The sequence below is a fragment of the Tepidimonas fonticaldi genome (assembly GCF_007556755.1).
GTDB classification, from domain to species: domain Bacteria; phylum Pseudomonadota; class Gammaproteobacteria; order Burkholderiales; family Burkholderiaceae_C; genus Tepidimonas; species Tepidimonas fonticaldi.
In genome coordinates this window covers 1-110,537 of record NZ_VJOO01000006.1, presented here as the reverse complement: position 1 = coordinate 110,537, position 110,537 = coordinate 1, and the positions used below count along the sequence as shown (strand labels likewise).

Genomic DNA, 110,537 nt, shown 5'->3' with positions numbered 1-110,537 from the left:
GCATGGCCACCCCAGAGCGGGCTTTGCGCATGAACAGGTGCGACAGCCTTGCTTCCAACTCCTGCCACGGCATGCGTGAGGACAACACCGCCAGCGGATGGCGCAGGTCGATCATCTGATCGAGCCGCAAGCGGAAGAAGTCCTCGGTGGCGGGGCAGGCAAACATCGAAAAACTCCCAGAAAACGGCGCATCAGACCATCAACTCTGGGGGAAATTGTACTCGCAAACAGACAATAACACAAGAAAAATCATGAGGTTATGAATATTTCAGGGACGACGAATGAACACCGGCGCCGATGGGCTGTTGCCGTAGGCGGCGTGCAACACGGCCAGCAACTTGTCCTCGAAGACGTTGGGCCCGAATCCCGCCTCCCGTGCGTGAAAGGTGGAATGCTTCAGCTCGGGGTAAATGCAGATCGTGCGACCACGGCGTGCGCTTTCCTGCTTGGCCAGCGCCACGATCTCCTCAATGGTCGGAATGGTGTACAGACCGTTGTACTGCTGCGGGCGTGCCGCGCGTGGCTGTCGGGTCCGCAGCGTCTTGATTTCGGCCAGCGTGAAATCGCCCGCGAAGTAGGCCGTCACCGGTACACCATCCACGTTCATCGTCCGCTGGCGGGATGCGGGGAACTTCTGCGCCACGTCGGTCGTGTCGTCCAGCATCGGCTCGTGGCGGGCGATCAAATGGCCGTCCTTGGTCATGACCAGGTCGGGCTCGATGCACTGGGCCCCTTGCTCGATGGCGCGGGAGTAGCTCTCCAGCGTATGTTCCGGCAATTCTCCCGAAGCGCCGCGGTGGCCGATGACGATCGGCGCCCTCCCGTCCAGCGTTCGGTAGCGGGGCTCGTCATCCCCGCCACAGGCACTCAGTCCCAAAACCACAGCCGCTGCCCCCAGCCAGTATCCCGTGCGTACGGTGTTTGCCATCTCTTCTCCCGTTTCGGTGGATCCTTGCGCGCCCCCCGCGGGTCACGCAAGCCGCCGATCATGGGAGAAGTGGATGACGCCAGTTTGACATCCTTGGGCAGTGGATCGGTCCGGCTCAGAACGGTTGTATATACGTAAAAACGTAAACAACGCTACAAGCACATGTTTTGCTTGAACAAACTAACGATCGACCAGGAAACAATGTAAATTCATGCCCACCTTCCTGGCCTTTGTTAACAGAACAGTCGAGCCCCCTCTCTATCGTATTACCACATCCACGTCGCGGACACAGACGTCGACGCTGAGGCGGCCGATCAACCAGCGGGACTGGCCGAGCGCAGCTAATGAGCTACGCCGATGGGTCTATGGGGGCGGAAAGGTGCTGCCCGGGCTGGTGACTCGGCGGGAAGCGGAGGTTGCCCTGCTTCTCTGACCTGGCGCTTTACGCACGGAAGATATCCACCTTCGTTTCAAGGCACTTGCGCAAGCTCAGATCATTTGCGCCCACCTCGAACCAGCCTCCAGGTTTCTGGAAGAAGTCCAACCCCCGGCCAATCTTGATCACCCAGCCGTTGTCGATACGAATCTCCCGATCGTGCATGTTCGGGTTGAGCTTTACCTCCAGCTCTACATCTAACTCCAGCAGGCTCTGCTTCAATTCATCAAGCTTCTCTGCGATATCAGCTAACTGGGTCTTGTCGTCGTAGCTAGTGATCAAGCTGATTTTCTTCACCGTGCCAGCCTTCAGCACCGCTTCGCAGAAGCGGACGAAGTTCTGAATCTGGTGTTGCAGCCGGATGTAGGGGTCTTCGACGACAACAGACTTCGCGCCTTGCAGATAAGGGCCGATGATCGACTCATAGCTGTACCCAGTATCGCCATAGTGGATGGTGAAGTGCTGTTCTTTGAGCTTAATCGGTGATGGGTCGCTCGCAGTCAAAGCCGCCTCCGGTGGCGGTGATATCGGCTTCGGTACCGCTGGAGAATCCGACACAGCACGCGCTGGTTGCGCAGCGGGCCGAACTTCGACCGCCTCAGTAGGCTGCCCATCCGCCTGATTTAACCGACGGCGCGCCGGCTCTTGCGTTGCCGGCGCATCCTTCGACTCGGGGCAGAAGACCACCACCTCTTCACCGCTGGCCTTGAAGTAAGACAGATTGATCCGGGCAAACTCGTCATCCGGCTTGCGCTTGTTCATCTGCTCCTTGACGCGTCGGCGGTACTCGATGGCGTAGGCCACGTATTCTTCGAACTCTTCGTCCGTCGGCGGCCCGTTCGGGTGCAGGACCTTCAAAAACGCGCAGACAGTCTTCTTGATGCTTTTCTCGTCACGCCCCTCGATGGCCTTGCCAAGTCGGATGCGCTTGCTCACTTCCTCATACCGATTCGTGTGCTTGAACTGGTAATGGAAGGCCTCGGCCAAGTAATCAGTGATGAACCCGTAATTGCTGGTCAAGAACTCGCTGCTGTTCTTCGGCATCTCCCAGCCTGGGATGTAGGCGGCGAAGCGGTCCATCACGGCCAGGTCGAACTCCGGCGGCAAGGGCTGAAACAGGTCGTGCTCGTTGGAATTGACCACCTGCTGCACAGACACATCGATGTTGCCAACAAAGCTCAGGCTTGCATCAGCGATGACTTCGGCCCCTCGCGAAAAGCGCCCGTTGGCCATGAAGTCCTTCATGATCTGGATAGTGTCTGGATCGCGCACTTTGATCCCGCCAACCTCGTCAAACGCGACCGTGTCCCAAAATCCAACCAGCCCAACCTTGCGACGTGCGTTGTTGTAGAACAAGGTAGCCTTGGTCGCCTGCCCGCCCGAGATCAGCGTGGCGTAGGGCGAGAACTCACTGAAAAAATAGGACTTGCCGGTGCCGCGAGGCCCCAACTCGATGTAGTTGTAGTTGGGCTCCACCAATGCAGCCAACCTGGCGATGAAATGCATCTGCACGCGCTTCGACAGCCTGCTGGGTTCCAGCCCCACAGAGCGCAATATCACCGCAAGCCACTCATCACGCGTGAAAGCTGCTCGGCCTTCTGCATAGCGGTCGAAGTCGAAGCGGGTCAGCTGGATTGGCCGCAGATCCTCAATGGAGAACGCATAGTCATCCTCGTCGATGTCGTTGTGCGCTAGGGTGACCTCGGCCCAAATGCCGCCCTCCAGCAACCTGTCGTTGTCGCGGTAGAACTTCTCGGCAATCGCGATGCGCTGCGAGTTGAAGTTCTCCAATGAGGCCCAGTGCCGCTTTTCCTTCTCGACATACCGAACATGGACCTTGTCGATGAACCGGTGCTTGCCCTTGGTGGCGACCTTGGACTGCGCGGCATTGGCCTCATCCGGCCGCACGTAGTTTTCCTGCAGCGTCGACAGAACGGCCTCCATGCCTGCATCGATCTCTGCCTGGTCGTTGCTCGCGCAATACTTGGCGAGCAGGAACTCCAGGACGAAAGTCGGGACGTTGGTTCCCTTCTTGATCCGGTGCACTAAGTCCTTGCGCAGCACCTTGCCGTCGAAAGTGGCGTTTAGTTTTTGGTCGAGTTCGTCCATAGGGCTCATTCCGTATAGTCGGTTTCAAGCGCCAGATTGCTGTAGGCTGCCGAGGTTGTGGGGTTTAGCGCTACAACATTGAACTTGCCTCTGAACTCATCATCCATTCGCAGCGCAATCTGCTTGCGCTGGCCTGGCATCAGGGTCACGGTTCTGGTCGCGGGGTTCACATCGCCGCCTGGGCGCGGCTCTCCCACCACCTTCCCCTTGCTGTCCTGCGCTTCCAGCGAGATCTCCAGGCTCACGTCCTGCGAGAACATGTCGTCGGCTACTAGCATCACCTCGATGACCGGCAATCGCGTAGTGATTCGTTTGGCGCCGTTCTTGTAACTCAGCTCCACCACCACCTTGCGCAGGTCCGCATGGGCGGCGGTATCCAGACGCGCAATCAACACTGGCACGATAGCCTCGGCCAGCGAAGCTCCGCCGTGAAAATACAAGTGCCCTGAGCGATAGGGCGCCATGCTGCGCGGTAGCGCCACTTGGGCGAAGTCACCGCGGATGCCGACCTTCTCGGCGCTGACGACCAGGCTGTGATCATCGGCGGTGCCGTCGCCCAGCATCATGCGATCGTGGGCATTGACGGGCCACTTCCCCTGCGGTTTGACGCACACATCGCCTGCCTCTGCTTGTGTGTTCAGGAAGAAGCCGTGATCGGTCACGATCACGGCTTCCTTGAAGCCCATGCCGCGCAACTTGTGCAGCGCCACGCGGATCAGCTTGAGCGTTCCGGGAATCAAGCCGAGTGTGGTTTCCGGGTTGCTTTCGAGCTGGCTGTCGATTTCGCTGGAGCGCAGCACCAGCAGATCGACGGTCTCTGCGATCTTCGGCTTGCCGCGAACAAAATCGTTGAGCAGCATTTCCGCGAAGCGGTCGCCGTACTTTTTTTTCAGAATGCCCATGCGCTGCGTCACATTGCTCACCGGCACACCGTCCAGTTTGGGTACGAGCGATTCGTTCTCCAGCGTCAGGGTCAGCCCGGTGCGGGCACCCGGCAGCAAGCTCGCCATGCCCACCGGCGTGATGGTCGGTAGCTGCGCATAGGCCGCTTTCAGCTCGACAGGCCCATCTTCCGCCAGCAGCTTTTCGAGGGCCACGCCTAACTCGTAGCGCAGGGCGTCCACCATCAGGTAGGCCACCTTGCGTCCGCTTTCCTTGAGGCGATCAGCCACCAGCCGATCAAAAGCATCGGCGTTGGCCAGTCGCCCAGCCGGCGGCCATCCCGTAGTCTCGATGTGCTTCACGAAAACGCCTTGGACCTTTTCGGCCAAGCGCCGATAGCGCGCTCGAGCCTGGCTGATCACTTCATGCATCAAGCCATGTGGGTCAAGGAAGTCACCTGCCGCTTGCTCAAACTCGCGTTGCAGGCGATCTGCCTCGCGTAGGCTACCCAGGTAGAAATCGATCAGCTCCGCCTGAGAACGGGCATGGTCTGGCAACTGGCGTTCAAAGTCTTCGCAGGCCTCCACCAGGCTCAAACCAGAGCGCACCAACTCCCACTGAGCCTGGCTTTCGCCCTTGCCGAGCCATACCGAGCTCTTGTGGCGGGTCAGCACCCGGCGCGTGGCATCGGTGTCGCCATTGACAATGCCCTTGATTGCCGTGCGCAGGAAGGTCCGTTCCTCGAATGGGAAAGTGTCACGCTCGCCCAAGTCTTCAATTGCGCTACAAAGATCAGGCAGGTTGAGTTCCTTCTCGATGGCTTCTGCGCGCTCAATGTATGCCACGCGTGACTTCGGATCGCTGCGCAGACGGTCGCACACATCCTCGACGATGGGTCTGGCTTCCATCGGTGCGTGCGGTACCCCCTTCAAGGTGTCCGGCAGCGCCACTGGTAAATCGAACACGAATTCACTGAACAGCACATAGCGCCACAGTTCATCCGCCAGCGCGGACCAGGTCTTGCCGCGCGTCTTCACGCTCAGACCCAGGGTCGTGCGGAGGAAGTCACGCGCCTCTTGAAACCAGCCTTCCTGCCCCTTGAGCGCTTCGGATTGGCTGGTAGTGGGAGCCAGCAGTGCGGCCAGAATCTCGCGGCCGGACTCCACCCGCAATGTGGCTCGCAACTGGGGCCAGCTCACACCGCCGCCAATGGCATCGATCACCGCAAAGGACGGCCCGCCGGGGTTGTCGGCGAACAAACGGCGAATTTCGGTCGCGTGATCCGGCCTGGCGCGCAGGCACAGGTTCAGATACTCATCGCCATCGTCTTGCGGAAACACCGCGCCGCATTCTGCGTACAGGGCGAACGGGTCAGTCTGCTTCTGTTCATCGGTTTCTGGGCGCTTGGCTGGCACGTAGATCAACACCCCTTCCAGCGCGGCCTTGGGCTGCCCCACCTCGCGCAGCGCCAGCAGCGCCGCCTCGCGGCTTTCGATGCTGCTTTCAGACGCATCCACCACCCGCACCTTGTCAGCCATCAAATCGAAGCACAAGTCGCGGTAACGCCGGGCCGGGTCGTACACCACCAGACAGCCTGCCTGCTTCAGGCGCGGCCGCAGCACGCTTTCACGGATGAATTCAGCGATGCTCATTCATCGCCTCCGGTCTTCTTCTTACCGCGTGCTTTTTTCGGCTTGGCCTCGGGCTCGATGTAGAGATCCTCCAGCCCGTGAGCGATGGCCAGCGACTTGTCGGTCTTGCACTTCTCGCGCACACGCTCGGGCCAGTCGTTCATGGCCAGGTGCGCCCAGTCGTAGTCGCCTTTCTTGAGCTTCTCCCAGGTGTCCTTGAGCACCTTCTGCCAGGGTTTGTGGCGGAACAACTGCCACAATGGCGCGGCACTGATCTGCACACCGTCGTCGTGGTTGGGCTTGTAGGTGGGCGCGAGCTTGAGCAAAGTGTCGCGCAGCTCAATCAGCTCCAGCTCGAAGGCTTGCAGCGCCTCGAACTGCCTTTCGTCGTCGCGCGTGCGGGCAGAGCCCTTGTTGCGCAGCGCCGTCACGTCAGCGCCGACTTGTTTGAGCTTGGGTTCGACAAAGTCGTTGATTGCCGTGTAAAGCGTCTGGCTGGTAAGGCTGGGGTAATAGACCCACAGGGTGTAGCTGCCGGACGTTGTGCTCAACGGCCAGTAGATGGGCGCCTTGCGACGGCTCTTGGAGTAGCGCTGCAGATGGAAGGGGAAGAAGTCGCGTTGCAGCCAGCGGCGCACGTCCTCCGGTATTGGCACCTCGACGCGAACGAGAACTTCCTCAATTAAGCGTGCGAGGTCATGCGGGTGCCCCGGGTCGTCCACCAGGATGCCTTCGTGCGCATGGAAGGGCGCGGCCCCGTCGGGCAGCATTCCGGGGCTTTTGGCGGGCAGCGGATCGAAAGGATCGGGCTCTGGAGGTGCCGCGCGCTCTCCCGTGGCCAGGCGCCAGTCGAAACGACCAAATGCCACACCAACTGCCCAGCTCAACAAGCCGGCCGTGTGGTCGATGGGTGAAGCGCTGTCTTCATCGTCGCCTTCGTCATCTGCACCGTCCTCGGCATCGCCTTCGTTTGCCACACCTTGGGTGACTTGAACGGCAGCACGGTCGGCTTCATTGAAGCCATAGAGGTCAAAAGCTATTGAGTCGATCTCGATCTGGATGCGTGACAGTTCTGCTTCAATGGCGACGGGGTCGTAATCAGCCAGTCGCGCACGCAAGGCGGCTGGTAGCAGGTACGCATGGGAGGTTTCTTCGATGGTATCTGTCGTTCGTTTCAATGACCATGCGCTTCGAACCAAAGCGTTTAATCTGCTACACATGTAATCAGACAGTGCTGGCGCAGGAGTCATTGCGACATACCCCACCTCGTAAGTTAAAGTTTGTCCACCTCCAGCACCACCTCGAGAAAAAAGTAGCCTTATCAAGAAATTGAATGTCGATGAATTGGCGAGTGCAACGCTGGCTGCAATTTGTGAGGCCTCATCTCCTTCCACAAAACCAGAGGAACCGTTAACGCTAAACACCACTCCGCGCGGAAGAAAACGGAAGCTCCCCGTAGATGACGGCCTATAAGACCACGTAAAACCAGGCCGAAAGTAATAATCGAGATTTTGTGGCCGGGAATTAAGCTTTCCTGTTTTTGGATCAAAAAAATTCTTAATTTCGGCCCCGTCGTGCTTCCAATTTGCTACCAAGTGGATGTCGCCGTAGAAAGGTGAATAGGCGCCGCCCTTGGCGAAGGGAAACCATTTGCCCGCCGTGCCGCCCGGCTGCACCTCCCACCAGGCGCGCACGAAGCGGAAGTCGTCGGCGGTGGCGAGCCCCTGCTTGACCGTGCGTCCCTCGCTCTCGAAGGGCGGCAGGCGCCGGAAGGTCTGGCGCACCGCCTCGCTCACCCAATAGGCGAAGGGCTTGCCGGGCACGGCGTCGAATGCTTCGGGTTCAACCTCGAAAGCGCGCGGGTCGGGTTGGCCGGCGCGCAAACATGTGCAGGCCGTCGCCAGCCCTTCGCGCTTGTCATTTTCGGCGAGCAGCCGAAGGAAAGTAGTCATTGGACGACCTCCGAATCACGGTAGAGGACACGCAACAGGTCTTTCAGAACATCCGGAATCTCTCCCGGTTGCTTTTGCTCGAAATAGTCGAGTGCCGCCAAGCCCTTTCCTTTCTTGTCGCCCTGGTTCTTGGAAACGCCCGTGGCGCTCTCGAAATCTGGCGATAACATGTGGCGCCGACCAAGGGGCGCCTCTACCAGTTGTTCAATCTCGGCGTTGAGGTCGAATGTCCGCTGACTGGCCCTGCGCTTGTCTTCGCTCCAGTCCGCCGGCACCGGGTTTGGCAGTGGGTCTTCATCGTGAACGACCGCGTAACGAATGCCAAACGCCTTTGCCAGCTCGACGTAGAACGGCAGGTTGAATTTTGAGCCGCAGTCGATCACCGAGACCTCGGAATCCAACAACCCCAGCCGATCCGCCAGGTAAGGCAGCAGGACGCGCTCGGTTTCGCCCTCCACGAATATCGCCTTGCGGCAAAAGAACATCTCGGCTCGCTCGGGATTAATCCAATGCGCGAGTCGGAAGCGCTTCTTCCGGTCAGCAAGGTCTTCACCGGCGAAAAGATCACTGGTGCATTGGCGGATAGATGTGCCCGTCCGTGGGTCGTCCCGATAGACCATGGCGATCTGTCGATACTCATCTGTATCGATGAAGTGCGGCGAGTGAGTGCAGAGCATGACCTGGTGTTCCGGCACCGCAGCGATTTTCCGCAGAGACTGGAACAGCCGTCGTTGCGCGTGAGGGTGCAGGAACAGCTCCGGCTCTTCTACGGCGAAAATGACCGAGTCGGACCGCTTCCTGGCGGCAATATCCTCGATGCCCTGCGATTCGGTGCGCAGCGCCTTGGACCAAGCGCGAATCAGCGCGAACATTAGCGCGCGCTGCAGCCCATGCCCCTTCCGGGTTGCGCTGGTTCGGGCGCCATCATCAAGGAAAACTTCAGTCCCGAGTTCGAACAGCTTCTCGATCTCCGGCGGAGAGATTTCGATGTTGACACGAACACCCCAGGTGCGAAGCTCCTCCTCAATACCTCGCTCAAGACGAATCAACTCGGTGGCGGGGGTCTGCTCGGGATCCTCCATGCGTTCCGTCAACGAAGCGATGACTGCGGCAAGCTGCTCTCTGGCCGCCGCGAAGCGCGGGTCACGCTGGGCCATATCCTGGATAGCGCGGCTAAGTAAGCGACCAAATACAGTGGTGGTCTTGACTTTGATCTCATCGCTGAGGTCGCGAACGGCAGGCACCAGCAGCAGTTCAGGCAGGATGCCCGCCGCGATGTTTTTCTGGCCCAGGAAGTTGCCGGTTTCCAGCGCCAGGGGAAGCGTAAGGGTATCTCGGTTATCCTGGATGTAGCGTTGCTGCGCCGCTTCGACCATAGCTTTGTTCAAACGCCCGGTTTCCGGCACCAGATCCCTAAGAGGGGTCGCGTTGATCGCATCCCGATTGGCGTACTCGCTGGCCCGGTCAGTTTGCAGCCAGGGTTCTGCTGGCTGTTCCGTGTAGCCGTTGTAAGAAACCTCAAGGGCTCCACCATCGACCATCCTTGTTGTCTTGCGCACGCGGAGACTACCGTCCGAGAGCACATACCTCTGAAAGGTCCTGACTTCCTGCTCGGTCAGCTCATCAAATGTCACCTCAACCCATAAGGATCTGTCCTCGACATCGCGATGCTGGAAGAAGTCCGCTTCAACGGGCTTGAACCCGCCGGTTAGAAAATACTCAAGCGCTGAAAGGATATTTGACTTGCCGTGATTGTTCGGCCCAAGCATGCAGACCATGGCACAGCATTCCAGGGTCAGATCCTTGATGCTCCGATAGTTGTGGATAGCCAGGCGCTTTATTCTCATACTTGTTTCTCCAACACATAGGCGGCGGCCTCGACCATGGCGTCGTCCATCACGCCATGCCCCAGATCGGCCATGACCTCGGGCCGGGCCATGCCCAACACCACCTGCTCGCGCCAGTTCTGAAAGCTGGAGAGGAAAAACGCCGTGCGCGAGGTGATGGCGCCAAGGCGCCCACCGCGGCGCATGAGCTCCAGGCCGCGCTCGACGAAGACGGCGAGCAGATCGTTCTTGCTGCGCGGATAGGCGCGGGCCAAGTCATCCTTGGTGTTGGCCGCCGGCGCGCCGAAGGGCGGATTCATGACCACCACATCGAACGCTTCCCGGCATAGATCGATGAGCCGCAATCCTTGCAGGGCATCCTGCGCAAACAGGCGCCCCTGGTACGTTGACTTGGCCGCTTGGGCGAACTCGATGAGTGCCGTGCGCAGTCGCGCCTCGGCCTGTTGCCAGTTCTCCTGCTCTTGGGCGGCAAACAGGCCGGTGCCCTTGCCTACATAAACCTGACGGATCAAATGCGGCAGTTCCCGTTCGACCTGGAGCAGCACCCCCAGCTCCGGCAGGCCCTTGAGCAGTTGCAGGGTCTTCTCGAACAGCTCGGCGTCACGTTTGTCGAGGTTGGCCGCAAACTGCTGACGCAACTCCCGTTCTGCTGGCGGCGCAATGGCGGCGACCACATGGCCCCGCCCAATCAGTGGGCGGTCTTTGGCCTTGACGCCGGCCTCGTGCCAGGCACGCTGCGCTCGCAGCCACAGTGCCAGGGATGCAATCTGCGCAGCGCGCGGATCAATATCGACGCCATAGATGTTGTGCTCGATGATCAAACGAGGCAGGTCGCGCAGAAATGCCGCCTTGTCCTCGTAGGTCTGGCTCAGTGGCTTGAATGCAGCCTGGGGCTGGGTCGAGACATCCAGCGAACCGGGCCCGTGCTGCTGTTCCCATGCCCAGGCCTCGCGATAGATTTCAGCGAACAGATCGAAGGCATATAGGCCGAAGTGCATGGAGCCGCAGGCCGGGTCCAGCAGCTTGAGGGTGCGCGGGTCACGCAGCTTGGTGGCGGCTGGTGGCGTTTCGTCCGGCTTGACCAGCAGGTACTGGCAACGCTCGCGCAGGCCGGTGGCCCCGCCCGTGGCGTTGAACCAGAGACGCCCGAGGGTGTTGTCCACCAGGAACTCAACCACATAGCGCGGTGTGAAGAACTGGTTGCGCACGGCGAGTTCCCGGCTGTTGCGCGGCGCCTGGCTGGCCTCGCGCATGGCCCTTCGCTCTTCTTTGGAGTTGAAGTACTGGTAGATCCAGCCGATGGTTTCGTCCTCGCTCCACAGCGAGGCGATGTCGGAACCGTTGATCAGATTCAGCACTTGCAGCAGCGCGGCCTCGCGCGGGAACAGGCGGCCCTGCGGTGAGTAGCGGTCGAACAGGCCGGGCAGGTCTTGGGCCAGTTCGTCGAACACGCTGAACAGGTACACGCGGTAGGCATCGCCGGTTTCGCCCAGGCCGGTGCCGGCCAGTCGCGCATAGAGCTGAAAGCCCTTGGCCTGGAAACCATTGCCCACTGATTCGATCAACAGCCCGCGCGCCTCCGCCATGCGCAGCGCCGCCAGGCGGTTCAGCACGGTAAAGGCCTGCTCGCGGACGATACGGTCCAGCCCCTGGGTCGCATTCATGTCGCCACTGGCGGTGTAGTGCGCCAGGGTGTCGCGCAGGATGCGGGCGGTTTCGCGCTGGGCGTCGTCGAGATGGCGCAGGCTGGAAAGCAAAGCCACCGTGCCCGAGGTCGGGTCCATGCCATAGTCGTTCTGCAGCTGGCGGGTGAATTCCTCCTCCAGCACGCGGCGCGCGTCGTTGACGAAGCGCTGCAGGCGGTTTCGAGTTGTTTGGTCGAAGGCCATTTACTGATCGCCTCCGTTGCCAAGCGAGAGCGTCACTTCGATCTCGGTATACAGCGCGAGCTGAGCCTTGATTTCGTGGAGCTGCTGAATCAGCGCGTCGATGTCTGCCGCCGAGGTCATCTTCACCGGGACGGCAATCGACTTGGTGAGCTTGGCGGGGCCTTTCTCGCCGGTCTTGGCGCGCTCTTCCTCCATGCGTTGCCGTAGGCGTTCCTGGCCCTGGCGCTGGATCGAGCGCTTGAGGTCTTCGAGGGTGCTGTTGATGTCGTAGTCGCGAGCCAGCAGCTTCTTGAGTCCAGCCAGATCCTGTGTGGCGGCCAAGGCAAGGCCATCCAGCCGGTTCACGGCGTTGCCACGTTCTGCCTGGGTGAGTTCTTCCCATTCGGGCAGACGCTGCAGGTCCTCGATGCCTTCCTTCAAGCGCAGCTTCTGCTGATTGGAGAGCATGTTGACGGCGTCGCGCACGCGGCCCTTCAGGCGCGTGAGCAGCGAATTGAAGTCAGCCGTGTGCCTGTAGAAGTCCTCTTTGCCCAAGCGCTCCGACAGGGTTCCCAGGTCTTCGGCAAGTTCGCGGCGCAGCTCCCCTGGCACGCCGGTGTCCGGCAAGGCTTCGATGTCACGGCGATGGGCTTGCAAGTCGCGCAGGGTGGCGTCGAGCCCATTATCGAGCGCCCGCTTCACTTCCAGCGCCCACTTGAGGCTGTCGTAAATGGCGGAGGTTTCGGCGCCCAGGCGCTGCGGTGCATCGGAGGCATCGGTGAACAGGATATCGGCAATGTCCTGGTTCAAGGTGCGGATGCGATCGCTGCCTGCCAGCCCGAGGCTGCTGAGCTTTTCGGCCAAAGAGCCGTAGTCGTGCTGAAAGCGCGGGAAGTGCTTCATCACCGCCTTGCTGATCTCTTGTTCCAGCGGGATGACCATCTCGCCGACCAGCTCGGTGAGTCGCTCAGCGGCGCGTCCGAGCGTTTCGATGGATGGGCGCTGGTCCCGCAGCGAAACACCGATCTGCTTGAAGGAGTTGTTGGTCTTCAGGGCATCGATCGCCTGCTGGCCGGCGGCCGTCACTTCACGGCCCGAGACTTTGAGCTTGATTTCGCCGGCCATGAGCATGGCGGCGACGATGTAGCGCGTGGTGTCCGGCGACCAGCCGAACGGGTCGCTGCTGAAGTCATCGAGCAGGCGTTTGCCATCGACCGTGCCATGCTTGTCGATATAGTCACGCAGGCTGATCATCGCCTTGTGGTCGGTTTTGAACGAGGCTCGACCAGCGACGGTTTGCACCAGGCCGAGCGGATCCAGCGCACTGCTGATGGCGGCGGGGTTGCCGACCTTGAGGAATTTCTCGGCGGTGTCGGTTCCTACACGCACCGGCGCTTCGACGTAACGGTGGAATACTTGGTTGGCCACGTCGGAGAGCAGCTTCTTGGCGGCTTCCAGTAGGTCGGCATCCAGCGCCGACACCGCCGTGGCCTGCCCACGGAACACAAACGAGCCGGCTTGCAGGGTTTGCTTGATCTTGCTCTGGAGCTGGGTCGCGAGCTTGGCAGCGCGGTCGAGCTGGCCGGTGCAGTAGTCCTTGACCTCTTGGTCGGGCTCGTTGCGGTGCAGTTCGGCAATGCGCTGGCAGCGATAGATTTCGTTGGCCAGCTCGTCGAGTTCGGGATTGGCGCGAGCCAAGAGCCCGATGACGTTCCGGCCCGCGCGGCTGCGGGAATCTTCCAGCATCCGGTTCTTGGCGGTGTCGTAGTCGCTGGCGGGCACCAGCTCGACGACAGTTTGAATAGTGCTCTGATCACCGGCCAGGCTGGTGATGACGCTGCCGGACTGGACTTTCAGGCCCGTTGTGACGGCCATCGTGCCGTGGAGACTGACACGAGGCAGCGGATTGAAGGACTCACGCAGTGCATCGTTGAAGATGCGTTTCACGTCCACGGTACGCAGTGCAATAGCGCCACGCTCATGCTCGATATCCCGCAGCTTCTCGCTAAGGAACACGAGATTGCCGTCCTTCTCGCCGAGCGGCACATACACGTCGTTGAGCATCTCTTCAACGGCTTTCTTCACCGCGTCGAGCTGCGAAGGTGCCGTGACGGATGGGTGCATCAGGCTGGCGACGTTCTGCACCGACACCGGCAGGTTACCGAGGATCTGCAAAACGGCGATGGTCTTGCCGATGTCTTGATGGAGCGGGGAGTCTGGATAGCGAATCTGCACCTTGCCCACCGCCTGATGAATCGAGGGAAAGGCACGGCGGATGTCCTTTTCCAGTTCGTCGTATAGCGTCACCGTGGTGGCCAGCCAGCCCACGGGCTGATCGGCCATGGCCTTGGAACCGCCTTCGCCTTTCAGCACGTCCTGGATCACCTTGATTGCCGAGCGCAGACCGATACCGCCAGTGGACTTGGCCAGGGCGCCAAGGAGATGGAGCAGGATGTCGAAGTGCGCCGGCAGGAAGGGATACAGATTGATGAAGCTCTCCCGGCTGAAATCCGCGTCGTAGTACTTGGCATCCTGCAGCTTGGTGTTGTACCGCAGCGCTTGGCCATGTGCATCGAACAGCTTGCCCAGTTCGGCTTCACCCGCTGGTGACTTACCCAGCAGACGCCGGTAGCAGATCTCCTTGATGTCGCTCGATTCGAGGTCGATCTGGATCGGGAAGCGGTCTTTCAGTTTGTAGAGCTTGTCCGAATTCAGGGCGGCGCGTGGGTCGTCTTCGGTGAGCGTTTGCTGCGCGGTAGAGATGATCCAGACCTTGCCGTTGCCCAGCCGCTTCAGGTTCTTCGCCAGACCATCGAGGTTGAGGATCAGGTTGTCGCGCGAGGCCACATACTGGCCGACCTCGTCGATGATGAAGATGATGTTCTGCTTGCCGCTCTTCTCGCGGACGATGTCGATCATCTCCTGCACGCGCTGGTCCTCGAATTGAAAGAAGCCCTCGGTGCTGGACGAGAAGGACTTGGCCTCGGGGAAGAGCGCCGGGTACATCTCATGGGCGATCTTGGGGATCAGCCCGTCGATGGCGAGCGGGTTGTTCTGCACGCGCGCCCAGGTGGCACCTGGTAGCGCCTGGGCGATGCGTTCGTGCAGTTCCTCCGTGCGGCCGTCCTTTTCGACCATGCGCTCGAAGGCAGCCACCTTGAGGTTTCGTGAATATCCCGCCCACTGCAGCACTTTGAAGTAGAGCACCGTGGAGACGTCTTCCATCGTGGCGCCGGCGAGCATTTCGCTGGCGAGGTCGAGCATGACCACAGCGGCTGGGAAGCGCTTGGCTACCGTGCTGAGGAGGGCCTTGGTTTGTGGCTTGTGCAGGCGGTCCTGCAGGTAATTGATGAACGGCGTGCCGTCGATGGTGCGCTGGTCGTCAAACGCCAGGCCAAAGTATTTGGTGAACGAGCTCTTACCGGAACCATAGAAGCCCGAGACCCAAACGCCGATTTCATTCTCGCCGCCGGACTCCATCGCGAGCTGCATGCGATCGAGGAGCTTGCGAAACTGCTCCTCGATGCTCTCGGTGACCACGTATTCGGATATCTCAGCCTTGAGGCGGGCGTCAGTCGAAGCACCGTAGGTGATGACCTTCTCGATGGTGCGGTAGATGTCTTTGCTGGGATCGAAAAGCGAGCGGATGGTCATGTGTGGGTTCCTGCGTTCTTGGTCTGTTCAGCCGCCGACGTGGACGGAGCGGTAATTGCCGTCTTCCGGGTAGAAGCCGAGGAACTTCAGGCGTGTCTTGCCCGTTCGCACGCCGGGGTAGAGGAAGATCGTCGGCACATGAAACTTGCCCTGGAGCTGGCTCTCGATGGCGCCGATGCGCATAAACGGATGCAGTGCCTCGAGGTCCGTGACCAAAAGCAATGCGTTGCGCTGGCCTTCGAGCGGCTGCAGGGTATCCTCGAGTCGCTTCAGCAGACCGTTGTCCGCCATCAGGATGTCCGCCAGCGCTTTGTTGGTACGCGGCCAATCCAGGGGCGCTGACTTGTCCTCCATCACACACAGCGACCACAACGGGTCGTCCTTTAGCAGCGCCCAGAGCTGTTCGGCGATGGAGAAGATGTGCACATCCCAGCCTTCCTGGTGCAGTTTGGCCACCCAGGCGGGCGTCTGCCGCTTGACCTCGAGGATTTGTTTCGGCGGGAACACCAGGTAGTAGATCGGCTCGAAGCTCGCGTGACCGAGCTCACGCCCATGTCGGATGCGCTCGCGCAGCTCGTCGAAATCAGCTTTGAGTGAGGACATCGCAAAGCGCCTCCATGTCTCGATGTTTCCAACTGATGCGAATCACATCGCCAGCAGCCTGGACGATGAGCAAGCCTTTCAGCGAGAGTCGTTTGATTTCCTGCAGTACATCTTCGCGCGCCAGGCCAAACAGCTGCCAATCTTCGTGGGTCAGTAGCGCGTTATCACCGAGACCGGAAAAATGCAGCTCGTAGGCCAAGTAAGCGGCCACGGTTGGCGAAATGCGGAACGGCAGGATGCGACGGCTCGAGCGCAGTCCCCGCTCGAGCATTCCATAGTCGGCGCAACATCCGGTCAGATAGGCGGAGACACGCCGCACGGTGGTTTCCGACCAGCGTTTGACTGTCTTGCCGTCATCGATGCCGCGCTCGACGAAGGCGCGGGCGTCTTCATTGGTGATATGGGTATATCCACCGGCATACCGAGCCCAGTAAACGTGGCGCACGAAGTCGCCAAGGATCGGGCTGGCTCTGCTCGTGAACACAAGCATGAGCTGCATCAGGTCAGCCGTGGATATCGTTGCGGACAGCCGCTTGAGGTGAGCAGCCGGTGTACCACCATTGACCAGATAGCGCGGAGCAAAGCATTCGACGACGATGTTGCGGAGTCGACGCGCAGTAACGGTGGGGAATCGACCCGATTCCAGCGCGACTTGATGCAACTGATTCGCCGACATGCCTGGCGACCACAGGTCAAGCAGCGTCGTGGTCTCGTTGACGAGCCCAAGGCCTGCTTGTAACTGAGTCGTATAGCGCTTGCTGTCGGCCACGATCAACCCACCAGATACGGATAGGTTTTGACGCCCCGCGTGAACGCCGATAGATAGGCTGCCGCGATAGCCTTCAGGGTGTCGGTGGAATCGATATCCTTGATGCGCCCGACCGCCGTTGGACCCACGCTGGCCGTGTCGCTCGTCGCGGCCAAGCGCCTCAACGCATCCAGCGCAGCCTCTTTGCTCTGCGGTATCTGACCGGTGAGTTCTTCTCCCGCGCTGCTTTGCACGGTCGCATGCAGGTCTTGTTCGACTTCTTCGGGTAGCCGGAACAGGTGATAGCTGCCCACGCTCAAATGCTCGTCGTGCAATCGTCTGGCTGCTTCCAGCGCACCGTGGTACTGAGCAAGGCGAAATGTTTTCGAGAAGACCGGCTCCAGGAAGAGCCTGCTCGATGCCTCATAGAACGCCGTGGGCCACCAGGCGCACTGAGCACGCTCGCCGAGGAAGCCCACGAGGAGCCTCATTTGCAGCAACGTCGGTAGATAGGATTCTTTCATATCAACGCTTATCACTTCGTTAGTTCAGAGAACCGGATCCTGCAGCAGCAAAGCCTTGAGCAGAGCGTCCGTGGCACAGCCGGGCGGCCACGTCGGGCATTTATCATCACTTCCGTTTTTTTCCATTATTTTCATGATCATAAGTTTGCCCCCTATTCACTCGCGGCAGAGGTTGACTCAGGAACTCCTTGGTCAAGCCGCGCGTATATGCGTTGTAGGCCCAAACCACGAACTGCTCGAGTAATCGCTGATTCTCGGCTTCGAGACGGCGATTCTCTGCCTCAAGGCGCTCAACCCGCGCCCAAACTTGCTCACACGGCCCAGTGTGACGGCCCTCATCGCTCGCCGTCTCTCCTCGAAGTTCTTTCTTCCTGAGGGCGAAGGCCGTTTTTATGCGCTCGTGCTTGTAGAGCGCCTGTCGCGTGTATCGATAATGAAGTCTTGGCACCAGCGCCTCAATCAAGTCATCCCAAGTTAACTTGCCGCTCCACCCGTCGAGAATACGAACGACCTGCTCGATCGCTTCGTCACTCAGATTTTTGCTACGCCGGTTGATTACTTTTCGAGCCCGACCCGCCATCTCAATCCCCCTTCCATGCCAATACTTCGGCGGGAACGCTCGTCTGGCTCTTATCGTTCTTGGCAGGCAGCCGAGCAGTGAGCTCTTGCGCGATGCGTGATGGTGCCGTGGGTGAAGACAACTGTACCACCGCGCCATTCGGGACACTGGGGTCGTCCAGGATCTGTACGAGCTGAGACAGCCGGTCCACGCTCGCGCGATGATGTTCAACCCAGCGGTCACTCCCGTAATAGCCATCAGCCCGGGCGTCTTCTGCTCTCCCCAGCAATTCACGTGCTTCTTGGAGCCGTTTCCGCAGGAGCGCGGTTTTCTCCTCGTCCCCCTTGACGCAGACCAAATCCTGGCAATGAATGCAGTCCATGTGCAACTGGCACGGCGACGACGTGTAGTCGTGAACACAATAACCGATGTCCGTGGTGTGCGCCGACGGGATCACCAGCTGTGCAAACTCATCGCGCCGAATCATCACCCGTTTCGGCAGTTCGGCCAGCGGCCCGAACATCTGGTTGTCATCACCAACCGCGTCGCGAAGCCTCTGCAGCATCACACCAGGTGTGACATGATCGTAGACTTCGTTTTGACGAACATCCTTGCGGCCGGACCACTTGGCGATGTCGAGCTGACTCATTCCACCCAGTTGCGCCAGCGTATTAAGGTAGTGTCGAAATTGGTGGCTGGTCAGTTTTATCGGGCTACCGTCTGGCTCTGTGAACCCGAAGCGCGCAAATATAGAATCAAAGCCGTGTCGCGCCCGGCTACCAAATCCCGTGTTGATTTGACCGATTGTCACTGCCTCCAGCATGCAACGATAGGTACCTCGCTGGGTACCAAGCTCATTTCGTCTTACCACGAACAAGGCCTCGCTGTACTTGAGACCCGTCGCGTCGTCGAGGATCGGGAATCCGCGCGGTAGCATGCTCAATACAGCCTTCTCGATGTCGGCGAATCGCACTAACACCTGCTTACCGTTGTCCTGCCTGCTCATAGCAATCTTCGCCGTCCGGCACCAGGTATTGACAGAACTGTGATCCGCAAACCCCAATATCTCGGCAACGTCCGCGAGTGACAGCCATTGTTGGGCGCGCAGATGTTCAACATCCGGCGCCAGGTATAACCTTCCCGGATGATCCTCATACCATTTTGCAATACACCGGGCTTCTTCGGTGACCCTGCGAATTTTGCGCAGTGCCTCTTGGACGACGGATGCCATGGATGGCACCACCCATTTGACGCCTGGGTTAGCCCCTTTTGCGGGCCACCAACGTAAGCCGTAGGCGTCTTCCTTTCCCGTGCGTGGCTCACGTACCTCGCAGGCTTCGGGAAGCATCAACACCTCGCTGATTCGCTCAGGGGCGGCGAGCATGATTGCCGCAACGCCAGCGACGATCACATCGACGGGCTCTGTCGCAAGTAAAAAAACCTTTGGCAAAGCATCAAGTGCGGCCTGAGATGGCATTTTTTTCGCGCGACGCTCGTCAGCCTCCTTCCCGACGCGAACTGCGCTTGTCGGTCGTTTGATCGGATTGCGCCAACGAACCGGAATTTTCGTCAAGCGGTTCTCCGCCATCCACCTGGCCAGTATCTCCAGTTGCTGGCCGGCGCGATACGCGGCCCCATCACTGAGTTGATTAATAATCAGCTGAGCCGCTCGATTCAGAACTCCAGAATCGATGCGCACCGGATTAGTGCTTCCGCAAGATTCAATAAGAGCGGCCTCGAGAGCGCGCAACGCAACGAGGCGGCCATGAATCGCCTTGGTTGGCCGGAGCGATTGCATGTATCGAAGATAAGCCTTCGCGAAGCTCAAGAATGGCTCCGCCATCATTGATGGCGTCTTATCCCCGGCGGTGGTCAGGGTCGAAAATTTAATTCGCACGCGCTTATTTCCGTGTCCTTTCAACGCGATCACTGCGGTCACATCCCAGACATTCTCATCGAACGGCAAATCGCTGCCAAAGACGGTGAGGTGATCGCGCGCCATCTCTATGAACCCACGCAAATTCTCGGCGGCGTCAAGCTCTACCCGAGGAGTGAACAGGACAACCTCAGCCATTTCGTCCATATTGCCCACGCTGTGCCTCGCATAGTTGCACCACTTGAGCAACGGCAAGAATGGTTCGATCATTGATGGATGCAATGCGCATGTCGCCACGTGAGGCCAAGCGTTCTCGCTCTGCAAGCAAAAACTCCAACACGGCTTCATGCGGGCCGTCAAGCCAGGGCTCGAAATGAACGCAGGTATAGCACGCTATCGGCGCTGCAAACCCGCAGAAGCCATGCTTTCCGCAGTTTGCCAGTGGGCGCATCGTTGGGTCAAAACGTGGATCGCATATTCGGCTGGTTGGGTCATCGCAACGTGTTGCCTCAGACTCATCGCGGATCAGTGTTCCAGCGAACGCCTGAGCGATCGGAGCCATGTGAAACGCAATGGCCCGGTCAATCCTCTCCACGATCTCAGGCCGTGCTTCGATATATATCCCGACGTTCTGGGTATCAGTATGATCGAGCAACTCTGCGATGACGAGTTCGCCGTGCCCCTCCATCGCTGCACGAGTGGCGAGAGTACGGCGAAAACGAGTGGCAGTGATGTGTAGAGGCTTTCCGGTGCGCTCAGAAACAATGCTGAGCTTCTTGAGCGTTCGCTCTAGCAGATCGGCAAGGGTCTGCGCGGTTCGGTGGTATTCGAAGCCTGCCGGCGCCCCTTTGGACTTACCTCGCATGGGAAATAAAGGTGCTTCTGATGGATCTGGCAAAAGCCCATGAAATTTCTCCCGGATATCGGCCGCGTGCTGGATCAGCAATTCTCCAATCTGTGGAATGATGAGCCGGGTCTTGAAGTCTTCTCGAGAAAGTCGATCGCGCTGCTTGGCACGCGGGATCTGGATCGTATAAATAGTTGTGCCGTCCTTCGTAACGACCCGCTCAACATCGCGCACTTTCAGTGCGGCGTACTGGATCGGTCGCTGGCCAAGCAGCATGAAAAGATAAGCCAGCAGATAACCCTCCAAATCAATCTCACCCCTGCAATACGCACCATCTAAGGCAGCCTGAATTGATTGAAACTCGATATCCGTGAAGGGCCCATATATGGGATCGTGCGTCAGGACTGCGAGTCCCTTTGGATTTCCCTTGATGCGTATCTCGCGCAAGAATGCAACGGCATCATCGGTCACCCCAGGATAGCCCAGACGATGCCACTGCTGGAACAGCCCGGATAGCGCCCCCAGGTACCAGAAAGTGGCGTTGCTCAGCGATGCTTTGTAGTTGATTAGGTCATTGGTGGTGATTTCGTTAATCGGGGCATTACGCCAGATCGATATAGTCTTGAGATAATGGCCAAGGCGGTCGAACAGATTACTTGCATGGCTAGATGACAGGCGTTCCACATACCATAACAAGACATGTTTAGCCGATGCCACAAATGAAGCAGTAGCGTGCAGCTTGCCAAAATCCAAGCTGACGCTATACAAATCATCGCGATATACCCACCTGTCCGATCGTGGATCGAACTCGACACCAGACCGGGTTTTGGCGAATTGGGGTAGTTCGGTGAGGGTGTGGTATCGCGATTCAGCGATGACAAGCTTACTCATTTCTTATTCCCCGGATTCATGAGTTTTGTCTGCAAAGCCAATGACACTTCGCGGGCTTTTCTCTGCACATGGCGGCGTGTATAGGTTGCCGCCGTTGATGAGGTCGGAGCCCAGCCCATCAGGTAACTTCGTATGTGCTTTTCAGTTTCCGGATCAGTACCCTTTTTGTCCGCTTCCTCGGAAAATCGGTCATTCCACGTGTGGCGCAGTACATGCGCGCTAAGATCTTTAGGGAGCCGGGAACAACGCTGACGCAGTTCGACAAAAATTTTTTTAGCAGCGACGAGCGTTAGAGGCTGCCCTGTGCGATTCGCCACAAACAGGAAAGGGTGTTTTTTTGCTGCAGGGAGCTGTCGACGGTGGTCAATGATGTAGGTCTGCGTCTCCAGGAGAAGTCTTTCGCTCAAAGGAAGAACCCGTGGCCGGGTTTTTACTTGAGGTTGATCTCTTCGAGGGTCCACGGGATCGTCGGCGCGACGATGTATCGTCACCTCCCTGTGATAAGTGTCGATGTCAGAATTGCGCACTCCAAGTGCTTCTCCGAGGCGTAGCCCGAGCTCCAACAGCCAGTGGATCAACAGCGCGTTTCGATAGCGGGTGTGCTCGTCCGCCCAAGGATTGTCGGGGCATGCCGGATCAATCACCCGTAGTAGTTCAGCCTGGTCTGACTCTGACAGTCCTTGGCGCTGCCTCTCCAGCGCTCGTCCTGACTTGCGGGGGATACGGCTCGAAATTGCTTCAGTTACCCGAGTGACACCGTGGCGCAACATAACCGCCTTCTGGGAATCTATGCCCAACCGATCGAGCCGCGTGTTGACCAGCCACTGTATGTACGAGCGGATGTACTGGAGTCGCGTCGCCATGACCGCAGTGCTCACCACATCTTCCTCGGAACGCGTGATGCCCATCCGAACCTTTTCTAACGAAGCAGTCGGTGATTGGTCAGCGAGCGGCTTCCTTGCGAGTTTTGAAGGATGGGTGGCCGCCACTTTGGATGTCAAACCATCTATTGGTCGCCGGGATTGGCGTACCAGATCCTCAAGCTCGTTCATGGACAACAACTCACCATTGTCCATGCGCTGATCTAGGTCGATACCCCGAAAGTCCAGGAAGAGGTGAAAGAACATGATGGATCGGAGCACATGGCCAACCGTGTTGCTCGCCAGGTTTCTGCCGCGGATCTCTGTGAGAGCAAAGACCGTTGCGTCAAAAAGCGGCATACCGCTGTCGTCCACAAGGACTGGCAGTCGCTCACCTGACCCTAGGAGCACAGTCTTGACCCTGTACGTAGATCGCATCTCTTTACAGTCACTGGAGGTATATGCTAGCGATGATCTTAGCAGCGGCCGTCAAAATATGCAAACAACAAAAAACCCCGGTAGAACAAGCCTATCCGGGGTGTTGTTGACTTTTATCTGTGAGGTGTATTCTAGAACGGTTGTATATACGTAAAAACGTAAACAACGCTACAAGCACATGTTTTGCTTGAACAAACTAACGATCGACCAGGAAACAATGTAAATTCATGCCCACCTTCCTGGCCTTTGTTAACAGAACAGTCGAGCCCCCTCTCTATCGTATTACCACATCCACGTCGCGGACACAGACGTCGACGCTGAGGCGGCCGATCAACCAGCGGGACTGGCCGAGCGCAGCTAATGAGCTACGCCGATGGGTCTATGGGGGCGGAAAGGTGCTGCCCGGGCTGGTGACTCGGCGGGAAGCGGAGGTTGCCCTGCTTCTCTGACCTGGCGCTTTACGCACGGAAGATATCCACCTTCGTTTCAAGGCACTTGCGCAAGCTCAGATCATTTGCGCCCACCTCGAACCAGCCTCCAGGTTTCTGGAAGAAGTCCAACCCCCGGCCAATCTTGATCACCCAGCCGTTGTCGATACGAATCTCCCGATCGTGCATGTTCGGGTTGAGCTTTACCTCCAGCTCTACATCTAACTCCAGCAGGCTCTGCTTCAATTCATCAAGCTTCTCTGCGATATCAGCTAACTGGGTCTTGTCGTCGTAGCTAGTGATCAAGCTGATTTTCTTCACCGTGCCAGCCTTCAGCACCGCTTCGCAGAAGCGGACGAAGTTCTGAATCTGGTGTTGCAGCCGGATGTAGGGGTCTTCGACGACAACAGACTTCGCGCCTTGCAGATAAGGGCCGATGATCGACTCATAGCTGTACCCAGTATCGCCATAGTGGATGGTGAAGTGCTGTTCTTTGAGCTTAATCGGTGATGGGTCGCTCGCAGTCAAAGCCGCCTCCGGTGGCGGTGATATCGGCTTCGGTACCGCTGGAGAATCCGACACAGCACGCGCTGGTTGCGCAGCGGGCCGAACTTCGACCGCCTCAGTAGGCTGCCCATCCGCCTGATTTAACCGACGGCGCGCCGGCTCTTGCGTTGCCGGCGCATCCTTCGACTCGGGGCAGAAGACCACCACCTCTTCACCGCTGGCCTTGAAGTAAGACAGATTGATCCGGGCAAACTCGTCATCCGGCTTGCGCTTGTTCATCTGCTCCTTGACGCGTCGGCGGTACTCGATGGCGTAGGCCACGTATTCTTCGAACTCTTCGTCCGTCGGCGGCCCGTTCGGGTGCAGGACCTTCAAAAACGCGCAGACAGTCTTCTTGATGCTTTTCTCGTCACGCCCCTCGATGGCCTTGCCAAGTCGGATGCGCTTGCTCACTTCCTCATACCGATTCGTGTGCTTGAACTGGTAATGGAAGGCCTCGGCCAAGTAATCAGTGATGAACCCGTAATTGCTGGTCAAGAACTCGCTGCTGTTCTTCGGCATCTCCCAGCCTGGGATGTAGGCGGCGAAGCGGTCCATCACGGCCAGGTCGAACTCCGGCGGCAAGGGCTGAAACAGGTCGTGCTCGTTGGAATTGACCACCTGCTGCACAGACACATCGATGTTGCCAACAAAGCTCAGGCTTGCATCAGCGATGACTTCGGCCCCTCGCGAAAAGCGCCCGTTGGCCATGAAGTCCTTCATGATCTGGATAGTGTCTGGATCGCGCACTTTGATCCCGCCAACCTCGTCAAACGCGACCGTGTCCCAAAATCCAACCAGCCCAACCTTGCGACGTGCGTTGTTGTAGAACAAGGTAGCCTTGGTCGCCTGCCCGCCCGAGATCAGCGTGGCGTAGGGCGAGAACTCACTGAAAAAATAGGACTTGCCGGTGCCGCGAGGCCCCAACTCGATGTAGTTGTAGTTGGGCTCCACCAATGCAGCCAACCTGGCGATGAAATGCATCTGCACGCGCTTCGACAGCCTGCTGGGTTCCAGCCCCACAGAGCGCAATATCACCGCAAGCCACTCATCACGCGTGAAAGCTGCTCGGCCTTCTGCATAGCGGTCGAAGTCGAAGCGGGTCAGCTGGATTGGCCGCAGATCCTCAATGGAGAACGCATAGTCATCCTCGTCGATGTCGTTGTGCGCTAGGGTGACCTCGGCCCAAATGCCGCCCTCCAGCAACCTGTCGTTGTCGCGGTAGAACTTCTCGGCAATCGCGATGCGCTGCGAGTTGAAGTTCTCCAATGAGGCCCAGTGCCGCTTTTCCTTCTCGACATACCGAACATGGACCTTGTCGATGAACCGGTGCTTGCCCTTGGTGGCGACCTTGGACTGCGCGGCATTGGCCTCATCCGGCCGCACGTAGTTTTCCTGCAGCGTCGACAGAACGGCCTCCATGCCTGCATCGATCTCTGCCTGGTCGTTGCTCGCGCAATACTTGGCGAGCAGGAACTCCAGGACGAAAGTCGGGACGTTGGTTCCCTTCTTGATCCGGTGCACTAAGTCCTTGCGCAGCACCTTGCCGTCGAAAGTGGCGTTTAGTTTTTGGTCGAGTTCGTCCATAGGGCTCATTCCGTATAGTCGGTTTCAAGCGCCAGATTGCTGTAGGCTGCCGAGGTTGTGGGGTTTAGCGCTACAACATTGAACTTGCCTCTGAACTCATCATCCATTCGCAGCGCAATCTGCTTGCGCTGGCCTGGCATCAGGGTCACGGTTCTGGTCGCGGGGTTCACATCGCCGCCTGGGCGCGGCTCTCCCACCACCTTCCCCTTGCTGTCCTGCGCTTCCAGCGAGATCTCCAGGCTCACGTCCTGCGAGAACATGTCGTCGGCTACTAGCATCACCTCGATGACCGGCAATCGCGTAGTGATTCGTTTGGCGCCGTTCTTGTAACTCAGCTCCACCACCACCTTGCGCAGGTCCGCATGGGCGGCGGTATCCAGACGCGCAATCAACACTGGCACGATAGCCTCGGCCAGCGAAGCTCCGCCGTGAAAATACAAGTGCCCTGAGCGATAGGGCGCCATGCTGCGCGGTAGCGCCACTTGGGCGAAGTCACCGCGGATGCCGACCTTCTCGGCGCTGACGACCAGGCTGTGATCATCGGCGGTGCCGTCGCCCAGCATCATGCGATCGTGGGCATTGACGGGCCACTTCCCCTGCGGTTTGACGCACACATCGCCTGCCTCTGCTTGTGTGTTCAGGAAGAAGCCGTGATCGGTCACGATCACGGCTTCCTTGAAGCCCATGCCGCGCAACTTGTGCAGCGCCACGCGGATCAGCTTGAGCGTTCCGGGAATCAAGCCGAGTGTGGTTTCCGGGTTGCTTTCGAGCTGGCTGTCGATTTCGCTGGAGCGCAGCACCAGCAGATCGACGGTCTCTGCGATCTTCGGCTTGCCGCGAACAAAATCGTTGAGCAGCATTTCCGCGAAGCGGTCGCCGTACTTTTTTTTCAGAATGCCCATGCGCTGCGTCACATTGCTCACCGGCACACCGTCCAGTTTGGGTACGAGCGATTCGTTCTCCAGCGTCAGGGTCAGCCCGGTGCGGGCACCCGGCAGCAAGCTCGCCATGCCCACCGGCGTGATGGTCGGTAGCTGCGCATAGGCCGCTTTCAGCTCGACAGGCCCATCTTCCGCCAGCAGCTTTTCGAGGGCCACGCCTAACTCGTAGCGCAGGGCGTCCACCATCAGGTAGGCCACCTTGCGTCCGCTTTCCTTGAGGCGATCAGCCACCAGCCGATCAAAAGCATCGGCGTTGGCCAGTCGCCCAGCCGGCGGCCATCCCGTAGTCTCGATGTGCTTCACGAAAACGCCTTGGACCTTTTCGGCCAAGCGCCGATAGCGCGCTCGAGCCTGGCTGATCACTTCATGCATCAAGCCATGTGGGTCAAGGAAGTCACCTGCCGCTTGCTCAAACTCGCGTTGCAGGCGATCTGCCTCGCGTAGGCTACCCAGGTAGAAATCGATCAGCTCCGCCTGAGAACGGGCATGGTCTGGCAACTGGCGTTCAAAGTCTTCGCAGGCCTCCACCAGGCTCAAACCAGAGCGCACCAACTCCCACTGAGCCTGGCTTTCGCCCTTGCCGAGCCATACCGAGCTCTTGTGGCGGGTCAGCACCCGGCGCGTGGCATCGGTGTCGCCATTGACAATGCCCTTGATTGCCGTGCGCAGGAAGGTCCGTTCCTCGAATGGGAAAGTGTCACGCTCGCCCAAGTCTTCAATTGCGCTACAAAGATCAGGCAGGTTGAGTTCCTTCTCGATGGCTTCTGCGCGCTCAATGTATGCCACGCGTGACTTCGGATCGCTGCGCAGACGGTCGCACACATCCTCGACGATGGGTCTGGCTTCCATCGGTGCGTGCGGTACCCCCTTCAAGGTGTCCGGCAGCGCCACTGGTAAATCGAACACGAATTCACTGAACAGCACATAGCGCCACAGTTCATCCGCCAGCGCGGACCAGGTCTTGCCGCGCGTCTTCACGCTCAGACCCAGGGTCGTGCGGAGGAAGTCACGCGCCTCTTGAAACCAGCCTTCCTGCCCCTTGAGCGCTTCGGATTGGCTGGTAGTGGGAGCCAGCAGTGCGGCCAGAATCTCGCGGCCGGACTCCACCCGCAATGTGGCTCGCAACTGGGGCCAGCTCACACCGCCGCCAATGGCATCGATCACCGCAAAGGACGGCCCGCCGGGGTTGTCGGCGAACAAACGGCGAATTTCGGTCGCGTGATCCGGCCTGGCGCGCAGGCACAGGTTCAGATACTCATCGCCATCGTCTTGCGGAAACACCGCGCCGCATTCTGCGTACAGGGCGAACGGGTCAGTCTGCTTCTGTTCATCGGTTTCTGGGCGCTTGGCTGGCACGTAGATCAACACCCCTTCCAGCGCGGCCTTGGGCTGCCCCACCTCGCGCAGCGCCAGCAGCGCCGCCTCGCGGCTTTCGATGCTGCTTTCAGACGCATCCACCACCCGCACCTTGTCAGCCATCAAATCGAAGCACAAGTCGCGGTAACGCCGGGCCGGGTCGTACACCACCAGACAGCCTGCCTGCTTCAGGCGCGGCCGCAGCACGCTTTCACGGATGAATTCAGCGATGCTCATTCATCGCCTCCGGTCTTCTTCTTACCGCGTGCTTTTTTCGGCTTGGCCTCGGGCTCGATGTAGAGATCCTCCAGCCCGTGAGCGATGGCCAGCGACTTGTCGGTCTTGCACTTCTCGCGCACACGCTCGGGCCAGTCGTTCATGGCCAGGTGCGCCCAGTCGTAGTCGCCTTTCTTGAGCTTCTCCCAGGTGTCCTTGAGCACCTTCTGCCAGGGTTTGTGGCGGAACAACTGCCACAATGGCGCGGCACTGATCTGCACACCGTCGTCGTGGTTGGGCTTGTAGGTGGGCGCGAGCTTGAGCAAAGTGTCGCGCAGCTCAATCAGCTCCAGCTCGAAGGCTTGCAGCGCCTCGAACTGCCTTTCGTCGTCGCGCGTGCGGGCAGAGCCCTTGTTGCGCAGCGCCGTCACGTCAGCGCCGACTTGTTTGAGCTTGGGTTCGACAAAGTCGTTGATTGCCGTGTAAAGCGTCTGGCTGGTAAGGCTGGGGTAATAGACCCACAGGGTGTAGCTGCCGGACGTTGTGCTCAACGGCCAGTAGATGGGCGCCTTGCGACGGCTCTTGGAGTAGCGCTGCAGATGGAAGGGGAAGAAGTCGCGTTGCAGCCAGCGGCGCACGTCCTCCGGTATTGGCACCTCGACGCGAACGAGAACTTCCTCAATTAAGCGTGCGAGGTCATGCGGGTGCCCCGGGTCGTCCACCAGGATGCCTTCGTGCGCATGGAAGGGCGCGGCCCCGTCGGGCAGCATTCCGGGGCTTTTGGCGGGCAGCGGATCGAAAGGATCGGGCTCTGGAGGTGCCGCGCGCTCTCCCGTGGCCAGGCGCCAGTCGAAACGACCAAATGCCACACCAACTGCCCAGCTCAACAAGCCGGCCGTGTGGTCGATGGGTGAAGCGCTGTCTTCATCGTCGCCTTCGTCATCTGCACCGTCCTCGGCATCGCCTTCGTTTGCCACACCTTGGGTGACTTGAACGGCAGCACGGTCGGCTTCATTGAAGCCATAGAGGTCAAAAGCTATTGAGTCGATCTCGATCTGGATGCGTGACAGTTCTGCTTCAATGGCGACGGGGTCGTAATCAGCCAGTCGCGCACGCAAGGCGGCTGGTAGCAGGTACGCATGGGAGGTTTCTTCGATGGTATCTGTCGTTCGTTTCAATGACCATGCGCTTCGAACCAAAGCGTTTAATCTGCTACACATGTAATCAGACAGTGCTGGCGCAGGAGTCATTGCGACATACCCCACCTCGTAAGTTAAAGTTTGTCCACCTCCAGCACCACCTCGAGAAAAAAGTAGCCTTATCAAGAAATTGAATGTCGATGAATTGGCGAGTGCAACGCTGGCTGCAATTTGTGAGGCCTCATCTCCTTCCACAAAACCAGAGGAACCGTTAACGCTAAACACCACTCCGCGCGGAAGAAAACGGAAGCTCCCCGTAGATGACGGCCTATAAGACCACGTAAAACCAGGCCGAAAGTAATAATCGAGATTTTGTGGCCGGGAATTAAGCTTTCCTGTTTTTGGATCAAAAAAATTCTTAATTTCGGCCCCGTCGTGCTTCCAATTTGCTACCAAGTGGATGTCGCCGTAGAAAGGTGAATAGGCGCCGCCCTTGGCGAAGGGAAACCATTTGCCCGCCGTGCCGCCCGGCTGCACCTCCCACCAGGCGCGCACGAAGCGGAAGTCGTCGGCGGTGGCGAGCCCCTGCTTGACCGTGCGTCCCTCGCTCTCGAAGGGCGGCAGGCGCCGGAAGGTCTGGCGCACCGCCTCGCTCACCCAATAGGCGAAGGGCTTGCCGGGCACGGCGTCGAATGCTTCGGGTTCAACCTCGAAAGCGCGCGGGTCGGGTTGGCCGGCGCGCAAACATGTGCAGGCCGTCGCCAGCCCTTCGCGCTTGTCATTTTCGGCGAGCAGCCGAAGGAAAGTAGTCATTGGACGACCTCCGAATCACGGTAGAGGACACGCAACAGGTCTTTCAGAACATCCGGAATCTCTCCCGGTTGCTTTTGCTCGAAATAGTCGAGTGCCGCCAAGCCCTTTCCTTTCTTGTCGCCCTGGTTCTTGGAAACGCCCGTGGCGCTCTCGAAATCTGGCGATAACATGTGGCGCCGACCAAGGGGCGCCTCTACCAGTTGTTCAATCTCGGCGTTGAGGTCGAATGTCCGCTGACTGGCCCTGCGCTTGTCTTCGCTCCAGTCCGCCGGCACCGGGTTTGGCAGTGGGTCTTCATCGTGAACGACCGCGTAACGAATGCCAAACGCCTTTGCCAGCTCGACGTAGAACGGCAGGTTGAATTTTGAGCCGCAGTCGATCACCGAGACCTCGGAATCCAACAACCCCAGCCGATCCGCCAGGTAAGGCAGCAGGACGCGCTCGGTTTCGCCCTCCACGAATATCGCCTTGCGGCAAAAGAACATCTCGGCTCGCTCGGGATTAATCCAATGCGCGAGTCGGAAGCGCTTCTTCCGGTCAGCAAGGTCTTCACCGGCGAAAAGATCACTGGTGCATTGGCGGATAGATGTGCCCGTCCGTGGGTCGTCCCGATAGACCATGGCGATCTGTCGATACTCATCTGTATCGATGAAGTGCGGCGAGTGAGTGCAGAGCATGACCTGGTGTTCCGGCACCGCAGCGATTTTCCGCAGAGACTGGAACAGCCGTCGTTGCGCGTGAGGGTGCAGGAACAGCTCCGGCTCTTCTACGGCGAAAATGACCGAGTCGGACCGCTTCCTGGCGGCAATATCCTCGATGCCCTGCGATTCGGTGCGCAGCGCCTTGGACCAAGCGCGAATCAGCGCGAACATTAGCGCGCGCTGCAGCCCATGCCCCTTCCGGGTTGCGCTGGTTCGGGCGCCATCATCAAGGAAAACTTCAGTCCCGAGTTCGAACAGCTTCTCGATCTCCGGCGGAGAGATTTCGATGTTGACACGAACACCCCAGGTGCGAAGCTCCTCCTCAATACCTCGCTCAAGACGAATCAACTCGGTGGCGGGGGTCTGCTCGGGATCCTCCATGCGTTCCGTCAACGAAGCGATGACTGCGGCAAGCTGCTCTCTGGCCGCCGCGAAGCGCGGGTCACGCTGGGCCATATCCTGGATAGCGCGGCTAAGTAAGCGACCAAATACAGTGGTGGTCTTGACTTTGATCTCATCGCTGAGGTCGCGAACGGCAGGCACCAGCAGCAGTTCAGGCAGGATGCCCGCCGCGATGTTTTTCTGGCCCAGGAAGTTGCCGGTTTCCAGCGCCAGGGGAAGCGTAAGGGTATCTCGGTTATCCTGGATGTAGCGTTGCTGCGCCGCTTCGACCATAGCTTTGTTCAAACGCCCGGTTTCCGGCACCAGATCCCTAAGAGGGGTCGCGTTGATCGCATCCCGATTGGCGTACTCGCTGGCCCGGTCAGTTTGCAGCCAGGGTTCTGCTGGCTGTTCCGTGTAGCCGTTGTAAGAAACCTCAAGGGCTCCACCATCGACCATCCTTGTTGTCTTGCGCACGCGGAGACTACCGTCCGAGAGCACATACCTCTGAAAGGTCCTGACTTCCTGCTCGGTCAGCTCATCAAATGTCACCTCAACCCATAAGGATCTGTCCTCGACATCGCGATGCTGGAAGAAGTCCGCTTCAACGGGCTTGAACCCGCCGGTTAGAAAATACTCAAGCGCTGAAAGGATATTTGACTTGCCGTGATTGTTCGGCCCAAGCATGCAGACCATGGCACAGCATTCCAGGGTCAGATCCTTGATGCTCCGATAGTTGTGGATAGCCAGGCGCTTTATTCTCATACTTGTTTCTCCAACACATAGGCGGCGGCCTCGACCATGGCGTCGTCCATCACGCCATGCCCCAGATCGGCCATGACCTCGGGCCGGGCCATGCCCAACACCACCTGCTCGCGCCAGTTCTGAAAGCTGGAGAGGAAAAACGCCGTGCGCGAGGTGATGGCGCCAAGGCGCCCACCGCGGCGCATGAGCTCCAGGCCGCGCTCGACGAAGACGGCGAGCAGATCGTTCTTGCTGCGCGGATAGGCGCGGGCCAAGTCATCCTTGGTGTTGGCCGCCGGCGCGCCGAAGGGCGGATTCATGACCACCACATCGAACGCTTCCCGGCATAGATCGATGAGCCGCAATCCTTGCAGGGCATCCTGCGCAAACAGGCGCCCCTGGTACGTTGACTTGGCCGCTTGGGCGAACTCGATGAGTGCCGTGCGCAGTCGCGCCTCGGCCTGTTGCCAGTTCTCCTGCTCTTGGGCGGCAAACAGGCCGGTGCCCTTGCCTACATAAACCTGACGGATCAAATGCGGCAGTTCCCGTTCGACCTGGAGCAGCACCCCCAGCTCCGGCAGGCCCTTGAGCAGTTGCAGGGTCTTCTCGAACAGCTCGGCGTCACGTTTGTCGAGGTTGGCCGCAAACTGCTGACGCAACTCCCGTTCTGCTGGCGGCGCAATGGCGGCGACCACATGGCCCCGCCCAATCAGTGGGCGGTCTTTGGCCTTGACGCCGGCCTCGTGCCAGGCACGCTGCGCTCGCAGCCACAGTGCCAGGGATGCAATCTGCGCAGCGCGCGGATCAATATCGACGCCATAGATGTTGTGCTCGATGATCAAACGAGGCAGGTCGCGCAGAAATGCCGCCTTGTCCTCGTAGGTCTGGCTCAGTGGCTTGAATGCAGCCTGGGGCTGGGTCGAGACATCCAGCGAACCGGGCCCGTGCTGCTGTTCCCATGCCCAGGCCTCGCGATAGATTTCAGCGAACAGATCGAAGGCATATAGGCCGAAGTGCATGGAGCCGCAGGCCGGGTCCAGCAGCTTGAGGGTGCGCGGGTCACGCAGCTTGGTGGCGGCTGGTGGCGTTTCGTCCGGCTTGACCAGCAGGTACTGGCAACGCTCGCGCAGGCCGGTGGCCCCGCCCGTGGCGTTGAACCAGAGACGCCCGAGGGTGTTGTCCACCAGGAACTCAACCACATAGCGCGGTGTGAAGAACTGGTTGCGCACGGCGAGTTCCCGGCTGTTGCGCGGCGCCTGGCTGGCCTCGCGCATGGCCCTTCGCTCTTCTTTGGAGTTGAAGTACTGGTAGATCCAGCCGATGGTTTCGTCCTCGCTCCACAGCGAGGCGATGTCGGAACCGTTGATCAGATTCAGCACTTGCAGCAGCGCGGCCTCGCGCGGGAACAGGCGGCCCTGCGGTGAGTAGCGGTCGAACAGGCCGGGCAGGTCTTGGGCCAGTTCGTCGAACACGCTGAACAGGTACACGCGGTAGGCATCGCCGGTTTCGCCCAGGCCGGTGCCGGCCAGTCGCGCATAGAGCTGAAAGCCCTTGGCCTGGAAACCATTGCCCACTGATTCGATCAACAGCCCGCGCGCCTCCGCCATGCGCAGCGCCGCCAGGCGGTTCAGCACGGTAAAGGCCTGCTCGCGGACGATACGGTCCAGCCCCTGGGTCGCATTCATGTCGCCACTGGCGGTGTAGTGCGCCAGGGTGTCGCGCAGGATGCGGGCGGTTTCGCGCTGGGCGTCGTCGAGATGGCGCAGGCTGGAAAGCAAAGCCACCGTGCCCGAGGTCGGGTCCATGCCATAGTCGTTCTGCAGCTGGCGGGTGAATTCCTCCTCCAGCACGCGGCGCGCGTCGTTGACGAAGCGCTGCAGGCGGTTTCGAGTTGTTTGGTCGAAGGCCATTTACTGATCGCCTCCGTTGCCAAGCGAGAGCGTCACTTCGATCTCGGTATACAGCGCGAGCTGAGCCTTGATTTCGTGGAGCTGCTGAATCAGCGCGTCGATGTCTGCCGCCGAGGTCATCTTCACCGGGACGGCAATCGACTTGGTGAGCTTGGCGGGGCCTTTCTCGCCGGTCTTGGCGCGCTCTTCCTCCATGCGTTGCCGTAGGCGTTCCTGGCCCTGGCGCTGGATCGAGCGCTTGAGGTCTTCGAGGGTGCTGTTGATGTCGTAGTCGCGAGCCAGCAGCTTCTTGAGTCCAGCCAGATCCTGTGTGGCGGCCAAGGCAAGGCCATCCAGCCGGTTCACGGCGTTGCCACGTTCTGCCTGGGTGAGTTCTTCCCATTCGGGCAGACGCTGCAGGTCCTCGATGCCTTCCTTCAAGCGCAGCTTCTGCTGATTGGAGAGCATGTTGACGGCGTCGCGCACGCGGCCCTTCAGGCGCGTGAGCAGCGAATTGAAGTCAGCCGTGTGCCTGTAGAAGTCCTCTTTGCCCAAGCGCTCCGACAGGGTTCCCAGGTCTTCGGCAAGTTCGCGGCGCAGCTCCCCTGGCACGCCGGTGTCCGGCAAGGCTTCGATGTCACGGCGATGGGCTTGCAAGTCGCGCAGGGTGGCGTCGAGCCCATTATCGAGCGCCCGCTTCACTTCCAGCGCCCACTTGAGGCTGTCGTAAATGGCGGAGGTTTCGGCGCCCAGGCGCTGCGGTGCATCGGAGGCATCGGTGAACAGGATATCGGCAATGTCCTGGTTCAAGGTGCGGATGCGATCGCTGCCTGCCAGCCCGAGGCTGCTGAGCTTTTCGGCCAAAGAGCCGTAGTCGTGCTGAAAGCGCGGGAAGTGCTTCATCACCGCCTTGCTGATCTCTTGTTCCAGCGGGATGACCATCTCGCCGACCAGCTCGGTGAGTCGCTCAGCGGCGCGTCCGAGCGTTTCGATGGATGGGCGCTGGTCCCGCAGCGAAACACCGATCTGCTTGAAGGAGTTGTTGGTCTTCAGGGCATCGATCGCCTGCTGGCCGGCGGCCGTCACTTCACGGCCCGAGACTTTGAGCTTGATTTCGCCGGCCATGAGCATGGCGGCGACGATGTAGCGCGTGGTGTCCGGCGACCAGCCGAACGGGTCGCTGCTGAAGTCATCGAGCAGGCGTTTGCCATCGACCGTGCCATGCTTGTCGATATAGTCACGCAGGCTGATCATCGCCTTGTGGTCGGTTTTGAACGAGGCTCGACCAGCGACGGTTTGCACCAGGCCGAGCGGATCCAGCGCACTGCTGATGGCGGCGGGGTTGCCGACCTTGAGGAATTTCTCGGCGGTGTCGGTTCCTACACGCACCGGCGCTTCGACGTAACGGTGGAATACTTGGTTGGCCACGTCGGAGAGCAGCTTCTTGGCGGCTTCCAGTAGGTCGGCATCCAGCGCCGACACCGCCGTGGCCTGCCCACGGAACACAAACGAGCCGGCTTGCAGGGTTTGCTTGATCTTGCTCTGGAGCTGGGTCGCGAGCTTGGCAGCGCGGTCGAGCTGGCCGGTGCAGTAGTCCTTGACCTCTTGGTCGGGCTCGTTGCGGTGCAGTTCGGCAATGCGCTGGCAGCGATAGATTTCGTTGGCCAGCTCGTCGAGTTCGGGATTGGCGCGAGCCAAGAGCCCGATGACGTTCCGGCCCGCGCGGCTGCGGGAATCTTCCAGCATCCGGTTCTTGGCGGTGTCGTAGTCGCTGGCGGGCACCAGCTCGACGACAGTTTGAATAGTGCTCTGATCACCGGCCAGGCTGGTGATGACGCTGCCGGACTGGACTTTCAGGCCCGTTGTGACGGCCATCGTGCCGTGGAGACTGACACGAGGCAGCGGATTGAAGGACTCACGCAGTGCATCGTTGAAGATGCGTTTCACGTCCACGGTACGCAGTGCAATAGCGCCACGCTCATGCTCGATATCCCGCAGCTTCTCGCTAAGGAACACGAGATTGCCGTCCTTCTCGCCGAGCGGCACATACACGTCGTTGAGCATCTCTTCAACGGCTTTCTTCACCGCGTCGAGCTGCGAAGGTGCCGTGACGGATGGGTGCATCAGGCTGGCGACGTTCTGCACCGACACCGGCAGGTTACCGAGGATCTGCAAAACGGCGATGGTCTTGCCGATGTCTTGATGGAGCGGGGAGTCTGGATAGCGAATCTGCACCTTGCCCACCGCCTGATGAATCGAGGGAAAGGCACGGCGGATGTCCTTTTCCAGTTCGTCGTATAGCGTCACCGTGGTGGCCAGCCAGCCCACGGGCTGATCGGCCATGGCCTTGGAACCGCCTTCGCCTTTCAGCACGTCCTGGATCACCTTGATTGCCGAGCGCAGACCGATACCGCCAGTGGACTTGGCCAGGGCGCCAAGGAGATGGAGCAGGATGTCGAAGTGCGCCGGCAGGAAGGGATACAGATTGATGAAGCTCTCCCGGCTGAAATCCGCGTCGTAGTACTTGGCATCCTGCAGCTTGGTGTTGTACCGCAGCGCTTGGCCATGTGCATCGAACAGCTTGCCCAGTTCGGCTTCACCCGCTGGTGACTTACCCAGCAGACGCCGGTAGCAGATCTCCTTGATGTCGCTCGATTCGAGGTCGATCTGGATCGGGAAGCGGTCTTTCAGTTTGTAGAGCTTGTCCGAATTCAGGGCGGCGCGTGGGTCGTCTTCGGTGAGCGTTTGCTGCGCGGTAGAGATGATCCAGACCTTGCCGTTGCCCAGCCGCTTCAGGTTCTTCGCCAGACCATCGAGGTTGAGGATCAGGTTGTCGCGCGAGGCCACATACTGGCCGACCTCGTCGATGATGAAGATGATGTTCTGCTTGCCGCTCTTCTCGCGGACGATGTCGATCATCTCCTGCACGCGCTGGTCCTCGAATTGAAAGAAGCCCTCGGTGCTGGACGAGAAGGACTTGGCCTCGGGGAAGAGCGCCGGGTACATCTCATGGGCGATCTTGGGGATCAGCCCGTCGATGGCGAGCGGGTTGTTCTGCACGCGCGCCCAGGTGGCACCTGGTAGCGCCTGGGCGATGCGTTCGTGCAGTTCCTCCGTGCGGCCGTCCTTTTCGACCATGCGCTCGAAGGCAGCCACCTTGAGGTTTCGTGAATATCCCGCCCACTGCAGCACTTTGAAGTAGAGCACCGTGGAGACGTCTTCCATCGTGGCGCCGGCGAGCATTTCGCTGGCGAGGTCGAGCATGACCACAGCGGCTGGGAAGCGCTTGGCTACCGTGCTGAGGAGGGCCTTGGTTTGTGGCTTGTGCAGGCGGTCCTGCAGGTAATTGATGAACGGCGTGCCGTCGATGGTGCGCTGGTCGTCAAACGCCAGGCCAAAGTATTTGGTGAACGAGCTCTTACCGGAACCATAGAAGCCCGAGACCCAAACGCCGATTTCATTCTCGCCGCCGGACTCCATCGCGAGCTGCATGCGATCGAGGAGCTTGCGAAACTGCTCCTCGATGCTCTCGGTGACCACGTATTCGGATATCTCAGCCTTGAGGCGGGCGTCAGTCGAAGCACCGTAGGTGATGACCTTCTCGATGGTGCGGTAGATGTCTTTGCTGGGATCGAAAAGCGAGCGGATGGTCATGTGTGGGTTCCTGCGTTCTTGGTCTGTTCAGCCGCCGACGTGGACGGAGCGGTAATTGCCGTCTTCCGGGTAGAAGCCGAGGAACTTCAGGCGTGTCTTGCCCGTTCGCACGCCGGGGTAGAGGAAGATCGTCGGCACATGAAACTTGCCCTGGAGCTGGCTCTCGATGGCGCCGATGCGCATAAACGGATGCAGTGCCTCGAGGTCCGTGACCAAAAGCAATGCGTTGCGCTGGCCTTCGAGCGGCTGCAGGGTATCCTCGAGTCGCTTCAGCAGACCGTTGTCCGCCATCAGGATGTCCGCCAGCGCTTTGTTGGTACGCGGCCAATCCAGGGGCGCTGACTTGTCCTCCATCACACACAGCGACCACAACGGGTCGTCCTTTAGCAGCGCCCAGAGCTGTTCGGCGATGGAGAAGATGTGCACATCCCAGCCTTCCTGGTGCAGTTTGGCCACCCAGGCGGGCGTCTGCCGCTTGACCTCGAGGATTTGTTTCGGCGGGAACACCAGGTAGTAGATCGGCTCGAAGCTCGCGTGACCGAGCTCACGCCCATGTCGGATGCGCTCGCGCAGCTCGTCGAAATCAGCTTTGAGTGAGGACATCGCAAAGCGCCTCCATGTCTCGATGTTTCCAACTGATGCGAATCACATCGCCAGCAGCCTGGACGATGAGCAAGCCTTTCAGCGAGAGTCGTTTGATTTCCTGCAGTACATCTTCGCGCGCCAGGCCAAACAGCTGCCAATCTTCGTGGGTCAGTAGCGCGTTATCACCGAGACCGGAAAAATGCAGCTCGTAGGCCAAGTAAGCGGCCACGGTTGGCGAAATGCGGAACGGCAGGATGCGACGGCTCGAGCGCAGTCCCCGCTCGAGCATTCCATAGTCGGCGCAACATCCGGTCAGATAGGCGGAGACACGCCGCACGGTGGTTTCCGACCAGCGTTTGACTGTCTTGCCGTCATCGATGCCGCGCTCGACGAAGGCGCGGGCGTCTTCATTGGTGATATGGGTATATCCACCGGCATACCGAGCCCAGTAAACGTGGCGCACGAAGTCGCCAAGGATCGGGCTGGCTCTGCTCGTGAACACAAGCATGAGCTGCATCAGGTCAGCCGTGGATATCGTTGCGGACAGCCGCTTGAGGTGAGCAGCCGGTGTACCACCATTGACCAGATAGCGCGGAGCAAAGCATTCGACGACGATGTTGCGGAGTCGACGCGCAGTAACGGTGGGGAATCGACCCGATTCCAGCGCGACTTGATGCAACTGATTCGCCGACATGCCTGGCGACCACAGGTCAAGCAGCGTCGTGGTCTCGTTGACGAGCCCAAGGCCTGCTTGTAACTGAGTCGTATAGCGCTTGCTGTCGGCCACGATCAACCCACCAGATACGGATAGGTTTTGACGCCCCGCGTGAACGCCGATAGATAGGCTGCCGCGATAGCCTTCAGGGTGTCGGTGGAATCGATATCCTTGATGCGCCCGACCGCCGTTGGACCCACGCTGGCCGTGTCGCTCGTCGCGGCCAAGCGCCTCAACGCATCCAGCGCAGCCTCTTTGCTCTGCGGTATCTGACCGGTGAGTTCTTCTCCCGCGCTGCTTTGCACGGTCGCATGCAGGTCTTGTTCGACTTCTTCGGGTAGCCGGAACAGGTGATAGCTGCCCACGCTCAAATGCTCGTCGTGCAATCGTCTGGCTGCTTCCAGCGCACCGTGGTACTGAGCAAGGCGAAATGTTTTCGAGAAGACCGGCTCCAGGAAGAGCCTGCTCGATGCCTCATAGAACGCCGTGGGCCACCAGGCGCACTGAGCACGCTCGCCGAGGAAGCCCACGAGGAGCCTCATTTGCAGCAACGTCGGTAGATAGGATTCTTTCATATCAACGCTTATCACTTCGTTAGTTCAGAGAACCGGATCCTGCAGCAGCAAAGCCTTGAGCAGAGCGTCCGTGGCACAGCCGGGCGGCCACGTCGGGCATTTATCATCACTTCCGTTTTTTTCCATTATTTTCATGATCATAAGTTTGCCCCCTATTCACTCGCGGCAGAGGTTGACTCAGGAACTCCTTGGTCAAGCCGCGCGTATATGCGTTGTAGGCCCAAACCACGAACTGCTCGAGTAATCGCTGATTCTCGGCTTCGAGACGGCGATTCTCTGCCTCAAGGCGCTCAACCCGCGCCCAAACTTGCTCACACGGCCCAGTGTGACGGCCCTCATCGCTCGCCGTCTCTCCTCGAAGTTCTTTCTTCCTGAGGGCGAAGGCCGTTTTTATGCGCTCGTGCTTGTAGAGCGCCTGTCGCGTGTATCGATAATGAAGTCTTGGCACCAGCGCCTCAATCAAGTCATCCCAAGTTAACTTGCCGCTCCACCCGTCGAGAATACGAACGACCTGCTCGATCGCTTCGTCACTCAGATTTTTGCTACGCCGGTTGATTACTTTTCGAGCCCGACCCGCCATCTCAATCCCCCTTCCATGCCAATACTTCGGCGGGAACGCTCGTCTGGCTCTTATCGTTCTTGGCAGGCAGCCGAGCAGTGAGCTCTTGCGCGATGCGTGATGGTGCCGTGGGTGAAGACAACTGTACCACCGCGCCATTCGGGACACTGGGGTCGTCCAGGATCTGTACGAGCTGAGACAGCCGGTCCACGCTCGCGCGATGATGTTCAACCCAGCGGTCACTCCCGTAATAGCCATCAGCCCGGGCGTCTTCTGCTCTCCCCAGCAATTCACGTGCTTCTTGGAGCCGTTTCCGCAGGAGCGCGGTTTTCTCCTCGTCCCCCTTGACGCAGACCAAATCCTGGCAATGAATGCAGTCCATGTGCAACTGGCACGGCGACGACGTGTAGTCGTGAACACAATAACCGATGTCCGTGGTGTGCGCCGACGGGATCACCAGCTGTGCAAACTCATCGCGCCGAATCATCACCCGTTTCGGCAGTTCGGCCAGCGGCCCGAACATCTGGTTGTCATCACCAACCGCGTCGCGAAGCCTCTGCAGCATCACACCAGGTGTGACATGATCGTAGACTTCGTTTTGACGAACATCCTTGCGGCCGGACCACTTGGCGATGTCGAGCTGACTCATTCCACCCAGTTGCGCCAGCGTATTAAGGTAGTGTCGAAATTGGTGGCTGGTCAGTTTTATCGGGCTACCGTCTGGCTCTGTGAACCCGAAGCGCGCAAATATAGAATCAAAGCCGTGTCGCGCCCGGCTACCAAATCCCGTGTTGATTTGACCGATTGTCACTGCCTCCAGCATGCAACGATAGGTACCTCGCTGGGTACCAAGCTCATTTCGTCTTACCACGAACAAGGCCTCGCTGTACTTGAGACCCGTCGCGTCGTCGAGGATCGGGAATCCGCGCGGTAGCATGCTCAATACAGCCTTCTCGATGTCGGCGAATCGCACTAACACCTGCTTACCGTTGTCCTGCCTGCTCATAGCAATCTTCGCCGTCCGGCACCAGGTATTGACAGAACTGTGATCCGCAAACCCCAATATCTCGGCAACGTCCGCGAGTGACAGCCATTGTTGGGCGCGCAGATGTTCAACATCCGGCGCCAGGTATAACCTTCCCGGATGATCCTCATACCATTTTGCAATACACCGGGCTTCTTCGGTGACCCTGCGAATTTTGCGCAGTGCCTCTTGGACGACGGATGCCATGGATGGCACCACCCATTTGACGCCTGGGTTAGCCCCTTTTGCGGGCCACCAACGTAAGCCGTAGGCGTCTTCCTTTCCCGTGCGTGGCTCACGTACCTCGCAGGCTTCGGGAAGCATCAACACCTCGCTGATTCGCTCAGGGGCGGCGAGCATGATTGCCGCAACGCCAGCGACGATCACATCGACGGGCTCTGTCGCAAGTAAAAAAACCTTTGGCAAAGCATCAAGTGCGGCCTGAGATGGCATTTTTTTCGCGCGACGCTCGTCAGCCTCCTTCCCGACGCGAACTGCGCTTGTCGGTCGTTTGATCGGATTGCGCCAACGAACCGGAATTTTCGTCAAGCGGTTCTCCGCCATCCACCTGGCCAGTATCTCCAGTTGCTGGCCGGCGCGATACGCGGCCCCATCACTGAGTTGATTAATAATCAGCTGAGCCGCTCGATTCAGAACTCCAGAATCGATGCGCACCGGATTAGTGCTTCCGCAAGATTCAATAAGAGCGGCCTCGAGAGCGCGCAACGCAACGAGGCGGCCATGAATCGCCTTGGTTGGCCGGAGCGATTGCATGTATCGAAGATAAGCCTTCGCGAAGCTCAAGAATGGCTCCGCCATCATTGATGGCGTCTTATCCCCGGCGGTGGTCAGGGTCGAAAATTTAATTCGCACGCGCTTATTTCCGTGTCCTTTCAACGCGATCACTGCGGTCACATCCCAGACATTCTCATCGAACGGCAAATCGCTGCCAAAGACGGTGAGGTGATCGCGCGCCATCTCTATGAACCCACGCAAATTCTCGGCGGCGTCAAGCTCTACCCGAGGAGTGAACAGGACAACCTCAGCCATTTCGTCCATATTGCCCACGCTGTGCCTCGCATAGTTGCACCACTTGAGCAACGGCAAGAATGGTTCGATCATTGATGGATGCAATGCGCATGTCGCCACGTGAGGCCAAGCGTTCTCGCTCTGCAAGCAAAAACTCCAACACGGCTTCATGCGGGCCGTCAAGCCAGGGCTCGAAATGAACGCAGGTATAGCACGCTATCGGCGCTGCAAACCCGCAGAAGCCATGCTTTCCGCAGTTTGCCAGTGGGCGCATCGTTGGGTCAAAACGTGGATCGCATATTCGGCTGGTTGGGTCATCGCAACGTGTTGCCTCAGACTCATCGCGGATCAGTGTTCCAGCGAACGCCTGAGCGATCGGAGCCATGTGAAACGCAATGGCCCGGTCAATCCTCTCCACGATCTCAGGCCGTGCTTCGATATATATCCCGACGTTCTGGGTATCAGTATGATCGAGCAACTCTGCGATGACGAGTTCGCCGTGCCCCTCCATCGCTGCACGAGTGGCGAGAGTACGGCGAAAACGAGTGGCAGTGATGTGTAGAGGCTTTCCGGTGCGCTCAGAAACAATGCTGAGCTTCTTGAGCGTTCGCTCTAGCAGATCGGCAAGGGTCTGCGCGGTTCGGTGGTATTCGAAGCCTGCCGGCGCCCCTTTGGACTTACCTCGCATGGGAAATAAAGGTGCTTCTGATGGATCTGGCAAAAGCCCATGAAATTTCTCCCGGATATCGGCCGCGTGCTGGATCAGCAATTCTCCAATCTGTGGAATGATGAGCCGGGTCTTGAAGTCTTCTCGAGAAAGTCGATCGCGCTGCTTGGCACGCGGGATCTGGATCGTATAAATAGTTGTGCCGTCCTTCGTAACGACCCGCTCAACATCGCGCACTTTCAGTGCGGCGTACTGGATCGGTCGCTGGCCAAGCAGCATGAAAAGATAAGCCAGCAGATAACCCTCCAAATCAATCTCACCCCTGCAATACGCACCATCTAAGGCAGCCTGAATTGATTGAAACTCGATATCCGTGAAGGGCCCATATATGGGATCGTGCGTCAGGACTGCGAGTCCCTTTGGATTTCCCTTGATGCGTATCTCGCGCAAGAATGCAACGGCATCATCGGTCACCCCAGGATAGCCCAGACGATGCCACTGCTGGAACAGCCCGGATAGCGCCCCCAGGTACCAGAAAGTGGCGTTGCTCAGCGATGCTTTGTAGTTGATTAGGTCATTGGTGGTGATTTCGTTAATCGGGGCATTACGCCAGATCGATATAGTCTTGAGATAATGGCCAAGGCGGTCGAACAGATTACTTGCATGGCTAGATGACAGGCGTTCCACATACCATAACAAGACATGTTTAGCCGATGCCACAAATGAAGCAGTAGCGTGCAGCTTGCCAAAATCCAAGCTGACGCTATACAAATCATCGCGATATACCCACCTGTCCGATCGTGGATCGAACTCGACACCAGACCGGGTTTTGGCGAATTGGGGTAGTTCGGTGAGGGTGTGGTATCGCGATTCAGCGATGACAAGCTTACTCATTTCTTATTCCCCGGATTCATGAGTTTTGTCTGCAAAGCCAATGACACTTCGCGGGCTTTTCTCTGCACATGGCGGCGTGTATAGGTTGCCGCCGTTGATGAGGTCGGAGCCCAGCCCATCAGGTAACTTCGTATGTGCTTTTCAGTTTCCGGATCAGTACCCTTTTTGTCCGCTTCCTCGGAAAATCGGTCATTCCACGTGTGGCGCAGTACATGCGCGCTAAGATCTTTAGGGAGCCGGGAACAACGCTGACGCAGTTCGACAAAAATTTTTTTAGCAGCGACGAGCGTTAGAGGCTGCCCTGTGCGATTCGCCACAAACAGGAAAGGGTGTTTTTTTGCTGCAGGGAGCTGTCGACGGTGGTCAATGATGTAGGTCTGCGTCTCCAGGAGAAGTCTTTCGCTCAAAGGAAGAACCCGTGGCCGGGTTTTTACTTGAGGTTGATCTCTTCGAGGGTCCACGGGATCGTCGGCGCGACGATGTATCGTCACCTCCCTGTGATAAGTGTCGATGTCAGAATTGCGCACTCCAAGTGCTTCTCCGAGGCGTAGCCCGAGCTCCAACAGCCAGTGGATCAACAGCGCGTTTCGATAGCGGGTGTGCTCGTCCGCCCAAGGATTGTCGGGGCATGCCGGATCAATCACCCGTAGTAGTTCAGCCTGGTCTGACTCTGACAGTCCTTGGCGCTGCCTCTCCAGCGCTCGTCCTGACTTGCGGGGGATACGGCTCGAAATTGCTTCAGTTACCCGAGTGACACCGTGGCGCAACATAACCGCCTTCTGGGAATCTATGCCCAACCGATCGAGCCGCGTGTTGACCAGCCACTGTATGTACGAGCGGATGTACTGGAGTCGCGTCGCCATGACCGCAGTGCTCACCACATCTTCCTCGGAACGCGTGATGCCCATCCGAACCTTTTCTAACGAAGCAGTCGGTGATTGGTCAGCGAGCGGCTTCCTTGCGAGTTTTGAAGGATGGGTGGCCGCCACTTTGGATGTCAAACCATCTATTGGTCGCCGGGATTGGCGTACCAGATCCTCAAGCTCGTTCATGGACAACAACTCACCATTGTCCATGCGCTGATCTAGGTCGATACCCCGAAAGTCCAGGAAGAGGTGAAAGAACATGATGGATCGGAGCACATGGCCAACCGTGTTGCTCGCCAGGTTTCTGCCGCGGATCTCTGTGAGAGCAAAGACCGTTGCGTCAAAAAGCGGCATACCGCTGTCGTCCACAAGGACTGGCAGTCGCTCACCTGACCCTAGGAGCACAGTCTTGACCCTGTACGTAGATCGCATCTCTTTACAGTCACTGGAGGTATATGCTAGCGATGATCTTAGCAGCGGCCGTCAAAATATGCAAACAACAAAAAACCCCGGTAGAACAAGCCTATCCGGGGTGTTGTTGACTTTTATCTGTGAGGTGTATTCTAGAACGGAATGTCGTCGTCCATGTCCTCGAAGCCGCTGGCCGCCGGCGCGGGGGCCGTCTGCGGCGCAGGGCGGCTGGCGGGGGGCGGCGCACTGCGCGGGGCGGACGGTGCGGCGGCGCGGGGCGCATAGCCGCCATCTTCCGACGGGGTGCCCATGCCCTCGCGGCTGCCCAGCAGCTGCAGCTCGGTGGCGATGATGTCCACCGTGTTGCGCTCGATGCCGTCCTGACCGGTGTATTTGCCGTATTTCAGCCGGCCTTCGACGTAGACCGGCCGGCCCTTCTTCAGGTATTCGCCGGCGATTTCGGCCAGGCGGTCATAAAACGTCACCCGGTGCCACTGGGTGTCGTCGACCAACTCGCCGGTGTTGCGGTCCTTGCGCCGGCTGGAAGTGGCGATGCTGACGCTGGCCACGGGTTGGCCGGACGGCAGGTAGCGGATTTCGGGGTCGCGGCCACAGTTGCCGACCAGGATGACTTTGTTCACCGATGCCATGGGGGTGTCCTCGTGGATGGGGCGATTGCCCAGGATGCGGCCGATTGTGCCCCAATCGCCCCGGCGATCCCATCCCCTGGGCGGGGGATGGGCGGTCAGGTTGGCCGCAGCGCCGAGGGCGCGGCCGGGGGCGGGCGCAGGCCCCAGCTGAGTGCCAGCCACAGCACGCACAGCGCGGCGCCAAGACCAAAGACGCCAGCCGCCCCCATGTGGCGCATCAGCCAGCCGCCCAGCGCGCCACCGGCAAACAGCCCCAGCGACTGCAGCGTGTTGTACACCCCCAGCGCAGCGCCCCGCACATGGGCCGGTGCCAGCCGCGAAACCAGGCTGGGCTGGCTGGCTTCCAGCGTGTTGAAGCCCAAAAAGAACACCAGCAGCCACGCCCCGGTGATGAGTGCGCTGCCGGCCCCATGGCTGGCGGCCCACGCCAGCCCCCCTTGGGCCAGCACCAGCAAGCCGATGGCGCCACGCAGCACCGCGCCGAGGTGGCCGCGCCGCTCCAACCGGAACAGCAGCCCGCCCATGATCAGAAAGGAGGCCAGCAGCGCCGGTAGATAGATCTGCCAATGGTGCGCCTTGTCGATCCCGGCGCTGACCAGCAGGCCGGGCACGGCCATCCACATGGCCATCTGCACCGTGTGCAGGGTCAACACCCCCACGTCCAGCCGCAACAGGTCGCGGTGGCGCAGCACCGTGCCCAGCCCGCCCGGCGCCGCCCCGCCCGATCGGGGGGGCTCGGCCGGCACCACCCACAGCACCACCGCCATGCCGGTCAGGGCCAGACCGCCCGTGAGCCAGAACAGCCCCCCCAGCCCGATGGCCGCGGCCAGCGGCGGCGCGGCGACCAGCGATAGGGCAAAAACCAGCGCGATGCTCACGCCCACCAGGGCCATGGCCTTGGTGCGCACGGCATCGCGCGTCAGGTCGGCCAGCAGCGCGGTGACCGCAGCCGATATCGCCCCGGCGCCTTGCAACGCGCGGGCGAGGGTCAGCATGTCCAGCGTCGAGGCGGTAGCCGCCAGCGCGCTGCCCAGGGCGAACAGCGCCAGCCCCGCCAGGATGACGCGTTTGCGGCCCCAGCGGTCCGATGCCAGCCCCAGCGGAATCTGCAACAGTGCTTGCGCCAAGCCGTAGATGCCCATGGCCAAGCCGACGCGCACCGGATCGTCGCCCCCGGGCAGCCGGGGGGCGTCAGTCGTCCAGCGCCGACGACGTGGGCCGCCCGTCGGCCTCGGTGCGCAGGGCGCTGCGGTAAGCGCCACAGCCCAGCAGCAGCGCATCGCCCAGCGGCACGACGTAAGACGACTTGGCCCGGACCTGCCCCGTGGCGGGGTTGAGGATGTTGTATTCGATCCACCCCCCGCCCTGCTCGGCGCGGTGCCAGGCGTCGGCCAGGAACTGTTCGGCGTTGATGCCCGGGGCATCGTGCACGCGCGTGCCCACCTTGGCGCGGTCCAGGCCCATGACGCGGTAGGTTCCCTCGCGATCGAGGACGAACACGTACAGGTCCCGATCGACGAAGGGGCCGCTCTTGTCGTGGAAATCCTCCACCGCCCGTTCGTAGCCGACCGCGCGGATGTGCTCCAGGGCTTTTTGCACCAGCCCATAGGCCTCGTCGGCGGTGCCCTGGCGCAGCTTCATGTGGTGCACGGCCTCGTCCAGGTCGCGCGTGCGCTCCATCAGGCGGTTGGCGCGGTGCGTGGTGCGCTCCACCATGGCCGAGTTCTCGTAGGTGACCTTGTCGAGGTCGCCGACCGCGGCCACCACCTCCCTCAGGGCCGTGCTCTGCTGGCGGCTGGCGTCGGCCATCTCGCCGATGCGCGCGGCGATGTCGCGGATGCCGCGCACCAGCACGTCCATCGCCTCGTTGACGGAGCGGATCTCCTGCACCGTGCCCTGCACGCGCTCGGCCGATTCGGCGATCAGCTGGCGCACTTCGTTGGCGGCCTCCTGGCTGCGCTGGGCCAGCCGGCGCACTTCGGCGGCCACGACGGCGAAGCCCCGGCCGGCCTCGCCGGCGCGCGCGGCCTCCACCGCGGCGTTGAGCGCCAGGATGTTGGTCTGGAACGCGATGCCGTCGATGGTACCGATGATCTCGGTCATGCGCTGCGAGGTGGCCTGCAGCGAGCCCAGCCCGCCGACGGTGTGCTGCATCAGCTCGCTGGCGCGCTCGGTCTCGCGGTTGAGCTCGCCGGTCAGGCGCCGGATGTCCTGCGCGCTGTCGGCGTTGGCCTGCACCGTCTCGGCCACGGCGCGCACGTTGCTGGTGGCCTGCTCCAGGCTGGCGGCCTGGCTCTGCGTGCGCTCGGCCAATTGCTGGCTGTCCTGCACCAATTGCAGGCCGACGTGGCCCAGCACGGCGGCGGCGCTGCGCACGTCGGCCACCAGCTCCGACAGCGCCCGCAGCATGTGGCGCAGGCGCTGGCTCATGTCGGCCATCTCGTCGCGGCCGGGCAGCACGGCGTCGCTGGTCAGGTCGCCTTCGGCGGCGCGGTCGATGGCGTTGTTGAGGTGGTGCAGCCCGCCCACCGTGGCGCGGTAGAAGGCCACCAGGCCATAGGTCAGCACCAGCAGCACCAGCACGCAGCCCGCGGCGACGATGGCGATCTCGCGCTCGAGGGTGGCGCTGCGCTGGGCCCACTCGGCCTCCACGCCGTCGGCCAGCTCACGCTCCAGCGCGGCCAGTGCATCGATGGCGCGGGTGGCCTGCGCGTAAAACTCCATCTTGTCCACGGTCATCGCCGCGGTCTTGAGGTGGGCGGCGGTGGTGCGCACCAGCTCGTCGGTGGCGCTGCGGAAGGGGCTCCAGCCGGCCGGGACGGTGGCACCGCGGCGCTGCAGCGCATCGACCCGCTCCTGCAAGGCGGGCAGCAAGGCCTCGATCTGGTCCGCCGCCGTGGCCTGCTGCACGACGTTGGAGATGGTGACCGCATCCGTCATGGCGTCGGGGTTGGCCAGCATGGCCGTGGCGCGCCCGCGCAGCTGGCTGGCCAGCTCGCGCACCGGCGGCAAGCCTTCAAAGGCCAACGCGGCCCGGTGCGCCGTCAGGGCATCGGCGTCGCGCTGCACGCCCGTGGCGTCGCCGATCCAGCCGCTCAGGCGCTGCAGTCGCGCCAGAGCCTGGGTGGCATCGGCATGGCGGGCGGGTGCCGAACGCTGGGTGTCCTTGAGCAGGGCGTCGAGCTGTTCGCGCAGGGGGTTCCACATGCCCCCGGTGTTCCACCCGGGGTGGGCCTGCAGCCGCTCGTGCACGGCGCCCAGTCCGGCGGCGGCCCGCTGCGCGGCCTGCTGCTGCGCGCTGCCCAGGGCGGCCACCCCGGCGGCCGCCACATCGGCGGTGTCGCGCCAATCCTGCAGTGCGTGGGCCAGGGCTTGCACTTCGCGCATGGCGACCATGCCTTGGCGGGCTTCTTCGGTGGTTTGTAGGGCGCGCCAGTTGTCGGCCACCAGCAAAAAGGCCACGATCAGCATCGGCACCGCGACGAGGGCCGCCAGCCCGAACATCTTGACCGGCATCGACAGCCGCTGCAGCAGTGCCACTGCGGGGGTGAAGACGTCTTTACGCATGGTGCCGAGTATCGGTCAGAACGGTCCGACGGCCGCTGCGAGAAAACACCAAGGGGACAGGCCTTTTCCCCGCCACTTTCCCCCGCCACCCGGGGGTCGGTGCCAGGGGCGTGTCAGGCGAGTGCGGCGCGCATCTGGTCGATGACGGCCCTGTAGTCGGGCTTGCCAAAAATGGCGCTGCCGGCGACGAAAGTGTCGGCGCCGGCGTCCGCCACGCGGCGGATGTTGTCGGCCTTGATGCCGCCGTCCACCTCCAGCCGGATGTCCTTGCCGCAGGCGTCGATGCGGCGGCGCGCCTGCTCCACCTTGCGCAGCGCGCCGTCGATGAACGACTGGCCGCCAAAGCCCGGGTTGACGCTCATGATCAGGATCAGGTCCAGGTCGTCGATCACCCAGTCCAGCACGTCCAGCGGCGTGGCGGGGTTGAACACCAGCCCGACCTGGCAGCCGCGCGCCTTGATGGCCTGGATGCTGCGGTGCACATGCGTGCTGGCGTCGGGGTGAAAGCTCACCAGATCGGCCCCCGCGTCGATGAAGGCTCCGGCCAGCGCGTCCACCGGCTGGATCATCAGGTGCACGTCGATGGGCACGCGCTGCCCGTCGGCGGTGCGGGCGTGCGGCCGCAGGGCCTGGCACACCATCGGGCCGACGGTCAGGTTGGGCACATAGTGGTTGTCCATCACGTCGAAGTGGATCCAGTCCGCCCCGGCGTCGATGACGGCGCGCACCTCCTCGCCCAGGCGGGCGAAGTCGGCGGACAGGATGGACGGGGCGATGCGGTAGCGGTTCATGGCGGCGGTCGTGCGGGCGGGGCCCTATTGTGGCGCGATTCCTGGCCGTGCCGCTACCATCCGGGTACCCCAAAACGAGTGAGTGCCGATGACCGTTGCCACCCCGCTGCCGCCCCCCGCCCTGCTGGCGCCCGATCCACACCGCGGTCGAGTCGCGCTGCGGGTTTGGCTGCGGGACTGGGTGCGCTGGCTGCGCGGGCCGCAGGCCGAGGTGCGCGCCGTGTTGGCCCGGCTGGATGCCTGGCTGAGCGCGCTGGAGGCCGACCCCGCCGCGCGGGGCCGCCTGGCGCGGGCGTGGCAGGGCTGGTTGGCGCAGGGGTTGGACTGGGCGCCGTTGCTGGCCGACGAAGGCATTGCCCGCCGGCCCGAGTTCTGGGCGGAGTTTGCCCACCGACTGCGGCGGCGGCTGCTGCCGGTGTCGCCCGAGACGACCGATGTGTCGGAGTGGTTTGGCTGGGTGTTCGACGACCCGTTGGATGCGCGCTGGCTGGCGGCGATCCCGGCGCGGCAGGTGCAGCGCCTGGCCCGGTTGCTCGCGCCCGCGGACGGGCCGGCCCCTTCGGCGGCGACGGTGTGGTGGCCCGCCTTGCTCGATGCGTTGGGCATCTGCGTCGCCCAGGTGGCGGTGGCGGGGTTCGAGCCCGAGCTGCGGCACCGCATGTCCGCGTCGGCGCAGCGGGGACGCGCCTTCCACGATCTGGGCCGCCGACTCGATGCGTTGCGCGATGCGCTGGCCGCGCATGGGCGGGATGCCCCCGCCACCCGCGACGCCTTGCAGGCCCTGCGCGACGGCCTGGACGAATGTCGCCGCGCAGCCTACACGGCCTATGCCCACCTGGACGAGCACGGCATTTCCACCGCCGTCGTGTTCCGCCTGCGCCAGTTGCGCGAGCGCGTGTTGCGCGCCAAGCGCTTGCTGGACGCGCTGGCCAGCCCCAACGGGGAGCGGGCCGCCCTGCACCTGCTGGCCCGGCTGGTGCGTGCCAGCCACGAGGCGCGCCGCATCGGCCCGCTCGTGGCGCGAACGTCGCAGCAGTTGGCGCAGCGCGTGGCCGAGCGCAATGCCGAGACGGGCGAGCACTACATCAGCCGCAACCGCGCCGAGTACCGTGCCATGCTGCGGCGCGCGCTGGGCGGTGGCGCCGTGCTCGGCCTGACGACGTGGAGCAAGCTGGCGCTGACCTCGCTTGGCCTGACCGCGTTCTGGGGCGGGCTGGTGGCAGGCCTCAACTATGCCGCGTGGTTCGTGCTCATCATGCTGCTGCATTGGACGGTGGCGACCAAGCAGCCCGCCATGACGGCTCCGGCGCTGGCCGCGCGGCTCAAGCATCTGCACAGCCGCGAGGCGGTGCTGCGCTTCGTCGACGAGGTGGCGAACCTGCTGCGTTCGCAGGTGGCGGCCATTGCCGGCAACCTGCTGGCGGTCATTCCGGCGGTGCTGCTGCTGGATGCGGCGGCGCGCCTCTGGCGCGGCGCCCCCCTGATCGGCGTGGCCAAGGCCGAGCAGATCCTGGCCGACCATCAGCTTTGGGGGCCGACCCTGCTGCTGGCGGCGGGCACGGGGGTGTTGCTGTTCGCCAGCAGCCTGATCGCCGGCTGGGTGGAGAACGCCTTCGTGCTGTACCGCTTGGACAGCGCGCTGGCGCACCACCCGGGCTGGGTGCGTTGGCTGGGGCCGGCGCGCGCCCGGCGCTGGGCCGCCTGGCTGCGGGCGAACGTCTCGGGGTTGGCGGCGAATGTCTCGCTGGGCTTGCTGCTGGGGTTGGTGCCGGCGCTGCTGGGGTTTTTCGGCATCGGTTTCGACGTGCGCCATGTGACGCTGGTCACCGGGCAGCTCACCGCGGCGGTGGCGGCGCTCGGGCCCGACGCGCTGCTGCGCGGCGACGTCGCCTCGGCCGTGCTGGCGACGCTGCTCGTGGGCCCCGTCAACCTGGCGGTCAGCTTTTATCTGGCGTTCCGGCTGGCGCTCAAGGCGCAGGGCATCAATGCCGTCAACCGCCAGCGCATCCAGCAGGCGCTGGCGCACCGTTGGCGCAAGGCGCCGGGCAGCTTTTTGTGGCCGCCGGCGGACGGTGCGCCGCCGCGTGCCTGACGGCTGCGGGCCGGATCACCCCCCAAGGGCCGATGCGCGATGGGCGAATTCGATCTGATCCGCACCCACTTCTGGCGGGCCGCACCAGCGCGGCCCGATGGCAGTGGCGTGCGGCTGGGCAATGGCGACGACTGCGCGCTGCTGGTGCCCGCGCCGGGCATGGTGCTGGCGGTATCCACCGACATGCTGGTGGCGGGGCGCCACTTTCTGCCCGATGTGGACCCCGAGGCGCTGGGCCACAAGGCGCTGGCCGTCAACCTGAGCGATCTGGCGGCCATGGGCGCGCGTCCGCTGGCCTTCACGCTGGCGTTGGCGCTGCCGCGGGCCGATTCGGCCTGGCTGGCTGCGCTGGCACGCGGTCTGTTTGCGCTGGCCGATGCGCATGGCTGCGCGCTGGTTGGCGGCGACACCACGGCCGGCCCGCTCAACCTGTGCCTGACCGTGTTTGGCGAGGTGCCGGCGCAGCAGGCCAGCCGGCGCGATGCCGCCCGGGTCGGGGACGACGTGTGGGTCAGCGGCACACTGGGCGACGCGCGGCTGGGCCTGGCGGTGCTGCTGGGCGAGCGCCCGGCACCCCTGGGTGCCGAGCATGCGCGCGCCCGGCTGGAGCGGCCCACGCCCCGGGTGGCGCTGGGCTTGGCGTTGCGCGGCATCATCCATGCGGCGGCGGATGTCAGCGACGGCCTGCTGGGCGATCTGGGGCACATCCTCGCCGCGTCCGGCGTGGCCGCGCGGCTGGATGTGGAAACGCTGCTCGGCTCGGGCGCGGTGCATCCGGCGGTGCGCGCCCTGCCCCCCGCCGAGGCGCTGCGCTGCGTGCTGGCGGGCGGCGACGACTATGAGCTGGTCTTCACCGCTGCGCCCGAGCGGCGTGCGGCCGTGCAGCGCGCGGCCGAACAGGCCGCCACCCCCGTGACGCGCATCGGCCAGATCGTGGCCGGGCCGCCCGCCACGCATACGCTGGACGCGGGCGCCGCGCGCGTGCACCTGTGCGATGCGCACGGACAACCGTACCCGCTGCCGCCCGGCGTGGCGCTGGGGGGGTTCGACCATTTCGCTACCATGCCGGCATGAGCACCGCCGTCGCGTCCCTCCCTCCGTCCGTCACCGACGACGCCCCGCCGCGCGATGCGGCGTCGGTCGTCCTCATCCGTGACGGGGCGCCGGGCTTGCAGGTGCTGCTGCTGCGGCGGCACCAGAACTCCCGCGTGCTGGGTGGGTTGTATGTGTTTCCCGGCGGCAAAGTGGATGCGGACGATGCCGCGCCCGAGTGGGCCGCGCTGTTGGACCAGCCGCCTGCCGGACTGCCGGCGCGGCTGGGCGAGCCGGCGCTCACGCCGGCCGCCGCGCAGGCGCTGTTCGTGGCCGCCGCCCGCGAGCTGTGGGAGGAGGCCGGCGTGGCCCTGGTGGACGCCCCGTTGCCCCGCGCCACGGACGAACCCGCCGAGGCCGCCCACTCCTGGCGCACACGGCTGGCCCAGGCCGGCGCGCGCCTCACCACGGCGGCGCTGCGCCCCTGGTCGCGCTGGATCACCCCGCGCAATCCGCCCGTGGGCACGCCGCGGTTCGACACACGCTTCTTCCTCGCCTGCCTGCCCCGGGGCGCGCAGGCCCGGCACGACACCTTCGAAGCCAGCGACAGCGCCTGGATGACGCCGCGCGAGGCGCTGACCCGTTATTGGGCGCGCGAGATCGAGCTGATCCCGCCCCAGCTGATGGGGCTGGCGCAACTGGCCCGGCATGCCGATGTCGCCTCGGCGTGGGCCGAGGCGGCCGACCGCATGCCCCCGTGCATTCAGCCGGAGCAGTTTCGCGACGGGGATCACCGCGCCATGTGCTACCCCGGCGACGAGCGCCACCCGGTGCGTGCGCGGGCGCTGCCGGGGCCGACCCGGCTGCGGCTGGTCGATGGCCGGTTCGAGCCGTTCGATGGGTTCGAGGGGTGGTTCCGGTGAGCGCGTCCCCCCATACCGCTGCGGCCGCGCCTGCCGTGCCGTCCGCCCGGTTCATGTTCGCGCGGCTGTCGCACCTGATCGCGCTGGGCTTCGGGGCCGGTCTGTCGCGACTGGCGCCGGGCACGGTCGGCACCCTGTGGGCATGGGCGGCGTTTTTGGTCATCGATGCGCTGACCGCTCCCGGGGACCGGGGGTGGGCGCTCATCATCGGCGCGGCCCTGCTGCTGGGGTGGTGGGCCAGCACCGCCACCGCACGGCGCGCGGGTGTGGCCGATCCCGGCTTCGTCGTCATCGACGAGGTGGTGGCGTTCTGGCTGGTGCTGTGGATGGCCGCGCCGCATGGGCTGTGGGGCCAGATCGTGTGTTTTGCGCTGTTCCGCTTTTTTGACGCGGCCAAGCCGGGGCCGGTCGCCTGGGCCGACCGCGTCTGCAAGGGCACCGGTTGGCGCGGGGGCTGGGGCATCATGTTCGACGATCTGGTGGCGGCCTTTTGCACCCTGCTCGTCATCGCGCTGTGGCGCTTCGTCGTCGGGGGGTGAGGCGGTGAGTGCGCCCGTGGTCCCCGCCTCCCCGCTGCTGTGGCTGCCCCCCACGGTCTGGCCGTTGCTCGCGGAGTTGTCGGCGGCGCTGCTGGCGCGCCGCTGGCGCCTGGCCACGGCGGAAAGCTGCACGGGCGGGCTGGTGGCCGCGTGCTGCACGTCGCTGGCTGGCTCCAGCGACTGGTTCGAGCGCGGTTTCGTCACCTACTCCAACGCCGCCAAGGTGGCCGACCTGGGGGTGGATGATGGCCTGATTGCCACCCACGGGGCGGTGAGCGAACCGGTCGCCCGGGCCATGGCGCGCGGTGCCGCGGCTGCGGCGCAGGTGCAGGCGGCGGTGGCCATCACCGGCATCGCGGGGCCCAGTGGGGGCAGCGCCGCCAAGCCGGTTGGCACGGTTTGGTTTGGCTGGTGTGTGGAGGGGCAGGTCCAGGCGCAGTGCCAGCGCTTCGACGGCGACCGCGCCGCGGTGCGGGCGGCCGCGGTCGAGCACGCGCTGGCCGGCTTGTGCACCCGGGTCGCCGCGGCGGGCTGACGCGCCCCCGGCGACTCAACCCGCTCCGCAGCAGCGCTTGTATTTTTTGCCGCTGCCGCAGGGGCAGGGGTCGTTGCGGCCGGGTTCGGCCGCCTTGCGCACCGTCTCGATCGGCGGGCCCAGCGAGCGCGCGATGTCGTGCAGGTCATACACCGCCCAGATGGCGTCGCCAAAGCGCTCGATCCGATCCGCGCTGACGGTGGGCGGTCCGTCGTCGCGCACGGGGTTGACCGACGGCTCGTCCTCGTCGGCCTCGAGCAGTGCGGCGATGGCCATCAGGGCGTCCTCCCATTCGCGCCCCAGCTCCCGATCGCGCGGCGTGCGCCAATCGTCGGGCCAGGCCTGCACCACATCCCAAAAGCCCACGGCCCAGTATTGCGCAAACGCCGGCAGCGGCTCGTCGCCAAAGGACGCTTGAAACCGCTCCTGCTCCTCGGGCGGCAGTTCGGCCAACACCGTGCGCACGTCTGTCAGATAGGGTTGCAGCGTGCGCTCGTCGTCCAGCGTCTCGACAGGGGCCTGCAGCGCGGCGGCGATTTCGTTCCAGCGGCGCATCCACAGCGACAAAAAGTTGCGCAGTTGCGCTTCGTCCCGGAAGGACGCCTTGCCAAACCCCGCGGCATCCCCCGGTTCGCCGCCAAACAGCACGGGGAAGTACTCGCTGGGCGCGAGCAGGCGGCGCCCGCAGATCAGCGCGGTCAGGAAGCCGTCGCAGTACTCCCACGAGGAGGGGATGCCGTCGCTGCGCTCGGCCAAGTCGTCCAGAATGCTTTCCAGCCGCTCGAAGTCGTCGTCCGACAGCGGCTGCGCCAACGCCGGATCGGGGGTGTCGGGGGTGTTCATCCCGCAAGTGTAGGGCGCCGCGCGGTCGGCTAAACGGCCAGATCGATCTGTTGCAGCGCGCGCGCCGTGCCGGCTTCGGTCAGGTACAGACCGCTGCTGCGCAGGCGCCCCGCATCGCCCAGCGCAAACGGCGTGTCGATGCGGCCCAGATACAGCGCGCCGACGCCGGCTTGCCACCACCCGCCCGCTGGCCTGGAAGGCCAGGGACTGGGACTCGACGCGAATCTCGACCCGATCGTAAGCCAGCCCCCAGCCCACGGATGCGGGCGCTCCCCCGGCTGCCCCGTTCGGGCTGGCGGCAGTGGGTACCGCATTCGGAACCTCAGCCGTCCCTTCGGTGGAGGCGTCCGGCCAGTCTTTGGCCTGGAACACCCGCACGCGCAGGCCCGTCAGCGCCTCGATCATGCGCACCAGCGTGCGCAGACGCGGAAGACGCGGATCCAGCGAGGCGTGTTCCGCGGCGTCTTCCGCCGCGCTCGGCGCATCGGGGCCGTCGAGCGCATGGGAGGCTTGGGCCTGCCGGGCGGCTTGGGCGCGGGCCGCGCCACGCCTGCAGCCGCTCGTGCAGCACGGTGGCGCGGGTGTGCTGCGTCTGGCTGTGCAGGCGGATGGCGCTGTGGGCGATTTCCATGGACGGGATATCGGCCCTGTCGCGCCCGCGCTGCAGTCGCCGCCGACGAACGGCGCTAGACTGGCCGCATGGACCACCCTGCTACTGTCGCCGCAAATGCCGGTGTCCCCTCCGGCGGTGCGCAGCGGCTGCCGGCGGATGCGCTGCGCCTGCGCATCGACCCGGCCACCCTGGGCTTCGAGGACACGACCGAGCTGGCCCACGAGCCGCTGCCCTGGATCGGGCAGGAGCGGGCGCAGACCGCCGCCCGCTTTGGCCTCGCCATCGACCAGCCGCACTACCACCTGTTCGTGCTGGGCGAGGTGGGGACCGGGCGCTCCACCCTGCTGCAGCAAGAGATGCGTGCCGCCGCGGCCGCCCGCCCGGTGCCGCCCGATCTGTGCTACCTGCACAACTTCGCCACCCCCGAGCGGCCGCGTGCGCTGCGGCTGCCCGCAGGCCAGGGGCGCGCGCTGCGCCAGCGCATGGTCGAGTTTTGCCGCGTCCTGCAGGCCGAGATCCCCAAGCGCCTCAACGAGCCCAGCTTCAAAGCCGCGCTGTCCGCGCTGGAAAAGACCTACAGCGACCGCGAGGCCGAAGCCTACGCCGCTCTGTCCGCGTTTGCGCGGGCGCGGCACTTCGCGCTGCGGCGCGACAGCGGGCAGCTCATCTTCACCCTCATCGACGAGCGCGGCGAGCCGTTGACCGCCGACGCCATGGCCGCGCTCGATCCGGCCCGCCGGGCCGCCTACGACGAGGGCGAGCGCGAGCTGCGTGCCGAAATCCTGCGGTTTCTGGAGGTGACCGGCCCGCTGGAGCGCGCGTTGCGCGACGGCGTGGAGTCGCTGCGCCGGCAGGCCGTGCGCCCGGTGCTGGACCGCGAGCTCGACGCCATCCGCCAAGGCCTGCGCAAGCAGTTCAAGGACACGCGCAAGCTCGGCCAGTGGCTGGATGCGGTCGAGCAGGACGTGCTCGACCACCTGGAGCTGTTCGAGCCCGCCGACCCCGAGGACGAAGACGACCGCCGCGACGCGCTGGAGCGCCGGCTGCAGCGCTACCGCGTCAACCTCGTGGTGGACAACGCCGAGACGGTCGGCGCGCCGGTCATCATCGAGAACAACCCCCTGTACCGGCCGCTGTTCGGCAGCATCGAATACCAGACCGACAACGACGTGCTGGTGACCGACTTCAGCCGCATCCGCGCCGGCAGCCTGCTGCGTGCGCACGGCGGCTTTCTGATGCTGCACCTGCGCGACCTGTTCGCCGACGACCTGGTGTGGGAGAAGCTGCGCCGCTTTCTGCGCAGCGGCCGGCTGCAGATCGAAGAGCCGGGCACGATGTTTTCGGCGCTGGCCACCACCTCGCTCGAGCCCGAGGCGGTGGATGTGGACGTCAAGCTGGTGCTGATCGGCTCCAACGAGCAGTTCTACGCCCTGCAGGAGGGCGACCCGGAGTTTGCGCGGCACTTTCGCATCAAGGTGGACTTTGCCGAGACCTTCGGCGCCAGCGACGCCACGCGGCGCGCCACCGGCGTCTTCGTTGCGCACACGGGCGCGCGCCTGGGGTTGCCGCCCTTCAGCGCGGCGGCCGTGGCGCGTCTGATCGAGGACAGCCACCGCGAGGCCGAGGACCGCGCCCGCCAGAGCGCCGCCTTCGCGCGCACCGAAGCCCTGGTGGTCGAAGCCGCCGAAGTCGCGCGCCGCCGCGGCGCCCGCCGGGTGGAACGCGAGGATGTGGCCGCCGCCATCGCCGCCCGCAACCGCCGCCACGACTACCCGGACGAGCGCCTGCGCGAGGCCGTGGCCGATGGCGACCGCCTGGTCCACCTGCACGGCGCGCGCATCGGTCAGCTCAACGGCCTGTCGGTCATCGATCTGGGCGACTACCGTTTCGGCCTGCCCATACGGGTGGCCGCCCGCACCCTGCCGGGCACCGAGGGGCTGCTCAACATCGAGCGCGAAGTGGCCCTCTCCGGCCCCATCCACGACAAGGCCGTGCTGGTGCTGCACAGCTACCTGTCGGCCCTGTTCGCTCCCCTGGCCCCGCTGGCGCTGACCGCCTCCATCATGTTCGAGCAGGAGTATGCGGGCATCGAGGGCGATTCCGCCTCCTGCGCCGAGTTCTACGCCCTGCTGTCCTCGCTGTCCGGCCTGCCGTTGCGGCAAGGCATCGCCGTCACCGGCGCCATCAACGCCTTCGGCGAGGTGCTGCCCATCGGCGGCGTCAACGAAAAAATCGAAGGCTTCTATCGCGTCTGCGCGGCGGCTGGGCTGGACGGCAGCCAGGGCGTCCTGATCCCCGCGCGCAACCGCCGCCATCTGATGCTCGCCGACGAGGTCTGCGAGGCCGTCGCCGCGGGGCGCTTCCACGTCTGGGCCGTGGACCATGTCGCCGACGGCATGGCCCTGCTGACCGGCGTGCCCTTCGGCGCCGAAGGGGCCCGGGCTGCGGGCGGCGGCGTGGCCCCGCCGGACGAAGCCTTCCCGCCCGACAGCGTGCTCGGCCGCGCCGCGGCCACGCTGGTCGCCTACCGCCGCGCCTGCCTGCGGGCGGGCAACCCGCGCGCGTGGCGGCGCAGGGGGTGAGGGTCTGCGGGCGGTTATACCCGCCCGGCGTCTGTCACATCCACCCCCGCGCGCGCAGCGTGTCGTTGACCAGGTTGCCCATCAGCGCGTTGGTGCGGGGCGTGCCGTGGAAGTTGTCCGAGAACACGTAGCTGTTCCACCAACCCGCGCCCGCGCCGGCCGGCGCGGCAGCGGTCAGCGACGCCTCGGTGCAGGTTTGGATGCTGTACGTCGGCAAACCCCGGGCATCGGTCCCCGTGGCAGGGCATGCGGGTGAGGTCGTGTTGGTCAGACCATAGGTTGCCGGTGAGGCCAGCCACTGGTTCAGGGCGCCGAAGAAGTCGACCACCGCCACCCGCGATTCGGTCGCAAAGCGCTGGGCCAGCCGGCTGTTGTAGGCGCTCACCCAGGCGCGGGCCGTCGTGGCGATCTGCTCGGCCACGGCCGCCCCCGTCGCGCCCCCGCCGCTGGATTGGGCGACGGCTGCCAGCAGCGCCAGGAAGCGCGGGGTGCGCGTCACGTCCGGCGCGTTGAGCACGACCACCCGTTTGGCCCCCTTGGCCAGTGCCTGCGCCTGCAGCGTGTCGGCCAGTTGGTCGGCCAGCGCGGCCATATACAGCCCGCCCGCCTGGGCCAGCCCGGCGTTGCCCCCGGCCACTGCCTGGGCGACCTGCGCGGGGCTGAGCAGCTCGCCCAGCAGAGCCACATACGCGGCCCCGCCGTCCGCCGAGGCGCCCAGGTAGGCCCCGATCAGGTCGGCGGCATCGTTGCCACCGCCCACGACCAGCAGCACCTCCCGGTCGCCATAGGCGGAGGCACCCAAATCGCGCAGTTGCTGCGGGATGGACAGGGGGGTGGCGTCTCCGGCCGTTCCCGCCACATTGATGCGCGCGCCCCCGACGGCATGGTTGGTGCAGTGCGCCGCCGCCGGGTTGGCCGCGACGGCATTCGGCCCGGTGGCCGTGTAGCGCGCACACAGCGGGCCCACGTCTGCGGCATCGGCCACGTGATCGACCCAGATCCGCGTTTGCGCCAGCGTCGCGCTTTGCACCGTGAACTTGAACCCGAACGTCCCGGCATCGGCCAGGCTGTCGCCGGCGACCCTGATCGCCGTCACGTCGGTGCCGCTGCCACACGCGGTCAATACGGCAGCCATGGCAACGGCAGTCAGGCGATGCATCCAGCGCATGGGTCGCTCCTCCAAGGTAAATCCGAATACTGCATTGTAGAAATCCGTGCGCATGTCTGGATATTCGGGTTCTCCCTTGCAGTTTGTCGGGCGGGCGACATTGGGGCGTCGTTGCGGATGAAGTACCCGGTACATGTTGCCGCTTGGATGATCGCCCCCAATTTCCCGAAGGGTTGGTTCGTGCGGAGGTGTCGCGGGCATGCAACACGCGGGAGGGGCGGGCTCGAGCGATCAACCAATTGAATACACTTGACCCGGTGTCGCCAGTCTTTGCGGCACGCATCATCAACGACATGCAAGAAGGGAGGGGCATGTGAGTAAGCATGGCACAGGTATGCTGAAGGGTACCGGCGTCCGGATGGCGCTGGTTTTTGGGGGCGCGGCGGTCGTCCTCGGTTTGGCGGGGTGTGCGACGGAGACGAACCGCGTTGTTGCTGCCACACAAACCCAAGCGGCGATTGCGCAAGCGACGGCCCCGGTCCCGGTGCAGCAACGGGTTTCGGTGTCCATCGGTAAATTCGAAAATCAGAGCGCTTTCATGCGTGGCGCCTTTTCGGATGGGGTGGATCGCGTCGGCAACCAAGCCAAGACTGCCTTGATCGCCCACTTGACGCAGACGGGGCGCTTCACGGTGATGGATCGAGAAAACATGAGCGAAATCCGGCAGGAGGCGTCGATTGCCGGTGGGCAGCTCAGTCTCAAGGGGGCGCGATTCGTCGTTTCCGGGCATATCACCGAGATGGGGCGCAAAGAGGTCGGAGACAAACAACTGTTCGGCATATTGGGCCGGGGCAAAGAGCAGGTCGCGTATGCCAAGGTGATGATCAACGTCACCGATGTCCAATCCGGCGCGGTGGTTGCCTCTGCCCAAGGCGCGGGGGAATATGCGCTGGCGGCCCGTGAAGTGCTGGGTTTTGGTGGGACGGCAGGATACGATTCCACCCTGGTGGGCAAAGTCATCGATTTGGCGATTCGTCAGGCGGTCGATGATTTGGTCAAGGGGTTGGATGTGCGCCGCTGGGCCAACTGACAGGGAGCGAAAATGCGCGCGGGATCGAGTGCGTTGGCCGTCGTCGCGGCTGCGGTGGTATTGGCCGGTTGTGCGTCCGGGCCCAAACGGGCTCCGTTATACGAGTGGGGTCAATACCCCACGATCTTGCACGAGGATTTGAAGCAGGCGTTGCCGCCCGAGCAGCAATTGAAAGCGATGGAGCAGCAGCGTGCACTGATGGAAAAAGCGGGGACGCCGATGCCACCTGGTATGGCCATGCACATGGCCTTGCTCCACCAGCGGCTGGGTCAGCACGATCAGGTGCAGCAGTATCTCGAGCTCGAAGCGCAGCGTTACCCGTCGTTGCGTGCGTTCGTGACGTGGCTGCAAAAACAACAAGCACAACAAGCACAACAACCGAAGGGAGGCAAGTCCGATGAAAAGTCATGATCGCTGGTTGGGCGTGATGGCGCTGGCCATGACTCTGGGGGCACTCCCCCTTGGCGCCCAAGCGCAAAATCATGGCGGGGGGCTCGGGCATCCCAACCGTTTGACGGTCGCGACCCCGGAGTACGCCGTCGAAAAACCGCAGTCCGTGGTGGTGCTGCCGCCGGTCAACCATGCCAAGGACCTGCGGGCGAGCGAGAGCGTTTATCCGCACGTGTACGTCGCCCTGGCCTCCAAGGGTTACGAGGTGCCTGCCCCCACCGTGGTCCAAGAGGTGCTACGGGACAACGGGGTCACCGACTGGGGCTTGGTGCAGGAGATCCCGGTCGAGAAACTGGCGGAGGTATTTGGCACCGATGCCGCGCTCTTCGTGGACATCGACGACTACGGAACGCACTACCAACTGGTGAGGACCGTGGCCCGTGTCCACCTGCGAGGGCGGCTGGTCTCACTCAAGACCGGGCGTCTGCTCTGGGAGGGGAAAGCCAAGTGGGAGGACGTGGACCAAGACACCAGCAGCGTGGCGGCGTTGCTCATCAACGCGTTGGTGTCGCAGGTCGTGCGTGACAGCAGCAACTTTGCCTATCGCGTCGCGGGGTCGGCGGCGTCGCACTTGATCTGGAGTCAAAAACTGCCGGCTGGGGCATTGTGTCCGGACGTCGGTAAGGACGGGACGGACTGCTATCGTCCCCTCCAGTGACCCGGTGGCTGGGCCCCAGGGCGTCTGTTGACGCCTCGGGGCTCCGCCTCACTTCCGCATCAACGCCTCGATCGCGTCGGGTGCCACCGGCACGTCGCGGGTGATCAGTTCGCAGCCGTCGTCGGTCACCACGGCGTCGTCCTCGATGCGGATGCCCAGGTTCCAAAAGTGTTCGGGCACACCGGCGGCGGGGCTGACGTACAGGCCGGGCTCGATGGTCAGCACCATGCCCGGGCGCAGGATGCGGCTGGGGCGGTCGCGGATGATCTCGCCGCTCAGCGGGTCGCGCCGCTCGCTCACCTGGCCCACCTCGGCCGGTTCGATGTAGCTGCCGACGTCGTGCACGTCCAGTCCCAGCCAGTGGCCGGTGCGGTGCATGTAGAAGCGGAAGTAGTGCCGCTTCTCGATCACGTCATCCAGGTGGCCGACGTCGTTCTTGTCCAGCAGGCCCAGGTCCAGCATGCCCTGCGCCAGCACCTTGACCGTCGCATCGTGCGCATCGACGAAGCGCGCCCCGGGGCGGGTCGCGTCGATGGCGGCCTGCTGCGAGGCCAGCACCAGTTCGTACAGGTCGCGCTGGGGCCCGCTGAAGCGGCCGTTCGCGGGGAAGGTGCGCGTGATGTCGGATGCGTAGCCGTCCAGCTCGCAGCCGGCGTCGATCAGCACCAGATCGCCGTTGCGCACCGGGGCGGCGTCGGCGCGGTAGTGCAGCACGCAGGCGTTGGCGCCGGCGGCGACGATGCTGCCGTAGGCCGGCGACTGCGAGCCGCTGCGGCGAAACTCGTGCAGCAGCTCCGCGTCTAGGTGGTATTCGCGCACCTCCTCGCCGGCGCGGATCATGGCCGCGCAGCGGCGCATGGCGCGGATGTGGGCCCGTGCGCTGATCTGCGCCGCGCGCCGCATCACGTCGAGCTCGTGCGCGTCCTTCACCAGGCGCATTTCGTCGAGCAGGGCGCACACGTCGCGCTGCGCATCGGGGCACAGCACCCCATAGCGCACCCGGGCGCGCACCTTGTGCAGCCAGCCGTCGATGCGCGCCTCCAGCCCGGCGTGCGTGGCAAACGGGTACCAGACGGCGCGGCGGTTTTCCAGCAGCTTCGGCAGGCGCGCATCCAGTTCGTCGACCGAGTGGGCCTCGTCCACCCCCAGCGCGCCGGGCGCGGCCGCCGGGCCCAGGCGGTAGCCGTCCCAGATTTCGCGCTCCAGGTCCTTGGGCTGGCAGAACAGGGTGGTGCGCCCCTCGGCCGTCAGCACCAGCCAGGCGCGGGGCTCGGTGAAGCCGGTCAGATAATAGAAATAGCTGTCGAAGCGAAACGGGTATTCGCTGTCGCGGTTGCGTACCCGCTCGGGTGCCGTGGGGATGATGGCGATGCCGCCGTCGCCGAGCTGGGCCGCCAGCCGGGCGCGCCGTTGCGCGTAGCGGGCTTGGTGGGGGATGGGGGTCGTCATGGCGGGGATGATACGGGGGCGCGATCCCCCGCAGCGGGGGCGGGCCATGGCCGATCCATGGCCGTGCGCTCACCCGCCCTCGAGCGTCGGGTCTGCCGCCGTGCCCGCCGTCTCGGATGGCGCGTTCAGCGCGGCCCAGCGTTGCGGGGTACCCACGTCGGTCCAGGCGCCTGCCCAGACTTCGGCGGTGACGCGGCCGGCGGCCATGGCCCGGCGCAGCAGCGGGGCCAGCGGCGCGGCCATGCCATCGGGGTTGCCGGGGGGGATGTCGCACCACGGCGGCTCGAACAGCGCGCGACGCAGCAGCGCCACAGTGGAATAGGTCCAGCGCGGGCGCGGGTCGTCGGCCGGCAGATTGAGTGCAAGGCCCTGCGCATCCAGCCCGAAATCGCCGCGCGGATGGTGCGGCGGATTGGGCACCAGCCACAGGTGAGCCAGCGCCGGGCCGCGGGCAAAGCGCGCCCGCGCCGCCGGGTCGAAGCCAAAGTCCGGCATGAAGACATCCCCCGCCGCCAGCCAGAACACATCCGCCAGCCGCGGCAGGGCGCGGGCGATGCCTCCGGCCGTTTCCAGGGCGCGGCCGAAGTCCCGGCCCTCCATCGAATAGGCCAGCGCCATGGGACCGTGCGGGCCATCGTGCGCGTCGCCCAAAGCCGTCGGGATTTGCTCGCCCAGCCACGCGGTGTTGATGAGCACGCGCTTCGCCCCCGCGCGGGCCAGCGCGTCCAGATGCCAGACCAGCAGCGGCCGGCCGCGCACGGGCAGCAGGGGCTTGGGGCACGAGTCGGTCAACGGGCGCATGCGCTCGCCGCGGCCGGCGGCCAGCAGCAGGGCCTCGGCGGGCGGTTCGTGCGGTTCTGGGCTGGCCATCGGCGGAATGGGCGTTGCGGTGGGCGGCGCGCTTGGCGGGTGATCGTGCATGGGGGCATTTTGTCTACAATCCTGCGGCGGCCGTTGCTGCCGCTCCGTCCCGACAACCCTGGAGATCCCGCATGGCACACGTTCCCTCGACCGAGCACAGCGCCGCCGCGGCCGACCCGGCCGAGGCCATCGTCCCCATGATCCCCTGGCTGATTCCGGTGGCCGGCGCTATTCTGATGTTCCTGCTGGCGTTCATCGCCGTCTTCATGGCCTGATCGGGCTTCGCGCGGGGGCGCTTGCCCCGTCACCGCGCAGCCCTGCGTGAGTGACCCCGCCGGGTTGTGGCCTGGTGGGGTTTTGTCATTGGCGCGTGGGTGAGGTACCAGGTGCCGCGGCCGTCATCGGGGTGTCATGATTCCATGCATATTTTGCATGGGGTTTTCGACGAGCGCGCCCCGGCCCGCGGGGGCTCTACATACAATGCCCGCTCGACCCTGCCGGACCGGCATGGGCCCGGGCCATCCCGCGGGCCTCGTGTCGTTGCCGCCACCGCGATCCGCGTGACGATCGGCCGTGGGGTCCCCGACGGCCGGTGCGTGGCACCGGCGCGATGCCATTGAGTCGCCGGAGCGTGTCGGCCAGCATTCGCTGGGTCAGGCTCGGGCGCACCGCGATCCAGGGTTTCACCGCCATGAATGCTCCCGTGATGCAGGGACTCCAGCTCAACACCCCCGCGTACGTCAAACACGCCCGCCTGATCGCCTGGGTGGCCGACATGGCCGCCCTGTGCAAGCCCGACCGCATCGAATGGTGCGATGGCAGCCAGGCCGAATACGACCGCCTGTGCGAGCAGATGGTCGCGGCCGGCACGCTCAAGCGGCTGGATCCGGTCAAGCGCCCCAACTCGTATCTGGCCTGGACCGATCCGTCCGACGTCGCGCGCGTCGAGGACCGCACCTTCATTTGCAGCGAACGCGCCGAGGACGCCGGCCCCACCAACAACTGGATGGCCCCGGCCGAGATGCCGGCCATTCTGCAGCATGGGCGCGACGGCCAGCCGGGTCTGTTCGACGGCTGCATGCGCGGCCGCACCATGTACGTCATCCCGTTCAGCATGGGGCCGCTGGGCTCGCCCATCGCGCAGATCGGCGTGGAGCTGTCCGACAGCCCCTATGTGGTCGTGAACATGAAGCTCATGACCCGCATGGGCCGCGCCGTCTACGACGTGCTGGGCAGCGACGGGCATTTCGTGCCCTGCGTGCACACCGTGGGCGCGCCGCTGCAGCCGGGGCAGGCCGATGTCGCGTGGCCGTGCAACCCCACCACCAAGTACATCGTCCACTACCCCGAGACGCGCGAGATCTGGTCCTACGGCTCTGGCTACGGCGGCAACGCGCTGCTGGGCAAGAAGTGCCTGGCACTGCGCATCGCCTCGGTCATGGGGCGCGACGAGGGGTGGCTGGCCGAGCACATGCTCATCCTGGGCGTGACCAGCCCCGAGGGCAAGAAGTACCACGTCGCCGCAGCCTTCCCCAGCGCCTGCGGCAAGACCAACTTCGCCATGCTGATTCCGCCCCAGGGCTTCGAGGGCTGGAAGGTCACCACCATCGGCGACGACATCGCCTGGATCAAGCCGCATGCGGACGGCCGGCTCTATGCCATCAACCCCGAGGCCGGCTATTTTGGCGTCGCCCCGGGCACCAACACGCTGACCAACCCCAACTGCATGGCCAGCCTGACGCGCGACGTCATCTTCACCAACGTGGCGCTGACCGACGATGGCGATGTCTGGTGGGAGGGCATGGGCCCCGCGCCCGCGCACTGCCTGGACTGGCAAGGCCAGGACTGGACGCCCGCCGATGGCGCCGCCGGGCGCAAGGCCGCGCACCCCAACGCCCGCTTCACCGTCGCGGCGACCAACAACCCGGCGCTGGACGCCCAGTGGGATGATCCGGCCGGCGTGCCGATCGACGCCTTCATCTTTGGCGGGCGCCGCTCCAACACCGTGCCGCTGGTGACCGAGGCGCGCACCTGGATGGAAGGCGTCTACATGGCCGCCACCATGGGGTCCGAGACCACGGCTGCGGCGTTCGGCGCGCAGGGCGTGGTGCGCCGCGACCCGTTTGCCATGCTGCCCTTCTGCGGCTACCACATGAGCGACTACTTCCAGCACTGGCTGGACATGGAGCACCGGCTGAAAGAGGCGGGCCACACCCTGCCGCGCATCTTCTGCGTCAACTGGTTCCGCAAGGACGCGGACGGCCAGTTCATCTGGCCCGGCTACGGCGAGAACATGCGCGTGCTGCGCTGGATGATCGACCGGCTGGAAGGCCGCGTGTCGGGCGAGGACCATGCCTTTGGCATCAGCCCCACCTACGACGAGATCCACTGGGAGGGCCTGGACTTTGGCCCCGAGCAGTTCGCTGCCGTCACCGACATGAACCCCGCGGACTGGGCGCGCGAGCTGGAACTGCACCAGGAGCTCTTCGACAAGCTGGCGCACCACCTGCCGACCGAACTGGTGCAGACCAAGGCGCGCATGGTGCAGCGCATCCTGGGGTGAGCGCACGCTCCTTCCCAAGGCAAAGGCCCCGCGTTGCGGGGCCTTTGCACTGGTGATCGGGGCGATGGGCGAGCCGTCGCGCGCCGGTCAAACGTAGTAGAGGCTGTAGCGCCGGCCGTTGGGCCAAGTCATCTGTTCGGCCTGGCTGAGCGTCCATTCGTACACCGCGTGGGCGGCGCCGGTCGGCTCGGGCCCCAGCGGGCTGAGGGCGTGCGCCCAGGCCGCGTCGGGGGTTTCCATGCGCTGGCGCAGGGCGTTCAGCTCGGCCTGCAGGCGGGCGTCCCGGCGCGCCAGCGCGGCGGTGCGGGCTTCGGCGCGGGCGACGGCGCGGCGCCGCGCCCAGCCGTTCAGGCCGGCCATGACGCGCTGGGCCGCGTGGCGGGCGGGCGAGGCCAGCAGCAGACTGCCCAGAAAGACGACCGCCCACATCAGCACCCAGGCGGCCAGCAGGTGGCCGTCGGCCCAGGTGTCGATGAGGCGATCCGTCACCACCGCCAGCGCGGCCACACCCGCTGCCAGCAGCAAGGTGGCCAGCGCGCGCGGGGCGACCGCACGGCGGGCGGCTTCGACGTGGGAGGCACCGGCCCCCACGGCGGGGGCCGGGTTCGGGGTGTGGATCAGCGTGGTGCTCATGGTGTGACTCCTGAATGCTGCGTTGCAGCAATGCGATGGTTCGCATATTAGGGTTTGCCCTGATGAGTTGCAAATTAATTTTTAGAATGTCATATATTCACCGAGGTGATAAATCGACTCAACTTCCGCACCCTCGACCTGAACCTGCTGCGCGTTTTTGACGAGGTGATGGCCGAGCGCAATCTGACGCGCGCCGCGCACAACCTGGCTCTGTCGCAGCCGGCGGTCAGCAACGCCTTGCGACGGCTGCGCGAGCTGCTGGGCGATGACCTGGTGCGCCGCTCTGGCTACGGTGTAGAGCCCACACCCCTGGCCCTGCAGATCTGGCCGGCGGTGCGCGAGGCGCTGCAACGCCTGCGCGAGTCGTTGGCGCCGGGGCCGTTCGACCCCACGCAGGCGCAGGATGCGTTCGTGCTCGCCATGGCCGATGCCACCGCCTCCAAGATCGTCCCCGGGCTGGTGGCAATCCTGGACCGGGAGGCGCCGGGGGTGACGCTGCGCGTGCTGCCCCTGACCACGCGCGACCCGCGCCCGCTGCTGGAGGACGGCGGGGTGGATCTGGCCATCGGCTATTTTCCGGGGGTGTTGGCCGAGCTGGGCGCCACCCACCTGCAGGAGCAGGCGCCGCGCTTTTTGTCGCGCCGGCTGTACGAGGGGCATTACGTCGTCGTGATGCGCCGCGGGCATCCGCTTGCCCAGGGGCCGCTGACGCTGGACGACTACTGCGCCGCGCGGCATCTGCTGGTGAGCTTTTCCGGGCGGCCGTTCGGCTTCGTGGACGAGGCGCTGGCCGCTCTGTCCCGCCGGCGCCGCATCGTGTTGACGGTCAACCAGTTTTTTACCGCCGGGCAGGTGGTGGCCACGTCCGATCTGTTGACGGTGCTGCCGCACCATTTTTTGAGCAGCACGGGGCGCGCGGCCGAGCTGGCCGTGCAGCCGCTGCCCATCGATGTGCCCACGGTGCATGTGGACATGCTGTGGCACCGGCAAACCGAGCTGGGCAGCGCCCAGCGCTGGCTGCGCGAGACGGTGGTGCGCGCCGTCGCCAGCTCCCCGGCACCCGATGAGGCGTACTGATGCGTGTGCAACTGCTGTCGGATCTGCATTTGGAGGCCAACACCGGTTTCGTCCCCACGCCGGCGGCGGACGCCGACCTGCTGGTCCTGGCCGGGGACGTGGGCTCGTACCAACGGCGCGCCGATGGGGGGCGGCTGGGGCTGCCCGACTGGGGCTTGCAGGCCTTCTCGCCCTTGCCGCAATACGGGGGCTGGCCCACGCCGGTGCTCTACGTGCCCGGCAACCACGAGTACGACGGCCTGGACTGGGACGAGGCCCACGCGGGCCTGCGCGCGGCGTGCGAGCGGTTGGGCATCGTATGGCTGGAGCGCGAGGTGGTCGTCATCGACGGGGTGCGCTTCGTGGGCACGACGCTGTGGAGCGACTTCGACGCGCTGGCTTCGGTGCCGCTGCAGCGCCGTGGCCGGCCGCGGCCCATCACCGACCCGCAGGCGCGTCGGCTGCACCAGCGACAGCGGGCCTTTCGGGCCGCCAATTTCCATTTGACCCAGATGGCCACGCAGCGCGCGGGCCGGCTGTTCGACGCGGCGGCCATGCGCGACGAGGCCCTGCGTTGCCAGACGTGGCTGCGCGCGGCGCTGTCGGCCCCTTTCGACGGACCCACCGTCGTCGTGACCCACTTTGCGCCGACGCTGCGCAGCGCCGATCCGCGCTACGGCATCCAGCCCAGCACGGCCGGTTTTTGCAACGCGCTGGACGACCTGCTGCCGCTGGCCGACCTGTGGCTGCATGGCCACCTGCACTGCCCGCACGACTACCGCGTCGGCCGCTGCCGCGTGGTGGCCAATCCGCTGGGGTATGCCGACAAGGGCGAGCAGGGCGCCTTTGCCCCGGCGGCGGTGGTGGCGGTGCCGTCGGGGGCGCCGGCCGTACCCCCGGGGGATGCGCGGCGGGATAATGGGGGGCAGGACACACAGGCATGTTGAAGCGCATCCACGTCGAAGACGTCCGGTTGGGTATGTTCATCCACGGCTTTGCGGGGTCGTGGCTGGATCACCCGTTCTGGCGCAACCGCTTTTTGCTGGAAGACCCGGCCGACTTGGCGCGCATCCGTGCCAGCGCCGTGCGCGAGGTGTGGATCGACGTCAGCCAAGGGGCCGATGTGCCGCCGGAGGCGCCGGTGGCCGAGGCGGTGGACGCGCCGCAGGACATCGCGCCGTTGCAGGCCTATGACGAGCGCGTGCAGCGCCTGCTGGAGCCGGTCAGCCAGTCGGTCGAGTTGCAGCGCGCCGCCCGCCTGTTGGCCAGCGCGCGCGGCGCGGTCAAGGACATGTTCCAGGACGCGCGCATGGGGCGTGCGATCGACCGACAGGTCATGCGCGCGGTGGCCGACGACATTGCCGACAGCGTCACGCGCAACGCGGGGGCGCTGATCAGCCTGGCGCGCGTCAAGACCGCCGACGAATACACCTACATGCACTCGGTGGCGGTGTGCGCGCTGATGGTCGCGCTGGCGCGTCAGCTCGGCCTGCCCGACGACGAGACCCGCGCGGCGGGCTTTGCCGGGCTGCTGCACGACGTTGGCAAGGCCGACATCCCGCTGGAGATCCTGAACAAGCCCGGCCGCCTGACCGACGAGGAGTTCGCGATCGTGCGCGAGCACCCGCGCAAGGGCTGGGAGCGGCTGCGCGCCGCGGGCATCGAGGACGCGGTGGCGCTGGACGTCTGCCTGCACCACCACGAGCGCTACGACGGCACGGGCTACCCCGATCGCTTGGCGGGCGAGGGCATCTCGCTGGTGGCCCGTATGGGCGCCGTGTGCGACGTGTACGACGCCATCACCTCCAACCGCCCATACAAGGCGGGCTGGGATCCGGCCGAGTCGCTCAAGCGCATGGCGAGCTGGAAGGGGCACTTTGACGAGCGCGTTTTTCAGGCCTTCGTGCGCAGCCTGGGCATCTACCCGGTCGGCTCGCTGGTGCGGCTGAGCAACGGCCGCCTGGCGGTCGTGGTCGAGCCCTCACCGCGCAGCCTGCTCAAGCCGGTGGTCAAGACGGTGTTTTCCACCCGCAGCGGGGAGCGGGTGGTGCCCGAGCGCATCGATCTGTCGGCGCCGGGCTGCACGGTGCAGGTGGTGCAGCGCGAGGATCCGGCCCAGTGGAAGATCCCGGACCTCGACGAGATCTGGTCGGGTATCCCGGGGCTGGGGCGCGGCTGAACCCGGCGCCGGCGGGCCGTGGCTCAGGCCATGGGTTCGAGCAGGGTCGCCGCGGCGTCGCGCAAGGCGTGGGTCAGGCGGGTGAGCACGTCGGAGTCCAGGTTCCAGCAGTGCCAGTACAGCGGCACGGCGTAGGCGCTGCCCGGCGCCACGTCCACCAGCGTGCCGGCCTGCAGGGCCGGCCCCGCCACCAGGCGCGGCACCACGGTCACGCCCCAGCCGGCCAGCGCCGCGCGCACCTGCCCCTCGGACGAGGGGACGTAGCACTGCTGCAGCACCACCTGGGGCAGCCCGAAGGTCTGGCAGACGAAGTCGCGCTGCAGATCGTCCTTGCGGTTGAAGGCGACGAAGGGCACGCGGTGGAAGTTGTGGCGCGTCAGCCGCCCCTCCAGCGCCGCGGCGGCGAAGGCGGGGCTGGCCACTGCGACGTAGGCCATGCGGCCCAGCGGCTCCAGCCGGCAGCCGCGCAGCGGCTGCGCCAGCGAGGTCACGCAGCCCATCACCTGGCCCTCGCGCAGCCATTCGTGGGTGAAGTCCTGGTCGTCGTGGATGATCTCCAGCGGCACGCCATCGCGCACCAGCGGCGTGACGGCCGGCAGCGCCCAGCTCGCGATGCTGTCGGCGTTGATCGCCACCGAAATGCGCCCCTCGTCGCGCGGGCGGCGCGCCAGCGTGGGCGCCAGGTCGCGCAGGTCGTGCTCCAGGTCGGCGCGCAGCAGCCGCATCATCTTGGCGTGCTTGATGAGCAGCTGCCCCGCCGGTGTCGGCTTGATCGGGCGGCTGCGCACCAGCAGCACGGTGCCCACCTGCGCCTCCAGCGCGCGCAGTCGCTGCGACACCGCCGACTGCGTGATGGACAGCCGCTGGGCCGCGCGTTCAAAACCGCCCTCCTCGACGATGGCGGCCAGGCATTCGAGGGCGTCGGGATCGAAGGTGGCGGTCATGGCGGTTGTGCATTAGTTTTTCTGATGTTACCGCCGTTTGGTGAATCCCGCTTCATCTTTGTCGCGCCATCGCGCACACTCCCGCCCGACAGGCGGTTGGCGATCCGCGCGCGGGCGCGGCGGGGCCGCTCAAGGAGACGGACATGCGAGTGGTGGTTCTGGGCGCAGGCATCATCGGCACCTCGACGGCGTGGCACCTGCTGCAGCGCGGGCACGAGGTGGTGCTGGTGGACCGCCAGCCCGATGCGGCGCTGGAGACCAGCTTTGCCAATGCGGCGCAGATTTCGGTGAGCTACTGCGAGCCGTGGGCCAACCCCCAGGCGCCGCTGAAGGCACTCAAATGGATGTTCGACAAGCAGGCCCCGCTGCTGTGGCGCCCGCAGTGGGATACCGCGCAGTGGCGCTGGCTGTTGCAGTTTCTGGGCCAGTGCACCGACCGCGCGTTCGAGCGCAACGTGGCGCAACTGGTGTCGCTGGGCGCCTTCAGCCACGCCACGCTCAAGCAGATGGTGGCCGAGACGGGGATCGAGTACCAGCGCAGCGAGCGCGGCATCGCGCACGTCTACACCGATACCCGGGCCTTTGCCGAGGCGGGCGAGGCCGCCGAGCTGATGCGCCGCCACGGGGTGCAGCGCCGGGTGGTCTCGCGCGAGGAGCTGTTGCGCATCGAGCCGGCGCTGCAGCCCTTTGCCGAGCAGATCGCCGGGGGCACCTACACCCCTACCGACGAGCACGGCGATGCGCGCGTGTTCACCCAGGCGCTGGCCCGACGCTGCGCGGCCCAGGGGGCGCAGCTGCTGTTCGGCCACGACATCGAGCGGCTGGAGGTGGCGGGCGGCGCCGTGCAGCGGGTGCAGGTGCGCTGCCGCGCCACCGGCCAGCCGCGCGCCCTGCAGGCCGACGCCTTCGTGGTGGCGTGCGGCTCGTACACCACGCCGCTGCTGGCCACGGTGGGCATCCGCGTGCCCATCTACCCTGGCAAGGGCTACAGCGCCACGCTGGCCCTGCGCGATCCGGCGCGGGCGCCGCAGGTCAGTCTGCTCGACGATGGGCGCAAGATCGCCATCTCGCGCCTGGGCGACCGCCTGCGCGTGGCGGGCACGATCGAGCTGGGCGGCTTCGACCTGCGGCTGGACACGCCCGTGGCGCGGGCGCGCTGCCACATGCTGCTGGAGCGTATCGAGCAGCTCTTCCCCGGCGTGGCCGACACGCGCACGCCGGAGCAGGGCGGCGAGCCGCAATTCTGGTGCGGCTTGCGCCCAGCCACGCCCACCAATATCCCGTTGATCGGCCGGCTGCCGCTGGGGCGGCTGTGGATCAACGCCGGCCATGGCACCCTGGGCTGGACGCACGGCGCGGGCTCTGGCCGGGCGTTGGCCGAGCTGATCAACGGCGAGCGGCCGGCGATCGCCATGGACTTCGTCGGCATGGCGGGGGCGCGCGACCGCGCCGCCCGCCCCGCCGCGGCGTCCGCCACGGCCTGAACCTCGGCCCAGGGCGCCCAACCCCCAAGCGCCCAGTGCCCAGGCGCTCAAGCCCAGCGCGGGCCAGGGCATCGCGCCGCCCGGCCACGCGCCGGGCGGCGGCAAGGCACAATCGCGCCCCATGTTCGAACCGTCGCCCGAGCGGTTTCGGGCCGCCCTTGGGCGCTTTGCCACCGGCGTGACCATCGTCACCGCGCGTGCGGCGGATGGCGCACCGGTCGGCCTGACCGCCAATTCGTTCAACTCCGTCTCGCTGGAGCCGCCGCTGGTGCTCTGGAGCCTGGCGCTGCGCTCGCGCGCGCTGCCCGTCTTCGAGTCGGCGGCGCATTACGCCATCCATGTGCTGGGGGTGACGCAGCAGGCTCTGGCCCAACGGTTTGCCAGCCGGCAGGCGGACCGCTGGGCCGGCGTGGCGTGGACGCCCAACGCCGACGGCGTGCCGCTGCTGCCGGACTGCGCCGCCGTCTTCGAGTGCCGCAGCCGCAGCCGGTATGTCGAGGGGGACCACGTGATCCTGGTGGCCGAGGTGCTGCGCTGCCGCCACGACGGCACGGCCTCGCCCCTCCTGTACCATGGCGGGCGGTTCTACACCGAGCATCCGCTGTGACGACCTCCGCCGCCCTGCCCCAACGCAAGGACCACCTCGACACGCTGGCCGTGTCGTTGCTGGTGGTGTGCTGCGCGTTCTGGGGGTTTCAGCAGATCCTGATCAAGTTTGCCGGGCGCGAGATCCCTCCGCTGTGGCAGGCGTCGCTGCGCATGTGGGGCGCCACGGCGCTGCTGTGGCTGTGGTGCCGCGGGCGCGGTGTGCCGCTGTTCCAGCGCGACGGCTCGCTGCCGGGGGGGCTGCTGGTCGGGCTGCTGTTCGCGGCGGAGTTCGTCTTCATCTATCTGGGGCTGCAGCACACCAGCGCCTCGCGGTTGACGGTCTTTCTCTACACCAGCCCGTTCTGGGTGGCGTTGCTGTTGCCGCGCTTCGTGTCGGCGGAGCGGCTGCGCCCCATTCAGTGGGCCGGTCTGTGTCTGGCCTTCGCAGCGGTGGCGGTGGCCTTCAGCGAGGCGTTTTTGCACGGCTCGACGCCCGGGCAGTGGAAGGGCGACGCCATGGGGCTGGCGGCCGGCCTGTTCTGGGGCCTGACCACGGTGGCCATCCGCACCACCCGCATCGCCACGGTCGCCGCCGAAAAATCGCTGTTCTACCAGCTGGGGGTCACCGCGGCCGTGACCCCGCTGCTGTCCCTGGCCCTGGGCGAGCGCTGGGCGCTGGACTATTCGGCGCTGGCGTGGGGGTCGGTGTTTTTGCAGACCGCGGTGGGGGCGTTTGCCAGCTACCTGGCCTGGATGTGGATGCTGCGCCACTATCCGGCGACCCGCATGGCGACGTTCACTTTTCTGACGCCGCTATTTGCGCTGGTGTTTGGCGTGCTGCTGCTGGGCGAGCCGCTGACGCTGCAGTTGCTGCTGGCGCTGGCCGGGGTGGCGGCCGGCATCGTGCTGGTCAGCCGGCGCTGAACGCGGGCTGAACGCGGGGTTAGGGGGCCTGCACCGCCTCGAAGGCCGGGTGCAGCTCGTCGATCCAGAGCTCCACCTCCGCCGCGCCGATTTGCAGATGCGCCAGCGCCGCCTGCCCGTGCCGCGCCCAGTCGGGCGACGGGGGCACCCCTTCGTGCTGTTGCACCAGATGGTCGGCGATCAGCCCCATGGCGACCAGGTGCCGCACGGTGTCCGAATAACGGGTGTCGCCCAGGCAGGTGAAGTCGTGGTGCAGCCGGATGGCCACCGCCACCGGGGGCGGCAGGCGCCAGGTGCGCGCGACGATGGCGCCCACCACCGCGTGATCGGTGCGGTGGTTGGCGTTTTCGGTCTGGGTGAAGGTGCGGTCCTTGCGGGCCAGCGCCTCGGTGATCGTGGCGGCATAGCCGCGCACGCCGCGCAGCAGCACCGGCATGCCGACGTGGCAAAACAGGCCAAAGCTGTACGCCAGCCCGGGGTCCATGTCGTAGAGCTGGCGGCCGATGTGTTCGCAGGCGATGGCGCGGCGCGTGGAGCTTTCCCAGAAATGCGCCAGCACCGGCGAATGCACCTGCAACGCGTTGCGCGTCAGAAAGCCCATGAGCAACTGCACCGCGGGCCGCACACCCAGCACCGTGAGGGCCTGCCCCACGGTGGCAACGGGCTGGCTCAGGCCATAGAGCGGGCTGTTGGCCTGCCGGATCAGGGCGGCGGCCATGGCCACGTCGCTGCTGGCGATGGTGTCCAGCACCGCGGGGTCGGGCTCGCCATGCGCGGTGGCGTCCTGCAGCTGGCGCAGCAACTCCGGGCACGGCGGGATGACGATGTCGCGCACGGGCCCGCGCGAGCGGGCGTGGTCCAATTCGGCTTCGACGGAGCGGTCGGTCATGCGTCGATTGTGCCGCGAAGCCGCGGCGGGCCGGCCGGTTTGGGGGTTTGGGGTCATGCCCCCGCGGGGGCTGGCGGGGTCTCACCGGGGGCATGGGCTTGGCGGGCCTGGGCATAGGCCACGTACCAGGCCAGGCAGTCCGGGTTGGCCATGGCGTCGCGGTTGACCACACGCTCCAGCGGCTGGCCCAGCAGCAGTTTCTTGATCGGCAGCTCCTGCTTTTTGCCGCTGAGGGTGCGCGGAATGTCCGGTACCTGCTCGATGGCGTCGGGGACGAAGCGCGGCGACAACGCGCGCCGGATGGCGTCGCGCAGCCGCTCGCGCAGGGGCTCGTCCAGCGTCAGCCCCGGGCGCAGCACCACGAACAGCGGCATGAAGCTCTCGCGGCCCAGGTACTCCAGATCCACCACCAGGCTGTCCAGCACCTCGGGCAGCGCTTCGACAGCGGCGTAGATCTCGCTCGTGCCCATGCGCAGGCCGTGGCGGTTGATGGTCGCGTCGGATCGGCCGTAGATGACGCAGCCGCCATCGGGGCGCACCTCCAGCCAGTCGCCGTGGCGCCAAACGCCGGGGTAGGTGTCGAAGTAGCTCGACAGGTAGCGCGCATCGCCCTCGTCGTTCCAAAAGTACAACGGCATGGAGGGGATGGGGCGCACGCAAACCAGCTCGCCCACCTGCCCGACGACGGCGCGCCCGTCGTCGTCCCAGGCCTCCACCGCGCAGCCCAGTTGCCGGCATTGCATCTGCCCCGGCACCTGCGGCAGGCCCCGGTGACCGCCAATGAAGGCGCCGCAAAAGTCCGTGCCGCCGGAGATGTTGCACCACCACACCGGCCCGCCAGGGCCGCCCGGCAGGGCGGCCGGATCGGCCGCGCGGCCCGCGAGCGCATAGACGCGCGCGAACTGCGCGCTGCCCCAGCGCTGAACCTCCTCGGGCAGGGGCGAGCCGGTGGAGCCCAGCGCGCGGATGGTGGACAGATCGTGTCCGCCGGCCTGCAGGGCGGCCAGATCGACCCCCGCCTTCATGACGTTGCCATAGAAGGCCGCCCCCGCACCAAAGAACGTCACGCGGTGCCGCGCGGCAAAACGCCACAGCACGGTCCAGTCCGGCTCGTCCTTGCGCCCGCCCGGGCTGCCGTCGTAGAGCACGATGGTGGTCCCGCCGGTCAGCCCGGCGATCTGGGCGTTCCACATCACCCAGCCGGTGGAGCTGTACCAGTGAAAGCGTTCGCCCAGGCTGTTGGGGTCGTAGCTGGGGCCAATGTCGTTGTGCAGGACTTTGAGCGCCAGCGTGGTCAGCAGGATGCCGCCGTGTCCGTGCACGATGGGCTTGGGCAGGCCCGTCGTGCCGCTGGAGTACACGATCCACAGCGGATGGTCGAACGGCAGCCACTCGGGCGCAAAGTCGCGCACGACCGCATCGTCGCGATCGACCAGCGCGGCAAAGTCGTGCGTGTCGGTGAGGCGCTCGGCCGCGTAGGGCGTGCGCAGCGTGACCACATGGGACAGCGTCGGCAGGCCGGCGCGCAGCTCGCGCACAGTGGCGCTGCGGTCCAGCGGCCGGCCCGCGTAGTGCACCCCGTCCGCGGCGATCAGCACGGTCGGCTCGATCTGGCGGAAGCGGTCCAGCACCGCCGCCGTGCCCATGTCCGGCGCGCACACGCTCCAGATCGCGCCCAGGCTGGCGCAGGCCAGAAAGGCCACCACCGTCTCGGCCCGGTTGGGCAAATAGGCGGCCACGCGGTCGCCGCGCCGCACCCCCAGCGCGCGCAGGCCCACCGCCAACGCGGCCACGTCGCGCTGCAGCTCGCGCCAGCCCACGGTGCGCACGCGGCCCAGTTCGTCCTCGGCGATGATGGCCGGCTGGCCCGCGGCCTCGGCCGGCTCCACATGGCGCCACACCTGGCGCGCATAGTTCACCTGCGCACCGGGGAACCAGCGCACATGCGGCATGGCCGCGCCTTCCAGCACGGCGTGGTGCGGCGTGGGCGACTCCAGGGCAAAGTAGTCCCACACGCTTTGCCAGAACGCCCCCAGGTCGGTGGTGGACCAGCGCCACAGCGCGTCGTAGTCGTCAAAGCCCAGGCCATGGCGCTGCCGCAGCCAGTCCTGGTAGCGGCCAATCTGGGGGGTGTAGGGGGCGGGCATCCGGTCTCCTTCGGCGCTTGGCGCGGTCGGCCGCGCACGGGGGGCGCATGGGCCGAATTATCGAGAGCGGCGCCGCGCGGCCCGTCGCGTCGGCGTCAGGCGAGCCGGCCCGAATCCTGCTTGCCCCGGCGCGGGCGCCCGCGACCTGACACGAGGCTTGCAGGGGCATGGCGCCCGCGGGCAGAATCACGCCCATTTACCCGAAACCACGCGAGGAGCGAGAACCATCATGTTCCAATGGACGGAAAAATCCGACGCCGCCCTGCAGGCCGGCGGCGTCATCGGGCCGGACGAGCGGCTGCCCTGGCCGCAGACCGCCATGCTGGGGGTGCAGCACCTGATCGCCATGTTTGGCGCGACGGTGCTGGCGCCCATCCTGATGGGCTTCGATCCCAACGTCGCCATCCTGATGAGCGGCATCGGCACGCTGCTGTTCTTCGTGGCCACGGGCGGCAAGGTGCCCAGCTACCTGGGGTCGAGCTTTGCGTTCATCGGTGTGGTGATCGCAGCCACGGGCTATGCCGGGCAGGGGCCCAACGCCAACATCGGCGTGGCGCTGGGCGGCATCATCGCGTGCGGGGCGCTGTACTTCGTCATCGGGGCCGTCGTGCAGGCGGTGGGTACCGGATGGATCGAGCGCCTGATGCCGCCGGTGGTCACCGGCTCGGTGGTGGCGGTCATCGGCCTGAACCTGGCGCACATTCCGGTCAAGAACATGGCGCCGACGCCGTTCGATGCCTGGATGCAGGCGGTGACCTTCGTCTGCGTGGGGCTGGTGGCGGTGTTCACACGCGGCATGGTGCAGCGGCTGTTGATCCTGATGGGCCTGATCGTGGCCAGTGTCGTGTATGCCGTGCTGGCCAACGGCCTGGGGTTGGGCAAGCCGCTCGACCTGTCGGGGGTGGCCAATGCCGCGTGGATTGGCATGCCCAACTTCAGCGCCCCCGTGTTCAGCGGCCATGCGATGCTGCTGATCGCGCCGGTGGCCGTGATTCTGGTGGCCGAAAACCTGGGCCACATCAAGGCCGTGACGGCGATGACGGGCAAGAACCTGGATGTGTACATGGGCCGCGCCTTCATGGGCGATGGCGTGGCGACCATGGTCGCCGGCAGCGCGGGCGGCACGGGCGTGACCACCTACGCCGAGAACATCGGCGTGATGGCGGCGACCAAGATCTACTCGACCGCGATCTTCGTCGTGGCGGGCCTGATGGCCATTCTGCTGGGCTTCAGCCCCAAGTTCGGCGCGCTGATCCAGGCCATTCCGCTGGCGGTGATGGGCGGGGTCTCGATCGTGGTGTTTGGCCTGATCGCGGTGGCGGGCGCCAAGATTTGGGTGGACAACCAGGTGGACTTTTCCGACAACAAGAACCTGCTGGTGGCGGCGATCACGCTGGTGCTGGGCACGGGCGACTTCACGCTGAAGTTTGGCGACTTTGCCCTGGGCGGCATCGGCACGGCGACCTTTGGCGCCATTGGTCTGTACGCGCTGCTCGACCGGCGCTCGGCGGGCTGACGCCCGCGCCCTGGGTGGGGCCGTTCGTCGCCGCGTTGGCACGAAGTCCCGCCCCGGCCGTACACTGCCGGGTATGGACGGCAGGATCAACAGCACGGCGTTGTCCGGGATGCGCGCGGCGCAGACCCGGCTGAGCAGCGCGGCCAACAACATCGCCAACGCGCAAACCGACGGCTACCGCCGCGAGCAGGTGCGCAGCGAGGCTGAGCCCGCGCTGGGCGCGGGGGTGCGCACCCGCATCGACAAGCGGCCCGAGCCCGGGGCCGATCTGGCCGCCGACATGGTGGAGCAGAAAATGGCGGCCACCAGCTTTGCGGCCAATTTGCAGGTGTTCAAGGCGGCCGATCAGGCGATGGGGCGCTTGCTCGACACCCGCGCCTGAATCGACAGACGCGCCGCGCGCGCGGCAACAAAAAACACCGGGAGCGGGGCTGCCGGTGTCGTCGCAAGCCACCTGTGGCGGTGGCACCTGGATCGTCTCTGTCGGGGTTTACCCTCAAACGGGCGCTTGGCTGGCGTGCCGCGCCATCGATTTGTCTCCTCGGTCCTCTCAGAGCTGCCCGGCTGCGCGCAGGCGCCGGTGTCCGAGTACGGACATTCTAGGTGGCGTTGTCCCCGCTGCGGCTTGGGACAAACCCGCAGCGCGGTCATGCGCCGGCCAGGATCCAGCGCGCGGCCTTCTCGGCGATCATCAAGGTGGGGCTGTTGGTGTTGCCGCTGGTGATGGTGGGCATGATGCCGGCATCGACCACGCGCAGCCCGCCGATGCGCCCGCCGCGCCCGTCGCGCACGCGCAGGTGGGGGTCGGTGACCGCCATCGGGTCTCCGTCGCGCCCCATCGCCGTGGTGCCCACGGGGTGGAAGATGGTGGTGGCGATGTCGCCGGCCAGCCGCGCCAGTTCCTCGTCGGTCTGGTACTGCGGGCCGGGCCGGTATTCCTCGGGCCGGTAGGGGGCGAGCGCCGGCTGGGCGACGATGCGCCGGGTCAGGCGCAGGCTGTCGGCCGCAACCTGGCGGTCCTGCGCCGTGGACAGGTACTGGGGCGCGATGGCGGGCGCGTCCTCGAAGCGCGGGCTGCGCAGATGCACCGTGCCGCGGCTGGTCGGGTTGAGGTTGCACACGCTCGCCGTGAAAGCCGGGAAGGGGTGCAGCGGTTCGCCAAAGGCGTCCAGGCTGAGCGGCTGCACGTGGTATTCCACATTGGGCCAGTCGAAGCCGGGCCCGCTGCGCGTGAAGGCGCCCAACTGGCTGGGCGCCATGCTCATCGGCCCGCTGCGCGTCAGCAGGTATTGCAGCCCGATGCGGGCTTTGCCCCACCAGTGGCGGGCCAGGGTGTTGAGCGTCTCGGCCCCCTGCACCTTGAAGACGGCGCGGATTTGCAGGTGGTCTTGCAGGTTGGCGCCCACGCCCGGCAGGTCGGCCAGCACCTCGAGCCCCAGGGGCCGCAGCACGGCCGCCGGCCCGATGCCGGAGAGTTGCAGGATCTGCGGGCTGCCGATGGCGCCGGCGCTGAGCACCACCTCGCGCGCGGCCTGGGCGGTCACGCTGCCTTGGGCGGTCCAGACCTCCACCCCCCGGCAGTGCAGGGCGCCGTCCGCGCCGCGCTCGATCAGCAGCCGCTTGACCTGCGCGCCGGTCCACAGGGTGAAGTTGGGCCGCCGCTCGCAGGTCGGGCGCAAAAAGGCCTTGGCCGTGTTCCAGCGCCAGCCGCTTTTCTGGTTGACCTCGAAGTAGCCCACCCCTTCGTTGGTGCCGCGATTGAAGTCGTCCGTGGCCGGGATGCCGGCCTGCTGCGCCGCCTGCGCGAAGGCGTCCAGAATGTCCCAGCGCAGGCGCTGCTTTTCCACACGCCACTCGCCCGTGCTGCCGGTGCGCCGATGGCCGTGCAGGGCGGCGAATGCGGGGTCGGTGTCCGCATCCAGCCGGTAGTGGTCCTCGTGCGCCTTGAAGTCGGGCAGGCAGCGCTCCCACGTCCACTCGTCGTCGCCGGTGATCTGCGCCCACTGGTCGTAGTCGCGCGCCTGGCCGCGCATATAGATCATGCCGTTGATGCTGGAGCAGCCGCCCAGCACCTTGCCGCGCGGGTAGCGCAGTTGCCGGCCGTTGAGGCCCGCGTCCGGTTCCGTCTTGTACAGCCAGTCGGTGCGCGGGTTGCCGATGCAGTACAGGTAGCCCACCGGGATGTGCACCCAGTGGTAGTTGTCCTTCTGCCCAGCCTCGATGAGCAGCACGCGGTGGCGCGGGTTGGCCGACAGGCGGTTGGCCAGCAGGCTGCCGGCGGTGCCGCCGCCGACCACGATGTAGTCGAAGGTGTTCACTGCGACGTCGGCATCACGAACTCGGCGCCCTTGGGCGTGCTCTCGGGCCAGCGCTGCATGACGCTCTTTTGCGCGGTGTAGAAGCGCACACCCTCCTCGCCATAGGCGTGCATGTCGCCGAACAGGCTCTTTTTCCAGCCGCCAAAGCCGTGCCAGGCCATCGGCACCGGGATCGGCACGTTGATGCCCACCATGCCGACCTGCACGCGGCGCGCAAACTCGCGCGCCACATGCCCGTCGCGGGTGAAGCAGGCCGTGCCGTTGCCGTAGGCGTGTTCGTTGATCAGCCGCACCGCGGTGGCAAAGTCCGGCACCCGCACGCACGACAGCACGGGGCCGAAGATCTCGTCGCGGTAGATCGACATCTCCGGCGTGACGTGGTCGAACAGCGTGCCGCCCAGCCAGAAGCCGTGGTCACAGCCCGGGCCGGCGCTGCGGCCGTCGAAGCCCCGGCCGTCCACCAGCAGCTGTGCCCCTTCGCGCACGCCGGCCTCGATGTAGCCGGTGATGCGCTGGCGCGCGGCGTCGGTGACGATGGGGCCCATCTCGGCCTGCCGGTTCATCCCGTCCAGCACCTTCAGCGCCCGCGTGCGTTCGACCAGCCGGGGCATGATCCGGTCGGCCACGTCGCCCACCAGCACGCCGACCGAGATGGCCATGCAGCGTTCGCCGGCCGAGCCGAAGGCCGCACCGATCAGCGCGTCGACCGCCTGGTCCAGATCTGCATCGGGCATGACGACCATGTGGTTCTTGGCCCCGCCCAGGGCCTGCACGCGCTTGCCGTGGCGCGCGCCGGTCTCGTAGATGGTGTTGGCGATCGGCGTCGAGCCGACGAAGCTGACCGCCCGCACATCGGGGTGATCCAGCAACGCGTCCACCGCCGCCTTGTCGCCCTGCACCACGTTGAACACGCCGTCGGGCAGGCCGGCCTGCTGCAGCAGCTCGGCGATGCGCAGCGACGGCGACGGGTCGATGGGGCTGGGCTTGAGCACGAAGGTGTTGCCGCAGGCCAGCGCGACCGGGAACATCCACATCGGCACCATGACGGGGAAGTTGAACGGCGTGATGCCGGCCACCACGCCCAGCGGCTGGCGCATGGTCCAGTTGTCGATGCCGGTGGAGACCTGCTCGGTGTAGTCACCCTTGAGCAGTTGCGGAATGCCGCAGGCGAATTCGACGATCTCGATGCCGCGGGTGACTTCGCCCTGCGCGTCCGTGAACACCTTGCCGTGCTCGGCGGTGATCATGGCGGCCAGCTCGTCGCGGTGCTGATTGAGCAGCTCCAGAAACCGGAACAGGATGCGCGCGCGGCGCAGCGGGGGCAGCTCGGCCCAGGCGGGGAAGGCCGCGCGTGCGGCCGCGACGGCGGCTTGCACCTCGGCCGCATCGGCCAGCGCGACGCGGCCGGTGATGGCGCCCGTCGCGGGGTTGAAGACGTCCTGCTGGCGGCCCGACTGGCCGGCGACGGGGCGGCCGCCGATGTGGTGGCCGATGGCGGTGGGGGTCAGGATCATGGACTTAAATCCGGCTCATGCGAAAACCCCCACTGTAGAAGAGTGCAGTCCGCCTGACCAGCGAGTTTTTCAAAAGTCAGACATAAGGTGATCTAATACCCGGATGGACCACACCGCCCTGCGCGCCTTTGCCGCCGTGGCCCGCGAAGGCAGCCTGTCGCGGGCGGCGCAGCGCCTGCACCTGACGCAGCCGGCCTTGAGTCTGCAGCTCAAGGCCTTGCAGACGCGGCTGGGGGTGCGGCTGTTCGAGCGCACCCCGCGCGGCATGCGGCTGACCCCGGACGGTGCGGCCCTGTTGCCCCTGGCCGACCGGGTGCTGGCGGCGCAGCGCGAGTTCGACGGCGCCGCCCAGCGCCTGCGCCAGCAGGTGCGCGGGGAGCTGGCCATCGGCACCATCCTGGACCCGGAGTTCACCCGCCTGGGGGCCTTTTTGCGCGAGCTGGTGGAGACCGCCCCCTTCCTGCAGACGGCGTTGCGCCAGGGCATGAGCGGCGAGGTGCTGCAGCGCCTGGACGCGGGCGAGCACGACGTGGGCTTCTACCTCGGTGACCCGGACCAGGACCGCGGGACGGCCGGGCGCTACCGCGTGCGCACGCTCACCCCGTTCACCTACCGCGTGCTGGCGCCCGCCGGGTGGGGGCCGCAGGTGCAAGGGCGCGGCTGGGCCGAGCTCGCGGCCTTGCCGTGGATCGAGACGCCGCCCGAGTCGGCCCATCACCGCCTGCTGCGCCGCACCCTGCAGCCGCTGGGGTTGCAGGTGCGGCGTGTGGCCCTGGTGGATCAGGAGGCGTCGATGCTGGACCTGGTGCGCTCCGGCGTGGGCCTGAGCCTGGTGCGCGATGCGGTGGCCATCCGCGAGGTGCAGGCGCGCGGGCTGGTGGTGGCCGACCGGGTGGCGCTGGGGTGTGTGTTGAGCTTCGTCAGCCTGACCGAGCGGCAGGGCGAGCCGGCCATCGAAGCCGCCTGGACCGCGCTGGATCGGGTCTGGGGCGGCGCCGAGGGCGGCGTCTAAGGTGGGGATGACGGCCGCGGATCGTCCGGGGACGGCGCCCGCGTCACCAGTGCTTGGGCAGCGGAATCTTGCTGTAACCGTTGATTGGTTTGCCACCGCCGGCGGTGAACTGCGGGTCGCGGTGCAACACCTGATCGCGCAGGCGGGCGAATTCGTCCAGCCGCACCATCAGGTCGTGCTTGATCGCCATCAGCGCCGCAGCGGTCGTGAAATCGAAGCCGCGCCGCGTGCCGCCCCGCGTGTCCAGGAACAAATGGTTCACGTAGTCCAACATGCCCGGCCAATCGTCCTGCAGCTGCAGCAGGCGGTCCCGGATGTGGGGGTAGGCGATTTGTTCGAGACGTCCGCTCAGGACGTCGGGCATGCGGTCCATGGCAGATACACGGTGGGGGGTGAAATAGTCGCCCCTGAAAAATTCATTTCAAGCCACGCCCAGCTGGATTGAAGATGGTTGCGTTCCCATCGGCCGGGATCTTGGCGACCATCCAGCCCCAACGGCACGCAAAGCCCACGCCATGCGCAGGCTCAACAAAAGCTGGGCCAAGAAGGTGATGCCCTTCTTGACGATCATGCGCAGCAGCCACCGGATGTTGTAGCCTGCAGCACACAGCACCGCATGCAGCCGATCGCCCATCTCACCCTTGAGGTGACAGCGTCCCATGCGGTGGTCTTGTTTCAGATGCCCGATGATGGGCTCGATCGCCTGGCGGCGTTTGAGCTGCCGGCGCGCTTTGGCGCTCAGGCGCCGCATCTTGCCCCGATGCACGAGGCACACCTCGGGGTTGTCGGCATCCACCCCGCGGTAGCCCAGATCGACGAAGGCCGTCTCCGGCTTGACGCCCGTGTCCTGCATCAGGATCGTGGCCTGCTCGATCTGCTCGGCAAGGGTGTGACCGTCGTAGGGGTTGCCGTGGAAGGCGCGGGCACCGACGATGAGGTTACCCTCGAGGGTGCTGGCCACGCCCACTTTGACCCCGAACTCGTATGGCCTGCGCGCCTTGCCTTTGTTGATGCATTCGACCTCCGGGGCGTGCCAGCTGTAGAGCTTGGGCTCGCCATCGACACGGCCACGCTGGGCGCTCTGCGCCACGATGCGTCGCGCCTTGTCGAGCGCCTCGCGCAGCGACTGCCACAGGGCCTGCCCGGCGTGCGCAACCTTGCGCTCGATCTCGCGCGCCAAGCGCGCCACGATCGTGCGCTGCCGCGCAATCGCCCGGCGCAGGCGTTTGAACTGCCGTGCGTGCGCATAGCGCCCCGCCTGGCGCGCCAGGGCTTGGCCTTCACGCTGAAAAGTCTGCTTGAGTTTGATCCCCAGGTCCTTGGCCGCCTGCACGAGCTTGGTGCGCGCCGTCTCCAGCAGCCGGCTGTCGGTGGGGTAGGTGATGGCCTTCTCTTGCACGGTGCTGTCCACCGCCACGCACCTCAAGTCCTTGCGCTCGATGAGCCCAAGCGCCGCCGCCACGTTGATGGTCTGCGCTAAAAGTTCCTCCACCCCTTCTTCGCCCAGGAGTTGGCGAAACTTGACCAAGGTCGTCGCATCGCAGGGCAGCCGGTGCTCAAAGTACGCCTGCCCAGAGAAATACTGCCAGGTGGGGGTCTCGGCCCAGCGCTCCACCACCCCCTCATCAGACTCGTTGAAGGCGTGTTTGAGGTACAACAGGCTCACCATGATGCGCAGCGGCACGCGCGGGCGACCGGCGTTGGACGGCCTTGGGGTGCGCACCAGCGTCTGCCCGAACAAATCCAGCTCGGGCACAGCCGCTCCCGCGCGCGCCTTTCGTGCGAAACGGTGGGCAACCGCCGCTTCAATCTCCTGCCACGGCATGCGCGAGGCCAGCACCGCCAGCGGGTGGCGCAGGTCGATCATCTGGTCCAGGCGCAGCCGGAAAAAATCCTCGGTGGCAGGACAGTAAGCCATCTCGAACTCCCAGAAAATCAGCGCCAAACGTCGATAGAGCGCGGGAAATTGTACCCCAAAATCAAGGAAATGTCACGATAAATCAGATGGTTATGAATATTTCAGGGTGGACGAAATACCGTGATCGTAGCGCAGTCCGAGGGTGGGTTCAGCCGCGCCAAAAGAACACGGCGCTCATCACGATCCCGGTGCCGATGACCACCGCCCGCACGGCGGCAGCGGGCAGCCGCCGTGCGCCGTGTGCGCCGGCGTAGCCCCCGGCGGTGGCGGCCGCCATCATCAGCACCGCCGGGCCCCAGGCGATGGCACCGGCGAGCGCGAACGTCGCCACCGACAGCAGCGACAACACCAGCGAATTGAGGTTTTTGAGCGCGTTGGCGGTGTGGATGCGCGACTCCCCCGTCACGGTGTACAGCGCCATGAGCAGGATGCCCAGCCCGCCGTTGAAATAGCCGCCGTACACGGACACGGCCAGCAGCCCCCAGGTTCGCGCGCTGCGGCCCGGGACGCCGCCGCGGTGCTCGGCCAACCAGCGCACGCACCGCGGCCCGGCCATGAAGACGACCGTGGCAAACAGCAGCAGCCACGGTACGATGGCGCGAAAGGCGCTGGCTGGGGTGATCAGCAACAGCAGGGCCCCCACCACCCCGCCCGCCGCGGCGATGCCGGCCTCCATGCGCAGGCGGTGCGGGGGTACCCGGGCCAGCTCGTCGCGCATGCCCAGGGTGCTGCCCAGATAGCCCGGGCTGACGGCCACCGCGCTGGTGGCGTTGGCGACGATGGGGTTGACGCCCGTGAACACGAGCGCGGGGAACGTCAAAAAACTGCCGCCACCCGCGATGGCGTTGAGCACGCCCGCGGCAAAGGCGGCGCTGGCCAGCAGCAGGCCGTCGGTCAGGGTCATCATGAATGGGGGGGATCCAGAGGCAGGCGTCGGTCTTGCCGCACCAGGGTTTCGAAGGTGTCCAAGTCCACCGGGGGGCTGAACAGAAAGCCCTGCAGTTGGTCGCAGCCGAGCGCGCGCAGAAATTGCATCTGCTCGACGGTCTCGACCCCTTCCGCGACGATCTCCTGGCGCAACTGCTGCCCCATGGTCACGATCGCGCGGGCGATGGCACCGTCGCTGATCTGGTGCGGAATGCCGGTGACGAAGGAGCGGTCGATTTTGAGCGTGCGAATCGGAAAGCGCTTGAGGTAGGCCAGGCTGGAGTAGCCCGTGCCAAAGTCGTCCAGCGCCAGGCTCACGCCCAGCGGCAGCGGGTGCCCCTCGCGGTGCCGCGCCGTGGCTTCGCCGTGCCAGTGGCCGTCGTCGCTGTGCATCAGCGCGTCCAGCGGGGGCGGGGCGGGGTCTGCCCACAGGGCGGGCCAGAGGGGCGTCGTGGCGCCGCCGCAGCGTCATCCACAGACGTCGGGTCTGGCCGCTGGCATCCGGCCGCTCGACCAGCAGGCGCAGGGCCTCGCCGTCGTGGGGCAGGGTCACCAGCTGGGCGTGGGTCGGGTCTTGCCGGTCGTCGAGCAGCCAGGGCAGCGGCTGCCCCAGGACGGCGGAGGCCGGCAGGCCAAACAGGGCGACGGCCTGCGCGGGCCAGTGGGTTACGAAGCCGGCGGCATCGAGTTCGATGTCGACGGCCGTGCCATCATCCTGCGCATCGCTCACGCCCGGCTCCCGCCCCGATCAGGTCCAAAGTCCAGTGACAGGCCGCCAGGATGCAGGCTTGGAACCGGGGGCCCTCCATCCCCCAGGCCGGCCAGTGGCGGGTGACGTTGTCGAGCGCACGGGCCTCGACCGCTTGCCAGGTGCGCAGCAGGGCCCCGACGGGATGCGCGGTCTGGTCGGGGGCGAGCAGGGCATCGCGCAGGTCGTCGCCGATGGCCAGCGGGCGCAGCAGCTCGGGCAAGGGCTGCCCAAACAGCACATCCAGCCGCGAGAGCATGCCCGCCATGAAGGCCAGGTCTTGCCCCACGCGGTCCAGCCCGGCATCCTGCGCCAAGGCCTCCATGCCGCGTGCGCGCAGGGCCACGTCCATCTGCAGCATGGCGCCGCGGGCGTCGTCGTCGCCCGCGGCAAAGACCAGCAGGTGCAGCCAGCGCTTGAGGGGCTGGCGCCCCATCATCAGGATGGCCTGCCCGTAGCTGGTGATTTCGCGGCGCGCGCCAAACGCGGCGGAGTTGACCAGCCGCAGCAATTGGTAGGACAGGGCCGCGTCTTCGCGAAAAGCCGCCTCCAGCTCGTGCAGATCGGCGTCGGCATGCACCAGCTCCAGCAGGCGCAAGGCGCGCTGGCGCGACGCCGTGTGGGCGGTGTTGGGCCGGGCCGGTGGCCTCAGGTACCACGTCCCGGCAGTCCACCGCGGGCCGTGGCCGTCCGGGGGCTGTGTGTGGGACTCGGCGACCTCATCCGGTTGGCACGGCGGGATGGTGTCCGCCGCGGGCGCCAGATCTTCGCGTTGGCCGATCCAGCAGGTGGGCCACCGCTCGGCCAGGGTCACCACCTCGGCCGACTGCCACCATGCGGGTTCCACCCCCTGGGGGCAGGGCAGCACATGCCAGCGCAACCCCGCCGGCTGACCGGTGGGGCTGGCCAGCCACTCGGGCAGGGCGAGGAGGCGGTCGGGCGCGGCGGCGTGCATGTCGGCTATGCTAACCGCTCGCTACCGCCCCGGGCCCCGGTATCGCCCGGCTTCCCGGCCGTGCCACGCGTGACGCCCCGGGGATGGGGTCAGGGCGTGGCCGGCACGATCGGCGCCACCGGCTCCGGCGCCAGCAGCGTGCCTTGCCGCAGGCCCTTGATCGTGGCCAGCGCCAGCGCCGCGATCACCACCGACACCAGCGCCAGCAGCCCCAGTGCCGCCAACTGCAGCCCGGGGTGCGCCAGCGCCACGGCCAACTTGAAGGTCAGGGCGGTGAACGCCGCCAGCGGGAACGACACGGCCCAGAACGGCAGCGCGAACGGCTGCGCGAAGTAGCGCCGCGCCTGCGTGCCGACCCACAGCAGCATGAACAGGCCCACGCCCCACACGGTGGCTGCCACCCCCGGCGGCCAGCCGAAGCGCAGCGCGCACAGCCCCACCACCGCCGCCGGCGCCAGCGAGATGAACCAAGTCGGATGCAGCCGCGGCGGCATCGGCCCGTGCGCCAGCCGCCGCACCACCAGCAGCGTGAACACCACCGGCCAGAAGAACACCCCGATGCCGAAGTGCACCGCCGACCACAGGGCGTGCTCGAAGCCGACGCCGGCCAGAGGCGCGACGACGTTGCCGACCACCGGGATGTAGAGCACCGGGGTGACGCCGTTCCACAGCGACTGCGCATCTGGGGCGTGCGCCACGGTGGGGGCCAGCCACCGCCCCAGCGCCCAGACAGTGACGCCGAGCTGGCCGATCGAGCCGATCCACCACAGCGCCTGCGCCAGCGGCCGCGCCAGGTCCACCGCCTGCAGCCAGGTCGCCAGCAGGAGCAGCGCCACCGGCATCGCGGCGACGAAGGCGTGGCGCACCGGATGGCGCAGATCCTCGGCGACGGCCTCGGGATGTCGCTGCCAGCGGCGCAGCGAACCCGCAAGCAACACCACGAACACCGTCGCGGCCAGCGCACCGATGACCAGCGCCGCCCCCTCGGCCCAGGGGCCGAGCACGGGGCCGGCGGCGTGCCAGGCCAGCGCCAGGCCGCTGAGGCCCATCACCAGCGTGAACCAGCCGGGATGCAGGAACTTCAGTGGGGTGGGATGGGCACCGTTCATCGCGGCCTCCGCCTCGGCCTCAGCAGGCCTTGCAGGGGATGGCGGCCTCGGGCACGCCCAGCTTCTTCAGGATGATGGCCAGCGGGCAGAAGTTGGTGAAGCCGAACTGGAACAGGTTCAGCCCGACGAAGGCCGTGAAGGCCAGGAACCACTCGCTGACGAACAGCGGGCTGGCGGGCGCGCCCAGCGCCACCGACAGGAACACGAACAGGCCCGCGATCACACGGATCCAGCGCTCGACGGTCATGATGCTCTCCTCACTGGCAAGGGTTGGGGCAGGGTTGCAGGAAAAACGGGATTCAGGCGGGGCGCGGCGCGCCCGGTGCCTCGTGGCGGCGCCGGTACACGGCGTAGTACAGCACCGGGATCACCACCAGCGTCAGCAAGGTGGAGACGGCGATGCCGAAGATCAAGGACACGGCCAGGCCGTTGAAGATCGGGTCGTCCAGGATGAAGAACGCCCCGAGCATCGCCGCCAGGGCGGTGAGCGCGATCGGTTGCGCGCGCACCGCGGCGGACTGGATCACGGCCTCCTTGAACGGCATGCCGCGCGCGGTCTCCAGCTCGATGAAGTCCACCAGCAGGATCGAGTTGCGCACGATGATGCCGGCCAGCGCGATCATGCCGATCATGCTGGTGGCGGTGAACTGCGCGTCCAGCAGCGCGTGGCCCGGCATGATGCCGATCATCGTCAGCGGGATCGGCGCCATGATGATCAGCGGCGTCAGGTAGCTGCGGAACTGCGCCACCACCAGCAGGTAGATCAGCACCAGACCGACCGCGTAGGCCGCCCCCATGTCGCGGAACGTCTCGTAGGTGACCTGCCACTCGCCGTCCCACTTGATGGCGTAGCCGCGCCAGGGGTCTTCGGGCTGGCGGATCCAGTATTCGCCCAGCGGCCCGGCCTCGGGCAGCGCGGCCTCGGCCAGCCGGCTGCGGATGGCGAACATGCCGTACAGCGGCGAGTCGGTGCGCCCGGCCATGTCGCCCAGCACGTACACCACCGGCAGCAGGTCCTTGGTGAAGCGCGGCTGGTCGATGACGCCGTGCTCGATGCGCACCAGCTCCGACAGCGGCACCATGCGGCCGTCGGCGGCTTTGAGCGGCAGCGCCAGCACCGCGTCCAGCCCGACCTGACGCTCGCGCGGCAGCTGCAGCCGCACCGGCACCGCGTATTTGGCGTAGCCGTCGTGCAGGTAGGCCGCATCGCTGCCTGAGAGCGCCGTGTAAACCGTCTGCGCGATCACCTGCGCCGGGATACCCAGCCGCTCGGCGCGCGCGCGCTCGATGCGCAGAAACACGCGCGGCACCTCCTCTTTGAGCGTGGTGTCGATGCCGACGATGTCGGGCGTGTCGGCAAACGCTTTGGTCACGCGGCGCGCGAGCTCGGCGCGGCCGACCTCGTCCGGGCCGTACACCTCGGCCACGATGGGCGACAGCACCGGCGGCCCTGGCGGCACCTCGACCACCTTGATGCGCCCGCCGTGCGCCTGGGCGATCGCCTCTAGCCCCGGGCGCAGCCGCTGCGCGATGGCGTGGCTTTGCTCCTTGCGGTGCTTGGTGTCAACCAAGTTGACCTGCAGGTCACCCTGCTCGGCGTCGGCGCGTAGGTAGTACTGCCGCACCAGGCCGTTGAAGGTGATCGGGCTGGCGGTGCCGGCGTAGCCCTGCACATGGGTGACTTCGGGCTGCTGCGCCAAAAACGCCGTCATGTCCTGCAGCGCCGCGGCGGTGTCTTCCAGCGCCGTGCCGGCGGGCATTTCCAGCACCACCTGGAACTCGCTCTTGTTGTCAAACGGCAGCATCTTGAGGATCACCGCCTGCACCACCGCCAGTCCGATCGACAGGAACAGGCCCGCCAGCACGCCCAGCGCCAGTAGCCAGCGGTGACGGGCGTTTTCCAGAAACGGCGTCAGCACGCGCGTGAAGAAGGTCTGCAGCCCGCGCGTCAGCCTGGACGGCCCGTGCCCCGCGTGGCCGGCAGCGCCATGCGCGCCCATCAGCTTCCACGCCAGCCACGGCGTGATGGTGAACGCCACCGCCAGCGAGATCGCCATGCCCATGCTGGCGTTGATCGGGATCGGGCTCATGTACGGCCCCATCAGGCCGGTGACGAAGGCCATCGGCAGCAGCGCCGCGATCACCGTCAGGGTGGCCAGGATCGTCGGCCCGCCGACCTCGTCCACCGCGCGCGGGATGATCTCGCGCAGCGGTGCCTCGGGCGTGAGCAGGCGGTGGCGGTGGATGTTTTCCACCACGACGATGGCGTCGTCCACCAGGATGCCGATCGAAAAAATCAGCGCGAACAGCGACACGCGGTTGAGCGTGAAGCCCCACGCCCACGAGGCAAACAGCGTCGCGGTCAACGTCAGGATCACCGCGACGCCGACGATGACCGCCTCGCGCCGGCCCAGCGCCAGCCCGACCAGCACGATCACGCTGCCGGTGGCGAAGATCAGCTTGCTGATCAGCTTGTTGGCCTTGTCGGCGGCGGTGGCGCCGTAGTCGCGGCTGATCGTCACCTCGACGCCATCGGGGATGAGCGTGTTGTGCAGGCGCTGCAGCTGCTGCGTGGCGGCGCGCGCCACGTCCACGGCGTTCTCACCCGGCTTCTTGGTCACGATGACCGTGACGGCGGGGTAGGCCTGGCCGGGCTGCGCGCCCTGCGGCAGCGTGGCCGCCGGCCCCGGCGTGTGCCAGACGTAGCGGCGCGGCAGTTGCGCGCCTTCCTCGATGCGCGCCACCTCGCGCAGGTACACCGGGCGGCCCTGGTGCACGCCGACCACGATGTCGCCGACGTCCTGCACGCTTTTCAGGAACTCGCCGGTTTCCACCGTCAGCAGGCCCGGCTCGCCGGGCTGCTGGCGCGGCTGCGCCACGGTGCCGGACGGCATGGCCTGGTTGGCGGCGGCGATCGCCTGGTGGATGGCCTGCAGCGGCACGCCGCGCGCGCGCAGCCGCTCCGGCTCGATCCAGACGTGGATGGCGCGCCCGGGGCCGCCGATGGTCTGCACCTCGCGCGTGCCGGGCACGCGCTTGAGCTCGGTCTCGATGGCGTGCGCGACGCGCTCGATTTCCCACGCGCTCGTGCCGGCGGGGCTCCACAGCGTGGCGGCCAGCACCGGCACGTCGTCGATGCCCTTGGGCTTGACGATCGGCGGCAGCACGCCCAGGCCCTGCGGCAGCCAGTCCTGGTTGGCGTTGAGCACGTCGTACAGGTGCACCAGCGCCTCGGTGCGCGGCACGCCGACCTTGAACTGCACCGTCAGCACCGCCACGCCGGGGCGCGAGACGCTGTAGGTGTGCTCGATGCCTTGGATCTGCGACAGCACGTGCTCGGCGGGCTGCGCCACCATCTTTTCCACGTCCGCGGCGGAGGCGCCGGGGAATGGGATCAGCACGTTGGCCATCGTGACGTTGATCTGCGGCTCCTCCTCGCGCGGCGTGACCAGCACCGCAAAGAGGCCCAGCAGCAGCGCCACCAGCGCCAGCAGCGGCGTGATGGCGTTGGCCTGGAAGGCGCGCGCGATCACGCCGGAGATGCCCAGCCGTTCGGTCTGGGTACCGGTGGGGGTAGTTTGGGGTTCGGCGTTCATCGGCCGTTCTCCTGCGTGCGGGGAGGGGGACGATGGCCGATCACTGCGCCGGCTGCGCACCGCGCAGCCCCGCGCGCACCGGATCGAGCGCCACGCGCTCGCCCGGCTGCAGGCCCGACAGGATCTCGACCCCGGCCTCGCCGTGGTCGGCACCGGTGCGCACCGCACGCAGCACGAAGCCCGCGGGCGCCCCGGCCGGTGCCGCCACATAGGCTGCGGTCAGCTCGCCCCGGCGCAGCAGGGCGCTGGCCGGCACCACCAGCCGCTCGTCGCTGCCGGCGGCAAAACGCACCTTGACCGCCTGACCGGGCAGCACACCCTGTGCATCGGCGGCCGCGAGCGGCAGGCGCCACTCCACTGTCTGCGCCACGGGATCGGCGGCCGGCAGGCGGCTGCGGCCGCTGGGCTGCACCCAGCGCCCATCGGGCAGGCGCACCTCGACGCGCTGGGCGCGCTCCGCCAGCGCCGACTGCGACGCCGGCACGTACACGGTGGCGCGCAGTGGCTGCGGCGCGTAGACCGTCAGCACCGGGCGGCCCGGCGCGGCCAGGTCGCCGGCCTCGGCGTGCGTAGCCAGCACGAAGCCGTCGAACGGCGCGGTCAACCGCGTGAAACCCTGCGCCAGCGCGGCCTGCGACTGCGCGGCCTTGGCCTGCTGCAGCGCGGCGCGTGCGGCGGCGGCCTGGGCCTCGGCGGTGTCCAGCGCCGCCTGTGACACGAAGCCCTGCGCGCGCAGCTCGCGCGTGCGCTTGGCGTGGGCCTCGGCGTTGCGCAGCTCGGCTTCGACCTGTGCCACCGCGCCGCCGGCGCGCTGCACGCCGGCCGTGGTCTCGCGGTCGTCGATCACCGCCAGCACCTGCCCGGCGCGCACGCGGTCACCGGCCTTGACGTGCAGCTGCACGATGCGGCCGCTGGCCTGGGCCGCCAGCGTGGCCTGCTGTTGCGCTTCGATGGTGGCGTCCAGCAACAGCGCCTGGCCGACCGGGCGGCGGGTGGCTTCGGCCACCGGCACGCGTGGGCCGGCCGCCTCGGGCTGGGCCCAGGTCAGGGGGGGCAGCGCGCCGCCGAGCAGCGCGGTGGCAACGGCCGCGCCGAGCCAGCGCCGGCGGGCCAGCAGGGGGCGGGGCGTCGTGCGTCGATCCATGGCTTGATCCTCCATTGGACGCGAGTATAGCGCCATACCCCCAGGAGTACAAGGGCTACGGCGTGTCGGCCTCGTCGACGGCGAACGGCACGCGCGCCGCCACCGCGCACAGCAGCTCGTAGGCAATGGTGCCGGCGGCCTGCGCCACCTCGTCCACCGGCAGCACCGCGCCGCTGCCGCTGCGGCCCCACAGCACCACTTCGTCGCCGATGTGGCACGGGCCGCCGGCGGCCTCCACCGGGGTCAGGTCCACCGCCAGCATATCCATACTGACGCGCCCGACCAAGTGGGTGCGCACGCCGCGCACCAGCACCGGCGCGCCGGGGGCTTGCGACAGGCTGGCGTGGCGCGGGTAGCCGTCGGCGTAGCCGCAGGCGACGATGCCGACGCGCAGGTCGCGCGGTGCGGTGAAGGCGGAGCCATAGCCGACCGTCTCGCCGGCGGCCACCGGCTGGATGGCGATCAGCCGGCTGGCCAGCGTCATCGTCGGCTGCAGGTCCCAGTCGGCGGCGGCGTGCGCCGGGTGGTCCGGCGCGCTGCCGTAGAGGGCGATGCCGGCGCGCACCCAGTCCGCGGCCAGCGCCCCGCCGCCGTCGCCCAGGCGCAGCCGCAGCGCGTGGCGCAGCGTGGCGGCGCTGTTGCACAGGCTGCGCTCGCCGGGCAGGTCGCGCGTGGCGCGCACGAACGCCTCCACCTGGTGCAGCACGCCCTCGCGCCCGTGGCGCAGCCCGTCGGCGTCGGAAAAGTGCGTCATCAGCCCGATCTCACCCACCTGCGGCAGCGCCTGCAGCCGCGCCCAGGCGGCGCGGTAGGCCTCGGGGCGAAAGCCGAGCCGGTTCATGCCGGAGTTCATCTTCAGGAACACGTGGTGCGGCTGGTGGGTCTTGTGCGCCGCCAGCCAGTCGATCTGCTCCTCGGTGTGCACCACGTGCCACAGGTCCAGGCGCGAGCAGGTCTCCAGGTCGCGCGGCTCGAAGCAGCCCTCCAGCAGCAGGATCGGGCCGCGCCAGCCCAGCGCGCGCAGCCGCTCGGCCTCGGCCAGATCCAGCAGCGCGAAGCCGTCGGCGCCGCGCAGCGCCGGCCAGACGCGCTCGATGCCGTGGCCATAGGCGTTGGCCTTGACGACCGCCCACACGCGCGCGTCGCCGGCGGCGGCGCGGCAGCGGTGCAGGTTGTGGCGCAGGGCATCCAGATGCACGGTGGCGAGGATCGGGCGAGGCATGGCAAGCAAAGGGAAAAGGGGAACTGGCGGACAGAGGACGGCGCAGGCGCATGCTATAAACCGCGCACCCTGCGCCAGACGCGACTTTCGCACAGGCGGGCGGTGCGCGCCCCCCGATTCGAGGCTTTCTTTCGGATATTTCGCCCCCATGAAGCGCGGCTTCTACACCATCATGACGGCGCAGTTCTGCAGCTCGTTGGCCGACAACGCGCTGTTCGTGGTGGCGGTGGAGCTGCTGCGCAGCCGCGGCGCGCCGGAGTGGCAGGCCGCCGCGCTGGTGCCGATGTTCGCGCTGTTCTACGTGCTGCTGGCGCCGTGGGTCGGGGCGTTCGCGGACTCGCGGCCGAAGGGGCAGGTCATGTTCATCAGCAACGCCATCAAGGTGGTGGGCTGCGTGCTGATGCTGACCCCCGTGCATCCGCTGCTGGCCTACAGCTTGGTGGGGCTGGGCGCGGCGGCGTATTCGCCGGCCAAGTACGGCATCCTCACCGAGCTGCTGCCGCCGTCGCAGCTGGTCAAGGCCAATGGCTGGATCGAGGGGCTGACGATCGCCTCCATCATCCTCGGCGTCGTGCTGGGCGGGCAGCTCGTCTCGCCGGCAGTGGCGGCGTGGCTGGCGGCGCACGAGGCGGCGTGGCTGCGCGCCTGGCTGCCGACGGCGGCGGAGCTGGCCATCGTCGGCCTGGTGGCGGTGTACGGGCTCGCGGCGGCGTTCAACCTGCGCATCCCGCGCACCACGGCGCCGCTGCGCCACCTGCCGCCCAACCCGCTGGCGCTGCTGCCGGACTTCTGGCGCTGCAACCTGCGCCTGTGGCGCGACCATCTGGGCCAGATCTCGCTGGCCACGACGACGCTGTTCTGGGGCGTCAGCGGCAACCTGCGCTACATCGTGCTGGCCTGGGCCGCCGCGGCGCTGGGCTACAACACCACGCAGGCCTCCAGCTTGGTCGGCGTGGTGGCGGTCGGCACGGCGGTGGGGGCGGTGGTGGCCTCGGTGCGCATGCGCATCGACCAGGCCCCGCGCGTGATGCCGCTGGGCGTGGCGATGGGGCTGCTGGTGGTGCTGATGGTGGTCATCCGCGACGTCTGGGTGGCTGCGCCGTTCCTGGTGCTGCTGGGGGCGCTGGGCGGCTTTCTGGTGGTGCCGATGAACGCGCTGCTGCAGCACCGCGGCCACAACCTGATGGGCGCCGGCCGCTCGATCGCGGTGCAGAACTTCAACGAGCAGACCTGCATCCTGGGGCTGGGCTTCCTCTACAGCGCCGCCACCGGGGCGGGGCTGTCGGCGTTTGGCGCCATCACCGTGTTCGGCCTGCTGGTGGCTGGGGTGATGGTGCTGATCACGCGCTGGCACCGGCACAATTTGCGCCACCATTCGCACGAGCTGGCCCGCTTGTTCGAGATCGCCCGCCGCGACGACCTGCACGGCTGAGCGGCGCCGGCGGCGGCCGAAAGTGACCCCATCATCCGAGGAGACCCCGCCATGGTTTCGTCCCGTTCGTCGTCCGCCCCGTTCGCCCAGTTGGCCCAGTCAGTCCCGCTGTCCCGCCGTGCCTGGCTGCACACGGCGGCTTGGGGGGGGGGCCGCACTTGCCGTGTCGCCCGCATCCGGCTACGCGCAGACCGGCGGCTGGCCGTCGCGGCCGCTGCGCCTGTTGGTGGGTTTCCCGCCCGGCTCGTCGCCCGACCTGACCGCACGCACCCTGGCCGAGCCGCTGGCCCAGGTGCTCGGCCAGCCGGTGGTGGTGGAAAACCGTCCGGGCGCGGGCGGCAACATCGCCGCGGAGCAGGTGGCGCGCGCCAGCGATGGCCACACCTTGGGTCTGATGATCAACGGCAATCTGACCATCGCCAAGATCCTCAACCCCGCCACGCCCTACGATCCGCTGACCGACCTGGCCCCGGTGTCGCTGGTCGGCACCGCGCCGCTGGTGCTGACGGCTTCGACCCGGCTGCCGGCCGAGCCCGCCGCCGTCCTGGCCGCGGGGCGCGAGGCGGGCGACCGCTGGAACTACGGCACCCCGGGGGCGGGCACGGTCGCCCACATCGGGATGGAGATGCTCAAGGCCGCCGCGGGCTGGCGCGCCGTGCATGTGCCGTATTCGGGCAATCCGCAGGTGGTCACGGCCATGATCCAGGGCGATGTGCAGGTGGCCCTGCTGCCGCCCGGCGTGGCGCTGCCGCAGGTGCAGGCGGGCCGGCTGCGCGCGGTGGGGTTGACCTCCCCCGGGCGCAGCACGCTGGCCCCGCAGGTGCCCAGCCTGGCGGAGCTGGGCCTGCGCGGCTTCGATCTGGAAATCTGGAACGCCGTCGCCGCGCCGGTGACCTGGCCCGCGGTGCAGATTCAGCGCGTGGCCGCGGCGCTGGCCGAGATCGTGCGGCGGCCCGAGGTGCGCCAAAGGCTGTTTGCCCAGGGCTGGCAGGTGGCCGGCACGGCGCCCGAGGGGCTGGCCCAGCGCGTGCGCACGGACACCGCGCGCATGAAGGCGATCATCGAGCGCAACGGCATCCGCGCGCAGTGAGCGCATCGGGGCGCGCCGCAGCGCCCGGGCGCTCCCCGTTTCAGCGGGCCAGCAGCGCCAGCAGGCCCTGCATCAGCCAGGGCAAGGCCAGGGCGTTGAATAGGGCGGCCAGCCCCATGGCCAGTCCGGCGAAGGCGCCCATCGTGGGGCTGACCTGAAAGGCCCGCGCGGTGCCGATGCCGTGGGCCGTGACGCCCAGGGCAAAGCCGCGCACCATGGGGTCGGCGATGCCCAGCCGTTCGAACAGCCAGCGCGCCGTCGCCGCGCCCAAGATGCCGGTGACCACGACCAGCACCGCGGTCAAGGACGGCAGCCCCCCCAGGCGCTCGGCGATGCCCATCGCCACCGGGGTGGTCACCGACTTGGGGGCCAGCGAGGCCAGCGTCTGCGGGCTGGCCCCCAGCAGCCAGCCCAGCGCCACGGCGCTCACTGCCGCGGCCAGCGCCCCGGTCACCAGCCCTGCGACCAGCGGTGCCCAGGTGCGCCGCAGCAGCGGCCACTGCGCGTGCAGGGCGACGGCGAGCGCCACCGTCGCCGGACCGAGCAGAAAGTGCACGAACTGCGCCCCTTCGAAATACGTGGCGTAGGGCGTGCCGGTCAGGGTCAACAGCCCGCCGATCAGCGCGACGGCGATGGCCACGGCCTCGTCTCCCAGCCGCTGCAGGTGTTGCACCACCCCCACCCCGGCCGGCACAAACAGCAGCGACAGATGCTGCAGCAGGCCCTGGGTGGTGGGCTGCAAGGCGTCGCGCCAGGCCGGGCGCGCCATCAGCAGCGCCAGCAACAGCGCCATGCCCAGCACCGGCCCGGGGATGGGCAGGCCCAGCATCCGCACCAGCACCTCCCCGGCCAGTTGCAAGGTCAACAGGGCGGTCAGAGCGGGCAGCATGGCGGGCGATGCGCTAGGCTGGGGTCCGTGCAGGGCTGGCGGCCAGGGCCTCGTCCACCACCTCCACCCAGTGGCGCACCGGGGTGGCGGTGCCGCTTTGCAGGTGGGTGATGCAGCCGATGTTGGCCGACACAATCGTCTGGGGGGCGGCGGCTTCCAGGTGCCCCAGCTTGCGGTCGCGCAACTGGCGGCTCAGCGTCGGCTGCAGCACGCTGTAGGTGCCGGCCGATCCGCAGCACAGGTGCGACTCCTGCCGTGCCAGCGTGACCTCGAAGCCCAGCTCGCCCAGGTGCCGCTCCACGCCGCCGCGCAGCTTCTGGCCGTGCTGCAGCGTGCAGGGGGGGTGAAACACCAGCCGCCGGGGCACCGACGCGGGCAGGCCGTCGCCCAGCCGCTGCCGCCAGGCGGGCACCAGGTCGGGCAGCAGCTCGCTCAGGTCGCGCGTCAGGTCGCTGATCCGGCGCGCCTTGTCGGCATAGGCCGGGTCGTGCCGCAGCGCGTGCGCGTAGTCCTTCACCATCACGCCGCAGCCCGAGGCGTTCATGACGATGGCCTCGACGCCGGGGCTGCCATCGGTGGGTTCGATCCAGGGCCACCAGGCGTCGATGTTGGCGCGCATGTCGTCCAGCGCCCCCACCTGGTCGTCCAGGTGGAAGCGGATGGCGCCGCAGCAGCCGGCCTTGGGCGCCACCACGGTCTGGATGCCCGCGGCGTCCAGCACGCGCGCCGTCGCGGCGTTGATGGTGGGCATCATCGCCGGCTGCACGCAGCCGGCCAGCATCAGCACGCGGCGTGGCCGGGGCGTCTGCGGCCATGCGCCGGCCTCGCGCCGGGCCGGCACCTTGGCCTGCAGCGGGGCGGGCAGCACATCGCGCACGGCCTGCCCCAGCCGCATCGCGGGGCCGAACAGCGGCGAGGTCAACCCTTCGCGCAGCAGCCAGCGCACCGCCCGCTCGCCCGCCGGGCGCTGCACGCGCGCTTCGACCACCTTGCGCCCGATGTCCAGCAGATGGCCGTACTCCACCCCGCTCGGGCAGGTGCTTTCGCAGTTGCGGCAGGTCAGGCAGCGGTCCAGGTGTTGCTGCGTCGCCCGGGTGGGCTCGGCGCCTTCCAGCACCTGCTTGATCAGATAGATGCGTCCCCGCGGTCCGTCCAGCTCATCGCCCAGCAGCTGATAGGTCGGGCAGGTGGCGGTGCAAAAGCCGCAGTGCACGCAGCGCCGCAGGATGGCGTCGGCCGTCTGGCCGTCGGGTGTGCTCAAAAACTCGGCAGCGAGTCGGGTTTGCATGGATCAAAATCCCCAGACGCCCGGCTGAAAGAGGCCGTGCGGATCGAACGCGGCCCGCACGCGCTGTTGCAGCGCGCGCAACGGATCCTCGGGCGGCGTGAAGCGGCCGCGCGCCTGCGGCGTCGCGGCCGGGGCGCGAAACAGCGTCGCATGCCCGCCCGCCTGCCGGGCCATGGCGCGCAGGGTGTCCGCGGCATCCAGCGGCGCCCACACCCAGCGCTGCCCGCCAAACCACTCGACCAGCGTCGGCCCGGGCAGCGCCAGCACGGGGGCGGTGGGCGCCACCGACAGCCGCCACAGCCCATGGGCGGGCGACGGCGGGGTGGCAAAGAAGGGCAGCGTCTGCTCGCGGGTGGCCTCCCACTCGCGCTGGGCGGCGGAGGGGTCCAGCCGATCCCCCCCCACCTCGGCCAGCAACCGTTGGCAGGCCGTCTCGACCGCGGCGGCCGCGCCGCGCAGCCGCAGCAGCAGGGTGCCGCCCGCGTCGTCCTGCCACCGGCTGGCGTTGAGCGGCAGCGGCTGGGCGCGCCAGCGCGCCAGTCGTTGCAGGGCCGCGTCGGCGGACAGCGGCAGCCGCAGGGTGGCTTCGCCGGCCGGCCGGGGCAGGACCTTGAGCGAGACCTCCGTGATCAGCCCCAGCGTGCCGAGGCTGCCGGCCAGCGCCCGGCTGACGTCGTAGCCGGCGACGTTCTTCATCACCTGGCCGCCAAAGGTCAGGTCCTCGCCCCGGCCGTTGAGCAGCCGTGCCCCCAGCACATAGTCGCGCACGCCCCCCACGGCGGCGCGCGCCGGGCCGGCCAGGCCGGCCGCCACCATGCCCCCGACGGTCGCCCCCTCGCCCAAGTGCGGCGGCTCGAAAGGCAGATACTGGGCGTGGCGGGCGAGGGCGGCCTCCAGTTCGCTCAACCGGGTGCCGCAGCGGGCCGTGATCACCAGCTCGGTCGGCTCGTGGCTCAGGATGCCCGCGTATGCGCGCGTGTCCACGACCTCGGCCTCGGCGTCGACGGGGTCGCCATAGAACGCCTTGGTGCCGCCGCCGCGCAGACGCAAGGGGCGGCGATCGGCGGCCGCGGCGCGGATGCGCTCGGCCCATGCGCGCAGCACGTCATCCGCTGCGCCGTCGCCGGGGGGCAAAAAGGGGGTATCGTCGGCCATGGGCGGCAATGGTAGCCCGCGCGGGCACCGCTGGCGTGAACTTTTTGAATGGCGGGCTTGAGCCGGTCTGCGCCGGCCCGGGGTGCCTTGGCGCCCGCTCCACCGGCCCCGTCCGTTTCATCAGTCCCAATACGTCGCCGGCGGCAGGCCGGGGGTGGCCACCCGGCGCGCGAACACGGCACCGCTGTGCGGGTAGTGTGCCAGCTCGGCGGCCGAGCGGCGTTGCCGCGCCGTGGTGACGAACAGGGTGCGCAGGTCCGGCCCGCCAAAACACACCATGGTCGGACATTGGGCCGGTACCGGCCAGTCGGCCAGAATCTGCCCGCTGGGGCTCAGGCACAGCACCCGCGCCCCTTCGAACATTGCCACCCAGTAGTTGCCCGCGCTGTCGATGGCGGCGCCATCCGGACGGCCCCCGTAGCCCTGGCCCAGGTCCTGCTCGAAGCGCCAGTCCGCCGGGCGCGCATCGAACCGCTTGAGCAGCAACCGCATCCCCAGCACCGGCGGCCATTGGCCGGCCGACACCATCGGCAGGGTGTACACCGCGTGGCCGTGGGAATCGGCCCAATACAGCAGCTTGCCGTCGGGCGCCCAGGCCAGCCCGTTGAAGGTGTACACGCCCGACTGGATCAGCGCGAGTTCGGGCCGCTGCCGGTCGCGTGCGCGCAGGCAGTACAGCGCGGCGTCGGGCCGGTCGCGGGCATCGACACTGCTGCCCACCCAAAAGCGCCCCCAGGGGTCGCACTTGCCGTCGTTGAAGCACACCCGGCGCGCGTCGTAGGGCGCGTCGGCGATGCGCTCCAGCGGCAGGGTCCAGTCCGACAGGTGGTAGATGCCGTCGCGCAGCGCGATCAGCCAGCCCCCGCGGCGGCAGGGCACCAGGGCCCCGGGCGCCTGGGGCAGCTCCCGGAACTCGCTGCGGCCGCTGGGCACATGCAGCCGCCACAGCCGCTGCAAGCCGGCGTCGATCCAGTACAGCCGATCCTCCAGCCCGCGCCAGACGGGCGATTCGCCATGGGCGCAGACGGGCGGCGTCAGGCAGGTCCAGCCGCCCATCCCGGCGGCATCGCCGTCGGCATCGGGGGGAGGGGTCGTGGCCATGCACCGATCTTATGCCATGCGCTGCGGGCGGCGCAGCCCCTGGCATACACTGCGGACCATGTTGTGGGTCAAAACCTTTCACATCGTCTTCATCGCCAGTTGGTTTGCCGGGCTGTTCTACCTGCCGCGCATCTTCGTCAACCTGGCGATGGTGCCGGCCGACAGCCCGGCCGAGCGCGAGCGGTTGCTGCTGATGGCGCGCAAGCTGTTGCGCTTCATGACGCTGCTGGCGGTGCCCGCGCTGGCGCTGGGTTTGTGGCTGTGGCTGGGCTATGGCATCGGTCTGGGGCCGGGCAACGGCTGGATGCACGCCAAGCTGGCGATCGTGGTGCTGCTCATCGGCTACCACCACGCTTGCGCGCGGCTGTTGCGCCGCTTCGAGACGGGCACCAACCGCCATGGCCACCGGTGGTACCGCTGGTTCAATGAGGTGCCGGTGCTGCTGATGCTGGTGGCGGTGGCGCTGGTGGTCGTCAAGCCCTTCTGAGCCGGGTGGCGGTGAGGCCGACTTCCGCGCCCCAGCCCGGTGCGCGCAGTTTGTCGCTGGCCTGGCCCTTGCTGGGCTGCTACACGGTGCTGGTCGTCTATGCCAGCCTGTTTCCGTTCGAGGGCTGGCGGGCGCAAGGGGTGGCGCCATGGGCCTTTCTGACCGCGCCCTGGCCGCGGTACTGGACCCGTTTCGACGTCGTCGCCAACCTGTTGGGTTATGTGCCGCTCGGGGCCCTGCTCACGGTGGCCCTGGCCCGCGCCGGGTGGCCGCGGGGGGCGCCCGTGCTGGGCGTCGTCGGGCCGGCGCTGCTGTCCCTGGCCATGGAGGCCACCCAGACCTACCTGCCGCAGCGGGTGCCGTCGCAAGCCGACGCCCTGCTCAACGCCATCGGCGCTCTGATCGGCGCGGTCGGGGCCACGGTGCTGCTGCGCTGGCGGGTGCTCGGGTCGTGGGCGCAATTTCGCGCCCGCTGGCAGCAGCCGGGTGGGCAGTGGGCATGGGCGGTGTTGCTGCTGTGGCCCCTGGCCGTGCTGTACCCCACGCCCGTGCCGTTTGGCACCGGCCAGTTCTGGCCGCGGCTGGAGGCGGCGCTGTGGCGGGCCGCGGAGGGCTCGCCGCTGCAGGCGTGGCTGCCGCAAAGCCCGCCCCTGGCTGCGCCCAGTCCCCTGACCGAAGCGCTGCTGGTCGCCTTGAGCCTTTGGCTGCCCGTGCTGCTGGGCTATGCCAGCGTGCGCCACATTGGGCAGCGCAGCGTCTTTGCCCTGCTGTTCGGCGCGGTGGCCTGGGGCAGCGGGGCCTTGTCGGCCGTGCTGTCTTTCGGCCCGCTGCACGCCTGGGCGTGGCTCACGCCGCCCACGCAGTTGGGCTTGGCCGCAGCCGGGGCGATGTCGCTGTTTGCCCTGCCGCTCGGCTCGCGTGCGGCGGCGCTGCTGGCCGTGCTCGCCGGGGGGCTGATGCTGGGCTTGCTCAACCGCGTGCCCGACCCCGCCTATCTGGGGGAGTGGTTGCAGACCTGGGAGCAGGGGCGCTTCAGCCGCTTTCACGGTCTGTCCCAGTGGCTGGGTTGGCTCTGGCCCTGGGCCGCCCTGGCCGCGGCGGCCCGGCTGGCCCTGCGCCGCAGCGAAGGGGCGTCCTACAATCGTCGCCCATGACCGACGCCACGCACGACGCGGCCACGCCGCCGCCTTACTATCGCCGCCACATCTTCTTCTGCTTAAACGACCGGGCCAACGGCGAGGCCTGCTGCGCCCGCCACGGCGCCCAGCAGGCGTTCGAGCACTGCAAGGCGCAGGTGCGCGCCCTCGGGCTGGCCGGCCCGGGGCAGGTGCGGGTCAACAAGGCGGGCTGCCTGGACCGCTGTGCCGGCGGGCCGGTGGCGGTCGTGTACCCGGACGGGGTCTGGTACACCTATGTGGACCTCGCCGACATCGACGAGATCGTCACTTCGCACCTGCGCGACGGGGTGGTCGTCGACCGGTTGCGCCTGCCCCCGGACGTGGGGCGCTGACGCAAAGGGGCGGCCCTGCCGATGAACGCCCACACCGAGTCGTCCTTCATCCCCGGGCCGGCCGGCCCGCTGGAGCTGGCGATCGATCGCCCCACCGTGCCCCGCCCGGACGGCGGGGTGGCGGTGATCGCCCATCCGCACCCCTTGTTTGGCGGCACCCTTCACAACAAAGTGGTGCAGATGCTCGCCCGCGCCTTCGTGCAGCAGGGCTGGGTAGCGGTGCGCTTCCATTTCCGCGGTGTGGGGGGCAGCGCGGGCGTGCACGACCACGGCGTGGGCGAGCTCGATGACCTGCTCGCGGTGGTGGGGGCGTGCGCGGCCGAGCCCGTCCCGCTGGCGCTGGCCGGGTTTTCGTTCGGCGGCTATGTGGCGGCGGCTGCGGCCGCCCGCCTGGGGGCGCAGCGGCCCATGCAGGCCTTGACGCTGGTGGCCCCGGCCGCCAGCCGTTTCACGCTCCCCGCGCTGGATGCGGAACTCCACGAACGCACCCTGGTCGTTCATGGGGAGGTCGACGACACCGTGCCGCTGGCCGCAGTGCTCGACTGGGCGCGCCCGCAGGGGCTGCCCATCACCGTGGTGCCCGGGGGGGAACACTTCTTCCACGGGCGTCTGCCGTTGCTCAAGTCCTTGGTCGTGCGCCATCTGCGCGCGCTGTGATCCGCCGCCCCCGCCGCGGGTGGCCTGGAGGGTTTTCCGTCGTGTCCGTCGTTGCGTTGTTTTTGCCGTTCGCTGCCATCCGTGCCGGTCTGCACCGGCTGCGTCGCCTGGGTGGGGGCGCCCTCGTCGCGCTGTGCGCCTGGGCGCTGGGCGTGGGGCTGGCGCAGGCCCAGGCGCCCCAGCCGCCGGAGGTGGCCGCGCGGGCGTGGCTGCTGCTGGACGCCACCAGCGGTCAGGTGCTCGCCGCCAAGGACCCGGACGAAGCGGTCGAGCCGGCGTCGCTGACCAAGCTGATGACGGCGTATCTGGTGTTCGATGCGCTCAAGTCGCGCAAGCTGGCCCTGGACCAAAAGCTCGTCGTCAGCGAGCGGGCGTGGCGCATGCCCGGCTCGCGCATGTTCATCACCCCCAACGCGCAGATCCCGGTGGAAGATCTGCTCAAAGGCATGATCGTGCAGTCGGGCAACGATGCCACCGTGGTGCTGGCCGAAGGTGTCGGGGGCACGGTGGAGCATTTCGTCGAGCTGATGAACCGGCAGGCCAAGGCCCTGGGGCTGACGCGCACCCAGTTCCAGAACCCGGAGGGGCTCACCGCCCCGGGGCACACCACGACCGCGCGCGATTTGGCCACCCTGGCCATGCGTCTGATGCGCGACTTTCCCGAGTACGTGGGGTACTACGCCATTCAGCGCTACCGCTACCCCGGCACGCCCGCGGCCAACGACACCAACCGCAACCTGCTGCTGTTTCGCGATCCCACGGTGGACGGGCTCAAGACCGGGCACACCGCCGCGGCGGGCTACTGCCTCGTGGCTACGGCGCGCCGGCCCGTGCCGGGCCTGGGCGAGGGGGCAGCTGGGCAGCGCCGCCTGATCAGCGTCGTGCTGGGGGCGGCCAGCGAAAACGCCCGCGCCGCCGAAAGCCAGAAACTGCTCAACTGGGGCTACACCGCGTTCGAGGCCGTGCGGCTGTCGGCGCCGGGCCAGCCCGTCGCCACCCCCACGGTCTGGAAGGGCCGTGCCAGCGAGGTCAAGCTCGGCCGCCCGGAGGGCGTGGTGGTGACCGTACCGGCCGGCATGGCCAAAGGACTGCGCACCGAGGTGGTGCGCCCCGACCCGCTGGTCGCGCCGCTGCAAAAAGGCCAGCCACTGGGCACGCTGCGCGTGCTCTCCGCAGGGGGCGAGCCCGTCGCCGAAGTGCCGCTGGTCGTGCTGGAGACCGTCGACGAGGCTGGGCTGTTGGGGCGGCTGTGGGGCGCACTGCGCCTGTGGATCCGCTGAACGCGTCGTCCGGCCATTGCGCCCAACCCCGGCGCGTGTTACAGTAGCGGGCTTTTCGGATTCGTCCGAAGGGCGAATCGTTTTCTTTGACGTTTAGGGACGTTATGCCAACCATCAACCAACTCGTGCGCCACGGGCGGACGGTCGAGAAGACCAAGTCCAAGAGCCCGGCGATGGAGAACTGCCCCCAGCGGCGGGGTGTGTGCACCCGCGTCTACACCACGACGCCCAAGAAGCCGAACTCGGCGCTGCGTAAGGTCGCCAAGGTGCGCCTGACCAACGGCTTCGAGGTCATCTCGTACATCGGCGGTGAAGGCCACAACCTGCAAGAGCACTCGGTGGTGCTCGTGCGCGGCGGCCGTGTGAAGGACCTGCCCGGCGTGCGCTACCACATCGTGCGCGGCTCGCTGGACCTGCAGGGCGTCAAGGACCGCAAGCAAGCCCGCTCCAAGTACGGCGCCAAGCGGCCCAAGAAGGCCTGATCGGCGCATGCCACGCGTGTGCGGCCGTCATGCGGCTGTCACGCATCGGTGTCGGAATGCCTAGCTGGCGGGCCTCCGGCAGTGTGACCGCGGCAACCCCAGGGTGCCGGTGGTCGAGTAAGTGAGGGTCCCGATGGCCCTCGTGGCACTTGGGTGCCAACTGAAGCAAAAAGGATCGAACCATGCCACGTCGTCGCGAAGTCCCTAAACGCGAAATCCTGCCGGATCCCAAGTTCGGCAATGTCGAGCTCTCCAAGTTCATGAACGTCGTCATGGAGAGTGGCAAGAAGGCGGTCGCCGAGCGCATCGTCTATGGCGCGCTCGAGCACATCGAGAAGAAGACCGGCAAAGACCCGCTGGAGGTTTTTTCGACCGCGCTCAACAACGTCAAGCCCCTCGTCGAGGTCAAGTCCCGCCGCGTCGGTGGTGCCAACTACCAGGTGCCGGTCGAAGTGCGCCCGGTGCGTCGCCAGGCGCTGGCCATGCGCTGGGTCAAGCAAGCCGCGCGCAAGCGCAGCGAGAAGTCGATGGCGCTGCGTCTGGCCAACGAGCTGATCGAGGCCACCGAAGGCCGCGGCGGTGCCATGAAGAAGCGCGACGAGGTCCACCGCATGGCCGAGGCCAACAAGGCGTTCAGCCACTTCCGCTTCTGACGCCGTCCGAGCGCCAGGCCGCGACCTCAACCCCAAGCCCGCCACCGCACTGCACGAGGTCGGCGGGCTTCGCCCATCCAAAATCGGAGTTTTCTCATGGCACGTACCACGCCCATCGAGCGTTACCGCAACATCGGCATTTCGGCGCACATCGATGCCGGCAAGACCACCACGACCGAGCGCATCCTGTTCTACACCGGCGTGAACCACAAGCTCGGTGAGGTGCACGATGGCGCCGCCACCATGGACTGGATGGAGCAGGAGCAGGAGCGCGGCATCACCATCACGTCCGCCGCGACCACTTGCTACTGGCGCGGCATGGACCTCAATTTCCCCGAGCACCGCTTCAACATCATCGACACCCCGGGCCACGTGGACTTCACCATCGAGGTGGAGCGCTCCATGCGCGTGCTCGACGGCGCCTGCATGGTGTACTGCGCGGTCGGTGGCGTGCAGCCGCAGTCGGAGACCGTCTGGCGTCAGGCCAACAAGTACAAGGTGCCCCGTCTGGCCTTCGTCAACAAGATGGACCGCACCGGCGCCAACTTCTTCAAGGTCTACGAGCAGATGAAGCTGCGCCTGAAGGCCAACCCGGTGCCCATCGTCATCCCCATCGGCGCCGAGGACAACTTCCAGGGCGTGGTGGACCTCATCAAGATGAAGGCCATCATCTGGGACGAGGCTTCCCAGGGTATGAAGTTCGAGTACCGCGAGATCCCGGCCGAGCTGGTGGATCAGGCCAACGAATGGCGCGAAAAGATGGTCGAAGCCGCGGCCGAGGCCAGCGAAGAGCTGATGAACAAGTACCTCGAGACCGGTGAGCTGACCGAGGACGAGATCATCGCCGGCCTGCGCCAGCGCACCATCGCGGTGGAAATCCAGCCCATGCTGTGCGGCACCGCCTTCAAGAACAAGGGCGTGCAGCGCATGCTGGATGCGGTCATTCAGTTCCTGCCCTCGCCGGTGGACATCCCGCCGGTGGCTGGCACCGACGACAACGAGCAGCCCGCTTCCCGTCAGGCCAGCGACGAGGAAAAGCTCTCCGCCCTGGCGTTCAAGCTGATGAGCGACCCGTTCGTGGGTCAGCTCACCTTCGTGCGCGTCTACTCGGGCGTGCTGCGCAAGGGCGACACCGTGCTCAACTCGGTCAAGGGCAAGAAGGAGCGCATCGGCCGCATCGTGCAGATGCACGCCAACAACCGCCAAGAGATCGAAGAAATCCGTGCTGGCGACATCGCCGCCTGCGTGGGCCTCAAGGAAGTCACCACCGGCGAGACGCTGTGCGACCCGGCGGCGCCGATCGTGCTGGAGCGCATGGTGTTCCCCGAGCCGGTAATCCGGCAGGCGGTCGAACCCAAGGCCAAGGCCGACCAGGAAAAGATGGGCATCGCGCTGTCGCGCCTGGCCGCCGAGGATCCGTCGCTGCGCGTCTACACCGACGAAGAATCCGGCCAAACCATCATCGCCGGTATGGGCGAGCTGCACCTGGAGATCATTGTCGACCGCATGAAGCGCGAGTTCGGCGTCGAGGCCAACGTGGGCAAGCCGCAGGTCGCCTACCGCGAAACCATCCGCGGCACGGTGGAAGAGGCCGAAGGCAAGTTCGTGCGCCAGTCCGGCGGTAAGGGCCAGTACGGTCACGTCGTCTTCAAGATCGAGCCCAACGAAGCTGGCAAGGGCTTCGAATTCATCGACGCCATCAAGGGTGGCGTGGTGCCGCGCGAGTACATCCCGGCCGTGCAAAAGGGTGTCGAAGAGGCGCTGCAGACCGGCGTGCTGGCCGGCTACCCGGTCGTCGACGTCAAGGTCACGCTGCACTTCGGTTCGTACCACGAGGTGGACTCGTCCGAACAGGCGTTCAAGATGGCTGCCATCTTCGGCTTCAAGGAAGGCTGCAAGAAGGCCCAGCCCGTCATCCTCGAGCCCATGATGGCCGTGGAAGTCGAGACGCCGGAGGAATACGCCGGCAACGTGATGGGCGACCTGTCGTCCCGCCGCGGCATGGTGCAAGGCATGGACGACCTGCCCGGCGGCGGCAAGGTCATCAAGGCCGAGGTGCCGCTGTCCGAGATGTTCGGCTACTCCACCACGCTGCGCTCCATGTCGCAGGGCCGCGCGACCTACACGATGGAGTTCAAGCACTACAGCGAAGCCCCGCGCAACGTGCAGGAAGCCATCATCGCCGCGCGCGCGAAGTAACCCATCCCTCTGGTCTTGGGCACCCCGCTCGTGGGGGAGGTCCCGCTGCCCGTGGCGGGACCGCGCCCCAGACGTTAAACCCGCACGGGCACCGTTCTTTGATGCAAGGAAACTGCAATGGCAAAGGAAAAATTCGAGCGGACCAAGCCGCACGTCAACGTGGGCACGATTGGTCACGTGGACCACGGCAAGACGACGCTGACGGCGGCGATCACGACGGTGCTGGCGGCCAAGTACGGCGGGCAGGCCAAGGCGTATGACCAGATCGACGCGGCGCCCGAAGAAAAGGCGCGCGGCATCACCATCAATACCGCGCACGTCGAGTACGAGACGGCCAACCGCCACTACGCGCACGTTGACTGCCCTGGCCACGCCGACTACGTCAAGAACATGATCACCGGTGCCGCGCAGATGGACGGCGCCATCCTGGTCGTCTCCGCGGCCGACGGCCCCATGCCCCAGACCCGCGAGCACATCCTGCTGGCGCGCCAGGTGGGCGTGCCCTACATCATCGTCTTCATGAACAAGTGCGACATGGTGGACGATGCCGAGCTGCTCGAACTCGTCGAGATGGAAGTGCGCGAGCTGCTCTCCAAGTACGACTTCCCTGGTGATGACATCCCCATCATCAAGGGCTCCGCGCTCAAGGCGCTCGAAGGCGACAAGGGCGAGCTGGGCGAAGGCGCCATCATGAAGCTGGCCGAAGCGCTGGACAGCTACATCCCCACGCCCGAGCGCGCCATCGACGGCGCCTTCCTGATGCCCGTGGAAG

General features: G+C 66.0%; 85 protein-coding genes and 4 pseudogenes. 33 read left to right on the top strand and 56 right to left on the bottom strand.

Features of this window, described 5'->3' with window-relative positions:
• Together Tfont_RS14690 and Tfont_RS05105 are read right to left on the bottom strand one after the other, a co-directional pair.
• A pseudogene (locus Tfont_RS14690) lies at positions 1–166 on the bottom strand (IS5/IS1182 family transposase); the annotation flags it as partial.
• A 102-nt stretch (positions 167–268) separates the two neighbouring features.
• Positions 269–928, bottom strand: coding sequence for a glycerophosphodiester phosphodiesterase family protein (locus tag Tfont_RS05105; protein WP_143968632.1), 660 nt, complete (start codon positions 926–928; stop codon positions 269–271).
• Positions 929–1,211: 283 nt separating this feature from the next.
• On the opposite strand from Tfont_RS05105, the pseudogene Tfont_RS05100 reads away from it, so the two are divergent.
• Positions 1,212–1,361 (top strand): annotated as a pseudogene (locus tag Tfont_RS05100) (lysozyme); the annotation flags it as partial.
• Between the two features lie 9 nt (positions 1,362–1,370).
• On the opposite strand, the gene brxL (Tfont_RS05095) reads toward Tfont_RS05100, so the two are convergent.
• The 13 genes from brxL (Tfont_RS05095) to Tfont_RS05035 form a co-directional block, all read right to left on the bottom strand.
• Positions 1,371–3,473, bottom strand: a complete 2,103-nt coding sequence (brxL, locus tag Tfont_RS05095) for a BREX system Lon protease-like protein BrxL (RefSeq protein WP_143968631.1) — start codon at positions 3,471–3,473, stop codon at positions 1,371–1,373.
• A gap of 5 nt (positions 3,474–3,478) precedes the next feature.
• The gene (locus Tfont_RS05090; RefSeq protein WP_143968630.1) at positions 3,479–6,007 is read right to left on the bottom strand and encodes a PglZ domain-containing protein; all 2,529 of its coding nucleotides are present in this window, start codon (positions 6,005–6,007) and stop codon (positions 3,479–3,481) included.
• Complete coding sequence (locus tag Tfont_RS05085) at positions 6,004–7,938, bottom strand: BREX-1 system adenine-specific DNA-methyltransferase PglX (RefSeq protein WP_143968629.1); 1,935 nt, start codon at positions 7,936–7,938, stop codon at positions 6,004–6,006. The genes Tfont_RS05090 and Tfont_RS05085 overlap by 4 nt, the downstream gene beginning before the upstream one ends.
• Positions 7,935–9,785, bottom strand: a complete 1,851-nt coding sequence (locus Tfont_RS05080) for an ATP-dependent nuclease (RefSeq protein WP_143968628.1) — start codon at positions 9,783–9,785, stop codon at positions 7,935–7,937. Before Tfont_RS05080 ends, Tfont_RS05085 begins: the two co-directional genes overlap by 4 nt.
• Positions 9,782–11,674, bottom strand: coding sequence for an Eco57I restriction-modification methylase domain-containing protein (locus Tfont_RS05075; RefSeq protein ID WP_143968627.1), 1,893 nt, complete (start codon positions 11,672–11,674; stop codon positions 9,782–9,784). The genes Tfont_RS05080 and Tfont_RS05075 overlap by 4 nt, the downstream gene beginning before the upstream one ends.
• Positions 11,675–15,307 (bottom strand): BREX system P-loop protein BrxC, encoded by a 3,633-nt coding sequence (gene brxC / locus Tfont_RS05070; RefSeq protein WP_143968626.1) that lies wholly within the window; start codon positions 15,305–15,307, stop codon positions 11,675–11,677. It abuts the gene before it with no gap.
• 27 nt (positions 15,308–15,334) lie between these two features.
• Complete coding sequence (locus Tfont_RS05065; RefSeq protein ID WP_143968625.1) at positions 15,335–15,910, bottom strand: BREX protein BrxB domain-containing protein; 576 nt, start codon at positions 15,908–15,910, stop codon at positions 15,335–15,337.
• The gene (locus Tfont_RS05060) at positions 15,891–16,679 is read right to left on the bottom strand and encodes a DUF1819 family protein (protein ID WP_143968624.1); all 789 of its coding nucleotides are present in this window, start codon (positions 16,677–16,679) and stop codon (positions 15,891–15,893) included. The genes Tfont_RS05065 and Tfont_RS05060 overlap by 20 nt, the downstream gene beginning before the upstream one ends.
• Before the next feature lie 2 nt (positions 16,680–16,681).
• A complete protein-coding gene (locus Tfont_RS05055) occupies positions 16,682–17,182 on the bottom strand; it encodes a BrxE family protein (RefSeq protein WP_143968623.1) in 501 nt (166 codons plus the stop codon).
• 106 nt (positions 17,183–17,288) lie between these two features.
• Entirely contained in the window at positions 17,289–17,762 is a 474-nt protein-coding gene (locus tag Tfont_RS05050; protein ID WP_143968622.1) for a hypothetical protein, read from the bottom strand.
• 1 nt (position 17,763) lies between these two features.
• The gene (locus Tfont_RS05045; protein ID WP_260682273.1) at positions 17,764–19,887 is read right to left on the bottom strand and encodes an integrase; all 2,124 of its coding nucleotides are present in this window, start codon (positions 19,885–19,887) and stop codon (positions 17,764–17,766) included.
• Positions 19,808–21,355, bottom strand: coding sequence for a site-specific integrase (locus Tfont_RS05040; RefSeq protein WP_185974475.1), 1,548 nt, complete (start codon positions 21,353–21,355; stop codon positions 19,808–19,810). Before Tfont_RS05040 ends, Tfont_RS05045 begins: the two co-directional genes overlap by 80 nt.
• Complete coding sequence (locus Tfont_RS05035) at positions 21,352–22,575, bottom strand: tyrosine-type recombinase/integrase (RefSeq protein WP_185974474.1); 1,224 nt, start codon at positions 22,573–22,575, stop codon at positions 21,352–21,354. Before Tfont_RS05035 ends, Tfont_RS05040 begins: the two co-directional genes overlap by 4 nt.
• Positions 22,576–22,952: 377 nt before the next feature.
• On the opposite strand from Tfont_RS05035, the pseudogene Tfont_RS05030 reads away from it, so the two are divergent.
• A pseudogene (locus tag Tfont_RS05030) lies at positions 22,953–23,102 on the top strand (lysozyme); the annotation flags it as partial.
• Positions 23,103–23,111: 9 nt separating this feature from the next.
• Here the strand turns inward: Tfont_RS05030 and brxL (Tfont_RS05025) are convergent.
• The 17 genes and pseudogenes from brxL (Tfont_RS05025) to rpe form a co-directional block, all read right to left on the bottom strand.
• Positions 23,112–25,214 carry a BREX system Lon protease-like protein BrxL gene (gene brxL, locus Tfont_RS05025; RefSeq protein WP_143968631.1) on the bottom strand — a complete coding sequence of 701 codons (2,103 nt, stop codon included), beginning with the start codon at positions 25,212–25,214 and terminating at the stop codon, positions 23,112–23,114.
• A 5-nt stretch (positions 25,215–25,219) separates the two neighbouring features.
• On the bottom strand, positions 25,220–27,748 hold the full coding sequence (locus Tfont_RS05020; RefSeq protein WP_143968630.1) for a PglZ domain-containing protein: 2,529 nt from the start codon (positions 27,746–27,748) through the stop codon (positions 25,220–25,222).
• Positions 27,745–29,679 carry a BREX-1 system adenine-specific DNA-methyltransferase PglX gene (locus Tfont_RS05015; RefSeq protein ID WP_143968629.1) on the bottom strand — a complete coding sequence of 645 codons (1,935 nt, stop codon included), beginning with the start codon at positions 29,677–29,679 and terminating at the stop codon, positions 27,745–27,747. The genes Tfont_RS05020 and Tfont_RS05015 overlap by 4 nt, the downstream gene beginning before the upstream one ends.
• Positions 29,676–31,526, bottom strand: a complete 1,851-nt coding sequence (locus tag Tfont_RS05010) for an ATP-dependent nuclease (protein ID WP_143968628.1) — start codon at positions 31,524–31,526, stop codon at positions 29,676–29,678. The genes Tfont_RS05015 and Tfont_RS05010 overlap by 4 nt, the downstream gene beginning before the upstream one ends.
• The gene (locus tag Tfont_RS05005) at positions 31,523–33,415 is read right to left on the bottom strand and encodes an Eco57I restriction-modification methylase domain-containing protein (protein ID WP_143968627.1); all 1,893 of its coding nucleotides are present in this window, start codon (positions 33,413–33,415) and stop codon (positions 31,523–31,525) included. The genes Tfont_RS05010 and Tfont_RS05005 overlap by 4 nt, the downstream gene beginning before the upstream one ends.
• Positions 33,416–37,048 carry a BREX system P-loop protein BrxC gene (gene brxC, locus Tfont_RS05000; protein WP_143968626.1) on the bottom strand — a complete coding sequence of 1,211 codons (3,633 nt, stop codon included), beginning with the start codon at positions 37,046–37,048 and terminating at the stop codon, positions 33,416–33,418.
• Between the two features lie 27 nt (positions 37,049–37,075).
• The gene (locus Tfont_RS04995; protein ID WP_143968625.1) at positions 37,076–37,651 is read right to left on the bottom strand and encodes a BREX protein BrxB domain-containing protein; all 576 of its coding nucleotides are present in this window, start codon (positions 37,649–37,651) and stop codon (positions 37,076–37,078) included.
• The gene (locus Tfont_RS04990; RefSeq protein ID WP_143968624.1) at positions 37,632–38,420 is read right to left on the bottom strand and encodes a DUF1819 family protein; all 789 of its coding nucleotides are present in this window, start codon (positions 38,418–38,420) and stop codon (positions 37,632–37,634) included. The genes Tfont_RS04995 and Tfont_RS04990 overlap by 20 nt, the downstream gene beginning before the upstream one ends.
• A 2-nt stretch (positions 38,421–38,422) precedes the next feature.
• Positions 38,423–38,923, bottom strand: a complete 501-nt coding sequence (locus Tfont_RS04985; RefSeq protein ID WP_143968623.1) for a BrxE family protein — start codon at positions 38,921–38,923, stop codon at positions 38,423–38,425.
• Positions 38,924–39,029: 106 nt separating this feature from the next.
• Entirely contained in the window at positions 39,030–39,503 is a 474-nt protein-coding gene (locus Tfont_RS04980) for a hypothetical protein (protein WP_143968622.1), read from the bottom strand.
• A 1-nt stretch (position 39,504) separates the two neighbouring features.
• Positions 39,505–41,628, bottom strand: coding sequence for an integrase (locus tag Tfont_RS04975; protein WP_260682273.1), 2,124 nt, complete (start codon positions 41,626–41,628; stop codon positions 39,505–39,507).
• Positions 41,549–43,096, bottom strand: coding sequence for a site-specific integrase (locus tag Tfont_RS04970; protein WP_185974475.1), 1,548 nt, complete (start codon positions 43,094–43,096; stop codon positions 41,549–41,551). Before Tfont_RS04970 ends, Tfont_RS04975 begins: the two co-directional genes overlap by 80 nt.
• Positions 43,093–44,316, bottom strand: coding sequence for a tyrosine-type recombinase/integrase (locus tag Tfont_RS04965; protein ID WP_185974474.1), 1,224 nt, complete (start codon positions 44,314–44,316; stop codon positions 43,093–43,095). Before Tfont_RS04965 ends, Tfont_RS04970 begins: the two co-directional genes overlap by 4 nt.
• Positions 44,317–44,525: 209 nt before the next feature.
• Positions 44,526–45,023, bottom strand: coding sequence for a single-stranded DNA-binding protein (locus tag Tfont_RS04960; RefSeq protein WP_068607745.1), 498 nt, complete (start codon positions 45,021–45,023; stop codon positions 44,526–44,528).
• Positions 45,024–45,118: 95 nt separating this feature from the next.
• A pseudogene (locus Tfont_RS04955) lies at positions 45,119–46,216 on the bottom strand (MFS transporter); the annotation flags it as partial.
• Positions 46,215–47,747 carry a methyl-accepting chemotaxis protein gene (locus Tfont_RS14685; protein WP_260682274.1) on the bottom strand — a complete coding sequence of 511 codons (1,533 nt, stop codon included), beginning with the start codon at positions 47,745–47,747 and terminating at the stop codon, positions 46,215–46,217. The pseudogene Tfont_RS04955 and the gene Tfont_RS14685, both read right to left, overlap by 2 nt.
• Before the next feature lie 956 nt (positions 47,748–48,703).
• A complete protein-coding gene (gene rpe, locus Tfont_RS04945) occupies positions 48,704–49,381 on the bottom strand; it encodes a ribulose-phosphate 3-epimerase (RefSeq protein ID WP_143968618.1) in 678 nt (225 codons plus the stop codon).
• 88 nt (positions 49,382–49,469) lie between these two features.
• Here rpe and Tfont_RS04940 point away from each other — a divergent pair, with 88 nt between their 5' ends.
• The 5 genes from Tfont_RS04940 to Tfont_RS04920 are packed head-to-tail and all read left to right on the top strand — an operon-like array spanning position 49,470 to position 54,502.
• Positions 49,470–51,473 carry a site-specific recombinase gene (locus tag Tfont_RS04940; protein WP_143968617.1) on the top strand — a complete coding sequence of 668 codons (2,004 nt, stop codon included), beginning with the start codon at positions 49,470–49,472 and terminating at the stop codon, positions 51,471–51,473.
• Between the two features lie 39 nt (positions 51,474–51,512).
• Positions 51,513–52,547, top strand: coding sequence for a thiamine-phosphate kinase (gene thiL, locus Tfont_RS04935; RefSeq protein WP_143968616.1), 1,035 nt, complete (start codon positions 51,513–51,515; stop codon positions 52,545–52,547).
• A complete protein-coding gene (locus Tfont_RS04930; RefSeq protein WP_143968615.1) occupies positions 52,544–53,428 on the top strand; it encodes an NUDIX hydrolase in 885 nt (294 codons plus the stop codon). Before thiL ends, Tfont_RS04930 begins: the two co-directional genes overlap by 4 nt.
• Positions 53,429–53,481: 53 nt before the next feature.
• A complete protein-coding gene (locus Tfont_RS04925) occupies positions 53,482–53,967 on the top strand; it encodes a phosphatidylglycerophosphatase A family protein (protein ID WP_143968639.1) in 486 nt (161 codons plus the stop codon).
• A gap of 16 nt (positions 53,968–53,983) precedes the next feature.
• The gene (locus Tfont_RS04920) at positions 53,984–54,502 is read left to right on the top strand and encodes a CinA family protein (RefSeq protein ID WP_260682271.1); all 519 of its coding nucleotides are present in this window, start codon (positions 53,984–53,986) and stop codon (positions 54,500–54,502) included.
• A 15-nt stretch (positions 54,503–54,517) separates the two neighbouring features.
• Here the strand turns inward: Tfont_RS04920 and Tfont_RS04915 are convergent, their stop codons facing one another.
• Positions 54,518–55,345, bottom strand: a complete 828-nt coding sequence (locus Tfont_RS04915) for a YecA/YgfB family protein (RefSeq protein ID WP_143968614.1) — start codon at positions 55,343–55,345, stop codon at positions 54,518–54,520.
• Between the two features lie 699 nt (positions 55,346–56,044).
• On the opposite strand from Tfont_RS04915, the gene Tfont_RS04910 reads away from it, so the two are divergent.
• Positions 56,045–58,540: a Lon protease family protein gene (locus Tfont_RS04910; protein WP_143968613.1), complete on the top strand. Its 2,496-nt coding sequence runs from the start codon at positions 56,045–56,047 to the stop codon at positions 58,538–58,540.
• A gap of 34 nt (positions 58,541–58,574) precedes the next feature.
• Here Tfont_RS04910 and Tfont_RS04905 read toward each other — a convergent pair whose 3' ends face one another.
• On the bottom strand, positions 58,575–59,675 hold the full coding sequence (locus tag Tfont_RS04905; protein ID WP_260682270.1) for an SGNH/GDSL hydrolase family protein: 1,101 nt from the start codon (positions 59,673–59,675) through the stop codon (positions 58,575–58,577).
• Between the two features lie 367 nt (positions 59,676–60,042).
• Here Tfont_RS04905 and Tfont_RS04900 point away from each other — a divergent pair, with 367 nt between their 5' ends.
• Genes Tfont_RS04900 through Tfont_RS04890 form a run of 3 tightly spaced genes read left to right on the top strand, consistent with a single transcriptional unit; the run spans position 60,043 to position 61,846 of the window.
• Complete coding sequence (locus tag Tfont_RS04900) at positions 60,043–60,738, top strand: CsgG/HfaB family protein (protein ID WP_260682269.1); 696 nt, start codon at positions 60,043–60,045, stop codon at positions 60,736–60,738.
• A 33-nt stretch (positions 60,739–60,771) separates the two neighbouring features.
• Positions 60,772–61,149 carry a DUF4810 domain-containing protein gene (locus Tfont_RS04895; protein ID WP_185974473.1) on the top strand — a complete coding sequence of 126 codons (378 nt, stop codon included), beginning with the start codon at positions 60,772–60,774 and terminating at the stop codon, positions 61,147–61,149.
• Positions 61,136–61,846 carry a GNA1162 family protein gene (locus Tfont_RS04890; protein WP_143968610.1) on the top strand — a complete coding sequence of 237 codons (711 nt, stop codon included), beginning with the start codon at positions 61,136–61,138 and terminating at the stop codon, positions 61,844–61,846. The genes Tfont_RS04895 and Tfont_RS04890 overlap by 14 nt, the downstream gene beginning before the upstream one ends.
• A 48-nt stretch (positions 61,847–61,894) precedes the next feature.
• Here the strand turns inward: Tfont_RS04890 and Tfont_RS04885 are convergent, their stop codons facing one another.
• Positions 61,895–63,295 (bottom strand): aminopeptidase P N-terminal domain-containing protein, encoded by a 1,401-nt coding sequence (locus Tfont_RS04885; protein WP_143968609.1) that lies wholly within the window; start codon positions 63,293–63,295, stop codon positions 61,895–61,897.
• Between the two features lie 69 nt (positions 63,296–63,364).
• A complete protein-coding gene (locus Tfont_RS04880) occupies positions 63,365–64,165 on the bottom strand; it encodes a nucleotidyltransferase family protein (protein ID WP_143968608.1) in 801 nt (266 codons plus the stop codon).
• 122 nt (positions 64,166–64,287) lie between these two features.
• Between Tfont_RS04880 and Tfont_RS14485 the strand changes: the two genes are divergently transcribed.
• Both Tfont_RS14485 and Tfont_RS04875 read left to right on the top strand, forming a co-directional pair.
• Complete coding sequence (locus tag Tfont_RS14485; RefSeq protein WP_185974472.1) at positions 64,288–64,431, top strand: hypothetical protein; 144 nt, start codon at positions 64,288–64,290, stop codon at positions 64,429–64,431.
• Positions 64,432–64,847: 416 nt separating this feature from the next.
• A complete protein-coding gene (locus Tfont_RS04875; RefSeq protein WP_143968607.1) occupies positions 64,848–66,719 on the top strand; it encodes a phosphoenolpyruvate carboxykinase (GTP) in 1,872 nt (623 codons plus the stop codon).
• Between the two features lie 87 nt (positions 66,720–66,806).
• Here the strand turns inward: Tfont_RS04875 and Tfont_RS04870 are convergent, their stop codons facing one another.
• Positions 66,807–67,352: a hypothetical protein gene (locus tag Tfont_RS04870; RefSeq protein ID WP_143968606.1), complete on the bottom strand. Its 546-nt coding sequence runs from the start codon at positions 67,350–67,352 to the stop codon at positions 66,807–66,809.
• Between the two features lie 108 nt (positions 67,353–67,460).
• Here Tfont_RS04870 and Tfont_RS04865 point away from each other — a divergent pair, with 108 nt between their 5' ends.
• The 3 genes from Tfont_RS04865 to Tfont_RS04855 are packed head-to-tail and all read left to right on the top strand — an operon-like array spanning position 67,461 to position 70,587.
• Complete coding sequence (locus tag Tfont_RS04865; protein WP_143968636.1) at positions 67,461–68,429, top strand: LysR family transcriptional regulator; 969 nt, start codon at positions 67,461–67,463, stop codon at positions 68,427–68,429.
• A complete protein-coding gene (locus Tfont_RS04860) occupies positions 68,429–69,355 on the top strand; it encodes a metallophosphoesterase (RefSeq protein ID WP_143968605.1) in 927 nt (308 codons plus the stop codon). The genes Tfont_RS04865 and Tfont_RS04860 overlap by 1 nt, the downstream gene beginning before the upstream one ends.
• A complete protein-coding gene (locus Tfont_RS04855; protein ID WP_143968604.1) occupies positions 69,349–70,587 on the top strand; it encodes an HD-GYP domain-containing protein in 1,239 nt (412 codons plus the stop codon). The genes Tfont_RS04860 and Tfont_RS04855 overlap by 7 nt, the downstream gene beginning before the upstream one ends.
• Before the next feature lie 23 nt (positions 70,588–70,610).
• Here Tfont_RS04855 and Tfont_RS04850 read toward each other — a convergent pair whose 3' ends face one another.
• Positions 70,611–71,531, bottom strand: coding sequence for a LysR family transcriptional regulator ArgP (locus Tfont_RS04850; RefSeq protein ID WP_068607714.1), 921 nt, complete (start codon positions 71,529–71,531; stop codon positions 70,611–70,613).
• Between the two features lie 143 nt (positions 71,532–71,674).
• Here Tfont_RS04850 and Tfont_RS04845 point away from each other — a divergent pair, with 143 nt between their 5' ends.
• The 3 genes from Tfont_RS04845 to Tfont_RS04835 all read left to right on the top strand — a co-directional run bounded on the left by Tfont_RS04845 (position 71,675) and on the right by Tfont_RS04835 (position 74,527).
• Positions 71,675–73,015, top strand: coding sequence for a D-amino acid dehydrogenase (locus Tfont_RS04845; RefSeq protein ID WP_143968603.1), 1,341 nt, complete (start codon positions 71,675–71,677; stop codon positions 73,013–73,015).
• A gap of 121 nt (positions 73,016–73,136) precedes the next feature.
• Complete coding sequence (locus Tfont_RS04840; protein WP_143968602.1) at positions 73,137–73,622, top strand: flavin reductase family protein; 486 nt, start codon at positions 73,137–73,139, stop codon at positions 73,620–73,622.
• Positions 73,623–73,636: 14 nt separating this feature from the next.
• Positions 73,637–74,527 (top strand): DMT family transporter, encoded by an 891-nt coding sequence (locus tag Tfont_RS04835; RefSeq protein WP_068608250.1) that lies wholly within the window; start codon positions 73,637–73,639, stop codon positions 74,525–74,527.
• Between the two features lie 19 nt (positions 74,528–74,546).
• Here Tfont_RS04835 and Tfont_RS04830 read toward each other — a convergent pair whose 3' ends face one another.
• Both Tfont_RS04830 and Tfont_RS04825 read right to left on the bottom strand, forming a co-directional pair.
• Complete coding sequence (locus Tfont_RS04830) at positions 74,547–75,416, bottom strand: HDOD domain-containing protein (protein ID WP_143968601.1); 870 nt, start codon at positions 75,414–75,416, stop codon at positions 74,547–74,549.
• A 53-nt stretch (positions 75,417–75,469) separates the two neighbouring features.
• Positions 75,470–77,563, bottom strand: a complete 2,094-nt coding sequence (locus tag Tfont_RS04825; protein WP_143968600.1) for an acetoacetate--CoA ligase — start codon at positions 77,561–77,563, stop codon at positions 75,470–75,472.
• A gap of 229 nt (positions 77,564–77,792) precedes the next feature.
• Here Tfont_RS04825 and Tfont_RS04820 point away from each other — a divergent pair, with 229 nt between their 5' ends.
• Together Tfont_RS04820 and Tfont_RS04815 are read left to right on the top strand one after the other, a co-directional pair.
• Positions 77,793–79,079 carry a solute carrier family 23 protein gene (locus Tfont_RS04820; RefSeq protein ID WP_143968599.1) on the top strand — a complete coding sequence of 429 codons (1,287 nt, stop codon included), beginning with the start codon at positions 77,793–77,795 and terminating at the stop codon, positions 79,077–79,079.
• 73 nt (positions 79,080–79,152) lie between these two features.
• A complete protein-coding gene (locus Tfont_RS04815) occupies positions 79,153–79,461 on the top strand; it encodes a flagellar basal body protein (RefSeq protein WP_143968598.1) in 309 nt (102 codons plus the stop codon).
• A gap of 265 nt (positions 79,462–79,726) precedes the next feature.
• Here Tfont_RS04815 and Tfont_RS04810 read toward each other — a convergent pair whose 3' ends face one another.
• Both Tfont_RS04810 and Tfont_RS04805 read right to left on the bottom strand, forming a co-directional pair.
• Positions 79,727–81,397 (bottom strand): GMC family oxidoreductase, encoded by a 1,671-nt coding sequence (locus Tfont_RS04810; RefSeq protein ID WP_260682268.1) that lies wholly within the window; start codon positions 81,395–81,397, stop codon positions 79,727–79,729.
• On the bottom strand, positions 81,394–82,911 hold the full coding sequence (locus Tfont_RS04805) for a CoA-acylating methylmalonate-semialdehyde dehydrogenase (protein ID WP_068607699.1): 1,518 nt from the start codon (positions 82,909–82,911) through the stop codon (positions 81,394–81,396). The genes Tfont_RS04810 and Tfont_RS04805 overlap by 4 nt, the downstream gene beginning before the upstream one ends.
• Positions 82,912–83,014: 103 nt before the next feature.
• On the opposite strand from Tfont_RS04805, the gene Tfont_RS04800 reads away from it, so the two are divergent.
• The gene (locus Tfont_RS04800) at positions 83,015–83,923 is read left to right on the top strand and encodes a LysR family transcriptional regulator (RefSeq protein ID WP_143968597.1); all 909 of its coding nucleotides are present in this window, start codon (positions 83,015–83,017) and stop codon (positions 83,921–83,923) included.
• A gap of 43 nt (positions 83,924–83,966) precedes the next feature.
• Here the strand turns inward: Tfont_RS04800 and Tfont_RS04795 are convergent, their stop codons facing one another.
• The 10 genes from Tfont_RS04795 to alr form a co-directional block, all read right to left on the bottom strand.
• The gene (locus Tfont_RS04795; RefSeq protein ID WP_143968596.1) at positions 83,967–84,287 is read right to left on the bottom strand and encodes a hypothetical protein; all 321 of its coding nucleotides are present in this window, start codon (positions 84,285–84,287) and stop codon (positions 83,967–83,969) included.
• A 57-nt stretch (positions 84,288–84,344) separates the two neighbouring features.
• On the bottom strand, positions 84,345–85,841 hold the full coding sequence (locus Tfont_RS04790; RefSeq protein WP_260682267.1) for an IS5 family transposase: 1,497 nt from the start codon (positions 85,839–85,841) through the stop codon (positions 84,345–84,347).
• A gap of 148 nt (positions 85,842–85,989) precedes the next feature.
• A complete protein-coding gene (locus Tfont_RS04785; protein WP_143968634.1) occupies positions 85,990–86,745 on the bottom strand; it encodes a sulfite exporter TauE/SafE family protein in 756 nt (251 codons plus the stop codon).
• Positions 86,745–87,161, bottom strand: coding sequence for an EAL domain-containing protein (locus Tfont_RS04780; RefSeq protein WP_143968595.1), 417 nt, complete (start codon positions 87,159–87,161; stop codon positions 86,745–86,747). Before Tfont_RS04780 ends, Tfont_RS04785 begins: the two co-directional genes overlap by 1 nt.
• Positions 87,162–87,478: 317 nt before the next feature.
• Complete coding sequence (locus Tfont_RS04775; protein WP_143968594.1) at positions 87,479–88,471, bottom strand: EAL and HDOD domain-containing protein; 993 nt, start codon at positions 88,469–88,471, stop codon at positions 87,479–87,481.
• Positions 88,472–88,560: 89 nt separating this feature from the next.
• The gene (locus tag Tfont_RS04770) at positions 88,561–89,580 is read right to left on the bottom strand and encodes an SLAC1 anion channel family protein (protein ID WP_143968593.1); all 1,020 of its coding nucleotides are present in this window, start codon (positions 89,578–89,580) and stop codon (positions 88,561–88,563) included.
• Between the two features lie 19 nt (positions 89,581–89,599).
• A complete protein-coding gene (locus tag Tfont_RS04765) occupies positions 89,600–89,827 on the bottom strand; it encodes a YgaP family membrane protein (protein WP_068607687.1) in 228 nt (75 codons plus the stop codon).
• A gap of 52 nt (positions 89,828–89,879) precedes the next feature.
• The gene (locus tag Tfont_RS04760; protein WP_143968592.1) at positions 89,880–93,176 is read right to left on the bottom strand and encodes an efflux RND transporter permease subunit; all 3,297 of its coding nucleotides are present in this window, start codon (positions 93,174–93,176) and stop codon (positions 89,880–89,882) included.
• A gap of 40 nt (positions 93,177–93,216) precedes the next feature.
• The gene (locus tag Tfont_RS04755) at positions 93,217–94,320 is read right to left on the bottom strand and encodes an efflux RND transporter periplasmic adaptor subunit (RefSeq protein WP_143968591.1); all 1,104 of its coding nucleotides are present in this window, start codon (positions 94,318–94,320) and stop codon (positions 93,217–93,219) included.
• A 55-nt stretch (positions 94,321–94,375) separates the two neighbouring features.
• Positions 94,376–95,542, bottom strand: coding sequence for an alanine racemase (gene alr / locus Tfont_RS04750; RefSeq protein ID WP_143968590.1), 1,167 nt, complete (start codon positions 95,540–95,542; stop codon positions 94,376–94,378).
• Between the two features lie 148 nt (positions 95,543–95,690).
• Here alr and lplT point away from each other — a divergent pair, with 148 nt between their 5' ends.
• Together lplT and Tfont_RS04740 are read left to right on the top strand one after the other, a co-directional pair.
• Positions 95,691–96,974, top strand: coding sequence for a lysophospholipid transporter LplT (lplT, locus tag Tfont_RS04745; protein WP_143968589.1), 1,284 nt, complete (start codon positions 95,691–95,693; stop codon positions 96,972–96,974).
• 163 nt (positions 96,975–97,137) lie between these two features.
• Positions 97,138–98,064: a Bug family tripartite tricarboxylate transporter substrate binding protein gene (locus Tfont_RS04740; protein WP_260682266.1), complete on the top strand. Its 927-nt coding sequence runs from the start codon at positions 97,138–97,140 to the stop codon at positions 98,062–98,064.
• 40 nt (positions 98,065–98,104) lie between these two features.
• On the opposite strand, the gene Tfont_RS04735 is transcribed toward Tfont_RS04740, so the two are convergent.
• The 4 genes from Tfont_RS04735 to Tfont_RS04720 all read right to left on the bottom strand — a co-directional run bounded on the left by Tfont_RS04735 (position 98,105) and on the right by Tfont_RS04720 (position 102,497).
• Positions 98,105–98,953: an LrgB family protein gene (locus Tfont_RS04735; protein WP_143968587.1), complete on the bottom strand. Its 849-nt coding sequence runs from the start codon at positions 98,951–98,953 to the stop codon at positions 98,105–98,107.
• 13 nt (positions 98,954–98,966) lie between these two features.
• On the bottom strand, positions 98,967–100,241 hold the full coding sequence (glcF, locus tag Tfont_RS04730) for a glycolate oxidase subunit GlcF (protein ID WP_143968586.1): 1,275 nt from the start codon (positions 100,239–100,241) through the stop codon (positions 98,967–98,969).
• A 3-nt stretch (positions 100,242–100,244) separates the two neighbouring features.
• The gene (gene glcE, locus Tfont_RS04725) at positions 100,245–101,396 is read right to left on the bottom strand and encodes a glycolate oxidase subunit GlcE (protein WP_143968585.1); all 1,152 of its coding nucleotides are present in this window, start codon (positions 101,394–101,396) and stop codon (positions 100,245–100,247) included.
• A 120-nt stretch (positions 101,397–101,516) separates the two neighbouring features.
• Complete coding sequence (locus Tfont_RS04720; protein ID WP_260682265.1) at positions 101,517–102,497, bottom strand: SMP-30/gluconolactonase/LRE family protein; 981 nt, start codon at positions 102,495–102,497, stop codon at positions 101,517–101,519.
• Between the two features lie 58 nt (positions 102,498–102,555).
• Here Tfont_RS04720 and Tfont_RS04715 point away from each other — a divergent pair, with 58 nt between their 5' ends.
• The 9 genes from Tfont_RS04715 to Tfont_RS04675 all read left to right on the top strand — a co-directional run.
• Entirely contained in the window at positions 102,556–102,984 is a 429-nt protein-coding gene (locus Tfont_RS04715; RefSeq protein ID WP_068608240.1) for a CopD family protein, read from the top strand.
• Between the two features lie 11 nt (positions 102,985–102,995).
• On the top strand, positions 102,996–104,138 hold the full coding sequence (locus tag Tfont_RS04710; protein WP_231960207.1) for a VanZ family protein: 1,143 nt from the start codon (positions 102,996–102,998) through the stop codon (positions 104,136–104,138).
• On the top strand, positions 104,135–104,494 hold the full coding sequence (locus tag Tfont_RS04705; RefSeq protein WP_143968584.1) for a (2Fe-2S) ferredoxin domain-containing protein: 360 nt from the start codon (positions 104,135–104,137) through the stop codon (positions 104,492–104,494). The genes Tfont_RS04710 and Tfont_RS04705 overlap by 4 nt, the downstream gene beginning before the upstream one ends.
• 21 nt (positions 104,495–104,515) lie before the next feature.
• The gene (locus Tfont_RS04700; protein ID WP_143968583.1) at positions 104,516–105,151 is read left to right on the top strand and encodes an alpha/beta hydrolase; all 636 of its coding nucleotides are present in this window, start codon (positions 104,516–104,518) and stop codon (positions 105,149–105,151) included.
• A 107-nt stretch (positions 105,152–105,258) separates the two neighbouring features.
• A complete protein-coding gene (locus Tfont_RS04695; protein ID WP_185974476.1) occupies positions 105,259–106,431 on the top strand; it encodes a D-alanyl-D-alanine carboxypeptidase family protein in 1,173 nt (390 codons plus the stop codon).
• Between the two features lie 104 nt (positions 106,432–106,535).
• Positions 106,536–106,913, top strand: a complete 378-nt coding sequence (gene rpsL / locus Tfont_RS04690; RefSeq protein ID WP_068607664.1) for a 30S ribosomal protein S12 — start codon at positions 106,536–106,538, stop codon at positions 106,911–106,913.
• Between the two features lie 182 nt (positions 106,914–107,095).
• Positions 107,096–107,566, top strand: a complete 471-nt coding sequence (gene rpsG / locus Tfont_RS04685) for a 30S ribosomal protein S7 (RefSeq protein ID WP_068607662.1) — start codon at positions 107,096–107,098, stop codon at positions 107,564–107,566.
• Positions 107,567–107,662: 96 nt separating this feature from the next.
• Entirely contained in the window at positions 107,663–109,765 is a 2,103-nt protein-coding gene (gene fusA / locus Tfont_RS04680; protein ID WP_068607659.1) for an elongation factor G, read from the top strand.
• 117 nt (positions 109,766–109,882) lie between these two features.
• Positions 109,883–110,537 (top strand): GTP-binding protein (locus Tfont_RS04675; protein ID WP_143968582.1); only part of this gene is annotated, 655 nt, incomplete at its 3' end.

Bases quoted from the DNA above. Each gene is read 5' to 3' on its own strand.
- Tfont_RS05105 (WP_143968632.1), bottom strand. From the start codon at position 928: ATGGCAAACACCGTACGCACGGGATACTGGCTGGGGGCAGCGGCTGTG.
- brxL (WP_143968631.1), bottom strand. From the start codon at position 3,473: ATGGACGAACTCGACCAAAAACTAAACGCCACTTTCGACGGCAAGGTG.
- Tfont_RS05090 (WP_143968630.1), bottom strand. From the start codon at position 6,007: ATGAGCATCGCTGAATTCATCCGTGAAAGCGTGCTGCGGCCGCGCCTG.
- Tfont_RS05085 (WP_143968629.1), bottom strand. From the start codon at position 7,938: ATGACTACTTTCCTTCGGCTGCTCGCCGAAAATGACAAGCGCGAAGGG.
- Tfont_RS05080 (WP_143968628.1), bottom strand. From the start codon at position 9,785: ATGAGAATAAAGCGCCTGGCTATCCACAACTATCGGAGCATCAAGGAT.
- Tfont_RS05075 (WP_143968627.1), bottom strand. From the start codon at position 11,674: ATGGCCTTCGACCAAACAACTCGAAACCGCCTGCAGCGCTTCGTCAAC.
- brxC (WP_143968626.1), bottom strand. From the start codon at position 15,307: ATGACCATCCGCTCGCTTTTCGATCCCAGCAAAGACATCTACCGCACC.
- Tfont_RS05065 (WP_143968625.1), bottom strand. From the start codon at position 15,910: ATGTCCTCACTCAAAGCTGATTTCGACGAGCTGCGCGAGCGCATCCGA.
- Tfont_RS05055 (WP_143968623.1), bottom strand. From the start codon at position 17,182: ATGAAAGAATCCTATCTACCGACGTTGCTGCAAATGAGGCTCCTCGTG.
- Tfont_RS05050 (WP_143968622.1), bottom strand. From the start codon at position 17,762: ATGGCGGGTCGGGCTCGAAAAGTAATCAACCGGCGTAGCAAAAATCTG.
- Tfont_RS05045 (WP_260682273.1), bottom strand. From the start codon at position 19,887: ATGATCGAACCATTCTTGCCGTTGCTCAAGTGGTGCAACTATGCGAGG.
- Tfont_RS05040 (WP_185974475.1), bottom strand. From the start codon at position 21,355: ATGAGTAAGCTTGTCATCGCTGAATCGCGATACCACACCCTCACCGAA.
- Tfont_RS05035 (WP_185974474.1), bottom strand. From the start codon at position 22,575: ATGCCGCTTTTTGACGCAACGGTCTTTGCTCTCACAGAGATCCGCGGC.
- brxL (WP_143968631.1), bottom strand. From the start codon at position 25,214: ATGGACGAACTCGACCAAAAACTAAACGCCACTTTCGACGGCAAGGTG.
- Tfont_RS05020 (WP_143968630.1), bottom strand. From the start codon at position 27,748: ATGAGCATCGCTGAATTCATCCGTGAAAGCGTGCTGCGGCCGCGCCTG.
- Tfont_RS05015 (WP_143968629.1), bottom strand. From the start codon at position 29,679: ATGACTACTTTCCTTCGGCTGCTCGCCGAAAATGACAAGCGCGAAGGG.
- Tfont_RS05010 (WP_143968628.1), bottom strand. From the start codon at position 31,526: ATGAGAATAAAGCGCCTGGCTATCCACAACTATCGGAGCATCAAGGAT.
- Tfont_RS05005 (WP_143968627.1), bottom strand. From the start codon at position 33,415: ATGGCCTTCGACCAAACAACTCGAAACCGCCTGCAGCGCTTCGTCAAC.
- brxC (WP_143968626.1), bottom strand. From the start codon at position 37,048: ATGACCATCCGCTCGCTTTTCGATCCCAGCAAAGACATCTACCGCACC.
- Tfont_RS04995 (WP_143968625.1), bottom strand. From the start codon at position 37,651: ATGTCCTCACTCAAAGCTGATTTCGACGAGCTGCGCGAGCGCATCCGA.
- Tfont_RS04985 (WP_143968623.1), bottom strand. From the start codon at position 38,923: ATGAAAGAATCCTATCTACCGACGTTGCTGCAAATGAGGCTCCTCGTG.
- Tfont_RS04980 (WP_143968622.1), bottom strand. From the start codon at position 39,503: ATGGCGGGTCGGGCTCGAAAAGTAATCAACCGGCGTAGCAAAAATCTG.
- Tfont_RS04975 (WP_260682273.1), bottom strand. From the start codon at position 41,628: ATGATCGAACCATTCTTGCCGTTGCTCAAGTGGTGCAACTATGCGAGG.
- Tfont_RS04970 (WP_185974475.1), bottom strand. From the start codon at position 43,096: ATGAGTAAGCTTGTCATCGCTGAATCGCGATACCACACCCTCACCGAA.
- Tfont_RS04965 (WP_185974474.1), bottom strand. From the start codon at position 44,316: ATGCCGCTTTTTGACGCAACGGTCTTTGCTCTCACAGAGATCCGCGGC.
- Tfont_RS04960 (WP_068607745.1), bottom strand. From the start codon at position 45,023: ATGGCATCGGTGAACAAAGTCATCCTGGTCGGCAACTGTGGCCGCGAC.
- Tfont_RS14685 (WP_260682274.1), bottom strand. From the start codon at position 47,747: ATGGAGTTTTACGCGCAGGCCACCCGCGCCATCGATGCACTGGCCGCG.
- rpe (WP_143968618.1), bottom strand. From the start codon at position 49,381: ATGAACCGCTACCGCATCGCCCCGTCCATCCTGTCCGCCGACTTCGCC.
- Tfont_RS04940 (WP_143968617.1), top strand. From the start codon at position 49,470: ATGACCGTTGCCACCCCGCTGCCGCCCCCCGCCCTGCTGGCGCCCGAT.
- thiL (WP_143968616.1), top strand. From the start codon at position 51,513: ATGGGCGAATTCGATCTGATCCGCACCCACTTCTGGCGGGCCGCACCA.
- Tfont_RS04930 (WP_143968615.1), top strand. From the start codon at position 52,544: ATGAGCACCGCCGTCGCGTCCCTCCCTCCGTCCGTCACCGACGACGCC.
- Tfont_RS04925 (WP_143968639.1), top strand. From the start codon at position 53,482: ATGTTCGCGCGGCTGTCGCACCTGATCGCGCTGGGCTTCGGGGCCGGT.
- Tfont_RS04915 (WP_143968614.1), bottom strand. From the start codon at position 55,345: ATGAACACCCCCGACACCCCCGATCCGGCGTTGGCGCAGCCGCTGTCG.
- Tfont_RS04910 (WP_143968613.1), top strand. From the start codon at position 56,045: ATGGACCACCCTGCTACTGTCGCCGCAAATGCCGGTGTCCCCTCCGGC.
- Tfont_RS04905 (WP_260682270.1), bottom strand. From the start codon at position 59,675: ATGGCTGCCGTATTGACCGCGTGTGGCAGCGGCACCGACGTGACGGCG.
- Tfont_RS04900 (WP_260682269.1), top strand. From the start codon at position 60,043: ATGCTGAAGGGTACCGGCGTCCGGATGGCGCTGGTTTTTGGGGGCGCG.
- Tfont_RS04890 (WP_143968610.1), top strand. From the start codon at position 61,136: ATGAAAAGTCATGATCGCTGGTTGGGCGTGATGGCGCTGGCCATGACT.
- Tfont_RS04885 (WP_143968609.1), bottom strand. From the start codon at position 63,295: ATGACGACCCCCATCCCCCACCAAGCCCGCTACGCGCAACGGCGCGCC.
- Tfont_RS04880 (WP_143968608.1), bottom strand. From the start codon at position 64,165: ATGGCCAGCCCAGAACCGCACGAACCGCCCGCCGAGGCCCTGCTGCTG.
- Tfont_RS14485 (WP_185974472.1), top strand. From the start codon at position 64,288: ATGGCACACGTTCCCTCGACCGAGCACAGCGCCGCCGCGGCCGACCCG.
- Tfont_RS04875 (WP_143968607.1), top strand. From the start codon at position 64,848: ATGAATGCTCCCGTGATGCAGGGACTCCAGCTCAACACCCCCGCGTAC.
- Tfont_RS04870 (WP_143968606.1), bottom strand. From the start codon at position 67,352: ATGAGCACCACGCTGATCCACACCCCGAACCCGGCCCCCGCCGTGGGG.
- Tfont_RS04860 (WP_143968605.1), top strand. From the start codon at position 68,429: ATGCGTGTGCAACTGCTGTCGGATCTGCATTTGGAGGCCAACACCGGT.
- Tfont_RS04855 (WP_143968604.1), top strand. From the start codon at position 69,349: ATGTTGAAGCGCATCCACGTCGAAGACGTCCGGTTGGGTATGTTCATC.
- Tfont_RS04850 (WP_068607714.1), bottom strand. From the start codon at position 71,531: ATGACCGCCACCTTCGATCCCGACGCCCTCGAATGCCTGGCCGCCATC.
- Tfont_RS04845 (WP_143968603.1), top strand. From the start codon at position 71,675: ATGCGAGTGGTGGTTCTGGGCGCAGGCATCATCGGCACCTCGACGGCG.
- Tfont_RS04840 (WP_143968602.1), top strand. From the start codon at position 73,137: ATGTTCGAACCGTCGCCCGAGCGGTTTCGGGCCGCCCTTGGGCGCTTT.
- Tfont_RS04830 (WP_143968601.1), bottom strand. From the start codon at position 75,416: ATGACCGACCGCTCCGTCGAAGCCGAATTGGACCACGCCCGCTCGCGC.
- Tfont_RS04825 (WP_143968600.1), bottom strand. From the start codon at position 77,563: ATGCCCGCCCCCTACACCCCCCAGATTGGCCGCTACCAGGACTGGCTG.
- Tfont_RS04820 (WP_143968599.1), top strand. From the start codon at position 77,793: ATGTTCCAATGGACGGAAAAATCCGACGCCGCCCTGCAGGCCGGCGGC.
- Tfont_RS04815 (WP_143968598.1), top strand. From the start codon at position 79,153: ATGGACGGCAGGATCAACAGCACGGCGTTGTCCGGGATGCGCGCGGCG.
- Tfont_RS04805 (WP_068607699.1), bottom strand. From the start codon at position 82,911: ATGATCCTGACCCCCACCGCCATCGGCCACCACATCGGCGGCCGCCCC.
- Tfont_RS04800 (WP_143968597.1), top strand. From the start codon at position 83,015: ATGGACCACACCGCCCTGCGCGCCTTTGCCGCCGTGGCCCGCGAAGGC.
- Tfont_RS04795 (WP_143968596.1), bottom strand. From the start codon at position 84,287: ATGCCCGACGTCCTGAGCGGACGTCTCGAACAAATCGCCTACCCCCAC.
- Tfont_RS04790 (WP_260682267.1), bottom strand. From the start codon at position 85,841: ATGGCTTACTGTCCTGCCACCGAGGATTTTTTCCGGCTGCGCCTGGAC.
- Tfont_RS04785 (WP_143968634.1), bottom strand. From the start codon at position 86,745: ATGACCCTGACCGACGGCCTGCTGCTGGCCAGCGCCGCCTTTGCCGCG.
- Tfont_RS04780 (WP_143968595.1), bottom strand. From the start codon at position 87,161: ATGCACAGCGACGACGGCCACTGGCACGGCGAAGCCACGGCGCGGCAC.
- Tfont_RS04775 (WP_143968594.1), bottom strand. From the start codon at position 88,471: ATGCACGCCGCCGCGCCCGACCGCCTCCTCGCCCTGCCCGAGTGGCTG.
- Tfont_RS04770 (WP_143968593.1), bottom strand. From the start codon at position 89,580: ATGAACGGTGCCCATCCCACCCCACTGAAGTTCCTGCATCCCGGCTGG.
- Tfont_RS04765 (WP_068607687.1), bottom strand. From the start codon at position 89,827: ATGACCGTCGAGCGCTGGATCCGTGTGATCGCGGGCCTGTTCGTGTTC.
- Tfont_RS04760 (WP_143968592.1), bottom strand. From the start codon at position 93,176: ATGAACGCCGAACCCCAAACTACCCCCACCGGTACCCAGACCGAACGG.
- Tfont_RS04755 (WP_143968591.1), bottom strand. From the start codon at position 94,320: ATGGATCGACGCACGACGCCCCGCCCCCTGCTGGCCCGCCGGCGCTGG.
- alr (WP_143968590.1), bottom strand. From the start codon at position 95,542: ATGCCTCGCCCGATCCTCGCCACCGTGCATCTGGATGCCCTGCGCCAC.
- lplT (WP_143968589.1), top strand. From the start codon at position 95,691: ATGAAGCGCGGCTTCTACACCATCATGACGGCGCAGTTCTGCAGCTCG.
- Tfont_RS04735 (WP_143968587.1), bottom strand. From the start codon at position 98,953: ATGCTGCCCGCTCTGACCGCCCTGTTGACCTTGCAACTGGCCGGGGAG.
- glcF (WP_143968586.1), bottom strand. From the start codon at position 100,241: ATGCAAACCCGACTCGCTGCCGAGTTTTTGAGCACACCCGACGGCCAG.
- glcE (WP_143968585.1), bottom strand. From the start codon at position 101,396: ATGGCCGACGATACCCCCTTTTTGCCCCCCGGCGACGGCGCAGCGGAT.
- Tfont_RS04720 (WP_260682265.1), bottom strand. From the start codon at position 102,497: ATGGCCACGACCCCTCCCCCCGATGCCGACGGCGATGCCGCCGGGATG.
- Tfont_RS04715 (WP_068608240.1), top strand. From the start codon at position 102,556: ATGTTGTGGGTCAAAACCTTTCACATCGTCTTCATCGCCAGTTGGTTT.
- Tfont_RS04705 (WP_143968584.1), top strand. From the start codon at position 104,135: ATGACCGACGCCACGCACGACGCGGCCACGCCGCCGCCTTACTATCGC.
- Tfont_RS04700 (WP_143968583.1), top strand. From the start codon at position 104,516: ATGAACGCCCACACCGAGTCGTCCTTCATCCCCGGGCCGGCCGGCCCG.
- rpsL (WP_068607664.1), top strand. From the start codon at position 106,536: ATGCCAACCATCAACCAACTCGTGCGCCACGGGCGGACGGTCGAGAAG.
- rpsG (WP_068607662.1), top strand. From the start codon at position 107,096: ATGCCACGTCGTCGCGAAGTCCCTAAACGCGAAATCCTGCCGGATCCC.
- fusA (WP_068607659.1), top strand. From the start codon at position 107,663: ATGGCACGTACCACGCCCATCGAGCGTTACCGCAACATCGGCATTTCG.